General features: G+C 70.9%; 93 protein-coding genes and 4 pseudogenes (1 of these 97 cut by a window edge). 33 read left to right on the top strand and 64 right to left on the bottom strand.

The window, feature by feature from the left end; all coding sequences use genetic code 11:
- On the top strand, positions 1 to 200 hold the end of the coding sequence (locus tag OHT57_RS07055) for a cation:dicarboxylate symporter family transporter (protein ID WP_328745178.1). Its footprint begins 1,195 nt before the window's first position; the window shows 200 of its 1,395 coding nt (coding positions 1,196–1,395); the start codon falls outside the window, past its left edge; it ends in the stop codon at positions 198 to 200.
- 233 nt (positions 201 to 433) lie between these two features.
- On the top strand, positions 434 to 676 hold the full coding sequence (locus OHT57_RS07050; RefSeq protein WP_328745177.1) for a hypothetical protein: 243 nt from the start codon (positions 434 to 436) through the stop codon (positions 674 to 676).
- Between the two features lie 251 nt (positions 677 to 927).
- Here OHT57_RS07050 and OHT57_RS07045 read toward each other — a convergent pair whose 3' ends face one another.
- The gene (locus tag OHT57_RS07045) at positions 928 to 1,365 is read right to left on the bottom strand and encodes a MarR family winged helix-turn-helix transcriptional regulator (protein WP_328745176.1); all 438 of its coding nucleotides are present in this window, start codon (positions 1,363 to 1,365) and stop codon (positions 928 to 930) included.
- A gap of 94 nt (positions 1,366 to 1,459) precedes the next feature.
- Between OHT57_RS07045 and OHT57_RS07040 the strand changes: the two genes are divergently transcribed.
- A complete protein-coding gene (locus OHT57_RS07040; RefSeq protein WP_328745175.1) occupies positions 1,460 to 3,409 on the top strand; it encodes an ABC transporter ATP-binding protein in 1,950 nt (649 codons plus the stop codon).
- Between the two features lie 62 nt (positions 3,410 to 3,471).
- Entirely contained in the window at positions 3,472 to 4,320 is an 849-nt protein-coding gene (mltG, locus tag OHT57_RS07035) for an endolytic transglycosylase MltG (protein WP_328745174.1), read from the top strand.
- Between the two features lie 12 nt (positions 4,321 to 4,332).
- On the opposite strand, the gene OHT57_RS07030 is transcribed toward mltG, so the two are convergent.
- From OHT57_RS07030 to OHT57_RS47400, 6 genes and pseudogenes are all read right to left on the bottom strand, one after another.
- Positions 4,333 to 5,418: an NAD(P)-binding domain-containing protein gene (locus tag OHT57_RS07030; protein ID WP_328745173.1), complete on the bottom strand. Its 1,086-nt coding sequence runs from the start codon at positions 5,416 to 5,418 to the stop codon at positions 4,333 to 4,335.
- Between the two features lie 52 nt (positions 5,419 to 5,470).
- Positions 5,471 to 5,554, bottom strand: a pseudogene (locus OHT57_RS47405) (LLM class flavin-dependent oxidoreductase); the annotation flags it as partial.
- Positions 5,555 to 5,558: 4 nt separating this feature from the next.
- Positions 5,559 to 6,581 carry an ABC transporter substrate-binding protein gene (locus OHT57_RS07025; protein ID WP_328745172.1) on the bottom strand — a complete coding sequence of 341 codons (1,023 nt, stop codon included), beginning with the start codon at positions 6,579 to 6,581 and terminating at the stop codon, positions 5,559 to 5,561.
- A gap of 69 nt (positions 6,582 to 6,650) precedes the next feature.
- Positions 6,651 to 7,490, bottom strand: coding sequence for an ABC transporter ATP-binding protein (locus OHT57_RS07020; RefSeq protein ID WP_328745171.1), 840 nt, complete (start codon positions 7,488 to 7,490; stop codon positions 6,651 to 6,653).
- Positions 7,463 to 8,341: an ABC transporter permease gene (locus tag OHT57_RS07015; protein WP_328745170.1), complete on the bottom strand. Its 879-nt coding sequence runs from the start codon at positions 8,339 to 8,341 to the stop codon at positions 7,463 to 7,465. Before OHT57_RS07015 ends, OHT57_RS07020 begins: the two co-directional genes overlap by 28 nt.
- 145 nt (positions 8,342 to 8,486) lie before the next feature.
- Complete coding sequence (locus OHT57_RS47400) at positions 8,487 to 8,570, bottom strand: putative leader peptide (protein ID WP_350495123.1); 84 nt, start codon at positions 8,568 to 8,570, stop codon at positions 8,487 to 8,489.
- Between the two features lie 122 nt (positions 8,571 to 8,692).
- On the opposite strand from OHT57_RS47400, the gene OHT57_RS07010 reads away from it, so the two are divergent.
- Positions 8,693 to 9,121 carry a YjbQ family protein gene (locus OHT57_RS07010; protein ID WP_328745169.1) on the top strand — a complete coding sequence of 143 codons (429 nt, stop codon included), beginning with the start codon at positions 8,693 to 8,695 and terminating at the stop codon, positions 9,119 to 9,121.
- A gap of 64 nt (positions 9,122 to 9,185) precedes the next feature.
- Here the strand turns inward: OHT57_RS07010 and OHT57_RS07005 are convergent.
- Positions 9,186 to 9,850 (bottom strand): annotated as a pseudogene (locus OHT57_RS07005) (family 1 glycosylhydrolase); the annotation flags it as partial.
- A gap of 11 nt (positions 9,851 to 9,861) precedes the next feature.
- On the bottom strand, positions 9,862 to 11,202 hold the full coding sequence (locus tag OHT57_RS07000; RefSeq protein ID WP_328745168.1) for a mucin-1: 1,341 nt from the start codon (positions 11,200 to 11,202) through the stop codon (positions 9,862 to 9,864).
- A 180-nt stretch (positions 11,203 to 11,382) separates the two neighbouring features.
- On the opposite strand from OHT57_RS07000, the gene OHT57_RS06995 reads away from it, so the two are divergent.
- From OHT57_RS06995 to OHT57_RS06980, 4 genes are all read left to right on the top strand, one after another.
- Complete coding sequence (locus OHT57_RS06995; RefSeq protein ID WP_328745167.1) at positions 11,383 to 12,402, top strand: LacI family DNA-binding transcriptional regulator; 1,020 nt, start codon at positions 11,383 to 11,385, stop codon at positions 12,400 to 12,402.
- A gap of 104 nt (positions 12,403 to 12,506) precedes the next feature.
- Positions 12,507 to 13,847: an ABC transporter substrate-binding protein gene (locus tag OHT57_RS06990; protein WP_328745166.1), complete on the top strand. Its 1,341-nt coding sequence runs from the start codon at positions 12,507 to 12,509 to the stop codon at positions 13,845 to 13,847.
- Between the two features lie 64 nt (positions 13,848 to 13,911).
- Positions 13,912 to 14,931 (top strand): carbohydrate ABC transporter permease, encoded by a 1,020-nt coding sequence (locus OHT57_RS06985; RefSeq protein ID WP_443053428.1) that lies wholly within the window; start codon positions 13,912 to 13,914, stop codon positions 14,929 to 14,931.
- A gap of 7 nt (positions 14,932 to 14,938) precedes the next feature.
- Complete coding sequence (locus OHT57_RS06980) at positions 14,939 to 15,802, top strand: carbohydrate ABC transporter permease (protein ID WP_328745164.1); 864 nt, start codon at positions 14,939 to 14,941, stop codon at positions 15,800 to 15,802.
- A 404-nt stretch (positions 15,803 to 16,206) separates the two neighbouring features.
- Here the strand turns inward: OHT57_RS06980 and OHT57_RS06975 are convergent, their stop codons facing one another.
- From OHT57_RS06975 to OHT57_RS06965, 3 genes are all read right to left on the bottom strand, one after another.
- A complete protein-coding gene (locus tag OHT57_RS06975) occupies positions 16,207 to 16,626 on the bottom strand; it encodes an ester cyclase (protein WP_328745163.1) in 420 nt (139 codons plus the stop codon).
- A gap of 44 nt (positions 16,627 to 16,670) precedes the next feature.
- Entirely contained in the window at positions 16,671 to 17,621 is a 951-nt protein-coding gene (locus tag OHT57_RS06970) for an alpha/beta fold hydrolase (protein ID WP_328745162.1), read from the bottom strand.
- Positions 17,622 to 17,720: 99 nt separating this feature from the next.
- On the bottom strand, positions 17,721 to 18,485 hold the full coding sequence (locus tag OHT57_RS06965; protein ID WP_328745161.1) for a 3-oxoacyl-ACP reductase family protein: 765 nt from the start codon (positions 18,483 to 18,485) through the stop codon (positions 17,721 to 17,723).
- 130 nt (positions 18,486 to 18,615) lie between these two features.
- On the opposite strand from OHT57_RS06965, the gene OHT57_RS06960 reads away from it, so the two are divergent.
- Positions 18,616 to 19,209, top strand: a complete 594-nt coding sequence (locus OHT57_RS06960) for a TetR/AcrR family transcriptional regulator (protein ID WP_328745160.1) — start codon at positions 18,616 to 18,618, stop codon at positions 19,207 to 19,209.
- 34 nt (positions 19,210 to 19,243) lie between these two features.
- Here OHT57_RS06960 and OHT57_RS06955 read toward each other — a convergent pair whose 3' ends face one another.
- Both OHT57_RS06955 and OHT57_RS06950 read right to left on the bottom strand, forming a co-directional pair.
- The gene (locus tag OHT57_RS06955) at positions 19,244 to 19,540 is read right to left on the bottom strand and encodes an IS110 family transposase (RefSeq protein WP_443053600.1); all 297 of its coding nucleotides are present in this window, start codon (positions 19,538 to 19,540) and stop codon (positions 19,244 to 19,246) included.
- A 13-nt stretch (positions 19,541 to 19,553) separates the two neighbouring features.
- A complete protein-coding gene (locus OHT57_RS06950; protein ID WP_328745159.1) occupies positions 19,554 to 20,255 on the bottom strand; it encodes an SDR family NAD(P)-dependent oxidoreductase in 702 nt (233 codons plus the stop codon).
- 145 nt (positions 20,256 to 20,400) lie between these two features.
- Here OHT57_RS06950 and OHT57_RS06945 point away from each other — a divergent pair, with 145 nt between their 5' ends.
- Positions 20,401 to 21,102, top strand: a complete 702-nt coding sequence (locus OHT57_RS06945; protein WP_328745158.1) for a TetR/AcrR family transcriptional regulator — start codon at positions 20,401 to 20,403, stop codon at positions 21,100 to 21,102.
- A 454-nt stretch (positions 21,103 to 21,556) separates the two neighbouring features.
- Here the strand turns inward: OHT57_RS06945 and OHT57_RS06940 are convergent, their stop codons facing one another.
- From OHT57_RS06940 to OHT57_RS06900, 9 genes and pseudogenes are all read right to left on the bottom strand, one after another.
- Complete coding sequence (locus tag OHT57_RS06940) at positions 21,557 to 21,949, bottom strand: CAP domain-containing protein (RefSeq protein WP_328753135.1); 393 nt, start codon at positions 21,947 to 21,949, stop codon at positions 21,557 to 21,559.
- A gap of 54 nt (positions 21,950 to 22,003) precedes the next feature.
- Positions 22,004 to 22,258, bottom strand: a pseudogene (locus tag OHT57_RS06935) (hypothetical protein); the annotation flags it as partial.
- Between the two features lie 129 nt (positions 22,259 to 22,387).
- Positions 22,388 to 22,637: pseudogene (locus tag OHT57_RS06930) on the bottom strand (hypothetical protein); the annotation flags it as partial.
- 200 nt (positions 22,638 to 22,837) lie between these two features.
- Positions 22,838 to 23,317 carry a MarR family winged helix-turn-helix transcriptional regulator gene (locus tag OHT57_RS06925; protein WP_328745157.1) on the bottom strand — a complete coding sequence of 160 codons (480 nt, stop codon included), beginning with the start codon at positions 23,315 to 23,317 and terminating at the stop codon, positions 22,838 to 22,840.
- A 12-nt stretch (positions 23,318 to 23,329) separates the two neighbouring features.
- Positions 23,330 to 24,391: an alkene reductase gene (locus OHT57_RS06920; protein WP_328745156.1), complete on the bottom strand. Its 1,062-nt coding sequence runs from the start codon at positions 24,389 to 24,391 to the stop codon at positions 23,330 to 23,332.
- Between the two features lie 63 nt (positions 24,392 to 24,454).
- Positions 24,455 to 25,360: an NADP-dependent oxidoreductase gene (locus tag OHT57_RS06915; RefSeq protein WP_328745155.1), complete on the bottom strand. Its 906-nt coding sequence runs from the start codon at positions 25,358 to 25,360 to the stop codon at positions 24,455 to 24,457.
- A gap of 188 nt (positions 25,361 to 25,548) precedes the next feature.
- Positions 25,549 to 25,698, bottom strand: coding sequence for a hypothetical protein (locus OHT57_RS06910; RefSeq protein ID WP_328745154.1), 150 nt, complete (start codon positions 25,696 to 25,698; stop codon positions 25,549 to 25,551).
- Positions 25,699 to 25,845: 147 nt separating this feature from the next.
- A complete protein-coding gene (locus tag OHT57_RS06905; RefSeq protein WP_328745153.1) occupies positions 25,846 to 29,238 on the bottom strand; it encodes a S8 family peptidase in 3,393 nt (1,130 codons plus the stop codon).
- 58 nt (positions 29,239 to 29,296) lie between these two features.
- Positions 29,297 to 30,130 (bottom strand): DUF3152 domain-containing protein, encoded by an 834-nt coding sequence (locus OHT57_RS06900; protein WP_328745152.1) that lies wholly within the window; start codon positions 30,128 to 30,130, stop codon positions 29,297 to 29,299.
- Between the two features lie 98 nt (positions 30,131 to 30,228).
- Between OHT57_RS06900 and OHT57_RS06895 the strand changes: the two genes are divergently transcribed.
- The 3 genes from OHT57_RS06895 to OHT57_RS06885 are packed head-to-tail and all read left to right on the top strand — an operon-like array spanning position 30,229 to position 32,950.
- The gene (locus OHT57_RS06895; RefSeq protein WP_328745151.1) at positions 30,229 to 30,924 is read left to right on the top strand and encodes a response regulator transcription factor; all 696 of its coding nucleotides are present in this window, start codon (positions 30,229 to 30,231) and stop codon (positions 30,922 to 30,924) included.
- Between the two features lie 38 nt (positions 30,925 to 30,962).
- Positions 30,963 to 32,408 (top strand): HAMP domain-containing sensor histidine kinase, encoded by a 1,446-nt coding sequence (locus tag OHT57_RS06890; protein WP_328753134.1) that lies wholly within the window; start codon positions 30,963 to 30,965, stop codon positions 32,406 to 32,408.
- Positions 32,405 to 32,950 carry a hypothetical protein gene (locus OHT57_RS06885; protein ID WP_328745150.1) on the top strand — a complete coding sequence of 182 codons (546 nt, stop codon included), beginning with the start codon at positions 32,405 to 32,407 and terminating at the stop codon, positions 32,948 to 32,950. The genes OHT57_RS06890 and OHT57_RS06885 overlap by 4 nt, the downstream gene beginning before the upstream one ends.
- Here OHT57_RS06885 and OHT57_RS06880 read toward each other — a convergent pair.
- The 5 genes from OHT57_RS06880 to OHT57_RS06860 all read right to left on the bottom strand — a co-directional run bounded on the left by OHT57_RS06880 (position 32,916) and on the right by OHT57_RS06860 (position 37,349).
- On the bottom strand, positions 32,916 to 33,332 hold the full coding sequence (locus tag OHT57_RS06880) for an ArsR/SmtB family transcription factor (protein WP_328745149.1): 417 nt from the start codon (positions 33,330 to 33,332) through the stop codon (positions 32,916 to 32,918). The genes OHT57_RS06885 and OHT57_RS06880 overlap by 35 nt on opposite strands.
- Positions 33,333 to 33,483: 151 nt before the next feature.
- On the bottom strand, positions 33,484 to 33,858 hold the full coding sequence (locus OHT57_RS06875; protein ID WP_328745148.1) for a hypothetical protein: 375 nt from the start codon (positions 33,856 to 33,858) through the stop codon (positions 33,484 to 33,486).
- A gap of 519 nt (positions 33,859 to 34,377) precedes the next feature.
- On the bottom strand, positions 34,378 to 36,135 hold the full coding sequence (locus OHT57_RS06870) for a SpoIIE family protein phosphatase (protein ID WP_328745147.1): 1,758 nt from the start codon (positions 36,133 to 36,135) through the stop codon (positions 34,378 to 34,380).
- 90 nt (positions 36,136 to 36,225) lie between these two features.
- On the bottom strand, positions 36,226 to 36,528 hold the full coding sequence (locus OHT57_RS06865) for a hypothetical protein (RefSeq protein ID WP_328745146.1): 303 nt from the start codon (positions 36,526 to 36,528) through the stop codon (positions 36,226 to 36,228).
- Entirely contained in the window at positions 36,525 to 37,349 is an 825-nt protein-coding gene (locus OHT57_RS06860) for a phytanoyl-CoA dioxygenase family protein (RefSeq protein ID WP_328745145.1), read from the bottom strand. The genes OHT57_RS06865 and OHT57_RS06860 overlap by 4 nt, the downstream gene beginning before the upstream one ends.
- 70 nt (positions 37,350 to 37,419) lie before the next feature.
- Between OHT57_RS06860 and OHT57_RS06855 the strand changes: the two genes are divergently transcribed.
- On the top strand, positions 37,420 to 38,202 hold the full coding sequence (locus OHT57_RS06855; protein ID WP_328745144.1) for an AraC family transcriptional regulator: 783 nt from the start codon (positions 37,420 to 37,422) through the stop codon (positions 38,200 to 38,202).
- Between the two features lie 7 nt (positions 38,203 to 38,209).
- Here OHT57_RS06855 and OHT57_RS06850 read toward each other — a convergent pair whose 3' ends face one another.
- From OHT57_RS06850 to OHT57_RS06820, 7 genes are all read right to left on the bottom strand, one after another.
- Positions 38,210 to 39,082, bottom strand: a complete 873-nt coding sequence (locus tag OHT57_RS06850) for a metal ABC transporter permease (RefSeq protein WP_328745143.1) — start codon at positions 39,080 to 39,082, stop codon at positions 38,210 to 38,212.
- Positions 39,079 to 39,891, bottom strand: a complete 813-nt coding sequence (locus tag OHT57_RS06845; RefSeq protein WP_328745142.1) for a metal ABC transporter ATP-binding protein — start codon at positions 39,889 to 39,891, stop codon at positions 39,079 to 39,081. Before OHT57_RS06845 ends, OHT57_RS06850 begins: the two co-directional genes overlap by 4 nt.
- Positions 39,888 to 40,826, bottom strand: coding sequence for a metal ABC transporter solute-binding protein, Zn/Mn family (locus OHT57_RS06840; RefSeq protein ID WP_328745141.1), 939 nt, complete (start codon positions 40,824 to 40,826; stop codon positions 39,888 to 39,890). The genes OHT57_RS06845 and OHT57_RS06840 overlap by 4 nt, the downstream gene beginning before the upstream one ends.
- 95 nt (positions 40,827 to 40,921) lie before the next feature.
- Positions 40,922 to 41,842, bottom strand: a complete 921-nt coding sequence (locus OHT57_RS06835) for an amidohydrolase family protein (RefSeq protein WP_328745140.1) — start codon at positions 41,840 to 41,842, stop codon at positions 40,922 to 40,924.
- A gap of 101 nt (positions 41,843 to 41,943) precedes the next feature.
- Entirely contained in the window at positions 41,944 to 43,218 is a 1,275-nt protein-coding gene (locus OHT57_RS06830; RefSeq protein WP_328745139.1) for a vWA domain-containing protein, read from the bottom strand.
- Positions 43,215 to 44,435 (bottom strand): MoxR family ATPase, encoded by a 1,221-nt coding sequence (locus OHT57_RS06825; protein ID WP_328745138.1) that lies wholly within the window; start codon positions 44,433 to 44,435, stop codon positions 43,215 to 43,217. Before OHT57_RS06825 ends, OHT57_RS06830 begins: the two co-directional genes overlap by 4 nt.
- Positions 44,436 to 44,483: 48 nt before the next feature.
- Positions 44,484 to 45,845 (bottom strand): hypothetical protein, encoded by a 1,362-nt coding sequence (locus OHT57_RS06820; protein WP_328745137.1) that lies wholly within the window; start codon positions 45,843 to 45,845, stop codon positions 44,484 to 44,486.
- 123 nt (positions 45,846 to 45,968) lie between these two features.
- Between OHT57_RS06820 and OHT57_RS06815 the strand changes: the two genes are divergently transcribed.
- Entirely contained in the window at positions 45,969 to 47,126 is a 1,158-nt protein-coding gene (locus OHT57_RS06815) for a cytochrome P450 (RefSeq protein ID WP_328745136.1), read from the top strand.
- Positions 47,127 to 47,157: 31 nt separating this feature from the next.
- On the opposite strand, the gene OHT57_RS06810 is transcribed toward OHT57_RS06815, so the two are convergent.
- Together OHT57_RS06810 and OHT57_RS06805 are read right to left on the bottom strand one after the other, a co-directional pair.
- Positions 47,158 to 47,928 (bottom strand): hypothetical protein, encoded by a 771-nt coding sequence (locus OHT57_RS06810; RefSeq protein ID WP_328745135.1) that lies wholly within the window; start codon positions 47,926 to 47,928, stop codon positions 47,158 to 47,160.
- Entirely contained in the window at positions 47,925 to 49,184 is a 1,260-nt protein-coding gene (locus OHT57_RS06805; RefSeq protein WP_328745134.1) for a glycosyltransferase family 4 protein, read from the bottom strand. The genes OHT57_RS06810 and OHT57_RS06805 overlap by 4 nt, the downstream gene beginning before the upstream one ends.
- 222 nt (positions 49,185 to 49,406) lie before the next feature.
- Between OHT57_RS06805 and OHT57_RS06800 the strand changes: the two genes are divergently transcribed.
- From OHT57_RS06800 to OHT57_RS06775, 6 genes are all read left to right on the top strand, one after another.
- On the top strand, positions 49,407 to 50,615 hold the full coding sequence (locus tag OHT57_RS06800) for a cysteine desulfurase-like protein (RefSeq protein ID WP_328745133.1): 1,209 nt from the start codon (positions 49,407 to 49,409) through the stop codon (positions 50,613 to 50,615).
- A 45-nt stretch (positions 50,616 to 50,660) separates the two neighbouring features.
- Positions 50,661 to 51,449, top strand: a complete 789-nt coding sequence (locus OHT57_RS06795; RefSeq protein ID WP_328745132.1) for a DUF427 domain-containing protein — start codon at positions 50,661 to 50,663, stop codon at positions 51,447 to 51,449.
- 134 nt (positions 51,450 to 51,583) lie between these two features.
- Complete coding sequence (locus OHT57_RS06790; RefSeq protein WP_328745131.1) at positions 51,584 to 54,958, top strand: pyruvate carboxylase; 3,375 nt, start codon at positions 51,584 to 51,586, stop codon at positions 54,956 to 54,958.
- Positions 54,959 to 55,074: 116 nt separating this feature from the next.
- Positions 55,075 to 57,798: an MGH1-like glycoside hydrolase domain-containing protein gene (locus OHT57_RS06785; RefSeq protein ID WP_328745130.1), complete on the top strand. Its 2,724-nt coding sequence runs from the start codon at positions 55,075 to 55,077 to the stop codon at positions 57,796 to 57,798.
- Complete coding sequence (locus OHT57_RS06780; RefSeq protein WP_328745129.1) at positions 57,795 to 59,240, top strand: alpha-amylase; 1,446 nt, start codon at positions 57,795 to 57,797, stop codon at positions 59,238 to 59,240. The genes OHT57_RS06785 and OHT57_RS06780 overlap by 4 nt, the downstream gene beginning before the upstream one ends.
- A 107-nt stretch (positions 59,241 to 59,347) precedes the next feature.
- Positions 59,348 to 60,823, top strand: coding sequence for an MFS transporter (locus tag OHT57_RS06775; protein WP_443053599.1), 1,476 nt, complete (start codon positions 59,348 to 59,350; stop codon positions 60,821 to 60,823).
- Positions 60,824 to 60,871: 48 nt separating this feature from the next.
- Here the strand turns inward: OHT57_RS06775 and OHT57_RS06770 are convergent, their stop codons facing one another.
- From OHT57_RS06770 to OHT57_RS06750, 5 genes are all read right to left on the bottom strand, one after another.
- Positions 60,872 to 63,775, bottom strand: coding sequence for a glycosyl hydrolase 115 family protein (locus OHT57_RS06770; RefSeq protein WP_328753133.1), 2,904 nt, complete (start codon positions 63,773 to 63,775; stop codon positions 60,872 to 60,874).
- A gap of 389 nt (positions 63,776 to 64,164) precedes the next feature.
- Entirely contained in the window at positions 64,165 to 65,799 is a 1,635-nt protein-coding gene (locus OHT57_RS47395; protein WP_443053427.1) for an NlpC/P60 family protein, read from the bottom strand.
- A 138-nt stretch (positions 65,800 to 65,937) separates the two neighbouring features.
- Positions 65,938 to 66,993 (bottom strand): NAD-dependent epimerase/dehydratase family protein, encoded by a 1,056-nt coding sequence (locus tag OHT57_RS06760; protein WP_328745127.1) that lies wholly within the window; start codon positions 66,991 to 66,993, stop codon positions 65,938 to 65,940.
- Between the two features lie 167 nt (positions 66,994 to 67,160).
- Positions 67,161 to 68,180 carry a hypothetical protein gene (locus tag OHT57_RS06755; RefSeq protein ID WP_328745126.1) on the bottom strand — a complete coding sequence of 340 codons (1,020 nt, stop codon included), beginning with the start codon at positions 68,178 to 68,180 and terminating at the stop codon, positions 67,161 to 67,163.
- A gap of 106 nt (positions 68,181 to 68,286) precedes the next feature.
- Positions 68,287 to 68,751 (bottom strand): hypothetical protein, encoded by a 465-nt coding sequence (locus tag OHT57_RS06750; RefSeq protein WP_328745125.1) that lies wholly within the window; start codon positions 68,749 to 68,751, stop codon positions 68,287 to 68,289.
- 249 nt (positions 68,752 to 69,000) lie between these two features.
- Between OHT57_RS06750 and OHT57_RS06745 the strand changes: the two genes are divergently transcribed.
- Positions 69,001 to 72,921, top strand: coding sequence for an nSTAND1 domain-containing NTPase (locus OHT57_RS06745; protein ID WP_328753132.1), 3,921 nt, complete (start codon positions 69,001 to 69,003; stop codon positions 72,919 to 72,921).
- A gap of 100 nt (positions 72,922 to 73,021) precedes the next feature.
- Here OHT57_RS06745 and OHT57_RS06740 read toward each other — a convergent pair whose 3' ends face one another.
- Genes OHT57_RS06740 through OHT57_RS06720 form a run of 5 tightly spaced genes read right to left on the bottom strand, consistent with a single transcriptional unit; the run spans position 73,022 to position 78,388 of the window.
- Positions 73,022 to 74,275, bottom strand: coding sequence for a glucarate dehydratase family protein (locus tag OHT57_RS06740; RefSeq protein WP_328745124.1), 1,254 nt, complete (start codon positions 74,273 to 74,275; stop codon positions 73,022 to 73,024).
- Positions 74,272 to 75,180 carry a 5-dehydro-4-deoxyglucarate dehydratase gene (locus OHT57_RS06735; protein ID WP_328745123.1) on the bottom strand — a complete coding sequence of 303 codons (909 nt, stop codon included), beginning with the start codon at positions 75,178 to 75,180 and terminating at the stop codon, positions 74,272 to 74,274. The genes OHT57_RS06740 and OHT57_RS06735 overlap by 4 nt, the downstream gene beginning before the upstream one ends.
- Positions 75,181 to 75,204: 24 nt before the next feature.
- Positions 75,205 to 76,149, bottom strand: a complete 945-nt coding sequence (locus OHT57_RS06730; RefSeq protein ID WP_328745122.1) for a carbohydrate ABC transporter permease — start codon at positions 76,147 to 76,149, stop codon at positions 75,205 to 75,207.
- The gene (locus OHT57_RS06725; protein ID WP_328745121.1) at positions 76,146 to 77,060 is read right to left on the bottom strand and encodes a carbohydrate ABC transporter permease; all 915 of its coding nucleotides are present in this window, start codon (positions 77,058 to 77,060) and stop codon (positions 76,146 to 76,148) included. The genes OHT57_RS06730 and OHT57_RS06725 overlap by 4 nt, the downstream gene beginning before the upstream one ends.
- Positions 77,057 to 78,388: an ABC transporter substrate-binding protein gene (locus OHT57_RS06720; protein ID WP_328745120.1), complete on the bottom strand. Its 1,332-nt coding sequence runs from the start codon at positions 78,386 to 78,388 to the stop codon at positions 77,057 to 77,059. The genes OHT57_RS06725 and OHT57_RS06720 overlap by 4 nt, the downstream gene beginning before the upstream one ends.
- Positions 78,389 to 78,560: 172 nt before the next feature.
- Here OHT57_RS06720 and OHT57_RS06715 point away from each other — a divergent pair, with 172 nt between their 5' ends.
- Complete coding sequence (locus tag OHT57_RS06715) at positions 78,561 to 79,436, top strand: fructosamine kinase family protein (protein WP_328745119.1); 876 nt, start codon at positions 78,561 to 78,563, stop codon at positions 79,434 to 79,436.
- A gap of 135 nt (positions 79,437 to 79,571) precedes the next feature.
- Here OHT57_RS06715 and OHT57_RS06710 read toward each other — a convergent pair whose 3' ends face one another.
- Both OHT57_RS06710 and OHT57_RS06705 read right to left on the bottom strand, forming a co-directional pair.
- Positions 79,572 to 81,743, bottom strand: coding sequence for a hypothetical protein (locus tag OHT57_RS06710; RefSeq protein WP_328745118.1), 2,172 nt, complete (start codon positions 81,741 to 81,743; stop codon positions 79,572 to 79,574).
- Between the two features lie 75 nt (positions 81,744 to 81,818).
- Complete coding sequence (locus OHT57_RS06705) at positions 81,819 to 82,202, bottom strand: DUF5997 family protein (RefSeq protein ID WP_328745117.1); 384 nt, start codon at positions 82,200 to 82,202, stop codon at positions 81,819 to 81,821.
- A gap of 58 nt (positions 82,203 to 82,260) precedes the next feature.
- Here OHT57_RS06705 and OHT57_RS06700 point away from each other — a divergent pair, with 58 nt between their 5' ends.
- Positions 82,261 to 83,049 (top strand): LysR substrate-binding domain-containing protein, encoded by a 789-nt coding sequence (locus OHT57_RS06700; RefSeq protein WP_328745116.1) that lies wholly within the window; start codon positions 82,261 to 82,263, stop codon positions 83,047 to 83,049.
- Positions 83,050 to 83,145: 96 nt separating this feature from the next.
- On the opposite strand, the gene OHT57_RS06695 is transcribed toward OHT57_RS06700, so the two are convergent.
- Positions 83,146 to 84,315 carry a GDSL-type esterase/lipase family protein gene (locus tag OHT57_RS06695; RefSeq protein WP_328745115.1) on the bottom strand — a complete coding sequence of 390 codons (1,170 nt, stop codon included), beginning with the start codon at positions 84,313 to 84,315 and terminating at the stop codon, positions 83,146 to 83,148.
- 15 nt (positions 84,316 to 84,330) lie between these two features.
- A complete protein-coding gene (locus OHT57_RS06690) occupies positions 84,331 to 84,900 on the bottom strand; it encodes a TetR/AcrR family transcriptional regulator (protein ID WP_328745114.1) in 570 nt (189 codons plus the stop codon).
- Positions 84,901 to 84,971: 71 nt separating this feature from the next.
- On the opposite strand from OHT57_RS06690, the gene OHT57_RS06685 reads away from it, so the two are divergent.
- From OHT57_RS06685 to OHT57_RS06675, 3 genes are all read left to right on the top strand, one after another.
- A complete protein-coding gene (locus OHT57_RS06685; RefSeq protein WP_328745113.1) occupies positions 84,972 to 85,469 on the top strand; it encodes an FBP domain-containing protein in 498 nt (165 codons plus the stop codon).
- 197 nt (positions 85,470 to 85,666) lie between these two features.
- Complete coding sequence (locus OHT57_RS06680) at positions 85,667 to 88,327, top strand: ATP-binding protein (protein WP_328745112.1); 2,661 nt, start codon at positions 85,667 to 85,669, stop codon at positions 88,325 to 88,327.
- A 101-nt stretch (positions 88,328 to 88,428) separates the two neighbouring features.
- On the top strand, positions 88,429 to 89,844 hold the full coding sequence (locus tag OHT57_RS06675; protein ID WP_328745111.1) for an FAD-binding oxidoreductase: 1,416 nt from the start codon (positions 88,429 to 88,431) through the stop codon (positions 89,842 to 89,844).
- A gap of 39 nt (positions 89,845 to 89,883) precedes the next feature.
- Here the strand turns inward: OHT57_RS06675 and OHT57_RS06670 are convergent, their stop codons facing one another.
- The gene (locus tag OHT57_RS06670; RefSeq protein ID WP_328745110.1) at positions 89,884 to 90,360 is read right to left on the bottom strand and encodes an Lrp/AsnC family transcriptional regulator; all 477 of its coding nucleotides are present in this window, start codon (positions 90,358 to 90,360) and stop codon (positions 89,884 to 89,886) included.
- A gap of 209 nt (positions 90,361 to 90,569) precedes the next feature.
- On the opposite strand from OHT57_RS06670, the gene OHT57_RS06665 reads away from it, so the two are divergent.
- Complete coding sequence (locus OHT57_RS06665; RefSeq protein ID WP_328745109.1) at positions 90,570 to 92,057, top strand: FUSC family protein; 1,488 nt, start codon at positions 90,570 to 90,572, stop codon at positions 92,055 to 92,057.
- 120 nt (positions 92,058 to 92,177) lie between these two features.
- The gene (locus OHT57_RS06660; RefSeq protein ID WP_328745108.1) at positions 92,178 to 93,209 is read left to right on the top strand and encodes a lactonase family protein; all 1,032 of its coding nucleotides are present in this window, start codon (positions 92,178 to 92,180) and stop codon (positions 93,207 to 93,209) included.
- 78 nt (positions 93,210 to 93,287) lie between these two features.
- On the opposite strand, the gene OHT57_RS06655 is transcribed toward OHT57_RS06660, so the two are convergent.
- Together OHT57_RS06655 and OHT57_RS06650 are read right to left on the bottom strand one after the other, a co-directional pair.
- Positions 93,288 to 94,211 (bottom strand): sirohydrochlorin chelatase, encoded by a 924-nt coding sequence (locus OHT57_RS06655; protein WP_328745107.1) that lies wholly within the window; start codon positions 94,209 to 94,211, stop codon positions 93,288 to 93,290.
- Between the two features lie 95 nt (positions 94,212 to 94,306).
- Positions 94,307 to 95,302: an N-acetylglucosamine kinase gene (locus OHT57_RS06650; RefSeq protein WP_328745106.1), complete on the bottom strand. Its 996-nt coding sequence runs from the start codon at positions 95,300 to 95,302 to the stop codon at positions 94,307 to 94,309.
- 142 nt (positions 95,303 to 95,444) lie between these two features.
- Here OHT57_RS06650 and OHT57_RS06645 point away from each other — a divergent pair, with 142 nt between their 5' ends.
- Complete coding sequence (locus OHT57_RS06645) at positions 95,445 to 96,122, top strand: uracil-DNA glycosylase (protein WP_328745105.1); 678 nt, start codon at positions 95,445 to 95,447, stop codon at positions 96,120 to 96,122.
- Positions 96,123 to 96,141: 19 nt separating this feature from the next.
- Here the strand turns inward: OHT57_RS06645 and OHT57_RS06640 are convergent, their stop codons facing one another.
- The 7 genes from OHT57_RS06640 to OHT57_RS06610 all read right to left on the bottom strand — a co-directional run bounded on the left by OHT57_RS06640 (position 96,142) and on the right by OHT57_RS06610 (position 107,717).
- Complete coding sequence (locus OHT57_RS06640; protein ID WP_328745104.1) at positions 96,142 to 97,386, bottom strand: ROK family transcriptional regulator; 1,245 nt, start codon at positions 97,384 to 97,386, stop codon at positions 96,142 to 96,144.
- 9 nt (positions 97,387 to 97,395) lie between these two features.
- Positions 97,396 to 99,960, bottom strand: coding sequence for a beta-galactosidase (locus tag OHT57_RS06635; RefSeq protein WP_328745103.1), 2,565 nt, complete (start codon positions 99,958 to 99,960; stop codon positions 97,396 to 97,398).
- Positions 99,957 to 100,889 carry a carbohydrate ABC transporter permease gene (locus OHT57_RS06630; protein WP_328745102.1) on the bottom strand — a complete coding sequence of 311 codons (933 nt, stop codon included), beginning with the start codon at positions 100,887 to 100,889 and terminating at the stop codon, positions 99,957 to 99,959. The genes OHT57_RS06635 and OHT57_RS06630 overlap by 4 nt, the downstream gene beginning before the upstream one ends.
- On the bottom strand, positions 100,889 to 101,794 hold the full coding sequence (locus tag OHT57_RS06625) for a carbohydrate ABC transporter permease (RefSeq protein ID WP_328745101.1): 906 nt from the start codon (positions 101,792 to 101,794) through the stop codon (positions 100,889 to 100,891). The genes OHT57_RS06630 and OHT57_RS06625 overlap by 1 nt, the downstream gene beginning before the upstream one ends.
- Positions 101,795 to 101,800: 6 nt before the next feature.
- The gene (locus tag OHT57_RS06620) at positions 101,801 to 103,087 is read right to left on the bottom strand and encodes an ABC transporter substrate-binding protein (RefSeq protein ID WP_328745100.1); all 1,287 of its coding nucleotides are present in this window, start codon (positions 103,085 to 103,087) and stop codon (positions 101,801 to 101,803) included.
- Between the two features lie 309 nt (positions 103,088 to 103,396).
- Positions 103,397 to 106,015, bottom strand: coding sequence for a LamG-like jellyroll fold domain-containing protein (locus tag OHT57_RS06615; RefSeq protein ID WP_328745099.1), 2,619 nt, complete (start codon positions 106,013 to 106,015; stop codon positions 103,397 to 103,399).
- Between the two features lie 205 nt (positions 106,016 to 106,220).
- Entirely contained in the window at positions 106,221 to 107,717 is a 1,497-nt protein-coding gene (locus OHT57_RS06610; protein WP_328745098.1) for an arabinofuranosidase catalytic domain-containing protein, read from the bottom strand.
- A gap of 555 nt (positions 107,718 to 108,272) precedes the next feature.
- Here OHT57_RS06610 and OHT57_RS06605 point away from each other — a divergent pair.
- Positions 108,273 to 109,304, top strand: coding sequence for a substrate-binding domain-containing protein (locus OHT57_RS06605; RefSeq protein ID WP_328745097.1), 1,032 nt, complete (start codon positions 108,273 to 108,275; stop codon positions 109,302 to 109,304).
- A 106-nt stretch (positions 109,305 to 109,410) separates the two neighbouring features.
- On the opposite strand, the gene OHT57_RS06600 is transcribed toward OHT57_RS06605, so the two are convergent.
- Positions 109,411 to 110,496 (bottom strand): WD40/YVTN/BNR-like repeat-containing protein, encoded by a 1,086-nt coding sequence (locus OHT57_RS06600; protein WP_328745096.1) that lies wholly within the window; start codon positions 110,494 to 110,496, stop codon positions 109,411 to 109,413.
- A 285-nt stretch (positions 110,497 to 110,781) separates the two neighbouring features.
- On the opposite strand from OHT57_RS06600, the gene OHT57_RS06595 reads away from it, so the two are divergent.
- Positions 110,782 to 111,369 (top strand): Rv1733c family protein, encoded by a 588-nt coding sequence (locus OHT57_RS06595; RefSeq protein ID WP_328745095.1) that lies wholly within the window; start codon positions 110,782 to 110,784, stop codon positions 111,367 to 111,369.
- A gap of 89 nt (positions 111,370 to 111,458) precedes the next feature.
- Here the strand turns inward: OHT57_RS06595 and OHT57_RS06590 are convergent, their stop codons facing one another.
- Both OHT57_RS06590 and OHT57_RS06585 read right to left on the bottom strand, forming a co-directional pair.
- Positions 111,459 to 113,486 (bottom strand): HEAT repeat domain-containing protein, encoded by a 2,028-nt coding sequence (locus OHT57_RS06590; protein ID WP_328745094.1) that lies wholly within the window; start codon positions 113,484 to 113,486, stop codon positions 111,459 to 111,461.
- Between the two features lie 136 nt (positions 113,487 to 113,622).
- The gene (locus OHT57_RS06585) at positions 113,623 to 115,287 is read right to left on the bottom strand and encodes an acyl-CoA dehydrogenase family protein (protein ID WP_443053426.1); all 1,665 of its coding nucleotides are present in this window, start codon (positions 115,285 to 115,287) and stop codon (positions 113,623 to 113,625) included.
- Positions 115,288 to 115,343: the final 56 nt, after the last annotated feature.

The raw sequence follows: 115,343 nt of genomic DNA, 5'->3' as shown, positions 1-115,343 counted from the left end.
ACCTGCTCGGCAACTGTGTCGCAGTCTTCGCGGTCTCCCGCTGGGAGGGGGCGCTGGACATCGACAAGGTGAAGAGGGTGCTCGACGGCGAGAGCGTGCCCGCGGCGGAGGGGGAGCCCGTCGACGCGCCGGTTCCGCCGACCAAGGAAGTCGACGCGCCGGTTCAGTCCGCCAAGGACCCGGTCTCCGAGGTCGGCTGACACTCCTGCCGGAACAGGCAGCGGCCACCGCTCCGGTCGTACGGTGCGGTGGCCGATGCCTGTTTCAACTCGGTGTCACCCGCGAACGACCCACTCCGCGAACGACCCACTCCGCGAACGACCCACTCGGCCAACGACCCACACCACGAACCGCGTCCTGACGGCTCCGGCAGAGCAAGTGTCGGGCGTTGCTCCGTACCGCTTGACGGCGGTCGAAAGCGGGCAACGATCTGGTGCGCGTACTGATCCGCCGGGCCGAAGTTCTGGACCGCTCGATGGGCCTCCTGGGCCCGATCTGTCTCGCACAGAAGCCGAACAAGGACGTACAGAGCGTCACGGTCACCGTTTCCGGCACGGCTGAGCAGCGCCGCCTCCATCCCCCGGTCACGAAGCGCTCTGTTGAGTCTGCGACGTGCATGGACATCCGTGAGGGCGAGTTCCGCGAGTTCGGAGAACCGCTCCGCGCGGGCGAGTAGATCCATGTGCCACAGATGGTTGTCGTGCATGTGGTGATCGGGCGAGCAGCACTCGGCGTGAGCGCTTACCAAGGCGACGGCCGCATCCCGATCCCGAAGCTGTTCCGCTGCCCGGGCCTGCTCGAACCACTCCACGGGACGAGTATCGCGCAGCGCTGTCGTACAGCGTGGTCGGAGTCGTCGCCGATGAAGGTCCACGAGGTCCACGCGCCTGCCGTCCCCCTCCTGCCGACCGCTCTCGCGACGACTCCTCAGCACTGCCCGTCCATCAGCGCGTCCAGCAACCCGCCGAGCACCGCTCGCTGTTCGTTCGACAGCGGGGTGAGGATCTCCTCCGCGGCGGCCCGGCGCACGTCCCGCAGTCCCTGCAGGGTTTTCAGGCCGTCCTCGGTCAGCTCGATGCGGATCACTCGGCGGTTGGCCGGATCGGGTACCCGGCGTACCTTGCCGCCGGCCTCAAGTCCGTCGACGAGGGTGGTCACCGCACGCGGGACCACCTCCAGGCGCTCGGCGAGATCGGTCATGCGGGGCGGGGTCTCCCAGTGCGCGAGGGTGCGCAGCAGCCTGGACTGGGCCGGTGTCACACCGAGTCCGCGCTCGTGCAGCTGGCGCTTCTGGATGCGGTGCACCCGGCGCGTGAGCCTGAGCAACTGCTCGGCGAGCAGACTGTCGGAATCGGGCGTGGTCATGCGGGAACAATAACAGGACTTAATTCATTGTGAGCATAGGTAACAATGAGCTAGGCTCCGTCAGTCCTCACCACCTCACCTTCCGCAGGAGACCATGCCCCGCGATCACATCGACTGGACCCCCACGCCCGGCACCTCGACCGACCAACCCCGTCAGGTGCGCCGTATCCTCCAGCTCTTCAAGCCCTATCGCGCCAAGCTCGCCGTCGTCGGCCTGCTGGTCGGCGCCTCGTCCCTGGTCACCGTCGCCACCCCGTTCCTGCTGAAGGAAACGCTGGACGTGGCGATCCCCGAGGGCCGCACCGGACTGCTCAGCCTGCTCGCGCTGGGCATGGTCCTCAGTGCCGTCCTCACCGGAATCTTCGGCGTCCTGCAGACCCTGATCTCCACGACGGTCGGTCAGCGCGTCATGCACGACCTGCGCACCGCGGTGTACGGCCGCCTCCAGCGCATGTCGCTCGCCTTCTTCACCCGCACCCGCACCGGCGAGGTGCAGTCCCGCATCGCCAACGACATCGGCGGGATGCAGGCCACCGTCACCTCGACTGCCACCTCCCTGGTCTCCAACCTGACCAGCGTGATCGCCACGATCATCGCGATGGTCGCACTCGACTGGCGCCTGACCGTCGTCTCACTGCTTCTGCTCCCGGTGTTCGTGTGGATCAGCCGCCGGGTCGGCAATGAACGCAAGAAGATCGTCACCCAGCGCCAGAAGCAGATGGCCGCGATGGCCGCGACCGTGACCGAGTCGCTCTCCGTCAGCGGCATCCTGCTGGGCCGCACGATGGGCCGTTCCGACTCGCTCACGAGGTCCTTCGCCGACGAGTCCGAGGGTCTGGTCGATCTCGAAGTGCGGTCGAACATGGCCGGCCGCTGGCGCATGGCCGTCATCGGGATCGTCATGTCCGCGATGCCCGCCGTCATCTACTGGACCGCGGGCATCGCCCTCCAGACCGGCGGCCCCGACATCTCCATCGGCACCATCGTCGCCTTCGTCTCGCTCCAGCAGGGCCTGTTCCGCCCGGCCGTGAGCCTGCTGTCGACCGGCGTCCAGATCCAGACCTCACTCGCGCTCTTCCAGCGCATCTTCGAGTACCTCGACCTGCCCGTCGACATCACCGAGCGGGAGAACCCGGTCCACCTCGACCGCGTCAAGGGCGAGGTCCGCCTGGAGAGCGTGGAGTTCCGCTACGACGGCGACGAGCACGACGAGGCTGCCGAAGACAAGGCCAAGGGCATGGCCAAGGGCATGGCCAAGGACAAGGCCAAGCGGGGCCCCATCCTCGACGGCGTCGACATCGACGTCCCCGCGGGCAGCAGTCTCGCGATCGTCGGACCGACCGGCGCGGGAAAGTCCACGCTCGGCTATCTCGTCCCGCGGCTCTACGACGTGACGGGCGGCCGGGTCACCCTCGACGGGGTCGACGTCCGCGACCTCGACTTCGACACCCTCGCGCGCGGCATCGGGGTCGTCTCCCAGGAGACGTACCTCTTCCACGCCTCGGTCGCCGACAACCTCCGCTTCGCCAAGCCGGACGCGACCGACGAGGAGATCGAGCAGGCGGCGCGGGCGGCCCAGATCCACGACCACATCGCCTCGTTGCCCGACGGCTACGACACCGTCGTGGGCGAGCGCGGCCACCGGTTCTCCGGCGGTGAGAAGCAGCGTCTGGCCATCGCCCGGACCATCCTGCGGGACCCGCCCGTCCTCATCCTGGACGAGGCGACCAGCGCCCTGGACACCCGTACCGAGCACGCGGTCCAGGAGGCCATCGACGCACTCTCGGCCAACCGCACCACCCTCACCATCGCGCACCGCCTGTCCACGATCCGCAGCGCCGACCAGATCGTGGTCCTCGACTCGGGCCGGGTGGCCGAGCGCGGTACGCACGAGGAACTGCTGGAGAAGGACGGACGGTACGCGGCGCTCGTGCGCCGGGACGCCCGACGGGACCCCGCTCACGGGGACGCGCAGCCGGAAGCGTACGACGGTGTACGGCCGGAAGCCTCGCGTGGCGGCGCACAGCTGGAACCGACCAGCTGAACCGAAACCGACAAGCCGAAGATATGCCTGGTTTGTGACGATATGCGGGTTACCGTGCCCGCATGCACATGAACCCTCCGCCACGGAGCACGATTCGACTGACGCGCCGGGGCCGACTCGCCCTCATCGCGACCGGGGCCGTCGTGGCCGGCACCGCCGTGGCGGTGCCGTTGCTGAGCCTGGAGAGCGAGGGGGAGAAGAAGCCCACCACGCTGGTCATCCCGGAGGGGTGGCGGGCCGGGCAGGTCTACGACGCCGTGGACAAGGCCCTCGCCCAGCCCCCGGGCACCGCCAAGAAGTCCATGGCCAAGGTGCACCTGAAGCTGCCGAACGACGCCGAGGGCAACCCGGAGGGCTACCTCTTCCCGGCGACGTACCCACTGGAGCAGAACGGGAAGAGGACGACGCCCGAGGCGCTGCTCAGGTACATGGTCGACACCGCGAACAAGAAGTTCAACGGTGCCCCCATCGCGGCAGGCGCCCAGCGCAACGCGATGAACGTCTACCAGGCCGTCACCATCGCGAGCATCATCCAGGCCGAGGCGGCGAACAAGGCCGACATGGGCAAGGTGGCCCGGGTCATCTTCAACCGCCTGGAACGCGGGATGCCGTTGCAGATGGACTCCACCGTCAACTACGCGCTGAACCGTTCCACGCTGCGGACGACCACCGCGGACATCCGGATCGACAGCCCCTACAACTCGTACCAGCGCATGGGTCTGCCGCCGACCCCGATCGACAACCCGGGCGAGGATGCCATGCGGGCCGCGATCTCCCCGACGCCGGGCGACTGGCTGTACTTCGTGACGGTCAAGCCGGGGGACACCCGGTTCACGAACAGTTTCGGGGAACACCAGCGCAACGTGGCCGAGTTCAACAAGAGTCGGCACAAGTCGCCGACACCGGGGTGATGTGACGGGGCGTCAGACAGCGACGGGCTCCGCCGTCAGCAGTCGCCTGATGTCCCGTACGGCCGCACGGCCCGCGCGGTTGGCGCCGATGGTGCTCGCCGACGGGCCGTAGCCGACGAGGTGGATCCGCGGATCGGCGGCCGCGCGGGTGCCCTCGACCCGGATCCCGCCACCCGGCTCGCGCAGCTTCAGCGGGGCCAGATGGTCGATGGCCGGCCGGAACCCGGTCGCCCACAGGATGACGTCGGCATCGACTCGGCGCCCGTCGTTCCACTCCACACCCCCGGGGGTGATGCGGTCGAACATGGGCTGCCGGTCCAGCACCCCGTCCGCGATCGCCTGCCGGACCGCGTCGCTCAGCGGCAACCCGGTCACCGACACCACGCTCTTCGGCGGCAGCCCCTGCCGCACCCGCTCCTCGACCAGCGCCACGGCCTCCCGGCCGACGTCCTCGGTGAAGGGGCCGTCCCGGAACACGGGCTCACGCCTGGTCACCCAGGTGGTCGCGGCCGCGTACGGGGCGAGTTCCATGAGGTGCTGGGTGCCCGAGGCGCCTCCGCCCACCACGACCACCCGCAGTCCGGTGAACGCCTCGGGCCCGGGGTACTGCGCGGTGTGCAACTGCCGTCCCCGGAAGGTCTCCTGGCCCGCGTAACGCGGCCAGAACGGGCGGTCCCAGGTGCCGGTCGCGTTGATCAGCGCCCGCGCCGACCAGGTGCCGTCCGAGGTCTCGACCAGCAGCCGCCCGTCGGTGCCCTCACTCGTGGAGCGCACCGAACGAACGTCGACGGGCCGCCGTACCCGAAGGTCGAAGTCCCGCTCGTACGCAGTGAAGTACTCGGCGATCACCTCCGAGGACGGGCGCTCCGGATCGGCGCCCGTGAGCTCCATCCCCGGCAGCGCGTGCATACCGTGGACCTTGCCGTACGTCAGCGACGGCCACCGGAACTGCCAGGCGCCGCCGGGGGCGGGGGAGTGGTCCAGCACCACGAAGTCGCGCTCCGGCTCGTACCCGGCGCGGCGCAGGTGATAGGCGCTGGACAGGCCCGCCTGACCAGCGCCTATGACGACGACCTCGACCTCGCGTGTGTTGTTCACGTTTCTACCAACCGTGCGGAGGTCCCGGATCTTCCCGGACTCTCAGCGTCCGCCCGCCACCAGGATCGGCGCGCCGGTCCACGAGGGTGCGGCCGTCGCCCCCCGTGGGCAGGAACCAGTGGAGTCGTACGGTCATGCCGTCAGCCCTCCGAAGTGCGGGCCGGCGTGGTGGAGGGCGGGAGACCGCCGTTGTAGCGAGTGTCCACGAAGGCCCCGAAGTCGACCTTCTTCGGGATGAGCTTCAACGCGGTGAAGGTGTCCGCGATCTCCTGCTCGGAGGCGATCAGCGGTTTGTCGACCGCGACGGAGACCCGGCTGGCGTTGGTGCGCTTCACCGACGCGAGTGCCACCTCGTACGGCAGCCCGGTCTCCTTCGCCCAGACCTTGGCCCACTCCTCCTGATGGCCGTAGACCCAGGCGGTGGCCCTGCGCAGGCGCTCCAGGTAGTCCTGGATGGCGGCGGCCTTCTTCGTGTCCTTCAGTGCGCCGGGCGCCGCGACCTGGAAGGTCAGACCGTTGGTCACGCCCTCGCCGGTGGTGAGCACGCGGCCCTGCTCGGCCTTGAGGATCTGTGAAGTGTAGGGGTCCCACACCGCCCAGGCGTCGACCTTGCCGGAGGTGAACGCGGCGAGTGCGTCCGCCGGTTGGAGGTATTTCACCTTGACGTCGCTCAGGGTGAGTCCGGCGGCCTTGAGAGAGGCGACCAGTTGGTAGTTGGCCGACGATCCCTGCGCCACGGCGATCGACCTGCCCTTGAGCTGCTGGGGCTCGGTCAGCTTCGAACCGTTCGGTACGAGGATGGCGTCCCCCTTGGACGTGCCGTGGAAGGCGGCCACCACTGTGATCTTCGAGCCGGCGCCGGCCGCGAACACCGGTGGGGTGTTGCCGACGCCGCCGATGTCGACGGCCTTGGCGTTGACGGCCTCCAGAAGGGGTGGACCGGAGGTGAAGGTCGACCACTTGATCTTGTAGTCGAGGTTCTTGAGTTCCCCGGCGGCGCGCAGGACGGCCTCCGAACCACCTTTCTGGTCACCGACGTCGAGGGTGAGGGAGCCCTTGCCGTCGGTGTCGCTGCCGGTGCCGGCGGAGGCGTTCCCGCCGCAGGCGGTGAGCAGGAGGGCGAAGGGGAGGAGCAGTGCGGCGGGGGCGAGGCGGCGTCGCATGGGAGATCCGTTCTGTGGCACGTGGCTTGTGGGTGGGTGAGCCCCGACCCGGCTCTTGAGGAGGGGAGTTCAGACGGCTTCGGCGGCGGTGTCGACGCCGAGCCGCTCCAGGAGCCGGCCCCGGATCTCCGCGAACCGTGGGTCGGTGATGTCGCGCGGCCGGTCGAGGTCGATCTCCTGTTCGTGCGCGATGACGCCTTCGTCCATCACGAGGACACGGTCGGCGAGCAGGACGGCCTCCTCGACGTCGTGCGTCACGAGCAGCACCGCGCAGCCGCGTCGCTGCCACAACTCGCCCACCAGGCGCTGGGCCTTGATGCGGGTGAGGGCGTCGAGCGCGCCGAACGGCTCGTCCAGCAGCAGGAGATCGGGCTCGCGCACCAACGCCCTTGCCAGGGAGGCGCGTTGCGCCTCGCCGCCGGAGAGGGTCTTGGGCCAGGCGTCACTGCGGTGACTCAGGCCGACCTCTTCCAGGGCTTGGTCGGCGACGGCGCGCGCGGGTTTGCCGGGCAGGCCGAGCAGGACGTTGCGCCACACCTTCTTCCATGGCATCAGCCGGGGCGACTGGAAGGCGACCGCCTTGCGGCGTGGGACCAGGACGGTGCCCTCGATCTCCCGGTCGAGCCCGGCGAGGATGCGCAACAGCGTGGACTTGCCGCAGCCGCTGCGGCCCAGCAACGCCACGAACTCGCCCGGGCGGACGTCCAGTTGGAGATCGTCGATGACGGCACGGCCGTCGAAGGCGCGGGTCAGCCCCTGGACCCGTACGGCCTGCGTGGGCCGGGGGGCCTTGGCCCGGGCCGTTTCGGCCGCTGTGGGTGCCTGGGGTGCCTTGGGTGACGCGGCCCCGGGTGCCGTGGGGGACTCGGACACCTGGAGGCTCACCGGCCCGTGAACGTCGGTCGCCATTGCAGCAGCAGCCTTTCGAGGGTGCGGACGATGAGGTCGGCGAGCAGGCCGAGGAAGGCGTAGACGATCAGGCAGACCACGATGACGTCGGTGCGCAGGAAGTCCCGCGCCTGCACCATCAGGAAGCCGATGCCGGAGTCCGCGTTGACCTGCTCGGCGAAGACCAGCGCGAGCCAGGCGATGCCGAGGGAGTAGCGCAGACCCGTCATGGCACTGGGGAGCGCGCCCGGCAGGATGACGTGCCGTACGAGTCCCCAGCGGGAGAGCCCGAGGGATTCACCGGCCTCGATCAGCTGCGCGTCGACGCCTCGGATGCCCGCGTACACGTTGAGGTAGAGGGGAAAGGTCACGCCCAGCGTGATGATGGCGATCTTCGGAGGCTCGCCGATGCCGAACCAGATGATGAACAGCGGAATCAGACCCACGAACGGCACGGTCCGCAGCATCTGTACCGGGGCGTCCACGATGTCCTCGCCGATCCGGAACAGCCCGGAGACGAGGGCGAGTCCGGTGCCGATGAGTGCGCCGAGGAGCAGTCCGCCCGCGACCCGCTGGAGCGAGGTCGTCATGGCCGAGGCGAGCGAACCGTCGGCGATCAGATCGCCCGCGACCTGGGCGATGCGGCCGGGGGAGGCGAGGACGTTCGCGGTCAACGTGCCTGTGCTGCTGAGGAGTTGCCAGAGCGCGAGCAGGAGCAGAGGGCCGGTCGTGCGGCGCAGCCAGCGGGGGACGAAGGTGCGGCGGGATGAGGTGGGGACGATGGGTTCGAGGTCGAGGGGAGCGACTTTCGCACCCGATATCGGCGAAATATCGGGTGCGAGAGGGCCGGGAGGGGCATGGCTGATACTCATGGATGCTCCACGGAGGGGACAGCGGCCGATGAGAGGGGGGCTGCCGGGCGCCGCCGCGTCAGCCGCGTGTCACTGATCGGAGATCAGCGCGGACCGGACGTACGGGAAGGGCGGAACGCAGGCGCGAAGAGTGCGAGAGAAGGCGTCAGCAGCCGCGGCGACACGCGGCGGAGGCCACCCGCAGCAGGTCGATGTGACCGCGCGTGGTGAGCAGAACTGAACGCAACATGTGGCAGAAAGTAGCCAGCCGGCGTGACCACGGTCAATGGTGTCTCGCGGAGTGGACCAGCGGTATCGCAGGACGAGCTGTCGAAGGCAAGTGATTGCGGGCGGAGGGGTGAGGATGGAGGCATGTCAGACGCCTTCACCACCCGAGTCCTGAACGTCACGTCCGGCTCGGCGGAGCGGATCGTCGACCTCACCGGCGACTGCGAAGCCTTCCTGGGGGAGGTCGCCGCCGGCCGTGACGGTCTCCTCAACATCTTCGTCCCGCACGCGACGGCCGGCGTCGCGATCATCGAGACGGGCGCCGGCAGCGACGACGACCTCCTTGCCGCCCTGCACACCCTCCTTCCCGCGGACGATCGCTGGCAGCACCGCCACGGGAGCCCCGGCCACGGCCGCGACCACGTCCTCCCGGCGATCGTCCCGCCGCACGCGACACTGCCGGTACTGAACGGGCGTCTGGAGCTGGGGACTTGGCAGTCGGTGTGCGTGGTGGATACGAACAAGGACAATCCTCAGCGAAAGGTACGCATCACATTTCTTGCGGGATCCTGACCCTGTTCCTGATGCGCCTGGACGGACCGGATCCGCTGCTCGTGCGTCCACTTGGCCGATCATGAAGGGCCGGGTAGACCGGGTTGGCCACGGACCAGCCCACCTGGATGGCGGGAGAGATCGTCTTCACGGCGGCACGCGCCCTGTGGTGGGCCTGGATCAGTGCGTCGGTGGTTGGCTTGTCGAGGAGCGGGAGGCCGGCGACGGGCGCGACCTCGGTGCCCAGTTCACGGAAGGCGACGGCCAGAGCGATCATGTTGGGCTCGTTGATGGTGCACACGTGGCGGACCCCGGTGGCGATGATCGGTGCGGTCGCCTGTACATAGCGTTCTAAGAGGTCGATCGCGCTCTCCGCCGTCCAGCTGCCCCGTTCCGCGAACCACTGCGGCACGGTGAAGGGGTGCAGGGTGACCATGGGGCGCAGGCCGCGTTCCAGGGCGCCGTCGACCATGCGGCGGTAATAAGCGATCTCCGCCTTGGAGAAGCGACCGGGGGCCGGTTCGATGCGGGCCCATTCGATGCTGAACCGGTAGTCGGTGAAGCCCAGTTCGGCGAGCAGGTCCATGGCCTCGGGCCAGCGGTGGAAGCTGTCGCAGGCGTCGCCGCCGGCTGGTGCTCCCGGTGCCACCAGTCGCTGTTGACGTTGTTGCCCTCGATCTGGTGGGCGGCGGTGGCGGCGCCCCACAGGAAGCCGTCGGGGAAGGGCAGGCCGCCGGAAGTCGGCGTCATGGTGGGGTCTCTCAGTGCGGAGCCGGGCCGGGCCAGACGGCGGAGGCGTCGTCGCGGTCGGGTGCGGGAAGGCGGACGGGGCGGACGGGGACGGTGCGGATCGACCCTTCCGTCTCTGCTGTCCAGGAAGTGGGACGGCCCGCGTAGCACAGGGTGGTCAGGACGAAGACGCCGTCGGCGTAGACCTCCACGTACTCGCCGACGGTGAGGATGCGCAGTGTGGTCGCGGGCTCGTTCAGGACGGCTTCGCCCAGCGCGACGCCGGCGGGGCCGGTGACCCAGAGGTTCTTGCCGTCGCACCCGACGGTGAGGGCGGGGCCGTCGGCGCCGGTGCGCAGGGTGACCTCGACGCGCCCCGGGACCTCGACATCGCCGACCGCGTGGAGCGTCGGCTGTGTCGTCTCGGCCAGCAGCCAGGTCTCCAGACCGGGCCACCATTCCAGGCGAGGTGCCGAACCCTCCTCCACGACAAGGGACTTGGGCTGGGCCAGCATGCCCCGGCAGCGGTCACCGGAGTCCGTCAGGCCGACCTTGCGGGGCGTCGTGTGCAGGACGGCACGGGAGCCGTCGGGGGCGGTGATCACACGCGGGGCGTACGAGCCGGTCGGGCCCAGCGGACCACGCCGGGTCCACGGCCCGCGCAGCCGGGGCGCGGTCCACGCCTCGAAACCGCGGGTCGCGCCGATCGAGCCGAGCAGCAGCCAGCTGCCGTCGTCGAGTCGTTCTAGGACGGGGCATTCCAACTCGTCCACGTCGCCGGGTGAGATGAGCGGTGGCTGGACCGTCCAGTTCTCCAGGTCGTCCGAAGTCGCCCACGCCACACAGCCGCCGGCCTCGACGGGCAGGGCGGCGTCGGCGGCACAGACGACCATCACCCAGCCGTCCGACTCGTCGTCGCGTACGACGAACGGGTCGCGCCAGCCCATGCGTTCACCGGTGCGGTACCACCGGGCGTCCGCCTCCACGACGGGCCCGGTGCCGTGGCGCCGCCAGCCTGTGCCATCGGTGCGGTCCGAGTACGCGAGGCCGACGGACTGCAGCGGCCAGCCGTCCGGCGTCAGCCCGCTCACGCCCGTGTAGAACATCGCCGTTCCGTCGCCGTGCCGGATCGGGTGCATGGTCCATACGGCCTGCTGGTCGAAGCGGCCGGGCAGGCCGTTGCCGAACGCGGTGCCCTCGGGGTGCCAGGCGACCAGGTCGGTGGAGGTGGCCCGGCCGTAGGAGGTCTCCATGCGCAAATGGTCGAACTCGGCCGTCCAGGGGCCCTGCAGATGCAGCACCGCGTAACCGCCGTCGTCGTCGCGGAGCAGCGCGAAGTCGTTCACGCAGAGGCCGGGCGGAGCGTATCGCATGCACAGTTCCTGTCGGCTCGTAGCGCCCAAACGCATGCGCTGAACATGGACCCAGAAGGTATCGCTTAAGAATCGGCCCAAGTAAAACCGAACGCAAACGCTTGCGCAACAACGAGGCCGGGTTTACGGTCACGTCACCCACAGATCACACCGATGTGAAACCGACGGGAGAAATGCGCTGTGACGGTCAGCATCACCGATGTCGCCCGCGCCGCCGGAGTCTCGGCGTCCACCGTGTCCCGCGCCCTGCGTGACCGGCCGGGCGTGTCCGACGAGGTACGCGCCCAGATCACGGCTGTCGCCGCGCAACTCGGCTATACGGCATCCCGCTCGGCGTCCAGCCTCGCCAGCGGGCGCACCTTCACCATCGGGGTCGTGGTCCCGTACGTGGGGCGCTGGTTCTTCGGCACGGTGCTGGACGCCGCCGAGCAGGTGTTCAGCGCCGCGGGGTACGACGTCCTGCTGTACAACCTGGGCTCGCCGGAGACCCGCAAGCGTTTCTTCACCAAGATGCCGGTCCGCAAGCGGGTGGACGCGGTGCTGTCGCTGCTCATTCCCGACGAGGACGAGTCGGCCGCGCTGCGCTCACTCGGGGTGCCGCTGGCCGGCACGGTCGGAGGCGCCCGTCCCGGCTTCACCGTGGTTGGGATCGACGACCGGGCCGGCACGGAGAGCGCCGTACGGCATCTGGTGAACCTCGGCCACCGCCGGATCGGCATGATCAGCGGGTCGAGCGGGCCGCAGCACTGGACCACGCCCGTCGCGCGCCGCCAGGCGTACCTCGACGTGCTGGCCGAGGCAGGGATCGCGCACGATCCGGCACTGGAGGCCGACGGCGACTACACCGTCGACGGCGGCGAGCGCGCCATGACCGAACTGCTGGCCGCCTCCCGACCGCCTACGGCCGTGTTCGCGCAGTCCGACGAGATGGCGATGGGCGCGCTGCGCGCCCTGCGGCGACACCGGCTGAAGGTGCCGGACGACGTGTCCGTCGTCGGCTTCGACGATCACGAACTCGCCGACGTGATCGGCCTGACCACCGTCGCCCAACCGGTCGCCGGGCAGGGCGCCGAGGCCGCCCGGCTGCTGCTGCGGCAACTCGACGAGCCGGGCACCGAGATCCCCGGACATGTGCAGATGCCCATCCGTCTCGTCCTGCGCGAGACCACCGCACCGCCGCGCCCGCGCGGACCCCAGTAATCCCACTGCGGCGCTACGGCCGTCAGGCCACGAGGCCCCAACACCCCCACGCCGAAAAGCAGTCAGCGAACTTCGAAACCCTCGCACCGCACGGAGGCACAACCATGAGCTCGACCAGCAGAAGGCATCTCCGCACGGCCTGTACGGGCGTCGCTCTCGTCCTGCCCCTCGCCGCCCTGGCCGCCTGTGGCGGCGGCAGTGGTGGCACATCCGCCGACGCGGGCAGCGGCAAGGGCACGATCAGTGTCTGGGCCCACCAGGGTCAGAAGAGCGAGGACACCGCCCTGCAGAACGCGGTGAAGTCCTTCAACTCCTCACAGGGCAGGATCAAGGTCGAGCTGAAGCTGATCCCCGGCAACGACTACACCAAGACCGTCACCGCCACCGACGCCTCCCAACTGCCGGACGTCATGGAGTTCGACGGACCGACCATGGCGAACTTCGTCTACAACAAGAAGCTCTCCCCGATCGACACCTACGTCGCCGCCAAGACCCTGGCCAACGCCACCGACGCGAGCAAGGCGCAGGGCGAGATCGACGGCAAGCACTACGGCCTGGGCATGTACGACTCGGGGCTCGGCGTCTACGGCAACAAGAAGCTCCTCGACGCGGCCGGGGTGAAATACCCGACCGGCCTCTCCGACGACTGGACCGCGGCTCAGTTCACCGCCGCGCTCAAGGCCCTCAAGGCCAAGGACTCCGACGGCAAGCCCCTCGACCTGCAGGAGAACAACGGCCTGTCCAACGAGTGGGGCACCTACGGCTTCGCCCCGATCGTCTGGTCCGCCGGCGGCTCCCTGCTCAAGGACGGCAAGGCCGAGGGCGCGCTCGACACCCCGGCAGTGGTCTCCGCGATGAAGACCTTCCAGTCCTGGAAGACCTACACCGACCCCAACACGGACGGCAACGCCTTCGCGAAGAGCCGCGTCGCGCTGAGCTGGGTCGGCCACTGGATGTACCCCGCCTACAGCAAGGCACTCGGCAGCGACCTCGTCGCCCTTCCCCTGCCCGACTTCGGCAACGGCCCCAAGACGGGCCAGGGATCGTGGGCCTGGGGCATCGGCGCCAACACCAAGAACGCCAAGGCGGCCGGCGCCTTCCTCGACTACCTCATGAACGACGCCAACGTCACCGCCATGACGACGGCCAACGGTGCCCCGCCCGCGACGAAGACGGCGCTCGCCGCCAGTCCCCTCTACAAGCAGGGCGGTCCGCTCCAGCTCTTCGCCGACCAGCTCGCCAAGCCCTGCGGTGACAGCGACATCACCAAGTCCTGCTTCGCCGTCACCCGCCCGGTCACCGCCGGATACCCCACGGTCACCGCCAAGTTCAGCGACGCCCTGAACTCGATCTACGGCGGCGCCGACCCGAAGAGCGCCCTGGAGAAGGCCGCCCGCGCCATCGACCAGGACTTCTCCGACAACGCCGGATACAAGATCCCGTAGGACCGTGTCGGCCGCGGCGGGCACGCGCAGACGCTGCCCGCCGCGCCGGGAACAGGACCCACCCATGACGACAGTGGAACCAGTGGACCCCGCGCCCGCCGCGGCCTCCGACCGGGAGCAGAGCCCGCCCATGACCGCCGTGAAAACCGCCCGACCGACACGTTCCGGGCCTCGGAACAGGCCCAGGAACCGCGACTGGTTGCACGGACTGCTGATGTCCGCCCCCGCCGTCGCCGGACTCGTCGCCTTCGTCGGGATCCCGTTCGGCTACGCCGTCGTCCTCTCCTTCTACAACGTGCGCCTCGGCTCGCCCCTCGCCCCCTCGTTCTTCGGCCTGGAACAGTACCGGCGGCTGTTCACCGACCCGGACCTGTCGGGCCCGTTCCTGCGGGCGCTGCTCAACAACCTGACGTTCGCCGTGATCGTCGTACCCCTCCAGACGGGCCTCGCGCTCGCCCTGGCGATCCTGCTCAACCGCAAACTCAAGGCCATCGGACTGTTCCGGTCCCTGTTCTTCATGCCGGTCGTCTTCCCCATGACCCTGGTCGCCGTGATCTGGCGGCTCATCCTCGCCCGCAGCGACCAGGGCCTGCTCAACTCGGCGTTGCACGCGGTGAGTTTCGGCAACTGGGGTGCCTTCGACTGGCTCGGCGACTCCGCCACCGCCATGGCCTCGGTGATCGTGCTCTCGGTGTGGCAGGGCGTCGGCTTCCAGATGGTCATCCTGCTGGCCGGCCTCCAGCAGATCCCCGGCGAACTCTACGAGGCCGCCGAACTCGACCGCGCCACGCCCTGGCAGCAGTTCCGGCACGTCACGCTGCCCGGCATCCGCGGCACGCTCGTCTTCGTCGCCACGCTCACCTCGGTGCTGTCCTTCCGGGTCTTCGACCAGGTCTACGTCCTCATCCACGGCGGTGGACTCGACGAGGACGCCACCCGCACGGTCATGTACCAGGCCGTCACCACTGCCTTCGACCAGAACAACATCGGTCAGGCATCCGCGATCACCGTCGTCTTCTTCCTGATCGTCGTCGCACTGACCCTCATCCAGCGCCGCGTCGTCCGGCCCGACAACGAGGACTGACCCCACCATGGCCACGACCACGACCCGCGCGCCACACCGTCGGCCGCGCCTGCGCCGCATCGGCGACTACACCGTCCTCAGCGTGCTCGCCTTCGTCTTCGTCCTACCGGTCCTGTATCTGCTCCTCGGCAGTCTCAAGCCCTCCGACGAAGTGCTGAACGGCCTGAGCGGCTTCCTCCCCACTCACCTGTCCTTCGACAACTACACGCACGTCCTCGACGCCCTGAACTCCGACAGCACCGGCTACTTCTGGCGCTTCATGGGCATCTCGCTGCTCGTCGCGTTCGTGGTGGTGACCGGTGGCCTGTTCGTCAACTCGATGGCCGCGTACGGAATGTCACGGCTGAAGTGGCGGGGCAGGGAAGCGGTCTTCACACTCGTGCTGCTGCTGATGCTGGTTCCGTTCGAGTCGGTCGCGGTGCCCCTGTTCTACATGTTCAACGAGCAGCGCAACACGATCTACATCCAGGCGGTTCCGTTCGTCGCCAACGCCTTCTCGATCTACCAGTTCCACACGTTCTTCCGCTCGATCCCGCCGAGCATCGAGGAGGCCGCCAGGCTGGACGGCGCGGGCCCGTGGCGCACCTTCTTCGCGATCATCGTCCCGATGAGCAAACCGGTCTTCGCCTCCGTCGCGATCCTGGTCTTCCTCACCCAGTGGGGTTCGTTCCTGTGGCCGGTCCTCATGGTCTCCGATCCCTCGGTCCGCCCCCTTCCTCTGGAGATGAGTGTCTTCCAGGGGCAACAGCCCCCGGACTGGGGCCAGATCCTCGCCTTCGGCGTCCTTCTGGTGCTGCCCGTCCTGATCGTCTTCGCGTTCTTCCAACGCTGGTTCGTCCAAGGGGTCGCCAGCTCCGCAGTCAAGGGCTGAGACCGTCGGGCCGTGCTTGTGGTCGGCGGTGACAAGGCGGGCAACCGGTCCGGCCGGCACCGCCTCGCGGTACCTCGGTGAAGCAGGCGTACACGGAGCGGCGCAGCTGCGCGCGTACGTCTGGTTCGCAGGGCGGGAGCGAAACTGCCCGGACAGGAAACGGCTGTGCGGGGACGTCAGCGGCCGGCTTTTCGAAGCCGCCCACCCGGTGAGCCGACCGAGGCCGCACAGGAAGTCTGCGGTAGCCGGCGCTTCGAACTGGCAGACCCTCCCTGAGCACATGGCCCTCGGCGGTCCACGGGCCGACCCCCGGCGAAGGGTCTGTGCGGCGACCAACTTCCACTCTTCGCCGGGGGTCCCTGTCCGGTCGGCTCGCACCGCGCTGATGCGTTTTTGCTCCTGCCTCAGTCGGTGAGCTGCATCTGCATCTGGAGCTGCAGCAGTTCCTCGACGTGCCGGATCTCGACGATCCGGCCGTCGACCACCCGCGCGAGATCGATGCCGGAGCAGGTCACGTCACGGCCGGTCGCGGGCAGTCCGAACCAGGGGCCGGTGTGGGTCGCTGTGATCACCCACTGGGAGACGACCCAGCCGTCGTCGGTCTCGGCCTGGTAGACGATCTCGTGGTGAGGGTCGGTGAAGCCGTCGCGCATGGCAGCGACCATCCCCTTCATCCCCTCGATCGGCGACTGAGCCCCCGGGGGCAGGTTGTGGTCGATGACGTCGGGAGAGACCAGAGTGTCCAGCGCGTCGATGTCGCCCGCGTCGAAGGCGGCGAACAGGCGTGTCGGAACATCGCGGGCGGAAGTGGGTCGGCTGTTCATCGGGGGTTTTCCTCTCACCTCGGTGTGTCGGGTTTCGCAGTTGGTCAGGCGGTGGGGGCGGGGTAGAAGGCGTTGATCTCGGCCAGGACGCGGTCGGGTGCTTCGTGGAGGAGGAAGTGTCCGGCGCCGGGGACGTCGGCGGCGGTGGCGTGGGGTGCGGCGTCCTGGAGGGGCGCCAGGACCATGTCGGCGAGGCCGGCCTGGGTGATCATGCGGACCGGGATGGTCAGCGGGGTCTCCTGGAATGTGGTGTTGTCGGCCTCGTCCTGGATCTCGGTCCGGTAGAGCTCGAAGCCGGCGTGCAGGACCTGGGGGCGGGAGTACAGCCGGACGAACTCGGCCAGTTCGTCGTCGGAGATGTTCTCGCCGGCGGTCCTCATCCCCTGGAAGAAGTGGGTGAGGAAGGTCTCCACCCGCCCGGTGACCAGCTCCTCCGCGAGCGGACCCTGCTTGTTGAAGGAGAAGTGCCAGAACATCGACTCGATGGCGGCGAACTTCAGGTTCTTGCCGGTCAGGCCGTAGTCCATGAGGAACAGGCCTGCTATCTGCTCGCGGTACTGGGCGGCCAGCGGGTAGGCGACGCTGACGCCGAAGTCGTGGGCGACGACCTGTACGTTCTCGTGGTGGCCGAGGTGGTTGAGCAGCTTGTGGACGTAGGTGGCCAGGACCGACTTGGTCATGGAGGGCGGGTTTCCGGTCGAGTCGCCCATGCCCGGCAGGTCGATGGCGATGACGGTGCGGCCGGGCAGCAGTGAGGGCATGATCTGGCGGTACTCGTACCAGCTCTGCGGCCAGCCGTGCAGCAGCACCATGACCTGCGGGCCGTCGCCGCCGATGACGTAGTGCATCTGCAGGTCGTCGATGGTGGTGAAGCCGTGCCGGAAGAGCCTGTTGAACTCGGCGTCGTCCTTGGTCGCCGCGTCGTAGCCGGGACTGAGAGGCTCCTCTGACCCGACGGATAGGGCGGTCGTGGAGGCTGTGGTGAAGGCGTTCATGGAGGTGGTACGTCCTTTGTGACAGGGGGTGTTGTCGTGTACGGCGTCGCGGCTGGAGGCCGGTGGACCGTGCGTGCTTGCGGTCACCCGGGTGGGCGGTCAGACAGCGATGCCGCCGTCGACGTTCCAGTTGGTGCCGGTGATGAAGTGGGCCTCGGGACCGGCGAGATAGGCGACGGCGCCGGCGATGTCGGCGGGCTCGGCGAAGTGGTCGAGCGGCATGAGCTGCTTCAGGGATTCCGCGTACGGGCCGGAGGCAGGGGTCATGTCCGTGGTGGTGGGGCCGGGTTGCACGTTGTTGACGGTGATGCCGCGCGGACCGAGTTCGCGGGCCAGTCCCCGTGTGAGACCGGCGACAGCGGCCTTGGTCAGCGCGTAGACGGTTGCGCCGGGGAAGGGGACGCGGTCGACGATGACGCTGCCGATGGTGATGATGCGACCGCCCTGGCCGAGGTGGGGAGTGGCGGCCTGCACCGCACTGAACACACCCCGGACGTTGACCGCGATCAGCCGGTCGAACTCCTCCAGCGGGAAGTCCTCGATCGGCGCGGCATGGGAGATGCCGGCGTTGTTGACGAGGATGTCCAGCCCGCCGAAATGCTTGGTGGTGCGGCTGACCGCGGCCCGGACGGCTTCGTGGTCCGCGTTGTCCGACTGAATGGCGAGGGCGCCGGTCGCCTCGGCCACGGCGTCGGCCTGGTCCTTGGCGCTGGCGTAGGTGAAGGCGACCTGGGCGCCGTTGGCAGTCAGACGGCGCACGATCGCGGCACCGATGCCCCGGGACCCGCCGGTGACCAGGGCGGTCTTGCCGTCGAGGGGCCGTACGCCGGACCGCGTGGTGCCTGGGGCGGGCTGGGGGCTCATAGGGGGTCTCCGATGTCTTCAGTACTTCACTTACGAACCGAACCGCTCGGTTACTATATGCACGATGACACTAACCTGGGCAACCACGGGATTCCTTCCGTGGCGGCGAACTCTTCTCAAGGAGGCTTGGATGCCCAGCACGGGACGGCCCCGCTCGTTCGACACCGACGAGGCGCTGGAGGTGGCGATGCGGGTGTTCTGGGCCGAGGGCTACGAGGGTGCCTCGCTCGCCACGCTGACCGAGGCCATGGGGATCAACCGGCGCAGCATCTACGCGGCCTTCGGCAACAAGGAGGAGCTGTTCCGCAAGGCCGTCGACCGCTATGTGCAGGGACCGGGAGCCTTCGTGGGTCCGGCTCTTGAGCTGCCCACCGCCCGGCAGGTGGCCGAGGCGATGCTGCACGGAGCCGTGGACGCCCACACCGCGCCCGGCTGCCCGCGCGGCTGCCTGCTGGTGCAGTCCGCGCTGGCCGCCGGCCCGGAGAGCGAACCGGTCCGCCGCGATCTGGCCGAACGCCGGGAGGCCGGAGTGGCCGCCCTGCGGAAACGGTTCGAGCAAGCCCAGGCCGAGGGCGACCTGCCACTCACCGCCGCCCCGGAAACCCTCGCCCGCTATGTGAACGCCGTCGGGCAGGGCCTCGCCGTGCAGGCCGCCGGCGGTGCCGGCCGAGAAGACATGCACCGCGTCGCCGACCATGCACTCAGCACCTGGCCGAGCACCTGAGGCCTCGCGGCGCCGGCCGGCCGGTCTGCGGGTGTCAACGGAACTGAGTGGTCTGACGGGTCCGGTCGTTGACCAGGTCGAGGCGGTGGGCGGTCAGGGTGCGCAGGTCGGCGACCGTCTCATCGCCGGGCCGCAGGTGACCGAGGTCTTGGCGCATGCGGGCCTGGTCGGCGACGGCGAATGCATCCTGCCCGGCTGTCTTGCCCTGGCCGCGATGGGCGGCCGACGCTTGGTGGTAGGGGCCTTCCCTCGTGGAGCCGGGTACAGACTCGCGTCGCGGCGCTGGGGCGCCGCGACGCGATCGGGGTTCGACGAGGCGCCGGGCCGGCAGAGCCGGCGCGCTGTCAGGCGCGGGGGAAGCCCTCGGCGTCGAGGCGGAAGACGAGCTCGGCCTCGTCGCGCTTGGAGGTGTGCAGGTCCCAGTAGAGGGGAGCGATCTGCTCCGGCTTGGCCGCCTCGACCCCGGGGATGACGGAGACGCCGATCGACGAGTCGATGCCGACGTGGGCGGCCTGGATGCCGGTGCCCTCCAGCTCCTTGTGCAGGTTCATCGCCCAGTTGCGCAGCGCCGCGGCGGCGGCGTTGACGTTGGCGACCCGCGGGTCGGGCCAGATCGAGCCGGCGCCGGTGGTGTAGAGCAGGGTGCCCGCGCCGGTCTCCCGCATCGCCGGCAGTACCGCCTGGGTGGCGGTGATGGCTCCGTAGAGCTGGAAGTTCATCTCGAACTCCACATGAGACGGCTCGGTCTCGGCCGGAGCGGTCAGCTTTATGACACCGAACGACCCCACCGGGGAGTACTCCAGGACGTCGATCCCGCCGAACCGCGCGGAGGCGTCCTTGAGCGCCTGGGTGAGCGCGTCGCGGTCGAGCACGTCCGCGGGGAACGCTGCGGCGGTGATGCCGTCGCCGGCGAGCTTGCCGACAAGGCCGTCGAGCTTCTCGCGGTTACGGGAGATCAGGGCGACGTCGAAGCCCTGGGCGCCGAAGGTGCGGGCGATGGCCAGGCCCATCTGGGGGCCGGCTCCGATGATGGCGATGCTGGTCACAGCGATCCTTTCCACAAGCTGATCGAAGGAAGAAAGTCATCCGGATAGACCTATCCATATCAAGATCCGGATAGGCCGCTCCGTTTCACCGTTGCCACCGTACCACCGAAAATGGATAGAGCGTTCCGATTGCTAGACTCCCGGTATGACCCCTGCCGCCCAGCACCCCGACGGCCCTGCCGCCCAGCCTCTGCGCAGCGATGCCGAGCGCAACCGGGAGCGGATCACAGTCGCCGCGCGCAAGGTGTTCGCACGTGACGGTCTGGGTGCCTCGATGGCCTCCGTGGCCCGTGAGGCGGGGGTGGGGATCGCCACCATGTTCCGCCGCTTCCCCACGAAGGAGGAGTTGGTCGACGCCGTCTTCATCGACCGCATGGACGCCTACGCCGATGCCGTCGCCGTCGCAGTGGAGGACCCCGACCCCTGGAACGGGTTCGTGCACTACATCGAGACCGCCTGCGCGATGCAGGCCGCCGACAGCGGCTTCGCCGACGTCCTCATCACGACCTTCCCGACCGCCAAGGCGCTGGAGCGGCGCCGCGACGAGGCATACGAGGGCATGGTGGAACTCATCGGCCGGGCCAAGGCGACGGGCCGACTGCGCGAGGACTTCGACTCCTCGGACCTGGTGCTGCTGCACATGGCCAACGCCGGTGTCGTCAGCGCCACCGGCGACGCCGCCCCCGACGCCTGGCGCCGCGTCGTCGCCCTGTTCGTCCAGTCCTTCGAGGCCCCCGCCCGCGGCCCCCTGCCCGCCTCACCCGAGCATGACGCCCTCTACCGGGCCATGCTCCGCACGGGTCCAGTCGCTGACGCGGCGCCGGAGCCGGATGCGGGCAACAACTGACCTGGAACTGTGGCTGTTTCGCGGTGCTCGACTCCTTGCTCGGGGCCGTACCGGACGGTGCGGGCCGTGAGCGACACCGTTCTGGTCGGCGGGGGCAATGGGTCGGCGGCAATGGGCAGAAGCCGTTGCTCAGTCGTTGCGGGAGGCGAGGGCACGTAGGGGCGGCGGGCCGGCCGTGGGCTGGCCCACGGCCGACACTCGCGGTCGGCGGTGAGGTGACATCCTCGCCCCGTTCCACAGCTGCACCGCAGGGTCACGCCTTGGGCATCACGCCTTCGCGGTCGCTCGCATCGCGACAACGGCGCCCGCGGCCGAAGACGGGCGGGTCGCCCTTCCGGTGGACGGGATGTACGACGCCCACCGGCCAGGTGACGGAGACGGTCCGACCCGCCGAGGTGTGAGGATTCCGCGCGGCCGGACGGTTCTACGGCGTCTTCCAGAACCGGGTTCCGGACTAGTTGGAGAAGTCCTGCGTCATCCAGACGGTGCCGTTCGTGTCCCGGTACACCGAGATGCCGACGTGGGAGAACGAGGAGCTGAGGATGTTGCGCCGGTGGCCGTCGTTCGGTGGCTGCTCGGCGAGCATCTGCTGGGTGAGGTCCACGGCCGCCCCGGCGATGGCCGCGGAGTCGGTGCCGACGCCCTCGGACTCGCCGATGTTCTCGCCCGCCGCGGTCCACTTGACGCCCGCAGCGGTCTCCCGGGCCCCCAACGCGGCTTCGCCCGGGCATTGGTGGGACAGCCCGCAGCCACCGGCCATCACGGTGGTGTGCGCTGCGGCGCTGCGGTTCAACCCGTCGCTGATGGTGTAGTCCGGCAGGCCGGCCGCCTTCCGGGCCTGGTTCATCGTGGCGAGCACTTGTTGTGCCGGGTCGACGTCGGCGGTCGGGGTCGGGGTCGGCGTGCCGTCCGCCGTGGAGGCCCCGTTCACGTCCAGCACCTTGCCGCTGTGCACGGATGTCAGGTGATAAAAGGTGGCGGAGTCAATGGTCGCCGCTTCGGAATTCTGCTGCGCGAACAGAAGAAAAGGCCCCAGAACGGCGGGTACGCCGATCAGCAGGCCGGTAGCGGTCCACCTCCGGCGGTGCCGGCCACGGGAACGCCCGGCCTGGGCGTTAACCTGCTGAGGCAGGTCTTTTTCACTTATGTCACTCATGCGGCAGATCTCCTTGGTCATGACTCTTTTACCGCAGCGGCTGGCGACTGACGTTCGGTCATCCGTTTTACACCGCTTTATTCTATTCCGCTCGAACCGGAGTTCGGGGAAAGGAAACTGAATACGCCTTCAGTGGTAGCCGAGCGAAAAAGGGTTGCCGCACTGAGCAAGTGAGTTGTCCGCCGATCGGATATCGCCGTGGGTTCTGGGTTCTGTCTGCCGATCCACCCTCGGTGGCCCGGTCGTCTTGCCGGTGGTGGTCTGGCGTGCTCCCCAACCCTGGGTGAGCCGGGCGACGAGCAGCAGCCCGCGTCCGCCTTCGTCGAACACGCGGGCACGCCGCAGGTGGGGGAGCCGTGTTGCCGACGTCGGAGACCTCTCGGTCACCGCTTTCTGGGCCCGGGCCACCACGACGGGATCCACCGGTTCGGCTCGCCGGGCTTCTTCCGCCGGCCGGGGAGCCTGGCTCCGAAAAGCACGGGCCTTCATGGGCCGAGTGCGGCTCGGCACGGTCGCCTTCGCGGAAGCGCCGTAAGCGATGCGCTCTCCGGGCCCGAACCGAGGTGCAGGCCAAGGGAGTTACCCGGACTCTCCCGCTGCGACGTCACGGCTGTTGATCGCGTCTGTGATGGCGTAGGCGATACGGATGAAGGACTCGGCCTGCTGCGCCGACAGGTTCCGCGCGGAGGTCTCCTCCAGGGCCCGCCACATGGCTGCCAGGGGCTCGCGCATGGCACGGGCCTTGTCGGTGAGGTGGACGACCATGACGCGCCGGTCGTGTGCGGCCGGCTCGCGGACGAGCAGGCCGGCGTCCTGCATGCGGCGCAGGGACTTGGAGACGGTGGAGTGGTCCAGGCCGACGCTTTCGAGCAGCTCGGACTGGGTCTGGCCGTCCCGGTCCAGGAGGTGCATGAGCAACAGCTCCTGTCCGGGATGCAGGTCCATCTCGCGGAGCATGGCGGCGGCGCGGGCGCGGTGAGCGCGGGCGAGCTGGAAGATCGCGTAGCTCATCGGCCCCTCGCCGGCTGTAGTGGGGGTGTAGGGGGTGAGGTCGGGCATGGTTCGGTTTCCTCAGACGGTGTGGGTGGGGTAGTCGGTGTAGCCGGCCACTCCGCCGCCGTAGAAGGTCGCCGGGTCGGGGGTGTTCAGCGGCGCGTCAGAGCGTAGCCGCTCGACCAGGTCCGGGTTGGCGAGCGCGAGGGCGCCGACGGAGACGAGGTCGGCCGTGCCGTTGTCGATGTCCTTGGCGCGGGTGGGCAGGTCGGTGCCGCCTCGGTTGAGGATCAGCGTGGTCGGCCACAGCGCGCGCAGGGTGCCCAGCAGCTCCTCGTCGCCCGCGTGCAGCACGTGGAGGTAGGCCAGACCGAGCGGGTTGAGGGCGCGCAGGAGCGCCGGATACAGCTCGGCGGTGTCGGACTCGGCGATGTCGTTGTAGGGGTTGCCGGGGGAGATGCGCAGGCCGGTGCGGTCGGCGCCGATCTCGTCGGCCACGGCCGCTGCCACCTCGACGGCGAAGCGAATGCGGTTCTCGACGGACCCGCCGTAGCTGTCGGTTCGCTGGTTTGTGTTGTCGGACAGGAACTGGTGCACCAGGTAGCCGTTGGCGCCGTGGATCTCCACGCCGTCGGCGCCTGCCGCGACGGCGGCCGCAGCGGCGCGGCGGAAGTCCTCGACGGTCGCCGCGACCTCCTGCGTCGACAGGGCGCGGGGTGTCGGCATCTCCTGTGGCCCGGAGGCCGTGAACATCACGCCCTGCGGCTGGATCGCCGACGGAGCGACCGGCCGGCGCCCGTGGGGTGTGTTGTCGGGGTGGGCGATACGTCCGGTGTGCATCAGCTGGATGACGATACGGCCGTCCGCCGCGTGCACGGCGTCGGTGACCTTGCGCCACCCGGCGATCTGATCGTCATTGTGGATGCCGGGGGTGAGGAGGTAGCCCTGGCCGTCGGCGTTGGGCTGGGTTCCCTCGGTGATGATGAGCGCGTGCGAGGCCCGCTGGGCGTAGTACTCGGCGTTCAGCTCGGTCGGAACGCCTTCAGGCGTGGAGCGGTCACGGGTCATCGGGGCCATGACCAGGCGGTGCGGCAGGGAGATGTCACCGACGGTGGTCGGTGTCCACAGGGCGTTCAGCATGAAGGGTCCTTAGGTGCGGTGATGAAGAGGTGATGATCGAAACAGGGGGAAAGGTGGGCGTGATCAGTCGAGGGTGAGGACGAGCTTGCCCCGGACATGCCCGGCGTCGCTGACCTGCTGGGCCGTGGCGGCCTGGGCGAGCGGGTAGACGGTGACGGTGGTGACGACCTTGCCGGTCGCGGCGTCCTGGGCCAGGGCGGCCAGGCGGGCGGCCGAGCGTTCCCCGCCACCGCTGGCGAAGGTGATGCCGAGCTGCTGCGCGCGGAAGTCGGCGATGGTGACGATGCGCTCGGTGCCGCCGCGCAGGGTGATGGAGTCCTCCAGGGCTCCCTTCCCGGCCAGGTCGAACACCGCGTCCACACCGTCGGGGGCGAGCGCCCGGACCCGCTCGACCAGGCCCTCGCCGTAAAGGGTCGCGGTGGCGCCGAGCGAGGTGAGGTAGTCCTGGTTGGCGGGGCCGGCGGTGCCGATGACACGCGCTCCGCGGGCCGTGGCGAGCTGGACCGCCAGGGTGCCGACCGCTCCGGCCGCGCCGTGCATCAGTAGGGTCTCCCCTGCGGTGACGCCCAGCAGGTCCAGGACCCGCTCGGCGGTCTCGCCCGCCACGGGCAGGGCGGCCGCGTGCTGCCAGTCGAGGCCGGCGGGCTTGGGAGCCACAGTGGTGGCCAGCGCGTACTGGGCGTACGAGCCGGTGTCCGACCAGCCCAGTACCTCGTCACCCACCTGTACGTCCTGCACGCCCTCACCCAGTGCGTCCACCACGCCGGCGAGCTCGCCACCGGGGACGGCGGGCAGCGGTGTGGGGAACATGGCCTCCAGGGCCCCGGAGCGGATCTTGCCGTCCAGCGCGTTCAGTCCGGCCGCCTTGACATGGACGCGGATCTGCCCGGGGCCGGGCTGCGGGACTTCGATGTCCGCCTCGTGCAGCACTTCCGTGCCTCCGAAACGGTCGAACAGGATGGCTTTCATGACGACTCCTCTCGCCCCTCACCCGTTTAGGTGGCTGGGCACATAATTACTGTAGCAGCGAACATGTGGCTAGCCAAGTAATTGCTTCGCTGGGGCTGCGCAAGGGCGTTCGTGGTCGCGCCGACCTCGCCGGGGCGGCGGTCGAAGCGGGAGGCACCCCGCCGGAGCGCACCTTCTGCGGCCACGGGCTATATCGCTACCTCGGCCTGCGCGACACCCGACAACGCGGCGACGAGCGAGACCAGTTGGACCGCCCGCAGCAGCGCGACGACGACGAAGGCGTTGCGTGTGATGGAGCGGGTCGCCTCGGGAGGCGGCACGGGCGCGGTCTGGATCACGAGCAGTTCGGCGCCGCTATGGACGTGTTTATGCCTTTTAGAGTGAAGAATGATTGCGCGATGAAGGTATTGAGTGTGCTGATCGACCGACGCGCCGCTGCCCGGGACAGCGGCGAGGCCGTCCCGGGCAGCGGCGCGTGCGAGGGGTCACGAGGTGGTGAGATACGCCCTTTCGATCGTCTGGGTCAGGGTGTTGCCGTCCCGGTCGGTCAGTTCGGCGCGCAGGGAGACGGAGCCCGCCTTCGCCGGGTGCTTGACGGACAGGTGCGTGCCGCCGACGGACGTGGCCCGCTGCCAGGTGGCGCCGTCGTCGTACGACACCTGGAACGCGAGCTTCGCCGGGCGGTGTCCCGCCGCTGCGCCCTCGACGGTGAACGGGACCTCGAAGCGCCTGCCCGCCTTCGCCGTGCCGGCGAGAGTCAGGTCGGGGCTGAAGCGGATCGTCGACAGCGGCAGTGCGGCGAAGTCACCCTCGGGGGTCGTGGCCGAGCGGAAGGTCCACTCCACGTGGACGCGGGTGCTGACCCCGTACACGGCCGGGTCGCGGGAGCTGTCGACCGTCAGCTTGTACGCGGTGTCCTGCGCCGGGAGCGTGTACTCGGTGAGACCGTCGGTCACCGGGGTGTCGTAGTCGTCCGTGATCTCCTTGCCGTTCGCCTCCAGCCTTGACGTCCCCGAGGCCGCGTTGCTGATGCCCCAGTGCCCGGAGCCGTCGCCGAACAGTGGCAGGTAGGCCCTGAGGGTGTTCCCGGAGCGGCCTGCGCCGGGGTAGCCCCTGGCCACTCCGAGGTCCTCGGGCCGGTTCATGACCGGGCCGAAGACGCCCACGGCGAACCGCTCCTGGTAGGTGCGGCCGGCCTGCCAGGTCCTCGGCATGCGCATCTGGAAGCCTTCGAAGACCGAGTCCCTGACTTCACCCGAGACCTGCCAGGTGCGCAGCGACCACTTCACTCCGTTGTCGAGGATGTACTCGGTGCTCCGGAACGGCAGGTCCCCGCGCATGTCCCCCCAGCCGGTCACCAGCCGGCCGTCGGGCATGTGTGCGGTGACCTCGGCCTGGACGCGACGGCCCTCGACCGGCTCGCCCACCTGGAGGTTCACCTTGGCCAGTTGCTTGCGCGCGACCTTCGCGGTGAAACCGTCCAGGTTGCCCTCGCGGTACCAGCCCAGGTGGTAGTTGACCGGGTTGCCTTCCTTGTCCGGGGCGGCCCAGTCGCCGGAGTACAGCGACTTCAGCCCGTCCACGGGCTCGTCCGGGCCGAGCCGCCCGAACCGGGAGCCCTCGAAGGTGGGCAGCAGGAACTGGAGGGAGGCGTCGTCCTGTCCCTCGCCCCGCCCGTAGCCGATCGCGACCCCGGCATCGTTGTTCACGGCGGCCGGGTCGGGCACGGTGATGTCCACCGGCTTCGCCTGCCGCGCGTCCACGTCGACCGTCGTGTCCTTGTCCAGCCGCAGCCTGGGCTGGATCAGCACCGCGTGTTCGGCGGACGACAACGACGGGTGGATCAGCCCGGTGAGGAGGTAGTCGGCCTTGGGCAGCCGTACCGTCAGCTCGCCGTCCTGCTCGTCGGCGTACTCGGCGTAGAAGTCGCCGTTGAGGTCCGAGACGGCGGTGAGGGCGTCGCCGGTCGGCTTGCCGTCCTCGTCGGTGTGCCTGAGTGTCAGCGAGTACGACTCGACCTCGCGCTCCACGCCGACGGCGGACCGCACCTGTACTTTGCCGTCGGCCGAGGTGGCCGACACCGAGCCGCCGAAGCTGCCGTCCACGGTGCCGGTGCCGGTGCGGGTGTCCGCGGTGACCTCGGCGCTCGCCTCGCCGCCCGCCGGAACGGTGACGTGCTGCGGGGAGACGGCGAACATGCCCTCGGGGGCGGGCTTTCCGTCCACCGCGTAGGCGTCGACGGACAGGTCGAGGGTGACCGGCTCGGTGCCGAGGTTGCGGTAGGTCAGCTGCTTGGTCACCGCCTTGTCGTCGTCGTGGGGCCACTGCTGGACGCCGAAGTCGACGGGCCCCTGCTCGGTGACGACGCCCTGGTCCAGCGCCCGGACCACGTCGACCCGTCCGGTGCCCTGCTGGAAGGAGCTGTACGCTCCCGGCTTCGCCGAGCCGGTGAGCACCGCCTTCAGGCGCTCGCCGCTCCAGTCGGGGTGCTGCTGCGCGAGGAGCGCGGCGGCGCCCGCGACATGCGGGGTGGCCATGGAGGTGCCGTCGATCGTGAGGTACCCGGGGACGTCGGAGGGGTACCACTCCTCCAGGGAACTGCCCGCGGCGGCCGCGGCCGTGATGGCGACACCGGGCGCGGTCAGGTCCGGCTTGACGCCGCTGTCGCCGACACGCGGACCGCGGCTGGAGAAGTCGGCCAGCGCGTCGGACTTGTCGACCGCGCCGACGGTGAGCGCGGACGCGGCGCTGCCGGGTGAGCCGACGGTCCGTTCGCCGTCGCCCTCGTTGCCGGCCGCGATGACGAAGAGGCTGTCCGACTCGGCGGAGAGCCGGTTGACGGCCTCTTCCATCGGGTCGATGCCGGGGGAGTCGGTGCCGCCCAGGCTCAGGTTGACGACGTCCGCGCCCTGGGCCACCGCCCACTCCATGCCGGCGATGATCCCGGAGTCGCTGCCGCCGCCGTTGTCGTCCAGGACCTTGCCGTTGAGGAGCTGGGCGCCCGGTGCGACCCCCTTGTACTTCCCGCCCGACTTCGCGCCGCTGCCGGCCACGGTGGACGCCACGTGGGTGCCGTGGCCGAACTTGTCGGCGGTGGTGCCGGTGCCGCTGAAGTCCTGCTCCGCGATCACCTTGCCCGCCAGGTCGGGATGGCCGGTGTCGATGCCGGTGTCCAGTACGGCGACCTTGGTGCCGGTGCCGTCGAATCCAGCGGCCCAGGCGGTCGGTGCGCCGATCTGCGGGACGCTTTTGTCGAGGGAGGCCTTGCGCCTGCCGTCGAGCCACAGCTTCTCCACGCCCGTCGCGGCGGTGAACTCCGCGCTGCCCGCTGCGGAGTTGTGGGTCAGGGCTTTCCAGAACCCGGTGCCACGCTTCTTCGCGGATCGCATCGCCCTGCCGTTGACGACGGGCAGTTGACGGCCCATCCGCGCACCGGCCTCGGTGAACGGACTCGTCGAGGGGGCCTTCTTGCCTCGGAACGTGACGATCACCGGCAGGTCGGAACGGCCCGCGTCGTCGTAGCCGTCCTTGATCAGCTGCGTGACGTCGAACAGCCGCGGGTCCAACGTGCCCTTGGCCAGCAGCAGTTCGGCGTCACCGGGGACGACCCGGGTGTGGCCGGCCACGACCCGGATCGAGAACGGCACGCGCTGGCGGCCCTGCGCCCGCTCCACTCCCGAGACCTGTCCGGTGCCGTCCACCCGGACCCGGTCCCCGGTGACCAGGGTGACCGTCCGCACCGCGGAGGCGGTACGGGCGCTCTTCTCGGCACGGCCGTCGACGGCTCCCGCACCGGCCGGCAGCCCGGCCAGTACCAGGGTCACGGAAGCCACTCCCGCGGCCAGGGACGCGTGTCTGCGGCGTACGCGTAACTCCATCTGAACTCCAGTTCGTCGGGGGGACCCGGTTGGGAGGACCAACAGGGAAGTCAGGGCGTCACGGGACGGAGGGCCCCGTGACGAGACGGCCGTCGCTGTCGTACGGCCAGACGTTGGGGACGCAGCCGAGCAGGCCCTTGATCTGCTGCATCATCGCCGGGGCCGGCTGCCCCTTGCCCGGGCACGTGACATGGCCGTGGCCGAGGAAGTGGCCCACCTCGTGGTTGATGATCAGGGCGCGGTACCCGACGACGTCCTTCGGGTAGAACTCGGTCGCCAGCACCCAGCGTCTGAGGTTGACCATCACGTTGTGGTTCACGCTGCAGTTGACCTCGCCGCCGGTGTCCAGGCCGCCCTCGGCGCAGATCTTGTCGACGGTCGCCGGGGTGGCGAGGCGGACCACGAAGTCGGTGGGGCCGCTCGACACCCGCTGGAACGCCGAGTGGCCGTCCGCCGTCCAGCCGCGAGGGTCGGCCAGGGTCCGCTCCACCTGCGCGGCGACGTCGTCGGGCGTGATCGTGATGCCGTTCTCCACCTCGACCCGGTAGCGCAGGGGTGTGCCCTTGCCGACTCGTCCGCTCCCGCCGGACGCGGTGACGAAGGTCCCCGGTCCGCTCTCGGGGAGGGGCGTCGTGGAAGGGCGGGCAGGAGCGCCGGACGGGGGCCGGGACGGTCTGGGTGACTCGGTCGTCCTCTGCGGCTCCGGGCTCCCGACGGCCGAGGGCGCCTCGGAGGGGCGTTCGGTATCGGACGGCAGCCACGCCACCACCGCGCCACCGACGGCTGCGAAGGCCGCCAACGCGGCCAGGCCGCCCGTCAGTTGCCGATGGGCGCTCCGCTGGGAGTGCTTGCGGCGACGGTGGCCGGCGGGGTTCCGTTTGTGCGCTGTCACGGTCGTTCACGATGTGATCGCCATGTGATCGGACCTGGCCCGGAAGATAACGAAGCGATAACGCTCCGTGTGGTCATGTCCCTGTGGATACTGTGCGCATGTCACGTGTACTGCTGATCGAAGACGACCCCGCTGTCCGCGAGGGTGTCGCCCTGGCGCTGCGCCGTCAGGGCCACGACGTCGCTGCCACCGCGACCGGTGAGGAGGGGATGGACCGGCTGCGGTCCTTCCGGCCGGACATCGTGATCCTCGATCTGATGCTCCCCGGAATGACCGGCCTCGACGTGTGCCGGGGCATCCGGGCCGTCGACCAGACCCTGCCGATCATCATGGCGACGGCGCGGGGTGACGAAGTGGACATCGTTGTCGGTTTGGAGGCCGGCGCCGACGACTATGTCGTCAAACCCGTACTGGCCCGCGTGCTCGACGCGCGCATACGCGCCGTCCTGCGCCGGTCGGCGGGGAGCACGTCCGGCACCGAGGGACTGCCGAAGATCGACACCTACGGCGACCTGGCCGTGGACCGGGCCGGCCTGACCGTCGCGCTCGACGGCGATCCGATCGCCCTCGCCCCCTCCGAGTTACGGCTGCTGCTCACCCTCTCCGCCTCACCGGGCCAGGTGTTCAGCCGCCAGCAACTCCTGGAAGCGGTCTGGGAACACGACTACCACGGCGACGCCCGCCTGGTGGACGCCTGCGTCAAACGACTGCGCACCAAGATGTCCGAGCCGCCCCGCGCGCCTCGCTACATCCACACCGTGCGCGGTTTCGGCTACCGCTTCGCGGCGCCGTGAGGACGCGAAGGCCGGGAGGACCCGTGCGGACGCGAAGGATGCGCGGGCTGCGCGCCCGTCTGGTGGTGGCCTTCGGGCTCGTCGCCGCCGTCGCGGCCATCACGACCGGTGCCCTGACCTTCCGGGAGGCGCGTACCGGAGTGCTCCAGCAGAGTCAGGACGCTGTCATACGACAGCTGCGGGCCCAGCTCAACCAGCACGCGGCCGAACTCGGCCATCCGCCGGACGAGCCGGCGTTGCAGCGGTTCGCGGAGAAGGTGGCGGACACCGAGGCGCAGGGCAGCTGGCGCGTGCTGGTGACGTACGGGGACCTCAGCGGCTCCTCCGTCCCCGGCGACGCCTTCACCGAGGTGACGCCCGCTGTGCGCGCGGCCGTCGGTTCCAGCAAGGCGACCGTCTTCCAGCGGGTGCGCGAGGAGGGCCGCACCTCCCTCGTCGTCGGCATGTCGATCACGTTCGGCGCCCCGGACCCGGCCAGGACGGCCACCGGCGTCCGGGTCTTCCTGGTCGTCCCGCAGACGACCGAACAGGCCTACGTGGACGCTCTGGTCACCGCCGTCGAACGGGCCATGGTGGCGGCCCTGGCGCTCGCCGTCGTGCTCGCCCTCCTCGCCGCCCGCGGGGTACTGGTGCCGGTGCGGAAGCTGCGGCACGCCACCCGCCGGATCGCCGAAGGACGCCTGGACACCCGGCTCGCGGTCAACGGCTCCGACGAACTCGCCGACCTGTCCCACACGTTCAACGAGACCGCCGCCGCCCTGGAGACGTCGGTCGCGGAGCTGCGCGAGATGGAGGCCCGGGCCCGCCGCTTCGCCGCGGACGTCTCGCACGAACTGCGCACCCCGCTCGCCGCCATGTCCGCGGTCACCGACGTCCTCGACGAGGACGCCGCCGGGCTGGACCCGGACACGGCCACCGCGGTCCGCCTGATCAGCGAGGAGACCGTGAAACTCGCCCGTCTCGTCGACGACTTGATGGAGATCTCCCGCTTCGACGCGGGCGCGGCGGTGCTGCACCTCGACGAGATCGACCTCGCCGAGTCGATCCGGCGCACCCTCGCCTCCCGCGGCTGGACGGACACGGTGGGCACCGAACTGCCGCCCCCGCATGCGGTACGCGGACGGGTCGATCCGCGCCGCCTCGACGTGATCGTCGCCAACCTGGTCGGCAACGCGCTGAAGCACGGCACCCTTCCGGTCCGGGTGCGCCTGAGCGCGGCGGACGCGGTGGCCGTCATCGAGGTACGGGACAGCGGCCCCGGCATCCCGCACGACGTACTGCCGCACGTCTTCGAACGGTTCTACAAGTCGGACACCGCCAGGATCCGCTCCGAGGGCAGCGGCCTCGGCCTGTCGATCACCGCCGAGAACGTCCGGATCCACGGCGGCACCGTCCGCGCGGCCAACCACCCGGAGGGCGGCGCCGTCTTCACCGTAGAACTGCCGCTGAGGCGGGACGAGTCGCCTGAGGAGAACTGGTCATGAAGGCCCTGCACCGCGTCCTGCCGTTGACGCTCCTCGTGCTCACCTCCTGCGGGATCCCCGCGACCGGTGTGGTGGAGGCCGGCGGTCCCGCCAGCGGAACCCTGCCGATCACGCCCGTCTACTTCGTCAGGGACGGCGGACTCGTCGCCATGCCGCGCACGACCGAACTGCCCGGCGACCCCGCGGCGGCGCTGCGGCTGCTGCTGGCCGGTCCGATGTCGGGGGAGGGGCGTTCGGGCGAGGACGTCTCCACCGAGATCCCGGCGCTGCCGACCTCCATGGCGCCCCCGCCCGCCAGCGCCGACGCCACCGGGCAGCCGTCGCCGGACGGCCCGACGGTGACGGTGAACGGTGATGCGATGTCGATCCGACTGCCCGCGGACACAGGCCCGTTGAGCGGCGTCGCCGTGCGGCAGGTGGTCTGCACGGCCGCCGCCGCGTACCGCTTCACCCGTCCGTCCGCCGATCCGGTCACCGCCGAAGTGGTCTACGGCGGTGGTCGCGGGGTCAGGGGGTCGGACGAGGGCTGCCCCGGTCTGTGAGGAGGTTTCCCGCCGGGGGTCCGGGCGGCGGCGGGGGAGCCGACGGTACGGCGGTGTCGGCCTGTTGGAGCTGGGTGAGGAGTTGGTTCTGGCCGGCCAGGAGCTCGGTGAGGATACGGCGGGCGGCGCGCAGGAGTTCGGCGACGTCGCCGCCGGCGAGCGCGTAACTCACCGTGGAGCCCTCCCGGATGGACACGACGATGCCGGAACGCCGTAGGACGGCCAGTTGCTGGGAGAGGCTGGAGGGCTCGATGTCGATGTCGGCGAGCAGGTCGCGGACGGGCACGGGCCCGTGCTGGAGCAGCTCCAGGACGCGGATGCGCACGGGGTGGCCGAGCATGCGGAAGAAGTCCGCCTTGGCCTGGTAGAGGGGGACGTGCATGGGTGCTCGCTCCCTGCCGGACGGTACGGGTCGTCGGTGCCGATCCTGCTGGCCAGGGACGCCGGGCGGCCACGGAATGGACTCATGTGGATGTGGCGACTTGAAGAAGTCTTCACATGAAGGCCGCACGGCATCCTTGACCGGGAGCGGGCTAGACCTCCAACTGCTCTTCCACACGCTTGAGTTGGTGGCGCGCCATCGCCAGATTCGAGCGGGCTTTGTCGAGGACCAGGTACAGGAACAGTCCGTTGCCGTTGCGGCCGGTCACCAGGCGGATGAGGTGGTACTGACTCCCGAGCGTGATCAGGATGTCCTCGATGCTGCTCTTGAGCCCCAGCTGTTCCATGGTGCGCACCTTGGCCCGGATGACATCGGTGTTGCCGGCCGCCGCGACCGTCATGTCCAGGTCCTTGCTGCCGCCCAGCGTGCCCAGCGCCATCCCGCTGGTGTAGTCGACGACCGCTGCGGCCATCGCCCCTTCCGTCCCGGCCAGCATCTCCTTCAACGACACTTCCACACTCGCCACGGGGCCTCCCTTGTGCCTGTGGTTCGCGGCGGGCCCTGCTGGGTCCGTCCGCCGGATGGCCGGACCGTATGCGCGCTGCCGTGGCCGGCGGCGGGAGTCTTCGGGACTGTCCCCCGTTGACTGAACGCCACCCCGACGAGACCGTCTTCTGGGCCACAACTGGCCTTCGGAGGGCCGAAGATGACGCCCCGCCGGTGTGTGGGATCCCGCTGGTTCCGAAGTCCCCGGGCCTGCTCCGCCGCCTCGGCCGAAAGGCCCGTGCAGGCTCGCGGACATCGACCCGCGCAAGGGGGCGCCGTCGTGAACACCTACGGCTGCGGCCTCTTCGGCGATCACCGGAAGAACCTGGGCAGGGCCACCGACCGGGTGACCGCTGTCCGGCACGACGACACCATCGGGCACGCCATGCCGCGCTCTACCGGGGCAGGCCGGCCGGTGTTGTGTTCGGCCCGGACGAGCACAGCGGCGTGGCCTCCCGCCGGACCCGGACCAGTCAGGTCACCGGGGTCCGAGCCGCGCTCACAGGGTGCGGGCGGCGAGCAGCGTGACGTCGTCCTCCGAACCGGCGGGCGCCAGTCGGTCGAGGACGGCGTTCAGGACGTCCGGGAGGGCGTGCGCGGCGGTGATGGGCATCGCGGCGAGCGCGGCGAGGCCGATGTCGATGTCCTCGCCGCGCCGCTCCACGAGCCCGTCGGTGTAGGCCAGCAGCAGAGTGCCCGGCGGCAGCGGACAGAGCCGGCTGTCGTACCCGCCGAAGCCCGTGCCCAGCGGAGGACCGACGGGAAGGTCCGCGAGTTCGGGGGCGGTGCCCGGCCGGACCAGCAGGGGCGGGACATGGCCGGCGGTGGCCAGCACCACGTGCCCGGCGGCGGGGTCCAGGAGGGCCAGGACACACGTGGCGACACGGTCCAGGTCGAGTGCGTGGGCGGTGCGGTCCGCCTCGGCGAGCAGCCGGTCGGGGGCGAGCCCCTGCAGAGCCAGCGCGCGGAGCAGGGAGCGGTACTCGCTCATGGCCGCCGCGGCACGCACTCCGTGTCCCATGACGTCCCCGACCACGAGCAGGGTGCGCCCGCACGGCAGGGCGACGGCGTCGTACCAGTCCCCGCCGACCTCGGCGCCGCGTCCGGCGGGGAGATAGCGGCTGGCGATCTCCACACCCGGGCCCGGTATGTGCGGGGTGGCCAGGAAGGCGCGCTGCATCTCCAGCGCGGTCTCGTGCTCGTGGGTGTAGCGCAGGGCGTGGCCGATGCCCGTCGCGGCCCGCGAGGTCAGCTGCTCCAGCAGCTCGACGTCGTCCTGGGTGAACTCGGGGGAGTCCGCCCTGCGCCCCACGATGACGGCCCCGACGGGCTCACCGCCGGCCATGAGGGGCAGATAGGCCACGGAGTGCAGCTCCAGGGCCCGGTAGCGCTCCAGGCGCCGGCGTGTGGGGGCGAGGAGGCGCACGGTGTCGTCGTCGGGCCGGTTGAGCACGACGGGCTTGTGCCCGGTCAGCACCCGAGCCATCGACGAGGTGGCCTGGTGGAAGATCACCTCTCCGCTTCTGGTCACGGGGGCGAGCGGCTCCGGCATACCGGGAGCGGCGGCCACCGCCATGCGGCGCAGCCGTACCGGCACGGGGGTGGCCGGTGCCCTGCGCGTGCCCTCGGGGTCGAGCACGTCCACGACGGCGTAGTCGGCGAACCGCGGCACCAGCAGATCGGTCAGCGCCCGGCAGGCGTCGGCCGCGTCGAGCGTGCCGCCGACCCGGGCGGCGGTCTCCTCCAGCAGTTCCAGGCGCGCCTGGGCCCGCCGCAGCGACTCGCGCTGCCGGATGCCCTCGGTGACCTCCATGACGACGGCGGCGACGCCGAGGATCTCGCCATTGTCGCCGGCGAGCCGGTGGAAGGCGCCGAGCCACCAGCGCTGCACGTCCGCCGGGTCGACGGGCACCCGGCCGTCGAAGACCACGGTCTGCGGCCGGCCGGTGCGGAGCACCTCGCGCGCCACCTCCGCCGATGCCCCGGAGCCCGGGATCACCTCCGGCATGGGCCGGCCGAGGTGCTCCTGGACCGGCAGCCCGTTGACGTCCGCCAGAGCTTCGTTGAGGTAGAGATAGCGCAGTTCCGTGTCCAGGACCGCGATGGCCGCCTGTGTCCCCTCCAGGAACCGGCGAGCCGCCCACAGCTCGGCCGGTGCCTGCCCCGTCGCCGCGAGCCGGGCCGCCTCCGACAGCTCCCGAAGGGTCTCCGAAGGGAGGCCGGGAGTGGAGCGGCCGGACACGCGAGGGTGGGTCATCAGGTGTGATTCCTCGAAGAATGGAGTCCGTTTCGTCATACTTATGGCGTATTGGACCATATTCGAGCTGTCGAAGCTATGAGCTGTATCTCATCCGCTGTCGGCAGGCCCCCGCTCGACGAGCTTCTCGAAGAAGAACTCGTGCTTGAGGAACGAGGTCTCCTGCTCCACCCCCGGGTACGGCGGGACGAGCTGCGCGGCCTGGAACAGCCGCCAGCCGTCCTCCAGGGCGGCGACGCCCGTCCCGTACGGCGGCTCGTCGCTGTCCCCGGTCGTGGGGCGGGTGGCGCCGGTACCGTCGTAGCGGGCCCAGCCGACGACCCGGGAGTCGAGCGCGGAGGTGTGCAGATAGAGGACGAGAACCTGCTGGCGCACGGTGCTGGAAAGGTTCACGCCTTGCTCCTCTGTGCCGCGGCGGGCCGGTTGGCGATGCGGGTGGCCCAGTGGTCGATGTCGAAGCCGGGGTCGCCGGACAGGGAACGCCACAGCTTGATCCGGTTGAGGATCTCCAGGCGCCCGGTGGCCTGCTCGTACCAGGGGAAACCGTGTGCCAGCTCCTCGCGGACGGCCGGAGTGTCCAGGTCCGCCGTGTCCCACAGCCGTACCTGAGGCACGCTCGGGTTGAAGCGGATCTTGTACATGTGGCGCACGGTGTCGCTGTCGTTGCGTCGTCCGCCGTGCCAGATGCCGTGGTGCAGCAGGACGACCGTGCCGGCGGGGCAGGTCAGCCGGGTCTGGCCGAGCAGGTTCTGGTAGCGGCCGGTGTCGGACTCGTTGACGCGGCGCAGATGGCTGCCGGGGACGATGAGGGTGCCGCCCATCTCGGCGGTGACCTCCTGCGGGTAGTACATGAGCTGGACGTCGAACGCGTCCTGCCGCAGATCGATGAGGGCGTCGGCGTGCAGCGGCTGCGCGCTGCCCTCACGCGGTTCACGGGTGTGCACGAAATGGTGGTCGACGGCCGGATCCGGACCCACCAGACTCTCCAGCGCGCCTGCCACGGCGGGCAGTTCGAGGAGTCGGCGGGCGAAGGAACCCTCGGCGAAGGCCTTCGGCACGGGAGTGCCGTACGGCACGGCGTGCAGTCCGGCGGCGAAGACTTCGAGCGCCTCCTCGTTCATCTCCGGGGGCACGATGCCGTCCAGGTGCAGGAATCCGTGGGCCACGAACCGCGCCACCTGTGCGGAGCTCAACAGCTGTCGTGTGGTTGACATGCGACAACCGTAGGAACTGCCGACCCGGAAGTCGTGGGCCGTAATCGGCGACCACTGGTAATTTTCCACCATGACCCGCCATGTCGACCTGGCCCTCGACCAGCCGCCCCACGTGGAGAACGCGGGCGTCGGCGTGCACGGCTCCGCAGGCCCGCACGATGTGTTCCGGCTGCCACGGCTGTGGCAGCTCCATCTCTACGGCTACTCCGGCACCCTCGAACTCGGCGGCTCCCGGCACCCGATCCGCCCCGGGTACCTGAGCCTGGTCCCGCCCGACACCGAGGTGCACTTCCACTACGACGCCACGCGCTGCGAGCACCTGTACGCCCACTTCCGGCTGCCGGGCGACGGCGAGCGGCGCCGGGTCCCGGTGATGCAGGACGCCGGCGCGGACGCGGTCGTCCTGCGCGGGCTGCTGCGCCAGACGCTCGCGGCGAGCGCCCAGTCCCCGGTCCGGGCCGCCGCCGAGCTGTGGACGGTGCTGTGGCGCACGACCGGCCTCACCGGCGCCACCGAGAGCCGCCCCGGTTCCCGGCACCCCGCGCTGCGCACGGCCGTCGCGTACATCGAGGAGCATCTGGCCGGCCCCCTGACCGTGCCCGGCATCGCCCGGGTCGCCGGGGTCTCGCACACGCACCTCACCCGGCTGTTCCGCGAGGACACCGGGCACACGGTCGTCGCCCACATCCGGCGCCGCCGCATGGAACGCGCCCGGCATCTGCTCATCGCCTCGACGCTGGCGATCCCGGCGATCGCGGCGACCGTCGGGATCCCCGACCTCCAGGCGTTCAACAAGACCTGCCGCAAGGAGCTGGGCGCGTCACCGCGCGCGGTCCGGGAGCGCGACGGTTGAGCCCGGTTCAGGCGGGCACCGGAACCGCCGTTCGCAGGGCACCCCGGCGACGGGCCCGGTATCTGCCGACCGCGCCGCAGCCGACGTAGAGGGCGAACGAGATCGTCGTGACGTAGGGGCTGATGGGGATGCTGCTGCCCAGGGCGAGCAGGATGCCGCCCTCGATCGACACCAGGGCGAAGCCCACGCTGAGCAGGGGGAGCAGGACCGGCGACGAGGTGACGCGGGCGGCGGCCGCGGCGGGGGTGATCAGCAGGGACAGGACCAGCAGGGCGCCCACGACCTGGACCGACAGGGCCACCGCGAGGCCCAGCACGATCATGAACGCGAAGGAGAGTCCGCGCACCGGGACCCCGCGGGCCTCGGCGACGTCGGGGTCGGCGCTGGCGAAGGTGAGCGGGCGCCACATCACCGCGAGGGCGATCAGGACCACCGCGGAGGTGATGAGCAACCAGGTCGTCTGAGGGGTGTCCACGGCGACGATCTGGCCGGTGAGCAGACCGAACTTGTTCGCCGCGCGGCCCTTGTAGAGGGCGAGGAAGAGCACCCCGAGACCCAGTCCGAACGGCATGAGAATGCCGATCACCGAGTTGCGGTCGCGCGCGCGGCTGCCGAGCACACCGATCGCCCCGGCTGCCAGGAGCGATCCGGTGATCGAGCCCGCCACGATGTTCAGGCCCAGTAGCAGTGCTCCGGAGGCGCCCGCGAACGACAGCTCGCTGATGCTGTGGACCGCGAACGGCAGGTCGCGCATCGCGACGAAGACCCCGGCGAGGCCGCCGACCAGCCCGAGGGCCGCGCCGACGATGAGGGAGTTGCGGACCAGGGCGAGGAGTTCGCCGTAGTCCTCGAAGTTGAACAGCTCGTGCCAGACGGTCATGGGTGGACCTCCTCGGGCACGTGGTGCGCGTGCTCGTCCAGGGCGCCGACCACCACGACCCGGCCGTGCACGTGGACGACGTCGACCCGGGTGCCGTACAGCCGGGACAGGGACTCGGAGGTGAGGACCTCGTCGGGGGTGCCCACGCGGTGGGCGCCGGGTGCCAGATAGAGGACCCGGTCCACCAGGTCGAGCACCGGGTTGATCTCGTGGGTCACGAACACGACCGCCGTGCCGTGGGTGCGTCGGCGGGCGTCCACCAACTCGGTGACGGCGCGCTGGTGATGGAGGTCCAGGGAGAGCAATGGCTCGTCGCACAACAGGATCCGGGGGTCGGTCGCGAGGGCCTGTCCGATCCGGACGCGCTGACGCTCGCCGCCGGAGAGCAGGCCGACGGGCACGTCGGCGTAGGCCGAGGCGCCCACGGACGTGAGGATCTCGTCGACGCGCCTGCGTACGGCGGCCGTTCGCATCCGTGGCCCGAAGCGGTGCCCGTCGATGCCGAACCGCACAAGGTCGCGGGCGCGGAGCATCGCCTGCGCCGACAGTGCCGCCTGCTGCGGGACGTACCCGATGTGCCGGGCCGCTTCGCGGGGAGCGCGGCCGAGGACCGTCAACTCCCCGGCGGACAGCGGCTGTCGGCCCAGCAGGGCCCGTACGAAGCTGGTCTTGCCGGCTCCGTTCGGACCCAGCACCGCGAGGAACTCCCCTGGCCGGACGTCGAGTTCGAGACCGTGCCAGACCGTGCGGGCGCCGTACGACAGTGCGGCGCCGCGCAGGCTGATCACCGGTGGGGATATCGGGCTCACTTGGCCAGGGCGTTCGCGAGCGCGTCGACGTTGCCGGTCATCCAGGCGAGGTAGTTCTTGCCGCTCGGCAGGGTCTCCGTCAGCGGAACCACCGGGATGCCCGCCGCCCTGGCCGCCTGCTCGGACTTCTCGGTCTGCGGTCCCGAGGTCTGCGCGTTGTACACCAGCGCCTTGACCTGCTTGTCGGTGAAGAGGGCGAGCGCTTCCTGAAGGACCTTCGGGGAGACGTCCGTGCCCTCCTCGATGGCCTCGCTGAACTCCGCGGGCGTCCTGTCGACCAGGCCGCTCGCCCCGGTCATGTACAGCGGCACGGGCTCGGTGATGGCGATCGCCGATCCGCCGTGCTCCTTCTTGATCTGCGCCTCCTTCGCCTCCAGCGGCTTCAGTTCCGCCTTGAAGGCGGCGGCGTTCTTGGTGTAGACGGCGGCGTTCGCGGGGTCGGCCTTGCCGAGGGCGGCGGCGATGCGGTCGGTGATCTTCGCGACGGTGGGGAAGTCGTACCAGACGTGCTCGTTGAGCTCGCCCCCCTTGGGCGCGGTGTGACCGGAGACCTGCACCGCGTTGATCACCTCGGCGGAGGAGTTGCCGCCGCTCTTCAGCATCCGGTCCACGAAGTCGTCGTAGCCGCCGCCGTTCTCGACGACGACCTTCGCCTTCGACAGGGCCAACTGGTTCTGGGTGCTGGCCTCGTAGGAGTGCGGGTCCTGGTCGGGGTCGCTGATGACCGAGGTGACGGAGACCCTGTCGCCGCCTATGCGCGAGACGATGTCGCCGTACACGTTCGTGGAGGCGACGACGGCGACCTTGGACGCCGCGGCCGGGGCCGCGGACGCGCTCCCGTCGCTCCCGGAGTCCGTGGAACTGCCGCACCCTGCCAGCAGGGCGACGGAGGCGCCGGCGAGCAGCGCCAGACGGCGGGACGGGGACGTGAGCATGGTTCCTCCAAGCGCGGTTCTGATTGCCCCCTCACGCTAGATGGAAATGATTGTCGTAAACAGGTCTGGTGGCTGTTATATGAAAATCGTTGCCATTAATTGACTTGTCCCTGGTCCGGGGCCTCGGTGAGCAGCCGCCGTGGGTTGGCGATGCGGAACGCGTACGCCGCCGCTCCGCCCAGACCGTGCCCGGGATGCTGCGGCGGCTCCGCGTACGGCCGGTCCGAACCCTGGACCACGGAGTCCACACCGAGAGCCCGGACAACGGACTCGACCGCCCGGGGCCCGTACGAGGACGTCTCCACGAAGACCAACGGGTCCGCCTGTGTGCTCACGCCGCCCCCGCGGGCGGCGAACCGCTCCCCGTGCAGCGGGGCGAGTCCGGCGAGCAGGGCGAAGCACACCCGAAGGCGGGGGTGGCGGGGCCGGCCGTGGGCACGGAACGCGAACCAGGCGGCGTGCATCTGCTGGACGTAGGGGACCATCGCGGGCCACCAGCCGGGCCCCTCAAAACCGCCCGCCGCCGGTCCCGGGTGGACGAACAGCGGCAGGCCGCGCTCCTCCAGCAGATCCAGCAGCGGGGCGCACCGGGCGTAACCGGCCGCGTCCGCAAGGGCGTTCGCGGGCAGCTGCAGACCGACGAACCCCTGGTCGAGGGCCTGTGCCGTCGCCTTGGCATCGATGTCCCGCACACCGGCGGCGGCCCACGCCCCGAACGGCCGGGGAAGCGCGGCCGCCCCCTCGTGATAGGCGTCCAGCAGGGGCCGTGCCTCGGCCGCGGGCAGCCACTCCACACCGATCGGCGCGGACAGCGAGACGAGCGCCAGGCCGAGGCCGTCGGCGGCGGCGAGTTCCGCGCGCAGGCTCACGTCGTGGTCGGCGGGAGGAAGGTCGTAGGGCGGCTCACCGTCCAGATACAGGGTCCAGCCGTCGAGATACGGCGGTTCGCGGCGCGACCTCAAGGCCGTCACCAGCGAGGGGCTCCACAGATGCTGGTGCACGTCGACATTGGTCATGACGCTCCTCCCGCCCAGGCGCGCAAAGTGCTCCGGACATCGCAGGCCCCCATGATCTCGTGGCCGACCACCTCCACGTCCACCCCGTGGCCGACCTGGGATCAGCCGCCCTGTCCGCGGCCTGGTGCGCCGATCTCCACCACCCGGGCCCATGCGGGCGGTGACTTCGGCACGTACTCGGGATTGTTCTCGCGCCGCGCCTCGCTCACTCCCTCGCGGGGGAACAGCCCGATCACCGTACGGCAGGATGGCCGCGCAGCGGGCCAGGGCGTCTGGCCGTCGGTGAGGGCCACGACGACGTCCGGCCGGGGCCGCGAGCGCAGCGCCCTGTCGAAGCCGGTGCGCAGATCCGTCCCCCCGCCGCCGACCAGCGGGATGCCCTCGGCGCGGCACAGCGAACGCGCGACCCCCGCCGCCGCGTCGCACGACAGCACCTGGACCAGGTCACGACGGCCGCCCACGGCACGGGCGATCGCGGCGACCTCCAGGAGCGCGCTGCCCAGTTCGTCGTCGCTGACCGAGCCGGAGGTGTCGATGATCACGCAGACCCGGGGTGGCCGGCGCCGCAGGCTCGGCAGCACCGCGCCGGGCACGCCCGCCGAGCGCCGCGACGGACGGCCGTAGCTGTAGTCGTCGCCCGCGCCGGCCCCGGAGACCGCCGAGCGCATCGCCGCGCCCAGCAGGTCCCGCCACGGCTGCGGCGGATGGAACGCCTCCTCCGCCCAGCGCCGCCAGCCCTTCGGGGCGCGGCCGGGGTGCGCGTTGATGCCCTGCGCCACCCGGAAGCGGACCGCGTCCCGCTCCTGCTCGCTCAGCCCGTCCGCGCCGTCGGGGCCCAGGTCCCACTCGCGCTCCAGACCGTCGGCGCCGCTGCCGCAGTCCAGCCAGGACAGGTCCAGCGTGAGCGGCCCGAGGCTGATGTCCTTCAGGTACTCCTCCATCAGTCGACCCGCGTCCAGCCGCAGGCGATACGGGAGAACGGCATCCCGGGGTTGGACCAGCCCGTCGCCGTACACGTCGTCGTTGATCTCGCAGTCGGCGGCGATGTTCATCCGCAGCCGGTCTCCCACCCCGGTCAGCCCGCGCTCCCGGGCGACCCGGTCACCGCGCCCGTGATGGTCGCGCAGCAGATGCGACACCTCGTGCACCCACACGCCCGCCAGCTCCTCCACCGGCATCCGGTCCACGAACGCCGGCGAGACATAGCAGCGCCAGTGCCGGTCGACGGCCATCGTCGGCACCCGCTTCGACTCGACGGTGTGCAGGGCGAAGAGCGCGGTGGCCAGGTAGGGGCGGACCCGGGCGGCATGAAGGCGGGCAGCGAAGAGTTTGTCCCGGTCCAAGGAGCCCGCCCTCTCGCGGGTGTCCGTACTCAACGGCGGGCCTCGGCGGCGAGCGCCGCCCGGTCCGCCCGCCGGGACAGCGCCACCGTCCCGGCGAACCTGTCGATCGCCGCCGGCAGGTCCCAGTCCTCCTGGCGCAGCGAGGCGAGTGTGGTCGCGGGCACGACCACCAGGTCCGGGGCCCCGGTCTCAAGCGCCCTGACCAGCACCGCCCAGGCCGCGTCCCAGCGGGTCCGGTCCGGACGGGCGCGTACGGCCGCCACCACACCGTCGAGCACGGCCTGCCGCAGGTCTCCCCGCTCGGGCAGGACCGCCCCCGCCGGATCGGCGAGCACCTCCTCGGGGTCGGGGAGGTCGAGCCGGTCCAGGCTCGCCAGCAGTTCCAGCCCGGGGCCGTCGCCGACAGTGCCCCGGACCAGCGAGGAGAGCACGTCCCGCGAGGAGCCGGCCGCGGTCGCGAAGGCGATCAGGGACAGCGTCATGTCCCAGCTCCGGGGCGACGGCCAGGGCCCGCCCCGCCGGGTCTCCCCGGTGGGCAGCCGGTGCACGAGGGTGGGCCGCGCGGCGAGCAGCCCGCACACCGCGCGACGGGCGAAGTCCACGGCCTCCGGGAGTTTGTGCGGGTCCAGCGGTGGCAGGGTCGCCCGGGGCCAGGTCCCGCCGAGTCCGCGTACGACGACCTCGTGGTCGTGGGTCCACTGGAGATGGACGAACCGGTTGGCCAGCGGCGGGCTCAGCTCCCAGCCGTCGGCCGCCGAGGAACGGGGGTTGGCGGCCGCCACGATCCGCACGCCCGGCGGCAGCCGGAGCGCGCCGATCCGCCGCTCCAGCACCAGACGCAGCAGCGCGGCCTGCACGGCGGGCGGCGCGGTGGACAGCTCGTCCAGGAACAGCAATCCCCGTCCGGCCCGCACCAGCCGGACCGCCCAGTCCGGCGGGGCCATCGGCACGCCCTGGGTCGCGGGATCGTCCCCGACCACGGGCAGCCCCGAGAAGTCGGACGGTTCGTGCACGCTGGCGATCACCGTGGTCAGCGGCAGGTCCAGGGCGGCGGCGAGCTGTGTCAGCGCCGCCGTCTTGCCGATGCCCGGCTCGCCCCACAGCAGAACGGGCAGATCGGCGGCCACGGCCAGGGTGAGGGCCTCCAACTGGTCGTCGGGGCGGGGTTCGGTGGTGGAGTCGCGCAGGAGGGCCAACAGGTTGGCGGCGACGTCGAGTTGGGAGGCAGGGGCAGGGGTGTGAGAGGGCATGGGTGATCACCTTTGGGTCAGGAGTGGGCACAACGGAGGGAGGGGAACTCAGCGTGCGGTGGCGTGGCGCGGGTGGGTGCGGTGGTCATGGGAGTGGCGGCCGTTCAGGCGCGGGCGGAACCATGCGGGGCCCGGCCCCGTCAGACCCGCTCTGAACAGGCCGTAGGTGACCCGTCGAAGCGCGGCCGCCTCCAGCTCGTCGCGGAGTGGGCCGGTGCGCAGCAGCGCCTCGGGCCCCAGCAGTTCCTCCACGACGGCCAGCGCACCCGCGGTGTCGCCGTGCACCAGACGCTCGCGGACGCCCTCCAGACAGTGCGGTCGACGGTGAGCCTCGTCGATGGCCCGCAGACAGGGGAGCGGGGTGCCGGTCAGTGCGACCAGCAGCTCCTCCCGCCTGATCTCGGCCGCGTCATGGTCCAGCGGGACAAGGACCCCGTCGACCAGACCGATCCGGTGCCGGGCGCCCCGGCACTCCACGAGCCGCGGCTGCCCTGTCCGTTCAGAGGTCCGGGGCGGTCCACCGGCCACGTGGCCCGGTGCCAACGCGGCGGCGACCAGGGGGTGCAGCCGATCGGGCCCGATCGTGCCGGTGCGGAGCAGTTCGAGGTCGGGGAGGACCCAGGTCGCCGCGTCGGGCAGGACGGGGAGCGTGGCGGTGGTGCCGGCGGGCGTCGTCGTCCGCACTGAGTCGTCGTCCGCGGCGAGCTCCAGCAGCAGCCGACGCCGTCCGCCGCATCGCACCAGCACGCGACCGGCGGCCCGACCCTCGTCACCGAGCAGCAGCCGCGCCTCGGCCGTCCACCGGTCGAGAGCGCAGCCGTACGGCAGCGAGGTGAGCAACCCGGCTCCCTCCCAAGGAGGTTGAGCGCCGGGCGGACCTGCCCCCGCCCGCTCCCGCAGCTCACCGGACCGGCCCGCGTCCCACAGATGCCGGTGCAGATCCAGTCGGAACCGTCGGTTCGGGCGCGGATGCGGATGCCGTTCGGCGTCCGACGCGGAGCGGGACCACAGCGCCAGGCTGATCCGCTGCCCGGCGTCCGCCCAGGCGGGCGGGGTCCGGGCCACGAGATGCATGGTGTCGCCGTCGGCCTCGTAACGGGCCAGCGTCAGGGTCAGCCCCGGCCGCAGCAACCCGTCCGGAGCGACTCTCGGCATGTGCCAGCGCAGCAGGTCGGGAGCGAGGGCGCGCAGGTCGGCCCGGATCGCGGACGCGAGTTCCGGACCGTGACCGCGCGCCTCGGCACGGAGGTCGAGATCGACGTCGAAGCCCGCTGCGGCACAGGCCCCCGCCCAGTCCCCGGCGAGGCGACGGGCGGTCGCGGTCTCGATCATGGAGGCCGGCACGGCGAACTCACGCACGCGCGGCCAGAAGGAAGTACGGAAATCCTCGTGCGCGGTCGAAGGGAGCATCAGCACTCACCTTGCGCGGACGGGACCCCCCATCGTTCAGGAGTGTGAGTCGTCATCGTGGTGGAGCGTAGGGCCTCCCCATGCCCGGCTGCCACGTGTTTTTCCACCGGGTTAGCCTGTGGCGTGATCGGATTCCCGCTCGGCGCGGCCACCACGCTGGCCGAACTCGCCCAGGACCCGCACCGGCGCCTGGCCGAGCTCCGTGCCCACGAGCCGGTGTCCTGGCTGCCCGAACTGAACGGCTGGCTGGTGACCCGCCGTGATCTCGCGCTCGACGTGATGCGGGACGCCGAAACCTTCACCGTCGACGACCCCCGCTTCTCGACCGCGCAGGTCGTGGGGCCGAGCATGCTGTCCCTGGACGGCGACGAGCACACCCGTCACCGCGAGCCGTTCACGGCACCCTTCCGCCCGCGTGAAGTCCGGGACGGCTTCGCCGAGTTCATCGAGCAGGAGACCGACCGTCTGGTCACCGCACTGGAACCGGCGGGCGCCGGAGAGCTCCGACGCGCCGTCGCCGGCCCGCTGGCCGTCGCGGTCGTGACCAGGGCGCTCGGCCTGGTGGGCGCAGGCACGGACACGGTGCTGTCCTGGTACGACGCCATCGTGCGGACGGTCTCGGACATCACGGCGGGCCGGACGGCGGGACCGGCGGGACCGGACGCGTACGCCCGGCTCCGGGAGGCCGTCGAGGCCACCGTGACGGAGGGGGCCGCCATCTCGCTCCTCACCTCGGCGGCCGGCCGGCTGGCGCTGCCGGAAGTGGCCTCCAACGCCGCGGTGCTGATGTTCGGCGGCATCGAGACCACCGAGGCGATGATCACCAACGCGCTGCTGCATCTCCTCCGACATCCCGACCAACTCGCCCTCGTCCAGGCCGACTTCGCCCTGCTGGACGGCGCGATCGAGGAGTCGCTGCGCCTCGAACCCGGCGCGGCCGTCGTGGACCGTTACGCCACCCGCGACCACACCCTCGGCCCGGCCGGCATCCGTAAGGGCGACCTCGTCAGCGTCTCCCTGACCGGCGCCAACCGGGACCCGGCCGTCTTCCCCGACCCCGACCGCTTCGACGTCCGCCGCGCGAACGCCCGCCTCCAGCTGGCCTTCGCCCACGGCCCCCACTACTGCCTCGCCGCCCACCTGGCCCGCCTGGAGGCCCGCATCGCCCTGCGGCAGCTCCTCGACCGCCTCCCCGCCCTGCGCCTCGACCCGGACCACCCCACCGCCGCACAGGGCCTGGTCTTCCGCAAGCCGCTCACGCTGCACGTGCGTTGGGGATGATCCCCGACCCGGCCTCGCGTCCGCGGACGTCTCAGCCGGCCCGTTTCACCTCCAGGGACAGGTCGTTGTCGACCGTGTAGTACGGACGCACGACGGCACCGCCCAGCGGGACGCTCGGATAGACGAAGACGTTCTTGCGGTCCGCCACGTCGTCCAGGAGGCGGGCGAGCCGGATCGGCGCGGAGCCGGAATCGGGCCGCACGAACATGTCCCAGATCCCGGCGTCCAGATCCTCGTCGTCGACCGTGAACGAGAAACCCCGCCCGTCCTTCGACGCAGTCGGCTGCAGCGTACGGGCGACCCCGCCCCGCCGCAGACGCAGCTGTACATCGGCGCCGGCCGACAGTGGGGCACCGTGCAGCCGGGCCGCGACCGTCAGCGCCCGGCCTGTGACGTCGACGCGGTCGACCTCCGCGTGCGCCGGCCGCAGCCAGGTCCGCACCGCGAGATAGCCGTCCTTGGTGACATACGGAACCCGCACCGCCAGGGGCGAGCGGCCCTCCCGCAGGTGCCCGCCGACAAGGGCCCGCAGGTCACGCGGACCGGGGCGCAGCCGTGTGCGCTCGGAGTCCTGCAGCAGATACACGTCCCACCGGCCCTCCGCGAGCACGGGATCCGCGCCCAGTACGGCATGCGCGTGCCCTTCCCCGCCGGTGGCCAGGTCGAGGAGGTGAAGCGTCTGCTCGGGCTGCCCCTTCTTCGGGCGGAGCCGCAGCAGCAGCCGGCGCCCGTGGGCCTGCGGCACCTCGAAGGTGATCCGGCCCTGCGCGTCCACTGCGCATCCTGCACGTGGCGTGGTCACGACCGCCCCTTTCGTACGACGCGCAGCGCACCGCCGGCCGCGGCCAGCGCCGAGTCGCGCGCGGCGAAGCCCCGGGCGGCGAGAGCCGCGCCCGCGCTCTCCCGCACCACCGGTCGCCCCGCTCTCCTCGCCGAGACGGCCTCCGTGAGGAGCCGCTCGGCCTGCTCGACCACGGGGGCGGGAGCGAACCGCCGTGCGTTCTCCAGGGCCGCGCGGCCCATCCGGCGGCGCAGCTCGTCGTCCCGGACGAGATCCAGCAGGGCGGCGGCCAGCGCGTCCCGGTCCCCGACCGGCACCAGCCGGCCGTCGACGCCGTCCGCGATGATCTCGGCGGGGCCGTGGGGGCAGTCGGTGCTCACCACGGGCAGCCCGCAGCGCATCGCCTCGACGATGGTCATGCCGAACGGTTCGAAGTCGGAGGTGGCCGCGCCGATCGAGCCCTTGACCCACTCCGCCTCCATCGGCGCCGCGGGGCCCATGAGGAAGACGTTGTTCCACAGTCCGAGCTCGGTGATCAGGCCGCGCAACCGGTCGTGCTCGTCGCCCTTGCCGTAGATGCGCAGCTGCCAGTCGGGATGCTCGGCGGCGACCGCGGCGAAGGCCTCGACGAGAAGGTCGTACCGCTTCACCGGGACCAGCCGTCCGGCGGCGACGACGACCTTCGCGGAGCCGTCAGCCGCCGGCAGCACGGGATCCGGCACGCTGTTGGGGAGCGCCTCGACCAGTACGCCGGGCAGCCGCATCCGGTGCCGGTAGGCGGTCGCGTCCGCCTCGGTCACCGTGGTCAGCACGTCGAGTCCGCGATAGGCCCGGCGCAGCGCGGTGCGCAGCCGGGGCGAGTGGTTGTCCAGGGTGAGGTGCTCCTGTCCGACCCGGGCGACATGGCGGGGCGCCTCGCGCGCGAGATGCACGTTGAGCCCGGGCCGGGTGCCGATCACCACTTCCGCGTCGGTCGTGGCGAGGGCCTCGGATATTCGCTGGTCGGTCAACTCGCTGTACTGCCCGTACCGGTACTCGGAGCGCGGGAAGACGCGCGCCGGTCTCAGATGCGAGGGGTGCTCCTTGTCCTGTCTCAGATCGACCAGAGGCCGCAGCGAGACCCGGGGATCCAGCACGAAGGTGGGGAGCTCCCGGTGCCGCAGCACCGAGACGATCTCCACCTCGTGCCGTTCGGCGAGGGCCTGGGCCAGATTGAAGGTGGTGGTGATGGTGCCCCCGATCGCGTAGGCGTTGTGAAGCAGGAAAGAGATCTTCATGTCGGACTAGACCATCGGACATTGCCTACGGTTGACCTTCGTTACCTTTTTGTCGTGCCCTCGCCGCCTTGGCGACATGCCGTGTACGGGTATGCGGTTATGTGGGACGGCCGTAGCGGGGGCGACAGGGAGGCCGGTGGCCATGAACCGGACCCATCGGTCAGGGCTGCGGACGGCGTGACAGGCTGACATCCCCGATACCGGTCGGCCCGAGGAGTGCACGTGACGTACGACATCGCCGCCATCCGCTCCCACTTCCCGGCCCTGGCCGCGGGCACCGCCCACTTCGACGGCCCCGGCGGCACCCAGACCCCGCAGCCCGTCGTCCGGGCCATCGCCGACGCCCTGTCGCAGCCCCTGTCGAACCGGGGGCGGATCACGCTGGGGGAGCGCAACGCGGAGGCCCTCGTCACCGGGGCCCGCCGGGCCATGGCCGACCTGCTCGGGGCGGACCCGTCGGGGATCGTCTTCGGCCGCAGCGCCACGCAACTCGCCTACGACTTCTCCCGCACCCTCGCCAGGACCTGGTCGCCCGGCGACGAGGTGGTCGTCACCCGCCTCGACCACGACGCCAACATCCGCCCCTGGGTCCAGGCCGCCGAACAGGCCGGTGCCACCGTGCGCTGGGCCGAATTCGACCCGGCGACAGGCGAGTTGACGGCCGACGACTTCCGGTCCGTACTGTCCGGGCGCACCCGGCTCGTCGCCGTCACCGCCGCCTCCAACCTCATCGGCACACGGCCCGGCATTCCGGAGATCGCCCGCCTGGCACACGAGGCGGGGGCGCTCGTGTACGCCGACGGTGTCCACCACACCGCCCACACGCTCGTGGACCTGGACGAACTCGGCGCGGACTTCTTCGTCTGTTCCCCGTACAAGTTCCTCGGCCCGCACCACGGAGTCCTCGCCGCCCGCCCGGAGCTGCTGGAGACCCTGCGGCCGGACAAACTCCTGCCCTCCACCGACGCGGTCCCCGAGCGCTTCGAACTGGGCACACTGCCCTACGAGTTCCTCGCGGGAACGACAGCGGCCGTCGACTTCCTCGCCGACCGGCTGGACGCCACGGCCACCGGCACCCGGCGCGAGCGGCTGACCGCCGGATTCGCCGCACTCGAAACCCACGAGCACGTCCTGCGCACACAGATCGACAAGGGACTGGCCGCCCTGGAAGGCGTCACCGTCCACTCCAGGGCCGCCGACCGCACCCCGACCGTGCTGCTCACCTTCGACAACCACAGCACGGCCGACGCGTACGCCTTCCTCGCCGACCGCGGCGTCCAGGCCCCCTCCGGCTCCTTCTACGCCATCGAGGCCTCCCGCCACCTCGGCCTCGGCGACACCGGCGGCCTGCGTATCGGCCTCGCGCCCTACAACGACTCGCAGGACGTCGAGCGGCTCCTGACCGGGCTGTCCGATTTCCTGGCGGGGTGATCCGGGGCAGAGTAGGAAGGAGTTCACCGGCGAAGGAGAGCCGCCATGACCACGTTCCCCACCGCACGAGACGTACGGACCACCCCGGAAGGCCTGCTGTGGGAGCCCAGCGAACGCCGGGTACGCGGCATCAAGGGCGACATCACGGTCGTCGACAGCCGGCACCCCGTGCTCGTGTGGGAGCCGGACATGCCGGTCCCGCTCTACGCCTTCCCGCGCGCCGATGTCCGCGAGGACCTGCTCCGCCCCGCGAAGAACCCGCAGACCGGCACCCACACCGGATCACAGGTCTTCTACGACCTGGAAGCCGACGGCGAGCTCGTGGAGAACGCGGCCTGGACCTTCCCGGCCGCCGACCTGGCCGGCCACATCGCCTTCGCGTGGTTCCTGCGCTGGGACAGCGGGCTCGACCACTGGTACGAGGAGGACGAAGAGATCTTCATCCACCCCCGTGACCCGCACAAACGCGTCGATGCCATGCCCAGCAGCCGTCATGTCCAGGTCGAGATCGACGGGATGCTCGTCGCCGACACCCACCGTCCCGTCCTGCTCTTCGAGACCGGCCTGCCCACGCGGTACTACATCCCCTGCGAGGACGTCCGCCTCGATCTGCTCGACGCCACCGACTTCCGCACCGGCTGCCCGTACAAGGGCAGGGCCGAGTACTGGTCGTCACGGACCGGGACGAACATCGTCTGGAGCTACCCGGACCCGCTGCCCGCCGTGAGCGCGATCAAAGGGCTCCTCGCCTTCTACAACGAGGCCGTCGACATCACCGTGGACGAACATCGTCTGGAGCGCCCGGTCACACCCTTCACCGAACGGCTCAAGTGAGGCGGGCGCAGCACCGCCCTCGTACCCGAGCGGACCGTCGCGAACCGGTCCTCGACACGTGACCTGACTCTCATGGCCACCAGCGGTCTTTGCCGGGACCATGGGGGTCCACCGGCAGGCCGAAGGGAACGGGAATGCTCCGCAAGGTACTGGTCGCCAACCGTGGTGAGATCGCGATCCGCGCATTCCGCGCAGGATTCGAGGTGGGCGCGAGGACGGTCGCCGTCTTCCCGCACGAGGACCGCAACTCACTGCACCGACTCAAGGCCGACGAGGCCTACGAGATCGGCGAACCGGGCCACCCCGTACGGGCCTACCTCTCCGTCGACGAGATCATCCGCGCCGCCCGCCTGGCCGGCGCCGACGCCGTCTACCCCGGCTACGGCTTTCTCTCCGAGAACCCCGAGCTGGCGCGGGCCTGCGAGGAAGCGGGCATCACCTTCGTCGGCCCGAGCGCCGACATCCTCGAACTGACCGGCAACAAGGCCCGCGCGATCGCCGCCGCCCGTGCCGCCGGCGTGCCCGTCCTGGGCTCCTCGGAGCCCTCCACCGACGTGGACGAGCTGGTCAGGGCGGCCGAGGACGTCGGCTTCCCGGTGTTCGTGAAGGCGGTCGCCGGCGGCGGCGGACGCGGTATGCGCCGCGTCGAGGACCCCGCCCAGCTGCGCGAGTCCATCGAGGCGGCCGCGCGCGAGGCGGCCTCGGCCTTCGGCGACCCGACCGTCTTCCTGGAGAAGGCCGTCATCGAGCCCCGCCACATCGAGGTACAGATCCTCGCCGACGGACACGGCAACGTCATCCACCTCTACGAACGCGACTGCTCGGTCCAGCGCCGCCACCAGAAGGTCATCGAGCTCGCCCCCGCGCCCAACCTCGACCCGGACCTGCGCGACCGGATGTGCGCCGACGCCGTCCGCTTCGCCCGCGAGATCGGCTACCGCAACGCGGGCACCGTGGAATTCCTCCTCGACCGCGAGGGCAACCACGTCTTCATCGAGATGAACCCGCGCATCCAGGTCGAGCACACGGTCACCGAGGAGGTCACCGACGTCGACCTCGTCCAGGCCCAGCTGCGCATCGCCGCCGGCGCCACCCTCGCCGACCTCGGCCTCTCCCAGGAGACGGTGCAACTGCACGGAGCCGCCCTCCAGTGCCGTATCACCACCGAGGACCCCGCCAACGGCTTCCGCCCGGACACCGGCCGCATCAGCGCCTACCGCTCACCCGGCGGCTCCGGCATCCGGCTCGACGGCGGAACCACCCACGCCGGTACGGAGATCAGCGCCCACTTCGACTCGATGCTGGTCAAGCTCAGCTGCCGGGGGCGGGACTTCACCACCGCGGTCAACCGGGCCCGGCGTGCCGTGGCCGAGTTCCGCATCCGCGGCGTCTCCACCAACATCCCGTTCCTCCAGGCAGTCCTCGACGACCCGGACTTCCAGGCGGGCCGGGTCACCACGTCGTTCATCGAGCAGCGCCCGCACCTGCTGACCGCCCGCCAGTCGGCCGACCGCGGCACCAAGCTGCTGACCTACCTGGCCGACGTCACGGTGAACAAGCCGCACGGCGAGCGGCCCGAGCTGATCGAGCCCGTCTCCAAGCTGCCCCGGACACCTGCCGTCGAGCCGCCCGCGGGCTCCAAGCAGAAGCTCACCGAGCTGGGCCCCGAAGGCTTCGCCCGGTGGATGCGCGAGTCGCCGACCATCGGTGTCACCGACACCACCTTCCGCGACGCCCACCAGTCGCTGCTCGCCACCCGGGTCCGCACCAAGGACATGCTCGCCGTCGCCCCCACGGTCGCCCGCACGCTGCCCGAGTTGCTGTCCCTGGAGTGCTGGGGCGGCGCCACCTACGACGTCGCCCTGCGCTTCCTCGCCGAGGACCCCTGGGAGCGGCTGGCCGCCCTGCGCGAGACCGTCCCCAACATCTGCCTCCAGATGCTGCTGCGCGGCCGCAACACCGTCGGCTACACCCCGTACCCGACCGAGGTCACCGACGCCTTCGTGGAGGAGGCCGCCGCGACCGGCATCGACATCTTCCGCATCTTCGACGCGCTGAACGACGTCAGCCAGATGCGCCCCGCCATCGAAGCCGTCCGGGCCACCGGCACATCGATCGCCGAGGTCGCCCTCTGCTACACCTCGGACCTCTCCGACCCGAACGAATGCCTCTACACGCTCGACTACTACCTGCGTCTCGCCGAGCAGATCGTGGACGCGGGCGCCCACGTCCTGGCCGTCAAGGACATGGCGGGCCTGCTTCGCGCCCCCGCCGCCGCGAGGCTCGTCACGGCGCTGCGCCGCGAGTTCGACCTGCCCGTGCACATCCACACCCACGACACCTCGGGCGGCCAGCTCGCCACCTACCTGGCCGCGATCCAGGCGGGCGCCGACGCCGTGGACGGGGCCGTGGCCTCCATGGCCGGCACGACCTCACAGCCCTCCCTGTCGGCGATCGTCGCCGCGACCGACCACTCCGACCGGCCCACCGGCCTCGACCTCAGGGCCGTCGGCGACCTGGAGCCGTACTGGGAGAGCGTCCGCAAGATCTACGCCCCCTTCGAGGCGGGCCTCGCCTCCCCGACCGGGCGGGTCTACGACCACGAGATCCCTGGCGGGCAGCTCTCCAACCTGCGCACCCAGGCCGTCGCGCTCGGCCTCGGCGACCGCTTCGAGGACATCGAGGCGATGTACGCCGCCGCCGACCGGATCCTCGGCCACCTCGTGAAGGTCACCCCGTCGTCCAAGGTGGTCGGCGACCTCGCGCTGCACCTGGTCGGTGCCGGCGTGACACCGAAGGAGTTCGAGGAGACCCCGGACCGCTTCGACATCCCCGACTCGGTGATCGGCTTCCTGCGCGGCGAGCTCGGCACCCCGCCCGGCGGCTGGCCCGAGCCCTTCCGCACCAAGGCGCTGCAGGGCCGCGCCGACGCCAAGCCCGTCCAGGAACTGAACGCCGAGGACCGCACCGGCCTGGAGAAGGACCGGCGCGCAACCCTCAACCGGCTCCTGTTCCCCGCCCCGACACGCGAGTACGAGACACACCGTCAGTCCTACGGCGACACCAGCCTCCTGGACAGCAAGGACTTCTTCTACGGCCTCAGGCCGGGCAAGGAGTACGCCGTCGACCTCGAACCGGGCGTGCGGCTCCTCATCGCGCTGGAGGCGATCGGCGAGGCCGACGAGCGGGGCATGCGCACGGTGATGTCCACGCTCAACGGCCAGCTGCGGCCCATCCAGATCCGTGACCTCGCCGTCTCCTCCGACATCCCGGCCACCGAGAAGGCCGACCGCTCCGACCCCGGCCATGTCGCCGCGCCGTTCGCCGGCGTGGTCACGCTCGCGGTCTCCGAGGGCGACGAGGTCGCGGCCGGAGCCACCGTCGCCACCATCGAGGCCATGAAGATGGAGGCCTCGATCACCGCCGCGAAGTCCGGCCGGGTCTCCCGCCTCGCCATCAACAAGATCCAGCAGGTGGAGGGCGGCGACCTGCTGATCGAGATCGGCTGAGCCCGCCCCGGAATTCGGAACGGTGACACCCCCTTCCATATAGCTCATCACCATTGCGGCATTCTTCTCCTGGTCTGAGTCTGGACGCATGTCCAGGGCGGCGAGGAGGACGGGCGATGACGGGTGACGGCGTACTCGATGCCGAACGGCGGCGGCTGGCCGAGGCCGACGCGGGTGCGGTGCCCTGGCGGCGCTGGGGCCCGTACCTGAGCGAACGCCAGTGGGGCACCGTCCGGGAGGACTACAGCGACAACGGCGACGCCTGGTCGTACTTCACCCACGACCAGGCCCGCTCCCGCGCCTACCGCTGGGGCGAGGACGGCATCGCCGGAGTCAGCGACGACAAACAGCGGCTGTGCTTCGCCCTGGCTCTGTGGAACGGGCGCGACCCCATCCTCAAGGAGCGGATGTTCGGCCTCACCAACGCGGAGGGCAACCACGGCGAGGACGTCAAGGAGTACTGGTTCCACCTCGACAACACGCCCACCCACTCGTACATGAAGTACCTGTACAAGTATCCGCAGGGCGAGTTCCCCTACGGCGACCTCGTCGACACCAACCGGGCCCGTGGCCGCGAGGACTTCGAGTACGAACTCCTCGACACCGGAGTCTTCGACGAGGACCGCTACTTCGACGTGTTCGTCGAGTACGCCAAGGCCGGCCCGGAAGACCTCCTCGTCGAGATCACCGCCCACAACCGGGGCCCCGACGAGGCCGTACTCCACCTCCTGCCGACCCTGTGGTTCCGGCACACCTGGTCCTGGGCGGGCGGTACGGCGGTACCGGCTCTTGCGCAGCAGGCGCCGGGCGTGATCCGTGCCGAACACGAGGAACTGGGCGCCCGTTGGCTGTACTCCGAAGGTGAGACACCCGGCCTGTTCACCGACAACGAGACCGACAACGAGCGCGTCTTCGGCAGCCCCAACAGCACTCCGTACGTCAAGGACGGCATCGGCCGGTACGTTGTCCACGGCGAGGGGGAAGCCGTCAACCCCGCGCGCACCGGCACCAAGTCCGCCGTCCACCACGTCCTGACGATCCCCGCCGGTGACAGCGCCCGCATCCGCCTGCGGCTCACCGACACCGAACTCCAGGACCCCTGGGGCGAGTTCGACGCACTCCTCGCTGTCCGCCGCAGCGAGGCCGACACCTTCTACGCGGGCGTCACACCGCCCGGAACGGGAGAGGAAGAGCGACGGCTCGTCCGTCAGGCCCTCGCCGGGATGCTCTGGAGCAAGCAGTACTACTACCTGGACGTCGAGCGCTGGCTCGCCGAACACGGCGTCGACCCCCTCGCCGCCGACCCGCGCGTCCGCAACAGCGCCTGGTACCACATGGTCAACGACGAGATCATGTCGATGCCGGACACCTGGGAGTACCCCTGGTTCGCCGCCTGGGACCTCGCCTTCCACACCCTCGCCCTGTCCATGGTCGACATCTGCTTCGCCAAGTCCCAGCTGGACCTGCTGCTGCACCGCCTCTATCTGCACCCCAACGGCCAGATCCCCGCGTACGAATGGAACTTCGGCGACGTCAACCCGCCCGTGCACGCCTGGGCCGTCCTGTTCGTCTACGAACTGGAGAAGCACCGCACCGGCCACGGCGACCGCGCCTTCCTGGAGAACGCCTTCCAGAAGCTGACGAAGAACTTCACCTGGTGGCTCAACCGCAAGGACGCCGACGGCAACAACGTCTTCCAGGGCGGCTTCCTCGGCCTCGACAACATCGGCGTCTTCGACCGCAGCGCACCCCTGCCCACCGGCGGACAGCTCGACCAGGCCGACGGCACCGCCTGGATGGCGCTGTACTGCCAGAACCTGCTCGACATCGCCATCGAACTCGCCGTCGAGAACCCGGTCTACATCGAGCAGGCGCAGATGCTCTTCGAGCACTTCGCGTGGATCGCCGTCGCCATGAACCGCATCGGCACGGACAACGCCAGCCTGTGGGACGAGGAGGACGGCTTCTTCTACGACGTCCTCAGGCTGCCCGACGGCACCGCCACCCGGCTCAAGGTGCGGTCCCTGGTCGGCTTGATACCGCTTGCGGCGACCAGCGTCATCGGCGGCCGGACGAACCGGGCGTTCCCCGAACTGGTCGAGGGGGCAAGGGACTTCATCCGACGGCACCCGGCCGTGGAGGCCTTCGTCTCGCAGCACCCGAAGGTGGGCCCCACCACCGACGGCCGGTACCTCTTCGCGCTGTTCGGCGAGGACCGGCTGCGCCGCGTCCTGGCCCGCATGCTCGACGAGGACGAGTTCCTGGGCCCGCACGGCATCCGGTCCCTGTCGAAGCACCACGCGAAGCACCCGTACACCTTCGACGTGCACGGCCGGGCCTACGGTGTCGGGTACCTGCCCGCCGAGTCCGATTCCGGCATGTTCGGCGGGAACTCCAACTGGCGCGGCCCGGTGTGGTTCCCGATGAACATCCTGCTCATCCGCGCCCTGCTCAACCTGCACGGCTACCACGGCCCCGACTTCACCGTGGAGTGCCCGACCGGCTCCGGACGACAGATGAACCTGTACGAGGTCGCCCGTGAGATCTCCGACCGGCTCACCGCCACCTTCCTGCCCGACCCCGACCCCGACGGCCACCGGCCGGTGCACGGCGCACAGACCGTGTTCGCCAAGGACCCGCACTGGAAGGACCTGGTCCTCTTCTACGAGTACTTCCACGGGGACAACGGAGCCGGACTCGGCGCCTCTCACCAGACCGGCTGGACGGGGCTGGTGGCGGCCACCGCGACCCTGTTCCACTCGATCAGCGAGGAGGACTGGCACCGGGGCGGCCGGGAGTCCCTGCGGCCGACGGGCGAGAGGGAGGAACCGCTGTCATGACCGTGATCCACGAGATCAACACCCTTCTCTGGCTGGGCGAGTTGAGCAGCCGTCTCGGCCGTCCCGTCACCCTCGGTGACGTGCCCGGGGAGGTCTGGGAGTCCGTGGCCCGGCCCGGCGTCGACACCGTCTGGCTGATGGGCGTCTGGGAACGCAGCCCGGCCGGACGGGAGATCGCCCTGCGCGACGAACGGCTCATGGCCTCCTTCCGCGACGTCCTGCCCGACGTCACCGGGGCGGACATCGCAGGATCGCCGTACTGCGTACGGAACTACGTCGTCGACGCCGCCCTCGGCGGACCGGAGGGGCTGGCCGCGGCCCGGGCCCAACTCGCCACGCGCGGACTGCGGTTGATCCTCGACTACGTCCCCAACCACGTGGCCCCCGACCATCCCTGGCCGGCGTCGGACCCCGACCGGCTCGTCCGGGGCACCGCCGACGACCTGACCCGGGCGCCGGCAGACTTCATAGAGGCGGGGGGACAGGTCTACGCCCGGGGCCGCGATCCCTACTTCCCGGCCTGGCCCGACGTGGTCCAGCTGAACGCCTTCAGCGAGGCGCTCCGCGAGGCGACCGTCGAGACACTCGTGTCCATCGGCGACCAGGCCGACGGCGTGCGCTGCGACATGGCCATGCTGGTCATGAACGACATCTTCGGAAAAACCTGGGGAGAGCGCGCGGGAACAGCTCCCGCCGAGGACTTCTGGCCCCACGTCATCCCGCGCGTACAGGACCGCCACCCAGGCCTCCTCTTCGTCGCCGAGGCCTACTGGGACCTGGAACCGGCCCTTCGGCAGCAGGGCTTCGACCACTGCTACGACAAGCGGCTCTACGACCGTCTGCTGCACGAGAACGCCGACTCCGTCCGGGCCCACCTGGGCGCCGACCTCGACTACCAGCGCGGCCTCGTCCGATTCCTGGAGAACCACGACGAGCCACGGGCCGCCACCACCCTGCCCGGCGCCCGGGGACGGGCAGCGGCCGTGTCCGTGGCGACCCTGCCGGGAGCGACTCTTTGGCACGAGGGACAGTTCGAGGGGCGCCGGGTACGGCCACCGGTGTTCCTGAGGCGCGGGCCCGAGGAACCGGTCGACGAGGCGTCACGCGAGTTCTACGGCCGCCTGCTGCCCGCGGCCGCCGCCGTACGCCGGGGCGACTGGCGGCAGCTGACCCCGACGGGCTGGCCCGACAACGACACACACCGCGATCTGCTCGCCTGGACCTGGACCCACGCCGACGCCCGTCACCTGGTCGTCGTCAACGACTGCGACCGCCCGGCCCAGGCGAGGCTGCCCCTGCCGTGGGACGACCTGCGGGGCCACCGCCACCGCCTCACCGACCTGCTCGGCGGAGGGACCTACGACCGTGACGGAGACGAACTGGCCGACTCCGGACTGTTCGTGTCCCTGGAGCCCTGGGGGTACCACGTCCTCGAGTGGTGACGTGCACAGCGCGGGCGTACGGTCGAACGGAGACCATGAGCACCGACCCGCAGGCGAGTTCTGCTCCACGGACCACCACACCGGACTCCGGTGGCGGTGGGAACTCCATGGCCCTGCTCGTCATCGCGTCCTGCCAGTTGATGGTCGTCCTCGACATCACCATCGTGAACATCGCGCTCCCGGACATCCAGCGCGCACTCGACTTCTCGACCACCAGCCTGGCCTGGGTGGTCAACGCGTACACCCTCACCTTCGGCGGACTGCTGCTGCTCGGTGGGCGGGCCGGGGACATCCTGGGCAGACGCCGGGTGTTCGTCTGCGGAGTGCTGCTGTTCGTGCTCGCCTCCCTGCTCGGCGGGCTCGCCCAGAACGAGACGCAACTTCTCGCCGCCCGCGCCCTCCAGGGCGTCGGCGGTGCCATCGCCTCCCCGACCTCCCTCGCCCTGATCAGCACGACCTTCCGCGAAGGACCGGAACGCAACCGGGCGTTCGGTGTCTTCGCCGCGGTCTCGGCGGGCGGCGGCGCGATCGGGCTGCTCGCCGGCGGGGTCCTCGTCGAGTGGCTGAACTGGCGCTGGGTGCTCTTCGTCAACGTCCCCATCGGGCTGCTCATCGCGCTCGCCACGCCCCGCTGGATCAGGGAGTCCGAACGCCATCCCGGCAGCCTCGACATCACCGGCGCGCTGACCTCCACCGGCGGCATGGTGCTGCTGGTGTACGGCTTCATCCGGGCCGCCCAGGAGGGCTGGCGGGACGCGCTCACGCTGGTGTCGTTCGCCGCGGCCGTGGTGCTCCTCGTGGTGTTCGTGCTGGTCGAGAGGCGGTCCCGGCAGCCGATCACCCCGCTGCACATGTTCGCCGACCGCAACCGTGCGGGCACCTACGGCATCATGCTGTGCCTGGCAGCCGCGATCTTCGGCATGTTCTTCTTCCTGACGCTCTTCACACAGAACGTCCTGGACTTCAGCCCGTTGGCGACGGGGTTCGCGTTCCTGCCGGTCAGCGTGGTCATCGCGGTCGGCGCCGGACTGGCCTCGCGGTTCCTGCCCACGTACGGGCCCAAGCCGTTCATGGTGGGCGGCGCGGTCCTGGCCGCGGCCGGTCTCGGCTGGCTCACCCTGACCGACGTCCATTCCACCTACGCGGGCAGTGTCCTCGGGCCGATGCTCGTGTTCAGCCTCGGCATGGGCATGGAGTTCGTCTCGCTGACCCTGATGGCGCTGTCCGACGTCCCCACCGAGGAGACCGGCGCGGCCTCCGGACTCCTCAACGCCACACAGCAGGTGGGCGGTTCGCTGGGGCTGTCCATCCTGGTCACCATGTTCGGCACGGCCAGCACCAACGAGGCGCACAAGCAGGTCCCCCGCTTCCTCGCCCAGGCCACCCCGGGCGAGCGTGGCCTCTTCGAACGTACCGGTGTGCTCCCGCGCCCCTGGTCCGACGACGTTCTCACCGCCGGTGCATCGGCGGCGTTCGTCATGGCCGCGATCTTCACCGTGCTCGCCGCGATCATCGCGGTCGTCGTGATCCAGGTCCGCCCGTCCGACCTCGAACGCCTCAAGGGCGGTCCGCCGCTGCCGTAGGGACGAGCCCGGGCCGCTGGGCGCGCAGCTCCGTGCGGACCGTCGGACCTACTGGTCCGGTGCCTCCAGGGCCGTACCCGGAGCGGGTTCGGGGTTGAACACCGGATGGAAGCTCTCCGGCGGCGCGAGATAGGCGGCGGGCAGTCCGCCCGTGTCGATCACTATCTGGTCCACCGCGATCGCGGGATCGACCATGAAGATCCGCAGCACATGCTCCCCGGCCTCGGCCACCGTCACGGTGGTGGTCAGCTTCTCGACGCCGTCCTCGACCTGGCGGGCCCAGGCGTCCCCCCGGTTCCCGGTGGCGAAGGACTGCCCCGACAGCACGGTGACCGGCTGGTCGTCGAGCGTGACGGCCACCCGGCGCTGCCCGCGCTCGTCGAGAGAGGGCAGGCGGAAGAGGGTGACGGGGAAGGTACCGGTGCTGTCGAAGCGCACCCGGTACCTCAACTCGGGCGCACGGGAGGCGAAGTCACCGGTGACCGGAGCCGCGGTCGAGGGAACGGCCTCGACGGTTCCCGTACGACGTCCGAGGCCCCGCACGGTCCGCCAGCGGCAGCCGCCTCGGGCCACCCGCCGGTCGGCGTGCGCGGCGTCGATCGACACGTAGCCGTGGGCCTCGGCGAAGCCACGGGCCTGTCGGGGGCCGTCGACCACGCGCAGAGGCACGTCGAAGCGCTGCCCGGCGCCCGTGAACACGACGACGGCCTCCCGCACCCCCTCGGGAACGCGCTCCCAGTCGATCTCCACCCACACCCGCCGCTGTTCGGTGATCGAGCCGCCCGCCGTGCTCAGCACCACCCAGGGATGACTGGTCTCCGCCGTCCAGTCCAGGGGCAGGAATCCGGTGTTGAAGACGTCGACGAAGCGCCGGTCGCGCGTGTACGAGGAGAACGACAGCGGCCGGGACGACCCGGTCTCGTTCCCCTCGGCGGCCACCCCGAGGCCGGAGGTCTCCCGGCGGGTCACCCTGGTGACGGCCGGGCGTCCCGGTGCCTTGGGTATCTGCGACGGATACGGATTGATGTACCCGTCCCATTTCCCGCCCGCCACCTGGGTGTTGTACCGGCTGGTGAGTGCGGCCTCCGCGGTGTGCGCGGCCAGCGCCAGATCCGCGAAGCGGTTCGTCCCCGCACCCCGGCCCTGGCGCGCGGCGAGCGCGTTGCGGTCCGCCCAGTAGTACTTCAGGTTCATCAAGTACGCGCCGTGCACCGGGTATTCGACCAGCTCGTAGAAGGCGTCCCGGTAGGCCTCGGGCAGGTCGGCGCCCACCGCCCGTACACGGGCGAGCAGTTGGTCGTACGCCGCCATCCTGCGCCCGGCCTCGTCGCCGTGCTGGACGATGGAGAGGATGCCCGGAGCGATGAACTCGGGGCGCAACTCCCCGGCGAGACGGTAGTACTCCGTGCGGATCCCGGCGATCTCCGTGGCGTGGCGCCGCCCGAACTGCTTCCCGGCCCACTCGGCCAGGAAGTCCTGGACCCCACCGGCCTCCAGGCGGTCCACGTCCCAGGCCATGTCCATCGCGAACGACAGGCCGGTCTCGATCGACTTGAGGTCACCGACGTTGAAGATCCACATGCGGTCCGTGCCGTGCTCGTACACCCGCCGCAACTCCTGCCACACCTTGGCCGGCTGGGTGGTGTCCAGCCACAGGTAGCTCTTCGGGCGGCCCCAGTAGGAGAGGTGGTAGTAGATGCCGTTGCCGCCCGAGCGTGCCCGCTCCGTCTCGTCGGGCAACTGGCGCATGTTGCCGAAGTTGTCGTCCGGCCAGATCAGCGTGACGTCGTCGGGGACCTGGACGCCCGCGTTGTACAGCTCCAGGACCTCCTTGTACGGGATGAAGATCTGCGGCTCGGTCGCCGGGCCGACCTCTTCGGCGAGGATCCGGCGCTGGTCGGCGATGATGTCGTTCATCACCACGACCTTCTCCGGGATCGTGGTGGCGTTCTTCGTCTCCAGCGCGCTGTCGTGCAGACCGCGCATACCGAGGGTCCAACTGCTCTCGTACGCGGCGTTCTGTCGCGCCCGGGCCCTCCAGTAGTCGGAGATCACACCGGGATTGACCGTGTAGTCGTAGACCGGAGCGGTGCCGTCGGCGTTCGGGTGCTCCGCGATCCACGGCTCCCACTCGTGGACGCCGTTGCGCAGCAGGGCCTCGGGGTGGCTGGAGCCGACGACGATGCCGTAGCGGTCGGCGAGTTCGGGGTTCTCCCGGTACTTGTTGAAGAAGTCGGAGTACGGGTGCATCGCCGGCCACAGGTAGTTGGCCTTCAGGCGGAGCAGTAGCTCGAAGACGCGCTTGTACGTCTCGGGGCCGATGTTCTTGTCGGGCTCCTGGGTGCGGTGGGACCAAGTGGTCAGGTTCTGCTCGTCGTTGATGAAGACGCCGCGATAGCGGACCGACGGTTCCCGGCGTTCGAAGCGGGCCGCGGGCACCGTCACGGTGTCCCGGCGCTCGACGGGCACGTCGGCCCACCAGTACCAGGGGGAGACGCCGATGCGTTCCGAGGTGTCGTAGATCCCGTAGACCGTGCCACGCCGGTCGCTGCCCGCGATCACCAGCGCGCGGTCCACGCCGGGCAGTGGATGCTCGATCACCTGGGTCACCGACGCCTCCCAGCGGCCCTTCACCCGGGACACGTCCAGACGGCCCTGTGCGACGAGGCGGTCGATGGCGGGGCTCGCGCCGAGGGTGCCCACCAGGATGAGCAGCGGCGTGCTGCGCGGCAGCGTGTGCAGCAGGTCGGGTCTCGCCCCCGAGACCCGTTCGACGTCCGCCTGGAGGTCGCCGGCGGCGCGGACCACGGCGGGGTCGTCCGCCGCGTCCACGAAGATGCCGACGGCCGTGCCTTCCGCCGCCAGCGGGAAGTCGGGGCGGCCCGAGGGGGACGCGTGGGCGTCCGCCGGGATCAGGGCGGGGAGGAAGGGGGCCGCGCCGACGGCGGCCATTCCCCGGAGGAAGGACTTGCGGGTCCATGGCTGGTGCGGCACGAGACGCTCCCTCGGGTTGGCATGGTCAGGCCAGAAAGCGCTTTCTCCGGAACCCTAGGGGAGGGGATGTCGGGCGTCCAGAGGCGTGCGTGAGGGGAGTGGCGGCGCGTGTCGCGTGTTCGCGGATGGGCTGCGCCAGGCCGCGCGGCCCGTCGCGCCGGACGACCGGATGACCTGTCGTGTCGGACCGGCCGAATGGCTCCTCGGGTCACACGGCCGGCGTGACTGTTCGGGTCACGCGGGCCGTACGGCGCCGCGAAGGTGGTGTGCCAGGTCGGCCGTGCGGGCCTTCGCGCCGGACCGGCCGTATGGCCTCTCAGGTCACATGGCCCGGGGGGTTGTTCTCGTCACGCGGGCCGGACCGCGCCGCGGATGATCGACTCGCCGGTCGGGTAGATCGACTCCTCGCGGATGGACGACCCCGGGCCCGGCGCGTGGATCATCATGCCGTTTCCGGTGCACAGGCCGACATGGCTCAAGTCGTCCTGGAAGAAGACCAGGTCACCGGGTTGCATGGCGTAGAGCTCGACCGCCGTGCCGTAGTTCGCCTGGCCGACGGCCGTGCGGGGCAGCGAGACGCCGGCCACCTTCCAGGCGGCCTGGGTGAGACCCGAGTTGTCGTACGAACCCGGGCCCGCCGCACCCCACACGCAGGGCTTCCCGATCTGGGAGCGGGCGAAGGCGAGCACCTGGATGACCTTCGAGTCGTACCCGGGGTCGGCGGAGGGCAGCGCGGAGGCGGGGTCCACGGGGGCCGGGATCGGCTGCGGTGCCTGCCACTCCGGCTCGGGAGCGCGGGGGGCCGGGATGAACGGGATGGGCTGCGCGACGATCGGGACGGCCTGGCTTGAATCGACCGACGGGGACGCGAGTGCGGCGAGCGGGGTGCCGAAACCCGCGGTGTAGTCGGGGAAGCCTGTGGTGGCTTGGCCGGTGTAGTCGGACGGAACGGCGCTGAACTGGCCGGTGTTCTGAGGGAGCCCCCCGCCGAACTGGCCGGTGTATTCGGGAAGACCGGTGCTGTAGGCGCCGGTTGCTTCGGGAAGTCCGGTGCCGAACTGGCCGGTGGTCTCGGCGAAGCCGGTGTTGAACTGGCCTGAGTACTCGGGGAGTCCGGTGCTCTGCGCGGTGTACTCGGCGGGCACCGCCGTGCCGAGCTGTCCGCTGTACCCGGGCATCGCCGTACCGACCTGCGCGGTGTACTCCGGCAGGCCCGTGCCGAGTTGACCGCCGTACTCCGGGAAGCCGCTGCCGACCTGGGTGGTGTACTCCGGGAAACCGCTGCCGGGTTGCGCGCCGTACTCCGGGAGGCCGGTGCCGGTCTGCGCGGGGTACTCCGGGAATCCCGCGTCGGCCTGCCGGGTGCCCACGGTGGGCATTTCGCCGGTGCCGGAGAGGTTCTGCGGGATGGGCTCCGGCGCCCACATGGGCGAAGGGTCCGGTGCGGCGGTGAGCGCGGCCGGTGCCGTCCGCGGTGCGCTCGGCAGCGCGAGGACGGGCCTGGCGGTGAGCTCCGGAACGGGCCGTTCGGCAGCCTTCGGTTCACGGGCGGCGGGGGCCTCCGCCGCCCGTGGGCGCCGTGGCTCGGCAGGCCGGGGGGCCCGGTCGGCAGGCAGTGTCGCTTCGACGAACGGGCCCAGCTTCGCGCGGGCCACGCCGTACCACTGCCGGGCGATGGCATCCAGGCTGGGCTCGCTGCCGGATCCGCGGCCGTCGCCGGTCCCCGACGCCGTACGGCCGCGCGGGCTCGACGCCGTCGCGGCAGCGCGCGTGGCGTTGTAGGTGCCGGAGTCGTTCTCGGCGCGGTCGTAGAGGTTGGTGATCCGCCGGTTCACCTCGTCGGGGCTCGGCGCCTCGTCCGCGGAGGCGTTCCCGGTCTGGGAGAGAAGCGCCGCCGAGGCCATCGCGGCCGTGGCCAGCGCGGAGTTGCGCTTGGCCGGGAGGCCGAACCCTCCATTGCGCGAAGTGCGATCCGGCGCCATGAAAGATGTGCCCCTTCCGTCGTGCTGTTCGCTCGTCAACTTAGCCAACTTGTGTGGCTCGCGTGAAGATTGAAGTGTGAAAAGTGTGAGATGTACCTGTGACCTTCGTCGCGTAAGGGTCGGCGCTTCCGATACGGATCATCGTGTGCCCCGCTGCCCGAGCCAGGTCCGGTAGTGGTCGAGGACCGTTTCCTCGACCGGGCGGTAGGTGATGCCGAGTTCGTGCACACTGCGGCTGTTGTCCACCCGGAAGCGGATGCCGAGGTGCTTGCGAATGTAGTCCTGGGTGAGGCCGAAGGCGGGGCCCAGGACGCGCACCGGCCAGTGCGGGAGCGCGGTGCGAGGGATGCGCAGGCCGCGGGGGTGGCGAGTGCGGATGATGCGGGCCATGTCGTGGAACGACGTCATCGTCTCCGCGGCCAGGATGTACCGGCCCTTCGCGTCGGGCTTCTCGGCGGCCGCGATGTGCGCGTCGGCCACGTCACGGACGTCCACCGTGGTGAAGCTGAAGTCCGGGGCGCCGTAGAAGAAGTAGCCCTTGAAGAGCTCCTCCAGGAGGAAGAGGCTGCCGGACTCGGAGGCGGGCGCGAGCGACGGGCCCAGGATCAGGCCGGGGTTGACGGACACCATGCGCCAGCGGTCCTGCGCGGCCTCCGCGTCCCAGGCCGCGCGCTCGGCGACCGTCTTGGCGTAGTGGTACGGGTTGTTCTCCACCGTGCTGGAGGTGTTGAAGTACCTCTCCGACAGGATCTGCCCGTCCATGTCGCGCACGTCGGCGTAGTCGCCGAAGATCGCGCCGACGGTGGAGGTGAACACCAGCCGCTCCGCCGTCGGGGTCCGCTCGATGGCGGCCAGGACGTTGCGGGTGCCGGTCAGGGCCGGGTCGACCATGTCCTTCTGGCCGTCCTTGATCTTCTCCGGCATGAAGAACGGCGAGGCCACGTGGAAGACGACACGGCAGCCCGCCATGGCCTCGTCGAAGGAGCCCTCGGTCAGCAGGTCCGCCTCGAACAGCGTCAGCCGGCCGGGAAACTCCGCCGCCAACTCCCGCAACGGCGCCACCTTGGCCGCGTTCGTGAGGCTGCGCACGGTGGTGTGCACCTCGTAGCCGCGTTCCAGCAGCCGCCGTACCAGATGACTCCCGACGAATCCGCTGCCGCCGGTGACCAGGACTCCGCCCGACTCCGCACCCATGCCGCCGCTCCTCCACCCGGGGCTGACATTGAAGCACCGGTGGATCTTCTGCGGCAGTCGATCGCGTGACGTTCCGGCTGCGGCGGTGAAACACCCCAGCCGGGTGCCGAGGTGCCGTGCATCGAGCCGTTTCGTGAGCCGGGCGTCCCCCGTGACCGTCGGCGCCTTCAGGGACCGTCGTTCAGGAGGCGTTCCGCGGTCGCCGTCTGGGTGCGGATGACGTTCCTCGCGCGAGCGAGTTCCTGGGCCTTCGAGGCCATCATCTGCCGCTGGTAGGCGGCGTCCACGGTGAACCAGACGCCGATCACGTTGGTGTCCCGCTTGCACGCGACATCCGCGCGCGCCAGCGCGATCTCCGCCCGAGTGGGTTCCGGTCCCGTGAACCGCGGGTCCTTGCCGGGGGCCTCGGTGGGCGCGGCGTAGGAGTAGCCGCGCTCGCGCATACAAGCCGACCAGGCGCGGAAGACCGACGTGACACGGGGGTCGGTCGTCGACCGCTGGTAGCTGACGACGTTGATCTCACTGGCCAGTTGGTCGTTGCCCAGCCGCTGCGGACCGCCGGAAATACGCGCGGTCGCCTGCCCCTGGCAGCCGCCCTCCGGTATGGCCCGGCCGTGGTGGCGGGCCGGGCCCGGAGCGCCCTCGGCGGTACGTCCGGTCAGCACGGCCAGGGTGTCGGCGTCCGGTGGACGGGCCGACGGGTCTTTGGTGGTCCGCTGCCGGGCGTCGGGTACGAGGTGGTATCCGTGGCGTGCCGCGTCGGCCGGATCCGTGATGCCGTAGCGGCGTGACATGTTGGCCGCGTTCTTCATGCCAGGAGCCGCTGCGGTGCCGGCATCCGGCTTGGGGCCGGAGGCGGGCCAGTCGATGCCGAACCGGCGCATGCACGGGGTCACCAGTGCCTGCCGGGCACGGAGGATGCCGGTCATCTGGCGGTTGGTGAACAGATACGGCTCGATCGGCAGGACCAGCGACCGCACGCCGAGGAGGACCGGCGTCCCGGGTACCGGAGGCGGTGTCTGTCCGGCCGCGCTGCCCTGATGTGTCGTGGCGGACTCCCGCGGTCGGTCGGCGGCTGCTCCGGTTCCGTCCGAACAACCGGTGACGGCGACCAGGCCGGCCAGGATGCCGAGAGCCGTGGCGGCGCGAACACCCCTTCCGCCATGGGCTGTTGAGGGCATGCGCATGGACGTCTCCTCCTGAGGACGGTCGGATGACGGGGGTGAGCCGGGACAGCGGAGGGCCGGGAGGGAGTCGTACCGTCTCCGCGGCCCGCCGCCACGCGCACCTGGGTCAGCCCACGTAGGTCCAGTTCAGCGAGGCGTTGTCGTTGCGCACCCCGACCTTCAACTGGCGTGACTCGCCCGGGTACAGGGTGTCCACCGCGCCCGTGTAGTTCTCGTTGTACCAAATGTTCGCGGCCCAGGACGCGTCGTTGTTCCACGCCCGGTTGACGTTGTTCTTCACGCGCTGGCCGTACCCGTCGACGCCGTGGTCGAAGGTGTATCCGGCGAAGTCCGGGACGGGGCCGTAGAAGGAGGCCCAGGCACTGTTGGAGGCGGTGCTGTAGTAGAGGTAGACGTAGCCGTCCCAGGCCGCCCTGGCCGGAGTGGCGGCAGCCTTGGTCGTGGCGGGTGCGGAGGCCTTGCTGTGGTGGTCCGACTTCACCGGTGCGGCCGTGGCCGTGCCGACACCGGTCAGCAGGAGCGTGCCGGTGGCCGCTCCGGCCACAACGGCCGAAAGAGTACGGGTCCTCATGGTTCCCTCCCTGGAAGATCCTCTGCGGGAGCCGGCTCGGTGGCCGACTCGCGTTCCGAGCCTTCGGCCCAGGCCATGGGCATGTCGAGGTGTTTCCCGTCGACCTCCGGCAATGGGAAACAGGGAAACACCCGCCTCTGATCGCCGCCGGTGCCCCAACTGACCCGGCGGTAGCGTGGACATGGGGCGGCGGTGCGAGGCGTGACCGACGGGGGACGCGGACCGCCGTGGAGAGGTGGCGTGGTTGAGATGCCGCACGCGACGGGGGACCAGGGTGACGAAGGGGCCGACGGGGGCAGAACCGGCGACAGTGCGCCGGACTTCCCCTCCGAGCTGAGACGTCTCAGAAACCGGAGCGGACTGTCACTCACCGCACTGGCCCAGCGGGTGCACTACAGCAAGGGCTACCTGAGCAAGATCGAGAACGGGAGCAAGCCGGTCACACCGGATGTCGCTCGCCGTTGCGACGAGGCGCTGCGCGCGGGCGGCACCCTCTTACGCCTGTTGCGGGAGGTCCCGGCCGCCGAGGGGTCCGAGCGGCCGCGGGAGCAGGGGCAGGAGTGCCCCTACCGGGGGCTGGCCGCCTTCACCGCGCAGGACGCCCACCGCTTCTTCGGACGTGAGCGTGCGACCGTCGCGCTGGTGGACCGACTCTTCGAACGGGTGGGCAACGGACCGCTGTTGCTGGTGGCGCCGTCGGGGGCGGGCAAGTCGTCACTGCTCAACGCCGGCCTCGTCCCCGCGTTGCGCAACGGCGCGCTGCCGATGGCCGGGTCGCGCGAGTGGCCGGTCGTGGCCCTCACTCCCACGGCCCGCCCCCTCGACGAACTCCTGTCACGGACGTCCAAGGCGCTGGGCGCGGATCTGGGCATCACGGCCGAGGAGCTGCGTGAGGACCCGGCCAGGCTGTCCGCCGCGGTCGCCCGGGTGAGGGACCGGGCCCCGGTGGGGGACCGTGCACAGCACGGACGGGACGACCGCGAACCGCCCCCGGCCCGGCTGGCGCTGCTGGTGGACCAGTTCGAGGAGGTCTTCACCCTCTGCCCGGACGAGGCCGAACGGCGCGCCTTCATCCGGGCTCTGTGCGCCCTGTCGATGCGGGATCCGGCGGACGGCGCCGAGTCCGGCGACGTGACGGCGGTGGTGGTCCTCGGGATGCGGGCCGACTTCACCGGCCGTTGCCTGGACCATCCCGAGCTGGCCGCGGTGTTCGCCGCGGGACTGTTCGTGTTGCGGCCGATGACCGTCCGGGAACTGCGGGAGTCGATCACCCGCCCGGCCCGGCAGGCCGGCCTCTCGCTCGCCCCCGGCCTGGTCCAGCTGCTGTTGCGGGACGTGGGACTGCGCTCGGATCCGACGGCCGCATCGCAGGGAGCGGACGGCGCGCCGGGACCGGCCGACCGGGACGAGTCGGCGCCCGCACCGCCGGGCGCGCTCCCCCTGCTCTCCCACGCGCTGATGGCCACCTGGCAGCGCCGGGACGGCCGTACCCTGACCATCGCGGGCTACGAACGCAGCGGCGGCATCCAGGGCGCCGTCGCGAGGACGGCGGAGACCGGCTTCGCCCGTCTGTATCCCGCCGAACAGACCATGATCCGGCAGGCGTTGGTCCGGCTGGTCCAGCTCGGCGACGGAAGCGAGGAGACCCGGCGCCGGCTGAACCGCACGGTGCTGCTGGAGCAGCTTCCCGACCCCGCGGCGGCCACCGCGGCCCTCGACGCCTTCGTACGGGCCCGGTTGATCACGGTCGACCGGGACACCGTCGAGATCACCCACGAGGCGCTGCTGCACGTCTGGCCCAGGCTGCGCGGCTGGATCCACGCCGACCGGGCCGGACTGCTGATCCGGCAGCAGCTCGCCGACGCGGCCGCGGAATGGGAGCGCGAGAGGCGCGACCCGTCGCTCCTCTACCGGGGGTCCCGGCTGTCCGCCGTCGGCGAATGGTCGCGGGAGGTGGCGGACCGGGCCGAACTCGGCCCGCGGGAAACGGAGTTCTTCGAGGCGAGCCGGGCCGAGGAGCTCCGGCGCCAGGAGTCCGCCCGGCGCCAGGCGCGCAAACAACGCCACCTGCTCGCCGTCCTCGCGGTGCTGCTGGTCCTGACCGTCACCGCGGGCGGACTCGCCTACCAGCAGCGGACCGAAGCGCTGCGGCAGAGCCGCGTCACGCTGTCTCAGTCACTGGCCGCACGGTCGACCGCGATGGCGAGCGCGCAGCCGGAGGCCGCCATGCTGCTCGCCTCCGAGGCGTTTCGAACCGAGCCGACCACGGAGGCCCGCGGCGCCCTGCTCAGCACCCAGGCGCAGTACTTCTCCGGCCGGCTGACCGGGCACTCGGGACCGGTCAACACCGTCGCCTTCGCGCCGAAGGACAAGGTGCTGGCCACCGGGAGCAGCGACGGTACGGTCAGGCTCTGGCAGACCGACGAGCACCGCCGGGCCGCGGTCTTCGCCGCCGGCGGCAAGGTGCGCTCGGTGGCCTTCAGCCCCGACGGCCGCACGCTGGCCGCGGGTGCTTCGGGCGCGGCGGGTGGCGCCGTCCGGGTGTGGGACGTGACCGGGCGCCGGGCCGTCGCCACGCTCATCACCGACGCCCCGGTGCGGGCCGTCGCCTACGCGCCCGACGGGCGGACCCTGGCGTCGGCCGGTCTGGACGGCACGATCACCCTGTGGCGGGCCGGCGGACGGTACCGGCCGATCGTCACGTTCCCGGGCCACGGGGAGGGCATCAACGCCCTGGCCTTCAGCCCCGACGGACGGACCCTGGCCTCGGCCGGTTCCGACCACACCGTACGGCTGTGGGACCCGGCCGGGCACCGGCGCGCGGTCGTCCTCGCCGGTCACACCGCCGAGGTCCTGGGCGTGGCGTTCGCCCCCGACGGGCGAACGGTCGCCTCGGGCGGCGCCGACCGCGTCGTACGGCTGTGGGACAGGGCGAAGCTTCGGGTCACCGCCACCCTCGCGGGCACCAGCGACGATGTGAACGCCGTTTCCTTCACCCCCGACTCCGCCACGGTGATCGGCGCCGGCGGCGACGGCGCGGTGCGCCTGTGGGACGTCCGCAGCCACCAGATCACGACCACCCTGTCGGGGCACACCGACTACGTGCTGGGAGTGGCGCTGGACCCTCGGGGCACGCTGCTGGCCACGGCGGGGTTCGACGAGTCCGTCGTGCTGTGGGACCTGAGCCGCTCGGCGCTGACGGCACGCCCGTTCACGGAGGTCTGGCATGCCGCGTTCAGCCCGGACGGGCGAGTGCTGGCCGCCGCCGACGCGGATCACACCGTGCGCCTGTGGGACGTACCCGGGCGCCGGCCGCTCGGAGTGCTGCGGGGACATAAGGGTGCGGTGTTCTCGGTGGCGTTCGCGCCCGACGGCCGGACGCTGGCCTCGGCGGGCTCCGGCGGCGCGGTGCGGTTGTGGGACGTCGCCGGGCGCCGGTCGCTCGGAGTGCTGCGGGGACATAAGGGTGCGGTGTTCTCGGTGGCCTTCGCCCCCGACGGCCGGACCCTGGCCTCAGCCGGTCCGGACGGCACGGTCCGGTTGTGGGACGTGGCCCGCAGGCAGCTGCTGACCACCCTCACCGGACACACCGACTTCGTGAACGCCGTGGCGTTCAGCCGCGACGGCCGCACCCTCGCGAGCGCGAGCGACGACCTGACCGTGCGGTTGTGGGACGTTTCCCGGCGGCTGCCGCTCGCCACGCTCACCGGGCACACCGGTGCCGTGCGCGCCGTGGTGTTCGCCCCGGACGGGCGGACCCTGGCCAGCAGTGGCAACGACGGCACCATACGGCTGTGGGACTACGCCCGGCACCGGGCGGCAGCCACGTTCACCGGGCACACCGGAGCGGTGCGCGGGCTCGCTTTCAGCCCGGACGGGCGGACCCTGGCCAGCAGTGGCAACGACCGCACCGTGCGGCTGTGGGACCTGCCGGAGCAGGGGCCGCTGGCCACCCTCACCGGTCACACCAGTGCCGTGTGGGGCGTGACGTTCGCCCCGGACGGGCGGACCCTGGCCAGCAGCGGCATCGACGGCAGCGTGAGGCTGTGGAATCCCGACGTGGGCGCCCGCGCCGCCGACGTGTGCCGGCTGACCCGGGCACCGGACGGACCCCGGTGGCAACAGCTCATGGCGGACCTGCCCACGAGCCGCTGCCCGAAAGGAAGTTGAGCGAAACAGAGCCGACCGGCGGACGGCGAAACGGGGGAGCGCGGCCGGTAAAAGGCAAGGCGCCCGGGATCGCCGGACGCCTTGCCTCATGGGGGTCGTGTCACCAGCGGGGGAGCCTGAGCTCGTAGTCGGGCTGGAACCGCCGCATGTATCCGGTGTCGTCGCGGCTGCGCACCCCGGAGTCGACATAGAGGTGGTGCAGCCGGTCCAGGGCGTCGTGGTCGAGTTCCACACCCAGGCCGGGCCCGGTCGGCACCTTGACCTCGCCGTCGCGGAACTCCAGAACGCCGGGGAGGATGACGTCGTCCGCCGAGTTCCACGGGTAGTGCGTGTCGCAGGAGTGGTCGAGGTTGGGGATCGCGGCCGCCACATGGGTCATGGCGGCCAGGCTGATGCCCAGGTGCGAGTTGGAGTGCATGGACAGCGCCAGCCCGAACGCCTCGCAGACCGCGGCCAGTTCACGGGTGCGGCGCAGGCCGCCCCAGTAGTGGTGGTCGGTCAGCAGCACCTGGATCGCGTTCTGCTCGATCGCCGGTTTCAGGTGCTCCCAGGCGATCACGCACATGTTGGTGGCCAACGGCATCGGCGCGTCCTTCGCCACCGCCGCCATGCCCTCGATGCCCTTGGCCGGGTCCTCCAAGTACTCCAGGACACCGTCGAGTTCACGGGCCACATATGCCGATGTCTCCACCGTCCAGGCCGTGTTGGGGTCCAGGCGCAGCGGCTGACCGGGGAAGGCCTCCGCGAGCGCCTTGATCGCGGCGATCTCCTCGTCGGGCGGGAAGACACCGCCCTTCAGCTTGAACGACCTGAACCCGTACCGCTCCTGCATCAGCCGGGCCTGCTCCACGATGCCGGCCGGATCCAGGGCCGCGCCCCAGTCGTCGCCGACGGCGGCATGGCCGTCGAGGGCGGGATGCTCGGCCCACTTGTAGAAGAGGTACGCGGCGAACGGCACCGAGTCCCGGACCGTCCCGCCGAGCAGATCACTGACCGGGCGGCCGAGCAGCTTGCCCTGTGCGTCGAGGCAGGCCACCTCGACGGCCGAAGAGGTCCAGCCACGCTCGTGGGAGCTGGGCACGGTCGGCAGCAGGGCGGCGTCGATCGCGGCCGAGACGGCCGTGGTGTCGAAGACGTCCATGCCGACGACCACCTTGGCCGCCGCATCGAGTCGCTCCAGTCTGGCGACGCCGCCGGGGGACTCGCCGAGGCCCACCGTGCCGTCTTCCAGGACGAGTTGGAGGACGATCCGCAGGGCGAGGGGTTCGTGCACGCCGTTGGAGTTGAGCAGTGGCGGGTCACGGAAGGCGATCGGGGTGACGATCAGCTCTTTGATGCGGGTGGGGTCGCTCATGCGGCGACCACCTCCAGACCATGGTCGATGAGCTTGGAGAGCCGTGCGATGTGCTCGGGCGCGGGATCGATCAGGGGTGCCCGTACGCCGCCGACGTCCAGACCGCGCAGGGTCACGCCTGCCTTGACGAGGGCGACCGCGTATCCGGGTACCTCGTCGCGGAGCTGGACGAGGGGGCCGTAGAACTCGTCGAGGAGGGTGTCGAGCAGCGGCCGGTCGTTCTCGGCGAGCGCCCGGTGGAAGGCGAGGGCGATCTCGGGGGCGAAGGCGAACACCGCGGAGGAGTACAGCTCGACACCGATGCCCTTGTAGGCGGGTGCGGTCATCTCCGCGGTGGGCAGGCCGTTGAAGAACTGGAAGTCCTCGCAGCCCGGTACGGCCCGCACCGCGCGCACGATGCGGTGCATCCGCTCGATGTCGCCGAGGCCGTCCTTGAGGCCGACGACCTTGGGCAGCGCGGCGATCTCGGCGGCCGTGTCCGCGGTGAGGCGGGCGGTGCCGCGCTGGTAGAAGATGACGGGCAGGCCGCTCGCGGCGGTGACCTCCTCGACGTACCGCACCAGGCCCCGCTGCGGGGCCGTCACGAGGTACGGCGGGAGCAGCAGGATGCCGTCGGCGCCCGCGCGGGCGACCCGGGCGGCCTGGTCGCGGGCGACCGGGGTGGGTCCGCCGGCCGCTGCCAGGACCGGTACCCGGCCCGCGGTCGCCTCGACCGCGACCCGGGTGGCCCGCTCGATCTCGTCGGGCGTCAGCGCGTGGAACTCACCGGTGCCGCAGGCGACGAACACGCCGCCCGCACCGGCCGCGACGCCGTTCTCGATGTGCTGGGCGAGCCGCTGCTCGTCCAGCGAGCCGTCCGCGCCGAACGGCGTCACCGGAAAGAACAGCACTCCTTGGAACTTCATGTCTCCCTCAAACGTGGGGGTAGGTCAGCCCTTGGTGGCACCGGCGGCGATGCCGGTGACCAGCGAGCGCTGGAGGAGCAGATAGACGACGAGGCTGGGTATCAGGGCGATGACCGCACCGGCGAGGACCACGCCGGAGCCGACCTCGGGGTCGGTGCGCAGGATGGACAGGGCGACGGTGACGGTGTAGTCGGTCGGGTCCTTGGCGGCGATCAGGGGCAGCAGGTACTGGTCCCAGATCATGATGAAGCCGAGCACCCCGGCCACGCCGAGGGCCGGCTTGCACAGCGGCAGGACGATCTGCCACAGCATGCGCAGCTCGCCGACCCCGTCCAGGCGGGCCGCCTCCTCGATCTCGGTGGGGATGTCCCGCATGAACTCGGTCAGCATCATCACCGAGAAGCCCCAGGCGCCGAGCGGCAGGATGACGCCCCAGACCGTGCCCTTGAGGTCCAGGTGGACCACGGGGACGTCGCCGAGGACCAGCGACAGGGGGATCGCGATGACCTCCTCGGGGAGCATCAGCGTCATCATGAACAGCATCATGATCAGGGCCTGGCCGCGGAACCGGTGCCTGGCCAGCGCGTACGCGGCCAGCGTGCACACCACGAGCTGGAGCAGCAGACCGCCGCCCGCGATGACCAGGGAGTTGCCGAGGTAGTCCCAGATGCCGCGCTCGCCCGCCACCGTGAAGTTCGACAGCGTGCTGTCGTGCGGCAGGAACGACAGCGAGGAGCCGCTGGGGTTGGTCGTGAAGGCGCCCGAGAAGATCGTCAGGAACGGCACCGCGAACACGGCGAGGGCGATCAGACAGAGCAGGATGCGCAGGGCCCAGGCGGGGCCGGGCCTGTCGTTCCAGCCGAGGGCGGTGTCGAAGCGGGCCGGGGTGGTCCGCTGCGCCTTGGTGCTCCGTCCGGCCGGGGTGTCAGGGGCCGCCGGCCGGACGGGGTCGATGACGGGGGCGCTCATCGCGCTTCTCCCCTCTTGCGGAGGTTGTTGACCAGGACGGTGAGCAGCAGCGTCACGCACAGCAGGACGACCGAGGCCGCCGAGGCGCCGCCGATGTCGTTGCGGGTGAAGCCCAGGGTGTAGGCGCGGGTCATCCACACGTCGGTGGACCCGGCGGGGCCGCCGCCGGTGAGGACATAGACCTCGGTGAACACGCGCAGTCCGCGGATCGTGGCGAGCGTGAGCACGATCATGAGCGCCGGACGGATCGCGGGCAGCGTGACGTAGCGCAGCCGCTGCCACAGCGAGACGCCGTCCATCGCCGCCGCCTCGTACAGCGAACGGTCCACGCCCGCGAGGCCGGCGAGGAAGATCACCATGTTGTACGGGGCCCAGATCCAGATGCCCATCACCATCGTCGAGTACAGAGCGATGTCCGGGTTGTCGAGGTACTGGACCGGCCCGAGCCCCAGGAGGTGCAGGCCGCTGTTGAGCAGGCCGTCGGAGGTCGGGTAGTACATCAGGCGCCACAGCTCGCCGACGACCGCGGTGGCCGTGACCGCGGGCAGGAAGACCGCGGTCCGCAGGAACTTCAGCGAGCGGGCCTGTCCTTCGAGGAGCAGGGCGAGCGCGAACCCGAGCAGGATCGCGCCGACCGACTGGCCGATCCCCAGGATCAGGGTGTGCCCGATGGCGTCCTGGAAGCGGTGGTCGGTCAGGACCCGGGTGTAGTTGTCGAAGCCGATCCACTTGTCGCCGAGGAAGGGCCGCACGTCGAAGAAGCTGAGCCAGATGCCCTTGGCCATCGGCCAGAACTTGAAGACGAGGGCGAGCAGCAGTCCAGGGGCCAGGAACAGCCAGGGGATGACGGCTCTCTTGTCGAAAGCCTTTTTGGCGGGGCCGCTCCGCGCGGCCGGGACGGTAGCGGTCATTTCAGCAGGTCCTGGTCCTTGAGGTCACCGGCGAGCGTGTCGTTGAGCTCCCCCAGCTGCGAGCGGACGTCACCGCCGCAGTACGTGAAGATCGAGTTGAGGGCGTCGGCGGTGTCCTGCTTGATGGGGGCGAAGTCCGGCGCGTTCGGGAACTGCTGGGAGGCGTCCTCGTAGGCCTTCTGCACGACGCTCCAGCGGGCGTCGTTCCTGACCTTGGCCGCGTCCAGTGTGGAGTTCACGGGGATACGGACGACGGGCTGGTGGCCGTCGACGCTGGTCATGGCGATCTTCTGGCCCTCGGGCGAGACGAGGAAGGAGGCCAGGGCCAGTTCCTGCTTGTCCTTGCCGGTCTTGGCACCGAGGTAGACGTTCTCGCCGTCGGCCAGCACATCGCCGCCGGCCGGGCCCGCGGGGGCGGGGACGACCTCGTACTTGTCCTTGCCGGGCGTGGCGTCGAAGGTGGTGATGTTGTACGGGCCGGTCATGTACATCCCGGCGTTGCCGTCCTGGAAGTTGGTGGCCGTCGACGTGACGGCGGTGATCGCGCCGGGCTGGAGGACGCCCTTGGCCCCGCAGAAGAGGTTGTTCTTCATCCAGCTCACGGTGTTCACCGCGGCGGCCGAGTGCATGGCCGGGGTGTACCTGCCCTTGCCGTCCGGCTTGATGATCTGTGCGCCGCCCTGCCACAGGAAGCTCGCGCCCCACCAGGCCGCGTAGCCGTTCTGGCCGCTGCCCGGCGCGACGATGCCGTAGGTGTCGGCCTTGCCGTCGCCGTCCGGGTCCTCGGTGGCGAAGGCCTTGGCGACGGAGAGCATCTCCTGCCAGGTCGTCGGCGCCTTGAGCCCGAGCTTCTTCAACCAGTCCGTGCGGATCATCAGGGTCTGGGCCTGACGGGAGTACGGGATGCCGTAGTGCTTGCCGTCGATGCCGACGGTGGATGCCCAGGACTTGTCGGTGATCTGCTCGCCGCCCGTGATCGAGGCGGGGTCGATCGGCTTGAGCAGGCCCTGGCTCTGGTAACTGCCCATCAGCGCCGTGTCGTTGATCATGACGTCCGGCAGGTCCTTGGTGGACGCGCGGCTCTGGAGCTGCTGGTCGAAGTTGATGACCGGCTGGTAGTCGATCTTGATGCCGGTCTTCTTGGTGAAGGCGGCGAAGACCCGGTCGTAGGTGGCGGCCGAGTCCGGATTGCTCCGGGTCCAGACCTCCAGCGTGTTCGGGTCACTGCTGCCGGCGCTGTCGGAGCCGGAGCCACAGGCGGCCGTTCCGAACATCAGTCCCACGACCGTGGCCGCCGCGACCAGGCGGCGTCGTCGGCGATCGCCCATGGACACTCTCCGTTCATATCCGTGAACCCGCTTCACGAATCTAAATGATTGCCCAAGCTACGAATCGTTTCGGCCACATGTCAAGACATGGCTGGGGGATTTCACGGAGCCTGCGCAAGGCGGCTGACAACGTTGTTGCGCACAAGTGGCGGGTGAGCCACCGTGGCTGACCATGAACACGAAGGTGTACGACGACGAAGGGCCCGGCCCCGTGGCGGCACGGCTCACCGGCCGCCCCGTGTCCGCCGTACGCGCCCTGCCCGGGGCATTCGCCGAGGTCACGCTCGATGACGGGCACGCGCTCATGGTCAAGCGCGCCGACACGATCGAGGAGGCGCGGGCGGAGGCGGCGGGGCTGCGCTGGCTCGCCGACGCTCGGACCGTGCGGTTGCCGACGGTGTACGGGCAGCACGACCGTCTGCTGGTGACCGACATGGTTCCGCGGGGCAGGCCCGGCCGGGACGCGGCGCTCGACCTGGGCCGGTCCCTGGCCGGGCTGCACTCCACCGGCGCCCCCGCCTTCGGCTCGGCACCGCCCGGCGGCCCGCGGGAGGCGTACATCGGGCGGGCGCCCATGCGCAACGCCGAGGGCGCCGCCTGGCCGCAGTGGTACGCCGAGCACCGGGTGCTGCCGTATCTGCGCAGCGCGGTGGACGCCGGCATGATGGCCCTCCCCGAAGCCGGCGTGATCGATCGGCTCTGTGACCGGCTGCCGGAACTCGCGGGCCCCGCCGAGCCGCCCGCCCGGCTCCACGGCGACCTGTGGAACGGCAACGTGCTGTGGGGCGCCGACGGCCACGCCTGGCTGATCGACCCGGCCGCGCACGGCGGCCATCGCGAGACCGACCTGGCGATGCTCCATCTCTTCGGCTGCCCGCACCTGGACGAGGTGCTGCGCGGCTACGAACGGGCGGCGCCGCTCGCCGACGGCTGGACCGAACGCATCGGGCTGCACCAGCTCTTCCCGCTGCTGGTGCACGCCGTCCTGTTCGGGCGCGGGTACGCAGAACAGGCGCTCAGCACGGCGAAGGCGGCCCTGGAACGGTGAGAGACCGTTCCGGGACCGCCTGGGCGCGTGACATCGCGGGCGAGGAAAGCGAAAGGGCTGGAGCTTTGGAGGCCCGGTTGTGAAACCGGTGAGAAGGAAGCCCTTTCATGGCCTCGCCAGGACACACGCTAACAGTCACTCGGGGATCAAGTCGCGCAGGTTTTCCGGGGTGATGACCACCGAGTCCGGATGCAGCCCCTCGGGGCGCTCCAGGCCGATGTACGTGACCGGCACGTCCGGGACCGACCCGGCGTCCCAAGACGCCACTTGCGTACCGCCGTTCGCCATCAGCCCGGTCAGATACCCGACCGTGAGCTGCTCGCGCTCGACGATGCCCCGCAGCAGTGTCGCCACCGAAGCCTGGCTGCCCTCGACCCGGTTGTACGACGGACTGCCCTTCAGGTACAGGTGGAGCCACCTGGCGTGCCAACTCCCGTCCTCCGCGCGCCGGAACGCCAGCGGCAGCGCCACCCGGCCCGGCCCGCGCAGCTCCGACTTCATCCGCACGGTACGCGCCTCGAAGGGCCGCCCCCGCTGCTCGCCCTCGCGCAGCATGAACCCGAAGAACGACTCCTCGGTCTCCTCGAACCCCTCCCCGGAGAAGATGTTGACCTGCGGGACGATGTACGTGGCCCGTACCGCCCCGAGCCGCAGGTTGATGAACTCCGATGCGCCATCGGGGGCGTTGGTGATGTCTCCGGAGTGCTCGCCCTCCACCTCGGTGAGGTTGGTGTACGACAGCCACGACACCGTGTCGTACCGCGCGTCCAGCAGCAGCGCCGACAGGTCGTAGTCGGTGATGCGCTGCTTCTGCTTCCAGTACACGAAGAACCGCAGCAGTTCCCCGTCGACCGGTGAGACGGACCCGCGAGGCAGCACCCCGAGCCCGGCGGCGGTCGCCCGCCCGCTGAGCGGAAGCGCCACGCCGAGGACGTCCGGATCCACCAACAGCCGCTCCGGGGACGGGAGTCGACGGCCGATCTCCGCGTCGAGCGCGGCGATCAGCCGCTCACGGTCCGCCTGCGGTACGGCCGCACGCGTGTCGTCGACGACATGCGCGCGGCCGGCACGGTTGATGAACACCCGCCGACGGCCCGTCTCCTGGTCCCGGTTGTGCAGGTACTCGCGCACCGACAGCACGACCCGCCCGGAGACCTGCCCGACGACCTGCTCGGCCGCCGCCACCACGGCGTCCCGCTCCTCCTGCGTGGAGGCGGAGCGCAGCAGCCGGTCCAGCGCACGGAAAAGCCTGCCGGGTGCGGACCCGAGCAGTTCTGCGGCCCCGGCGACATCGTCCGCGCCGAGCAGCGCCTCGACCCTGCCGTCGAAGGTGTACGCCTTCTTCTCACCCCGGGCGACGGCGAACACCTCGGCGGCACCCGGCCACTGCGGGTACTCGTGCGGGTGCAGACGCTCGCCGAGCCGCTTGAAGGCCTCGCGGTGCGTGAGGACATCGGCCACCTTGGCCGGGGCCGCCGTCACGACCGAGTCGAGACCCGCGAGCAGGGCCCGGCGGGCCGACCGCGACAGCGCCCGGAACCGGGTCGGTTCCTGGAGGGACACGTCCCCGCCGGACAGCGCGCAGGCCAGCCGCAGCACATCGGTGACGGTGTCGAGCAGCAGGGTCGAACCCGCCTTCAGCCGGGCCGCGTTGACGACGGCACGGTTCTCCCGCACCGGGATCGCCTCCGGCTGGGGGCCGTCCGCGCAGTGCCCGGCGAGGACCCCGAGGTCGGCCAGGTGCTCGTCACCCAGTGGCGTGGTGCTGCCGGCCAGCGCCAGGTACAGGGCACCGACCTCGTCGTCCAGGGGGCCGCCCAGGTGCAGCACGGTCAGCCGGTCGCCCACCGCGGCCGTCAGCTCGTCATGCGCGGTGAGCATCTCGTCGTAGGTGTGCCGGTAGGTGCCGTACGACGGCAGGGTGAGCAGGTCGATGACGCCGCTGCGGAGCTGGGCGAGGACACCCGGGCGGGCCTTGTCATCCTCCAGCGCCTCGGTCACGCAACGCATCCAGAACTCGAAGGTGTCCGGGACGTTCGCCGGAAAGTCCTTGAAGTAGACGTTGTGCCGCACATGGTCGCCGACCATCTCGCACACCGTGTCCAGCGTGCGCACGGCGGTGTCGAGGACCGTGCCCCCCGACAGTCCCGACAACCGCTTCAGCGCGTCCGCCGACAGCTTGAAGCCGACGGACATCAGCGCGGCGTCGAACTGCCGCGCCATGACGTCGCCCTGCCCGGCGGGGCCCGTGGGGCAGGGGAGGCGAAGGGTGTGCCGGATGACCAGGCGTTCCAGACGGTGGACCATTCCGGCATGGTCGCAGAGGTGTTCGACCCGGCGCGCGGGAGTTTTTCACGGACGCCGGCCGGGGAGATCCTCCGGTCAGTCCTGCGCGGCCTGGTTCTTCTCCTTGATGCGCGCGGTCTCCTTGCGGACCTCCGCCTGCGTGGCGCGCTCCTTCTCCAGCCACTCGGGCAGGTCCTGGCGCAGCGCCTCGATCTGCTCGGTGGTGAGCGGCTCGGTGACGCCGCCACGGGCGAGACCCGCGATGGACACACCCAGCCTCGCCGCGACGACCGGGCGGGGGTGCGGACCGTTGTTCCGCAGGTCCTGCAGCCACTGGGGCGGATTCGCCTGGAACGCGTCCAGTTCGGTACGCGAGACGACACCCTCCTGGAACTCGGCGGGGGTGGCGGGGAGGTACACACCCAGCTTCTTCGCCGCGGTCGCGGGCTTCATCGTCTGGGCGCTCTGGTGCGACTTCATGGAATCAAGACTATCGGCCGCGCGCGGGGGCGCCGACCACAGTGGGTAGCCTGGCCGCGTGACAGACCTACCAGCATCCCCCTCCTTCCGGCTCGCGTACGTCCCCGGGGTGACGCCCGCCAAGTGGGTGCGGATCTGGAAGGAGCGCCTGCCGGGCATCCCCCTGGAACTCCTCCAGGTCAGCGTCGCCGAGGCCCCCGAGGTGCTGCGGGACGGGACCGCGGACGCCGCTCTCGTACGGCTGCCGGTCGACCGTACGGTGTTCAGCGCGATCCCCCTCTACACCGAGACGAGCGTGGTAGTGGTCCCCAAGGACCACGTGGTGACCGCGGCGGAAGAGGTGACCCTGGAGGACCTGGCCGACGAGGTCGTCATCCACCCGCTGGACGACGTGATGGGCTGGGACCGGCCTCCCGGCGAGCCGGCCTTCGAACGCCCCGCCACCACCGCGGACGCCGTCGAGCTGGTGGCGGCGAACATCGGTGTCCTCGTCGTCCCGCAGTCCCTGGCCCGCCTCCACCACCGCCGCGACCTCACCTACCGCCCGGTCACCGACGCGCCGGAGTCCGGCGTGGCACTTTCCTGGCGCGAGGACGCGACGACGGACCTGGTCGAGGACTTCATCGGGATCGTGCGGGGGCGGACCGTCAACAGCTCGCGGGGGCGCACACAGCCGGAGCCGGAGGGCAAGCAACGGCCCGGGAAGAGCGAAGGACGCAAGCCGGCCGCGGGTGCCCGGAAGGGTGCGGCACGGGGGTCTTCCGGCGCCGCCAAGGGCGGCCGCGGCGGACCCGGCGGCGCAAAGGGCGCGGGCGCCCGAAGGGGCAAGCCCAAGCGCAAGGGCTAGCCTCAGCCCTCAGCCCGGAGCCGCACGTTGTGTTCCCGGCCGCGCGGGTCGGTCCGCCCGGTGGTCCCGCCGGTCCGGGATGCGCGGGGCGCCGCTTCAGTCGCCGGCGAACGCCCCGTCGGTCCCGAAGGCCACGCCGTTGAAGCGTTCCCCGATCAGGCGATGCGTCGCCGCGTCCGGGTGGAGGCCGTCCGGCAGGGGCAGCTCCGCCGAGTCGGCCTCGCCGTACAGTTCGAGGCCGTCCACGTAGTGCAGGTTCGGGTCCTCGGCGGCCCTCTGCTTCACGATCCGGGCCAGTTCCTCGCGGATCACCCGCAGGGTCAGCTTCCCGCTCGCCTTCTCCGCGGGATCGCCCATCGTCAGGAACCGCAGCCGGCCCTCGCCGATCTCGCCGAAGTCCGGGAAACACGGGCCCGGAGTGTCCTCGTGGAGGGGGCACAGGATGGGCGAGACGACCAGCAGCGGCGTCTGTGGGTGGCCCTCGCGGACCGTGTCGAGGAAGCCGTGGACCGCGGGTCCGAAGGCACGCAGCCGCATCACGTCGTGGTTGACGATGTTGATCCCGATCTTGAGGCTGATCAGGTCGGCGGGGGTGTCCCGTACGGCCCGTGCGGTGAACGGGTCGAGCAGCGCGCTCCCCGCCAGGCCCAGGTTGATCAGCTCCACGCCGCCGAGTCGCGCGGCGACCGCGGGCCAGATGCGCGTGGGGCTGGCCGCGTCGGAGCCGTGGCTGATGGAGCTGCCGTGGTGCAGCCACACCCGGCGGTCACGGGCCGGCGCGGGCTCCACGGGGGCGTCGGTGCGCAGGGCGATCAGCTCGGTGGTCTCGTTGTGCGGGAGCCATATCTCGACGTCCTTGACCGCGCCGGACAGTCCGCCGAACCGGACGGTGCCGGGCGGGCCGGGCCGGACCTCGGACGTCCCCGTGGTCATGTCGACGGTGATGACATGGCCGGCGCGCACGCTGCCCTGTCCGGCCTGGCGGCCGTCGACGAGCAGGTCGTACACACCGTCCGGGCGGGCCGGGGCACCCACGTAGGCCCGCTTGGTGGGGAGCGTGTCCAGCTCCACCGCGGTGGCCCGGGTGCGGAAGGCCAGCCGTACGCCGGAGGGCTGGGACTCCGCCATGGCGAGCTGTCCGTCGGTGTTCTGGGCGCGGGCCCGGGCGGGCAGCCGGTGCGGCAGGACCCCGTGCTCGGTGCGCTCCACGTCGAGGGCGCCGCGCAGCAGGTCGGCGGTGACGGGTGTGGTGATCCAGTCGTGCATGTCCTCAGCCTGTCGTCAGCGGGTGGGCCAGTTGCGCAGCAGCGCGTCGAGGGCGTCCAGGATCCGGGTCCAGGACTCCTCGGAGTCGGGGGAGCTGTGGCTGAACCCTCCTGCCCCCTCCAGACTCGCGTAGCCGTGGAAGGTGCTGCCCAGCAGCCGTACGGCATGGGTCCGGTCGGGTTCGGGCAGGTCGTAGCCGCGCAGGATCGCCCGCATCATCTGCGCGTGCCGTACGCCCGCGCCGGCGGCCGCCGTCTCGGGATCGAGCCTCATCCGGGCCGCCGTGGCACGGCCGGGGTGCGCGTGGGCGTAGTCGCGGTAGACGTTCGCGAAAGCGGTCAGGGCGTCCTTGCCGGCCCGCCCGGCCACCGCGTCGGCGGACAGGTCGGCGAGTTCCTCCAGGGCGAACAGGGCGATCCGGGTCTTGAGGTCCTGGGAGTTCTTGACGTGCGAATACAGGCTCGCGACCTTGACGTCGAACCGCCGGGCGAGTTCCGAGGCGGTCACCTGTTCGAAGCCCAGCTCGTCGGCCAGCTCCGCGCCCGCCCGCACCAGTCGCTGTGTGGTCAGCCCAACCCGTGCCATAACCGTCCTCTCGTATGCCAGAACCGATTATGCATTTGCCTAAAGCTTTTAGGCAAACTAGCGTGCTTCTCATGGAACCGCTGACCGAGCAAGAGATCCGTGCCGCCTTCGTGAATTGCTCCAAGGGCGAGGCGAAGCGGCTGTCCGTTCCCCGCGATCTGGCCGACCGGCCCTGGGAGGACCTGGACCACCTCGGCTGGCGTGATCCGCAGGCCCCCGACCGCGCCTACCTGGTGGCGGTACTGGACGGCCGCCCGACGGCCCTCGTCCTGCGCAACTCCGCCGCCGGGTCCTGGCAGACGCGGCGGAGCATGTGCTCGATGTGCCTGACCGTCCACACCGGCGGGGTCTCCCTGCTGGTCGCGCCGCGGGCGGGCAGGGCGGGGCAGCAGGGCAACTCGGTCGGCGCCTACATGTGCGACGACCTCGCCTGCTCGCTGTATGTGCGGGGCAAGAAGGACGTGGGCACCGGGGCGCGGTTGCACGAGACGCTCACCGTGGACGAGAAGATCCGGCGCACGGTGACGAACGTCGCCGCCTTCGTCGCCAAGGTGACGGCCGCCGTGTAGGACGCCTGCGCCCTCGAGGAGTTCCGGGCGATGTACGTCGCCCGGTGCGCGGGGACGGACGCTGAATCGACTCGCGCCCCTTCGGACTCAGGCGAACCGCAGCCGGCGTCGACGGCCGGCCCGTTCACGCACCCGAGGCCGTCGGACCGTCCGTAGTGCAGGGCCGTTCCGGCGCCTCGGGTGGCACAATCGGGCCCGTGGATTGGGGGATCCTCGAGCGCGAGCCCGAGCTGGCGCGACTGGCCTCGGCCGCGCGGGAGGCGGCGGACGGGGCCGGATCCGTGGTGCTCGTCCTCGGAGAGGCCGGCATCGGCAAGTCGAGCCTGGTGAAGGCACTCCCGGACCACCTGCCGCACGATATGCGGGTCCTCGTCGGCGAGTGCGACGACCTCGCCACCCGCAGGCCGCTGGGTCCCTTCCGCGACCTCATCGGCAGCGTGGGCCGCGAACTCGCCGACGCCGTCACGGAGGGCGGCGACCGCCACCGCGTCCACGAGGCACTGCTCGAAGAACTACGCGGAGCGGTACTCGTCGTCGAGGACGTCCACTGGGCCGACGAGGCCTCCCTGGACGCCCTGCGCTTCCTGGTCCGGCGGATGGAACGGCTGCCGGCCCTGCTCGTCCTGACCTACCGCGACGACGAGTTGAGCCGTGAGCATCCCCTGCGACAGCTGCTGGGCCAGGTGTCCCGGGCGCCCCGGGTGCACCGCCTGCCGCTGGCCCGCCTCTCCCTGAACGCCGTACGCACCCTCAGCGCCGGCCGGGTCGACCCCGCCCAGGTGTACGCGGTCACGAACGGCAATCCCTTCTTCGTCGCCGAGATCCTCGCCGCCGGCGGCACGGGGGAGGTGCCCCCGACCGTCGTCGACGCCGTGCTCGCCCGGCTGCGGGGGCTGCCCGGGGCCACCGTGGACGCACTGGAGCAACTGGCCGTCGTCCCGTCGGCCGTCGAACGCCCCCTGGTCGAGGCGCTGCTCATGGAGCGGGCGGCCGTCCCGACGGAGCCGGACGGGCACGGCTCCCCGGCGGCCGGCGAGCCCGGCCCTCTCACGGACGGGGTGTCCGTCCTGGCCGCCGCCGAACAGCGCGGCCTGCTCACCGTCACCCCGGAACGGGTGGCGTTCCGCCATGAGTTGATCCGAAGGGCCGTCGCCGATTCCCTGCCCGCAGCCCGGCGCATCGGCCTCAACCGGGCCGTTCTCGCGGCCCTCGTCGCCCGTCCGGGATCCGACGCCGCCCGTGTCGTTCACCACGCGGCGCACTCCGGTGACCAGGACGCCATCGCCCGCTACGGACCCGACGCGGCGAAGGACGCCTCCGTGGCGGGCGCCCACCGAGAGGCCGCCGCCCACCTCCGGCTCGTGCTGCGCGGACGGCACCGCTACGCCCCCGCCGAACTCGCCGACCTGCTCGAACGCTACGCGGTGGAGAGCTACACCATCGCCGACTCGGCCGCCGCCGTCGCCGCCCAACGTGAGGCCGTCGCCCTGCGCCGGTCGCTCGGCGACACCCTCGCCCTCGGCGCCGACCTGCGCTGGCTGTCCCGCATCCACTGGTGGGCCGGCAACGCCGACGAGGCACAGGAGGCCGCCCGGGAGGCCGTGGCCGTTCTCGAACACGCGGGAGACGACAGGCTGTTGGCCCTCGCCGTCAGCAACACCGCCCAGCTGCGCATGCTGTCCGAGCGCTACGCCGAGGCCGTCGAGCACGGTGAACGCGCCATCGCCCTGGCCCGCAAGGCCGGCGACCCCGCGATCCTCGCGCACGCCCTCAACAACGTCGGCACCGCCCGCTGGCGCTCCGGAGACCCCGGCGGCAGGGACCAGCTGGAGGAGAGCCTCGACGTCGCGCTCGCCGCCGGTGAGGTCGAACACGCCTGCCGCTCCTACGCCAACATCATCTGGACGCTGCTCGACAACCTCCAGTACGACGAGGCCGACACCTTCCTGCCCCCGGCGATGGAACTCGCCGACCGCGCCGAGCACTTGGGCTTCCTCAACTACCTCCACGTCGAACTCGCCATGCGCAGGCTCGCCGCCGCCGACTGGGGCGAGGCAGAGAAGCACGCGGAGTACGGCATGCACGACTTCGTCCCGGCCCGCTGTCCCGCCCTGACCGTCCTGGCACGGGTTCGCATCCGCTGCGGTCGTCCCGGCGCCGGTGAACTCCTCGCCGAGGCCTGGGAGATCGCCGTGGAGACGAAGGAACTCCAGCGCACCGGGCCGGTGGCGGTGGCGCGGGCCGAGGCGGCCTGGCTGCGCGGGGACGCGAAAGCAGTGATCGAGGCGGCCGGGCCGGTCCACGCCCAGGCGAGCCGGCTGCCCGGCGCTCCCTACCGGTCCGATCTGGGCTACTGGCTCACCAAGGCGGGCCACCCCGTCCCGCCCGACGACTCGGACCATCCGTACGCGTTGCAGGCGCGTGGGCAGTGGCGGCGGGCCGCCGAACTCTGGAACGCCGCGGGCTGCCCCTACGAACACGCCGCCGCGCTCGCCGAGAGCCCCGACCCCGCCGACAAGCTGGCAGCCCTCGCCGCCTTCGACGCGCTGGGAGCGGAACCGGCGGCCAAGCTCCTCCGCGCCGAACTGCGACGGCTCGGTGTGCGCCGCATCCCCCGCGGGCCCCTCGCCGCGACCCGGGAGAACCCGGCAGGTCTCACCGAACGCCAGCTCCAGGTCATGCGGCTGCTCGCCGAAGGGCTGACCAACGCGGAGATCGCCGCCCGGCTCGTCGTGTCGGTCAGGACGATCGACAACCATGTGCGGGCGGTGCTCGACAAACTTGGCGCCCCGAGCCGACGGCAGGCCTCCGCGCGGGCGGCGGAGCTCGGACTTCTGCCCGGCGGCGCCCCGACGTAGGTACCCCGGAGCGCCGAGCTGGGTGACGGTCACGGATGTCCTCCTGCGCGTGACGCGAGTAGAACGGACGAATCAACCCGATTCGGAAAACGGGGGACCACATGTCCAGCACACCCGCCCAGGCCGCACGCCGGGAACTGACCGGATTCACCGGGGAGTTGATCGGACCCGACGACACCGGCTACCAGGAGGCCCGCACCGTCTACAACGCCATGATCGACCGGCGCCCCGCCCTCGTCGCCCGCTGCGGCGACGCGGACGCGGTGGCCCGCACCATCGGCTTCGCCCGCGCCCACGGCCTCCTGCTCGCCGTGCGCGGTGGCGGCCACCACGGCGCGGGACTCGGCACCGTCGACGGGGGAGTGGTCGCCGACCTGTCACCCCTGAAGGACATCCAGGTCGACCCCGAGGCCCGCACCGTGCGGGTCGGGGGCGGCTGCGTGTGGGGCGAGGTGGACCGCGCCACCAACGCGCACGGCCTGGCCACGCCCAGCGGCATCGTCTCCACGACCGGCGTCGGCGGCATCGCCACCGGCGGCGGGCTCGGCCACCTGACCCGCAAGTGCGGGCTGACCATCGACAACCTCCTGGAGGCCGACGTCGTCCTCGCCGACGGCCGTCGGGTACGGGCGAGCGCCGACGAGAACAGCGACCTGTTCTGGGCGATCCGGGGCGGTGGCGGCAACTTCGGGGTCGTCACCTCGTTCCTCTTCCGGCTGCACGAGATCAGCACGGTCGTCGCCGGGCCGACCTTCTGGCCCGTCGAGGCCAGTGCCGAAGTCCTCGCCGCCTACCGGGACTTCATCCTGGACGCACCCCGCGAGCTGGGCGGCTTCTTCCTGCACGGCACGGTCCCGCCCGCCCCGCCGTTCCCTGAGGAGATCCAGCTGCGCAAGACGGCCGGCGTGGTGTGGTGCTACGCGGGCGATGATCCCGAGGCCGCCGCCCGTGAGATGGCCCCGTTGCTCGACGCCCTGCCCGCACCGCTGCTGCACGCGCCCATGGTCATGCCCCACCCCGACCTGCAGTCCATGTTCGACGGGCTGTACCCGCCCGGCCACCAGTGGTACTGGCGCGCCGACTTCGTCGAGACCATCCCGGACGACGCGGTCGAACTGCACGCCAAGTTCGGCGCCGAGGTGCCGACCATGCAGTCGAGCATGCACCTGTACCCGGTCGACGGCGCCGCCCACGACGTGGGCCGGCAGGACACTCCCTGGGAGTACCGCAACGCCAACTGGGCGTCGGTCTTCGTGGGCGTGGACCCCGACCCGGCCAACGCCGAGCTGATCAAACGGTGGACCGTCGACTACTTCGACGCCCTGCACCCGTACGCGGCCGGTGGCGCCTACGTCAACATGATGATGGACGAGGGCCAGGAACGCGTACGCGCCAGCTACGGCGGCAACTACGACCGTCTGGCCCGCATCAAGGCCGACCGGGACCCGGACAACGTGTTCCGCCTCAACCAGAACATCCAGCCCGCACCGAGGCCGACGCACGGGGCGCGGCCGTAGGACAAGGCGTGAGTGGGGTGCGCCGACGGATGTCGGCGATCAGTTCCGGGTGGCGCGCCCCACCGCCTCCACCAGCGGCAGCAGCCGGTGCGCGACCCGCTCCCGCAGTGCCACCTCGGTGCGGGTCCGCACCACTCCCGGCAGGCTGATCACCTTCTGGATGACGTCCTCCAGATGCCCGTTGTCCCGCGCCACGACCCGCGTCAGCAGATCTCCGCCGCCCGCGATCGAGAACGCCTCGATGATCTCCGGTACGGCGGCCAGTGCGTTCCCCACGTCGTCGATCCGCCCCTGGGTGACCTCGATGTGCACGAAGGCGAGTACCGGATGACCGAGTGCGGCAGGCGACAGCGAGGGCCCCGTGCCGGTGATCACACGGTCCCGCTCCAGACGGTCGAGCCGCGCCTGCAGCGTCCCGCGCGCGACCCCGAGGAGTCGGGCGTACTCGCGCACGCTCGTACGCGGCCGCTCCAGCAGCAACCGCAGGATCCGGGTGTCGAGCTCGTCCACGGCCATGGCGTACGGCCTCCTCGTGCATGGTCCGTTGGCCCGTCGCCGGACACCCCGGAACCGCTTCCACTGTGCCAATGGCCCAGCATATTCGGCCTGGCTTGAGCCGACAGTGGTGAGGGTGCTGCAATGAGCCCGTCAATGGCGCTGCGGACCCCCGCGGCGCCTTTTCCGTGCCGGTGTCCGGGGCGGCCGAGGGTTTCAAGGGGCGGTACGTGCTGAAGAGGGTGTTCATGTCGCCGGACCCCGGCCGGGTCCGGCTGCGCTTCGCCACGCGCGCGGTGCTCGGCATCGGCCTCGCGGTCATGCTGTGCGGTCTCGCGGGCCACTCGCTCACCGGTGCCGTCACCGGCGGCCTCGCCGCGATGCTCGCCCTGTTCACCGTCACGGACGCCACCGTGCGAGGGCAGGCGGTCACCACCGCGCTGCTGCCCGCCGTCGGCCTGCCCGTCCTGACCGCGGCGGCCGCACTCCACGACCACCCCGTCGCCCGCGACCTGACCTTCCTCGCCGTGGTCGGTGCGGGCGGATACGCACGGCGCTGGGGCCCACGCGGGCACAGCCTCGGCATCTTCGCGTTCATGACGTTCTTCGTGGCGCAGTTCCTGCACGCGACCGCCGGCGATCTGCCCGAGCTGTACGCCGCCGTCCTGCTGTCCCTGCTCACCGTCGCCGCGGTCCGCTTCGGCCTGTGGTGCTACGAACGCCGGCTGCCCCCGGCCCCCGTCCCCGCACCGCCTGGCGGCGTCGGCCTCGCCCGCGTGACGACCCGCCAGGCGATCCAGGCCACGGCCGGCGCGGGCTTCGCCCTCGTCGTCGGCCAGCTGATCTCCGGCCAGCGCTGGTACTGGGCCGTCGGCGCCACCTGGTGGATCTTCGTGAACACCGCCTCCCGCGGCGAGACCCTGGTGCGTGGCTTCCGCCGCATACTCGGCACGGTGATCGGCATCGGACTGGGCCTGCTCGTCGCCGTACCGCTGCGGGGAACGCCGACGCCCACGGCCGTCCTGGTCGCCGTCTGCGTCTTCGGCATCTTCTACACGGCCGCCGTCTCCTACACCTGGATGATGCTCTGGGTCACCCTGCTCGCCGAGCTTCTCTACGGCCTCCTCGGCGTCCTGGACCCCGGGCTGCTGGCGCTGCGGCTCGCGGAGACGGGGATCGGCGCGGTCGGGGCCCTGCTGGCGGTGCTGTTCATGCTTCCGGTCACCACCCACGCCGTCACCGACGCCTGGATCCGGCACGCCCTGCGCTGCGTCCGCGCCTGCACCGCGGAGGCCGCGGCCCTGCTCGCCGGTGGGACGGGGGCCGACCCTGCCGACCGCGTGCGCGAACTGGAGCAACTGCTCGGCAGGGTCCGGCTGTCGGTCGCCCCGCTGGTCCACCCGCTGAACCCGATGCCGGCCCGCAAGCGACGCGCCCGGCGGGTGCTCGCCCTGCTCGACGACTGCGCCCGCGAGATCCGCGGTCTGGTCGCGGTCACCGCCGACCCCGAGGCCTCGCACGACGCCCGCCTGACCGCCGCGTGCCGGAGGGTGGAGGTCGCGGTGGAGGCCCTCATGGCCGGCAGGGACCTCCCGTTCGCCGAGCGCCCTGCGGCCGAGGAACCCGCGCTGGCCCATCTGCACGGACTGGAGCGGGCGCTCGCGGAACTGGCGGCACCGCTGCGGACGCCGTCCGGCTCGCCGCTGGTGGGAGCCTGACCCCGCCCGGCCCCCCTGCCGTGTCCGTGAAGGACCGGCATTTTTTGGCCAGGGTTGGTCTAGACCGGTGGTGATCGCTGCTACCGTGCCCCGAATCGCACAGACCGAGAGGGGACGACTGTGGCAGACGGCGACGGGCGGCGACGCGCCTACATCGGATCGTTCACGGCGGCCGGGGGCCCCGGCATCGTGATGGCCGCGGTGGCCCCGCAGACGGGCGCGCTGAAGGCATTGGGCGCCCTGAACGGCGTGCCCGACCCGTCGTACCTGGCCCTGTCGGCCGACGGGGACATGCTGTACGCGGTCAGCGAGAAGGCCGAGGGCGCGGTGGCCGCGTACCGGGTGACCGGTGACAAGCCCGAGCCGGCCGGGCCGCCGGTTCCGGTGGACGGAAACGGGCCCACCCACCTCGCCGTGCACGCCGGGCACGTGCTGACCGCGAACTACGGCTCCGGCAGCGTCACAGCCGTCCCCGTACGCGCCGACGGCACCCTCGCGGGCGCCCCCTCCGGGGTGCTCCGGCACATCGGCTCGGGCCCGTACACGCCCCGCCAGCAGGGTCCGCACGCCCACCAGGTGCAGCCCGACCCGAGCGGACGGTGGATCGTCAGCGTCGACCTCGGCACGGACTCGGTGCGGGTGTGCGCGCTGACGGACGGCACCCTCGACGTGCACCGCGAGATCGCCCTGCGTCCCGGCTCCGGCCCGCGCCACCTCGCCTTCCACCCCGACGGAACCCGCGCCTACGTCCTCAACGAACTCACCCCCACCGTCACCGTCTGCCACTGGGACGCCGAAGAAGGCGCCCTGAAGCCGCTGAGCGAGGCCCACGTGCTGGCCGGCGCCCCCTCGGGCGACGCGTACCCGTCAGGCGTCGTCACGTCCCCCGACGGACGTTTCGTGTGGACCGCCACGCGAGGCGAGGACGTCCTGTCCACGTTCGCCGTCGAGGGCGACGCCCTGCGGCTGGTCGGCACGGTCCACTGCGGCGGCGACTGGCCGCGCGCCCTCGCCGAGTCCGGCGGCTTCCTGTACGTCGCCAACGAACGCTCCGGTGAGGTGGCCTGGTTCGCGGTCGATCCCGACACGGGTCTTCCCTACTACGGGGGCTCGATCGAGGTACCGGCCGCGTCCTGCGTGATCTTCGACTGAACCAGGGCGTCACAGCATGCCGAAGGGCCCGCTCCGATGTGGAGCGGGCCCTTTCGGCGTCGCGGGTGCGGTGCGCGGTCAGCGCACCGGGGCACCCTGCACCTGCTGCGGGGCGATGCCCAGCGCGGTCGTGTACTTGGCGAGGGCGAGCTTGCCGATCGCCGGGTAGGGGCCGAGCGGCTCGGCGGCGGAGCAGCCGGCCTCCTTGGCCGCCTCCTCGATCACCGCGGGGTTCATCTCCGGCCCTATCAGGTACGGCGCCAGCGCGAGCTGCTGCGAACCGGAGGACCGCAGTTGCTCGGCGATGGAGGCGATCGAACCGTCCTGGTCGAGCGCCGCGGCCATCACCGGCACGGCCAGGCGCGCGGCGAGCAGCATGCCGGTGATCCCCGCAGCCTGCACTGCCTCCTCGCCGCCCACGGCGGCCAGCACGATGCCGTCCGCGGCCGTCGCCACCGTGAACAGCCGGGCACGGTCCGCGCGGGCGAGACCGGCCTCCGACAGCCGCACGTGCAGCGCCTCGGCGAGCAGCGGGTGCGGGCCCAGCACATCGGTGAGGTCGGCCGCGATCCGGCTGTCCATCACGGCCTGACGGATCCGGCGCAGCAGCGCGTTGTCCGGACCGGCGAGCAGCGGGACGACGACGGCGACGGGACCCTCGGGCTCCTTGACGTCGGCCCCGGCGGCCCTGGCCTGCTCGTAACGGGCGGTGCGCTCCTCCGCGGCATGCGTGAGGATGGCCTGGAGCGTGGGGAACTCCCCGTCGTCCCCGTCGAGATACCCGATCCGGGCGTCGAGGCCGGGGAGCTCGGAGCGGGCGATGCTCACGACCTCCTCGGCGAGACTGCGCGTGGCGGCCGCGGGCGTGCCCGGCACCGCGAGGACGAGCGCGGGCGCGCCCTCGGGAGCAGCCAGAGGCTCGGGTCGGCGGTGCCGCCCGGGCTGGCGAGGTCGCGGCATTCGTACTGGCAGGCCGGACGCGGGCCCAGTGGGGGAGCTCATGGCGAGGCATGTTACTGGTTTCCGGGGCTCCCCTGTTCGGGGAGGGTGCAGGTGAGCGGTATCCGTCCGGTTTTGTCTGATGAGTTACGTCCGCTTCAGCCCCTCTTTGGGGTCACCACGTACAGCATCGACGGGTCACTCGGGAGGATGAACGAACCCCGCGCCAGTTCTGTGGCGATCTGTACCGATCCGTCCAGTGGCCCGCCTGCCGCGGCGACCAGCCGGGCATGCGGCAGCAGTCTCTTCAGCTCCTCCTCCAGCGGTACGACGAGGGCGGCACCCATCGAGAACAGGCCACCGGTGCGGCTGAGGCACGGCTCACCCTCCGCCGGACAGACGGCGGCCACCGACTCGGCCATGTGCTGGGCAGCCCGGCGCAGGATGCCGCCCGCGACCGGGTCGCCCTCGGCGCAGGCCGCCACATGAGGCGCGAAGGAGGCGAGCACGGCGGGCCGGTCCGTACGCGGGTAGAGCTTGCCGGGCAGCTCCCGCACCGGTCCGAACAACTCCTCGGCCACGGCCAGCAGTGCCGTCGAACCCCCGGGCCGCCCGTCGTGGGCGCGCAGCGCGGCCTCGAGCCCCGCCCGCCCGATCCACGCGCCGCTCCCGCAGTCGCCCAGGAGATGTCCCCAGCCGTCCGCGCGACGCCAGCACTTCAGATCGGTGCCGATCGCGATCAGACCGGTACCGGCGGCGACGACGGCCCCTGCACGTGGTCCGAGAGCACCGGCGTAGGCGGTCACGGCATCCGCGGCGAGCGCGACGGTCCGGACGCCGAACTCCCGTTCCAGCGCGCCGGGGAGCTCGGCCCGCAGCGCATCGCCCAGGCTCGCCAGACCGGCCGCCCCGACCACGGCGGTGCCCAGCCCGGTCACTCCCGCCTCGGGCGACAACGACCGGACCATGGGCACCAGTTGTTCCATCAGATGTCCCGGATCGATGCCGCGCGGTCCCGTACGCACGGGAATCCGTGACTCCCGCGTGGCCGTGGGCCGCCGACCGGGGGCGCCCAGGACGACCCTCAGCCCCGAGCCGCCGGAGTCGACGGCCAGGAACCCTTCACCGGCACCGGGGCCGGCCGGACCGGGCACGGCAGAAAGCGCAGGCCGGGACAAGTTCCACTCCTTCTCGAATACCGGGTGGGAGGGAGGACCGGCGCCCGTGGGGCGCTCCTTGTCCGAACGCTTCCCCGTGTATGCGGCGTGCCGATGTCTGCCAGTAGAGTGACACGCCGTGGCACCACGACCCTTGCATGAACTTGTTGAAGCGGGCTGGGCGAAGGCTCTTGAACCGGTGGCCGAACGCATCGCCGTCATGGGGGACTTCCTCCGGGCCGAGATAGCGGCAGGCCGGACCTATCTGCCCGCCGGGGCGAACGTCCTGAGAGCCTTCCAGCAGCCCTTCGACGACGTCCGCGTCCTGATCGTCGGTCAGGATCCCTATCCCACGCCGGGTATGGCGATCGGTCTGAGTTTCGCGGTGGCGCCCGAGGTGCGTTCCCTGCCTGGGAGCCTGGAGAACATCTTCCGGGAGATGCACTCCGACCTCGGGCTGCCCAGGCCGTCGAACGGCGATCTGACCCCGTGGGCCGAGCAGGGCGTGCTGTTGCTCAACAGGGCGCTGACGACGGCCCCGCGCAAGCCCGGAGCGCACCGCGGGCAGGGCTGGGAGGACGTCACCGAGCAGGCCATCCGGGCGTTGGCGGCGCGCGGCAAGCCGCTGGTGTCGATCCTGTGGGGGCGTGACGCCCGCAACTGCCGTCCCCTCCTCGGGGACCTCCCGGCGATCGAGTCGGCACACCCGTCACCGATGTCGGCGGACCGCGGCTTCTTCGGCTCGCGCCCGTTCAGCCGGGCCAACGACCTGCTCGTCGGGCAGGGCGCACAGCCGGTGAACTGGCAACTGCCCTAGCACGCCGGGCCCGCAGAGGTCAGTGGACGTGTACCGGGTCCTGCCGGGGCCGGGTTCCGACCGGCCCGGCCAGGCCGAGCCGGTCGAGGAACTGCTGCAGCGTGAAGGCCGCCATGCCGAGGGCGACGGCGTTGCCCGGGACCTGGGAGGGCTCCACGGTGAGTCCCCGCAGGGAGCCGGGCATGACATGCCGGGGAAGTTCCTCGCGCACGGCGGGCACGAGCCATTCGGCCAGGGCCTCCGAGGCCCAGCCGGTGAGGGTCACACAGGGGATGTTGAGCAGGTTGACCAGGTCGCCGAGCGCCGCGGCGAGGTAACGCGAGGTCCGCAGGACCAACGCGGCCAGCGCCGGATCGCCCGTGGCGAGGCCGTCGGCGACCGCCACCACGAAGTCGCGCTGCCCGGACCGCCGGAGCGTGGGGTGCTCCGGGTGGATCTCGACGAGCGTGGTGCGCAGGCCGGGGGCGCCGACGTACGCCTCGACGCAGCCGCGCCGACCGCAGCGGCACTGTCTGCCGTCCAACCGCAGCAGCGTGTGACCCCACTCACCGGCGTTGTTGGTGGCGCCGCGGATCAGCGCCCCGTCGATGGCGATACCGGCGCCGACGCCCGTGCCGAGGTTGATGACGGCCATGCTGTCCACGACGCGCCCGACGCCGAACCACATCTCGGACAGGGCGACCGCCTTGAGCGGGTTGTCGACGTACACCGGGACCGGGAGGACCTTCTCCAGCATCTTCTCGACGGGGACGTCGTGCCAGTCCCAGTTGGGTGCGAAGACCGAGACGCCGGCGTCCGGATGTACGTGCCCCGGCATGCTGACCCCGACGCCGATGACGCGCTCCCGGTCGAGGCCGCCGACTCCGACCGCGGCCCCGACGGCGCGAACGATCCCGCCGATCACGTAGGCGGGATCGTTCTCCTCCTCGTCCAGCGCGACCTCGCCGTGACCGACCACGCCCAGCGCGAGGTCGTACAGCGTGGCGTCGACGTAGGTCTCGGCCACGTCGACGCCGACGACGCGGCCGCGCTCCGGGTCGATGGCGAGCCGCTCCTGCGGCCGGCCCCCAGTGTTGCGTTCCACGTCCGAGATCCGCAGGACCCCCTCGGACAGGAACTCGGTGACCAGCGTCGCCACGGTCGCCGGACTGAGTCCCGTGTGCCGGGCGAGTTCCTGGCGGGTGGACGGCCCCAGTTCGAACATGGCCTGCAGAACCGTGAAGCGGTTCTCGCTGCGAAGATCCCGAGCCGTGTGCCGCGCCACTGTGCTCCCTCAGTCGTCAGATGCCTCCAGCCACAGCGTACGGAGCTCCGGATCACCCGCTCCGGCGGAGCCCCTCACCAGCAGGGTCAGACCGGACCACCCAGCCGGGATCCACAGCATGTTCGATTCTCCGCCGGAGAACGCCGGCCGGTCGCCGAGCCAGACCCGGCCCACACACTCCCCGGCGGCCCATCCGGTCACCCGGATCTGCGAACCCTCCAGCCGCACCAGACGGCCGACCCCGGACGCCGGCAGATCGAGGTCGAGCCACACCTCCTGCCCGGGTTCCAGGGCCAGCGGGAGCCGGACGTCCCGGCCCTGCGTGGTGTCGGCCGTGGTGGCGAACCCGGTCAGCAGATCGTCGTCCTGTGCGGCGCACGACCAGTCCGTCACCGGCTCCAGGTCGAGCAGTTCGGCACCCAGGCCGCCGCCGCTCGGGTGGTGCGGCAGCGTGACCGAGACCCGATGGGTCCCGGCGGGCAGCAGCACATAGGGGTCCTCGGCGTGGACGGTCCACGGCTCGCCGTCGTCCACACTCACCCGCAGCGGCTCGACCACACCCCGCAGGTGCAGCGCCGACGCGCCGGCCGACCCGATCTCGCGCGTGTAGGTGACGGGCAGGCCGACACGGGTGCTGCTCCACCCGCCGAGGACCCGCAGCGGTGCGGGCCGCCCTGTCCAGTGGCCGGTCACCGACCACAGGGCGGACACGTCCGTCAGCCCCCGGACCGCCCACAGCGCGCCGAGTCCCCGCAGCGCGCCCAGGCGCAGGGCCGGCAGTCGCACGTCGTCGAAGTTGGCGTGCCCCCAGATCTCCACGACGGCCTCGACGTCGACCCGGCCGGTCGTCTCGCGGACGTCGACGCGCTCGGCCGCGCCGAACCCGGCGATCGTGGGATGCGTCCGCCCACCGACCGACAGGTCGACGATGTCCGCCGCACCGACGAGCAGCAGCTCGTCGACGCCGGTCAGATCGGCCGTGGTCCGGTAGACCCCACGACCCCGGTACACACCCGACGCCTCAAGCGACGGCGGCAGTTCGTGATTCCCCGCCGGCTTCTCGGGAGCCGCTGTCGTCCGCCGTCGCACCTCCCGTACGGCGACAGGCGGCGCGTCGGTCGGATGCGCGGTGCCGTCGCGGTCGGTCGCCCGCAGGCGTACGGCGTCCTCGGGCGCCAGCGCGACGAGGATCAGCCCCTGGACCGACGCCCGCTCGGGCGCACCGGCCCTCGGCGCCGGGATCTCGACCCGTGTGTCCCTCACGACGACGGTGACAGGCACCTCGGAGGAGAACGTCAGCACGCCGTCCGACGCGGCGACCAGATCCGCCGACGCGAGGGTGAGCGTCCCGTCGTGACCCCACGGCCGCAGCGGTACGTCCGCCAGCATCAGCGGACACGAGTCCGGGGCCACGGCGACGGGCACGCCGTTCACGACGGCCGTGCCGGAGGTCTTGCCCAGATGGGGTACGGCGATCAACTGGCCGCCCCCGTCGAGGTCCAGGGCGGACGGCGACGAACTGGTCGGGAAGTCCGCGGTCACGGGAACCCGGGGCAACGCCGAGGTGGCCAGGGCCAGTTGGGGGCCCAGGGTGTCGATCACCTGTGCCAGCAGCTGCGCCTCGGCGTACTCGGGGCGCTCAGCACCGGTGGAGGAGACATAGCCGCCGAAGTCGTAGCCGTGACTCATGAAGTTGCCGGGACTGCCCCAGTTCCCCGTGGACGGCGTGTACCCGAAGTTCCAGCCGGACGACTGGAGATAGGGCGCGATCAGCGAGGCGCCGCTCGCCAGGAGCCGCCGCAGGGTGCGGTGACGCCGATTGGTCTCGGTGATCAGCAGGGGCAGGTCGCGAGCCGCCAACACCTCGGCGTAGGCCCGGACTTCGGGCTCGATGTCCGGTGAGTCGTCGTCCGGGTAGAAGTTGCACGCCGCTACGACACCGGGGACGTCACCGGTGGCTCCCTCGATGTCACCCTGCCCGGAGCAGGCGATCAGCGGCACGGTGATGCCGTGGCGGATCGCCTGGTCGCGCAGGGCGGTGAGATATCCGGTGCGGTCCTCGCAGTCGAAGAAGTCCAGCTCGTTCTCCAACTGCACCATCAGGACCGGGCCGCCGGCCGGGTACTGGCGTTCGGCCAACAGCGGCAGCACCCGGTCGAACCAGGCCGTGACCTGCGCGAGGAAGCGCGGCTCGTACTGCCGTACACGCAGGTCGGGGTCGAGACCCAGCCACGCCGGCAGCGCGCCGCCGTCCCACTCGGAGCAGATGTAGGGGCCCGGCCGAGCGATGACGTACAGCCCGACCTCCTGCGCGAGGTCCAGGAACGCGGCGACGTCGCGCCGGCCCTCGAAGTCCCAACGTCCGGGCGCCGTTTCGTGGAAGTTCCACGGCAGATAGACGTCCACGCAGGTGTAGCCGGAGTCCCGGACCTGTTCGAGCCGGGCACGCCACTGCTCCCGCGGCAGACGGAAGTAGAACAGGGACGCGCACAGCACGACCCGCGGGCCGTCCTCGGTGCGGATGCCCCGGGCGTCGAGGGTGACGCCGGTGCCGACTGTGATGGGGTGGCTCACTTGACTCCCGCGCTTCCGCCGCTGATGTCCATCTCGTACAGGTAACGCTGGCCCAGGTAGTAGACGGCGATCATCGGCAGGGTGAGGAGGATCGAGCCGACCATCACCAGGTTCCACGGCGGCGGCTGGCCCGCAACGGCGGTGGTGGTGATGTACTGCACGCCCAGGGCGAGAGGCATCTTCGTGTCGTCGTTGAGGTAGATCAACGGCCCCATGAAGTCACCCCAGTTGTAGGTCAGGGTGAAGATGCCGATGGCGATCAGCACGGGCCACAGCATCGGCAGCATGATGCGCCGGTAGATGCCGAAGAACCCGAGTCCGTCGACCATGGCCGCCTCGTCGAGCTCGCTGGGCAGACGGGAGACGAACTGCCGGACCAGGAAGACGTTGAAGGCGTTGGAGAAGAAGTTCGGCACGATCAACGGCAGATAGGTGTTCACCCAGCCCAGATCCTTGAACAGGATGAACTGCGGGATCATCGTGATCTGCGTCGGGATCATCATCGTGGCGATGACGACGAGGAACATCACGTTCTTGCCGGGGGCCCTCAGCCGGGCGAAGGCGTAACCGACCAGGCCGCTCGACACCATCTGGCCGATGACCGAACCGAGCGAGATGAGCAGTGAGTTGATGAGGAACCGGCCCATCGGCAGATCGCTGCCGAAGACCCGGGTGAAGTTCCGCCACTCGAACTCGTGCGGAAGGATCGAGAAGGTGTTGGTGCTGACCGTGTGGTCGCTCGACAGCGAGATCGACACGGCGAACACCAGCGGGATCGAGAGGATCGCCGACACCACGATCAGGGTCGCGTAGGTGAACGGTGTCGCGCGGAAGATCCCCAGAACCCGGGGCGGGGCGCCCGCGTGCTTCTCGTCCTCGGCGGGCCGGCCACCCTGCTGCGGTGCGACGGGCGGTGCGAGGGTCGCCATCACTTCACCTCGGTCTCGTAGAACACCCAGCGGCGGGTGGTGCGGAAGGCCACCAGGGTGAACACCAGGATCACGGCGAACAGCAGCCATGAGATCGCCGAGGCGTAGCCCATGTGGTAGTAGGAGAAGGCCTGGTCGAAGAGGTACGGCACCATGGTCTGGCTGGCGTTGTAGGTGCCGGGCTGGGAGGACTTCGGGGTGAGGATGTACACCTGCGAGAACACCTGGAACGCCCCGATCAGGCCCATCACCAGGTTGAAGAAGATGACCGGGGTCAGCTGCGGGAACGTGATGCTCCAGAACTGCCGCACCGGTCCGGCGCCGTCGATCTCGGCCGCTTCGTACAGCTCCCGCGGGATGCCCCTCATGGCGGCGAGCAGCAGGACGGTCGCACTGCCGGCGCCCCACACCGACAGCAGGACCAGCGCGTACTTCACCCACGACGGGTCGAGGAGCCACTGCGGCCCCTTGATCCCGACCCAGCCGAGCACGTCGTTGAGCGGACCCGAGGGGGCGAGCACCACCCGGAAGGCCAGCGACGCGGCGACCAGGGGGACCAGGGTCGGCAGATAGATCAGGGTGCGGAACAGCTTGCGGGCCCGGACCTGCTTGTTGAGCAGGTTCGCCAGCCACAGACCGACCAGCAGTCCCAGCGGTACGGAGACCGCCGCGTAGAACAGGGTGTTGCCGAGGGCCTTCCAGAAGACCGGATCCTCGGTGAGCAGCCTGGTGTAGTTGTCCAGGCCGACCCACTTGGGCGGGGTGAAGGAGTCCCAGTCCGTCATCGAGAAGTAGATCGACGAGATCATCGGCCCGAGCAGGAACGCGAGGAAGCCGATCACCCAGGGCGAGACGAACAGGTAGAACGAGAGCGCCTCACGGCGCCGCAGCTTCGTCATGGCCATCGCAGGTCATCCCGCGGACTTGACGATGGATTCCAGGCTCTTCTGGAGCGCGGTGAGAGCCTTCTTCGCGCTCTTCTCCTTGCCGAGCCAGAAGTCGGCGGTCGTGGTGTCGATCGCCGCCTGCATCTCGTTCCACTCGGGAATGAACGGCGCCTTGAAGAGGAACTCGCTGGACTCCGCGAACACGCCCATGCTCAGCGGGGTCTTCATCCAGGCCGGCTTGAGGAACGCCTCGCTCTTCTGCACTTCGATGTTGGCCGGCACGTCCTCGGCGGCGGCGATGATCTGCTGCTGGGCCGCGGGCGCGGTGAGGAAGTCGATCGCCTTGAAGGCGTTGGTCGGGTTCTTCGCGGTGCGGGAGATGGCGAGTCCGCTGCCGAAGGAGGACACGGCCTGCTTCTTGCCGCGCCACATCGGGGCGATGTCCCACTCGAACGTGGACTTCGCCTGGCCGGCGATGGCCCAGAACCCGGTGGTGCTCACCGCGACCTTGCCGGCCGCGAAGGCCTGGTCGCCGCCGACGTCCGTGCCCATGTCGGCGTACTGCGCCTTCGACGGAGTCACACCGTGCTTGAAGAGCAGGTCGCCCGCCCACTGCAGCGCCTCGACGACCTCGTCGCTGTCCGCCGTGGGCTTGCCGTCGGCGTCGATGATCGCGCCGCCGTTCTGGTATGCCAGGCTCCACCACACCGGCCACCAGCCCGCGCCGCCGTACCCCCAGGTCTTGCCCTTCTCCGTCAGCTCCTTGAACGCGTCGAGGGTGTCGTCCCAGGTCGACTCCGCCGTGGGCGCCTTGATGCCCTTCTTCTCGAACAGGGTCTTGTTGTAGTACATGATCATCGCGCCGGAACGGTCCGGCACCGCGTAGACCTTGTCCTCGTACGAGTACAGCGAACCGATCGTCCCGAACCGCTGCGTCAGGTCCAGCCCCGCGCTCTTGGCCAGGTCGTCCAGCGGCCGGAGCTGGTTCTTGCTGGAGTAGACGTTGACGTTCTCCGCGACCTGCATGATGTCCGGGCCGCCGCCGCCCGCGATCATCGTCTGCACTTTCTGCGCGTACGAGTCCGACGGGATCAGCTGGAGCTTCACCTTCAGCTCGGGGTACTTCTTCACGAGCAGGTCGATGCGCTTCTGGTAGGTCGCCCGGTCGGTCTCCCCGCCCCACACCGTCATCAGCAGCGGGTCGTCACCCGAACCGCTGCCGGTGCCGCACGCCGTCAGGGTGATCACCCCGGCCGCGACTCCCAGACCCAGAAAACCCCGACGAGAGAACTGCGCTCGGTCAAGCGTCATGGCATTGCCCTTCCTTGAGACATGCACACGCCCTGGAGTCGCCCGGGTGATCAGGCCGGACTTCGAATGGCGGTTAAACTAACCGTCGTTTTAAGTCGCCTACAAGACCTTGTTTCGTGCGGATTTCACGGAGCGGGCCGGTCGGGCAGTTCGCAAATGCAGGCATCGCGGCTGTTGTTGCAGGTGGGGGACGGTGGCCGGCAAATGCCGACTGACCACTTCGTGTCCGTCCCTTGACATGGGCGTGACCTACGAGAGGGCCCTCCCCCGGAGATCGCGGAGAGGGCCCGGACGGTGATGCCCCGTCTGTCAGGTCAGGACGAGTTCCAGGACGGTGACGGACAGCGGCGGCAGCGTGCTCGTGAACGCCGCCGCGGCGCCCGTGACGGTGCTCGTTCTGGGCGTGAGTGCGGACGGCGCGCTCAGCGTGTTCGTGGCGGTGCGCGAGGGGCCCGTCAGGACGGTGACGGTGGCATGCTTCCTGACTCCCTTGACCAGGCCGCTCAGTTCGACCGGCACATCCACCTTCTCCGTCCCGGAGTTGACGACCGCGAGGTAGAGACGGTTGCCGGCTCGGGTGGCGACGGTGGCGACGGCGGGCAGCGCGCGTGCGGTGGCCGGCAGCACCTTGTCGCCCAGCCTGCTGGTGAGCATCTGCTGTGCCCAGTAGCTGGGTGAGACATAGCTGGTCAGGTTGTCGTAGGCGATCAGGTTGGTCGCCCAGACGTTGTTCTTGACATGGGAGAAGAGGGGCGCGTAGCACTCCATGAGGACCTGGTCGGAGTTGCGTATCAGCCCGGCCAGCCATGCGGCGTCGCCGAGCGCGGCGTTGAGGTCGGGTGTGGGACGGCCCTCCTGGGCGGCCCACTCACCGACGAAGACCTTGGTCGAACCGCGGTCCCGGTTGTCGTACTTGTGGGTGGAGGCCTGGGCGGCGGACGGCGCGAGGTAGTAGTGCTCGTCGATCAGGTCCGGCGTGCGGCTCGTCACCGACGTCGTGGCGATCAGCTTCAGGTGCGGGTACTTCGCCTTGATCGCGTCGTGGAAGGCCGCGAACCGCTCGTCGTAGGACCCCGAGGAGTCGAACCAGTCCTCGTTGCCGATCTCCACGAACTCCAGCGGGAACGGCTTCGGGTGTCCGTCGGCAGCCCGCTTCGCGCCCCAGGTGCTCGTGACGGGGCCGGTGACGTACTCGATCTCGTCGAGGGCGTCCTGGACGAACGGCTTGAGGGCGTCGCCGGTGACGTGTTCGCCCCTCAGCGCGTAGCCCGCGAAGACGGCGAGCACCGGCTGGGCGCGCATGTCCTCGACCCATTCCAGGTATTCGAGGATTCCGAGCCCGTCCGTGGACCAGTAGCCCCACGCGTCGTCCATGTGGCCGGGACGCTCCCAGACCGGACCTATGGTGTTCTTCCAGTTGAACCGCGTCGCGATGGTGTTGCCCTCGAGGAAGTTTCCGCCGGGGAAGCGCAGGAACTTCGGCTTCAGGGCGACCAGTTTCTCCATCAGGTCGACACGCAGGCCGTTGGGGCGCCTGTTGTAGGTGGGCGGGAAGAGGGACACGTGCTGGAGCCACAGGGTCCCGCCCGCGGCGGCGGGGTCGGCGGTGGTGACGGTGAGCCTCGCGTCGCCGGTCACGGGGGCGCCCGAGCCGGTGCGCAGGGTCAGTTCGAAGGGGCGGTCGCGGAAGGCGGTGCCGATGTGGGGCAGACGGGCGGAGGCGTACACCGTCGCGCCGTCCGCCGACTCCAGGGACACCGTGAGGGGTCCGATCCGGCGCGACGCCTTGGCGAACAGGCGGGCGGTGTAGGTGGTCCGGGGCCGCACGGGGATGCCCCAGAACCCGTCGTTGGCGACCCCGGCCCGGGTCCCGGCGCCGGTGCCGCTCGGCAGCACGACCTTGAGGGAACGCGTGAGGACGTCGTTGAGGGGCGTGGTCATGTCGAGCGCGAGGCTCGTCCCGCCGACGGCTGACCAGTGCACAGGTGTGCTGTCGTCGGCCATCATCGAGCGGTTCTGCACCAGTTCGGCGTAGATGCCGCCCTCGCCGGAGTGGTTGATGTCCTCGAACATCAGGCCGGGGAGGATGGGGGAGACGGCGTGCGCGGGGTGGGCGACGTCCACGCTCAGCAGCGGTGTCGTGGTCTCCACCGGCACTCCGGCGAGCGTCGCGACCTGGTCGGAGGTCAGGGCGGTCGGGAACATCCACACGTCGTCGATGAGGCCGTGCCACTGGTCGACCTGCCCGCCGCCGTAGAGCGCCCGGCCGATGGCGGTGTCGCCGGTGCCGGCCCAGCCCGCGGTGTAGTCGGCCTGGCCTTCCAGGACGCCGTTGACGTAGAGGCGGGTGACACCGGCCGAGGGGTCGCTGACACCGGTCAGGTGGGTCCAGGTGCCGGCCGTGGGCGCCGATGCGGCGGCCGCCACGGCGGCGTTCTGCGTGGCGTCCGAGTCGAGCCGGGCGAAGGCGAAGGTGCCGGTGTCGTCCCGCAGTCCCAGGTAGAAGGAGCTGACGACCTTGCCGTCGATGCTCACGGCGGTCTGGTAGCCGCCCAGTTGGCTGAGGTTGACCCAGGCGGCGACCGAGAACGCCTTGGAGGTGTCGAGGGCAGGCCCCGAAGCAGTGGCGTTGCCGCCCGCCGTGAGGGTCAGGCTGTGGGCGCCGACCTTGCCGGTGTCCCAGCCGGCCGCACTGCGGAGGGTCGCGGTGTGAGCGTTGCCGGAGGCGTCGGCGGCGGAGGTGCCGGAGCCCTCGTCGAAGCTCCAGTGCGCGGCCGGGGCGGGAAGGTCCGCGGCGGTGGCCGTCGCGGCGGTACCTGAGCGTTCGGCGGCCCGGGCAGGAGCGGAAGCGGCGAAGGTCCCGGCCACAGACGCGACACCGAGGGCGGTCAGGACGGTTCTGCGGGGGAGTCCGGCTTCTGAAGGCATGCGGCAGTTCCTTTTCGAGACGAGTCGATCGAAATGGCTGAGAGGCAGGGCATGACGGGAGCAAGGAGGGCGACCGGAGGAGAGCTGAGGTCCCTTGCGCGGCGGCCGGCTCCGCGGGGAGCGACGGCGTGAGAGCGCTCCGGGACGGGCCGATGGTCCGCCGCCGGGGAGGGGGCGGCGGGCCATCGGCGAGTCGGTCGCTCGGTCAGGGGGCGATGTTCCACTGCTGGCAGGTGTTGTCGAGCTCCTGCCACTGGCGGACCGCGGTGCCGTTGGCCGTTCCGCAGTTCGTCACGTCGAGCACCATGCCGGTGTTGACGTTGCTGATGGTGTAGTGGCTGCCGACGGCGGTGACGTCCCACTGCTGGCAGTTGTTGCCGAGCGAGGCCCACAGCTGGACGGCCGTGCCGTTGGACTGCCCGCAGTTCTTGTCGTCCAGGACCGTGCCGCTGTTGACGTTGGTGATCGTGTAGTGGCCGTTGCCCGCACTGGCGAACTTCCACTGCTGGCAGGTGTTGCCGAGCGAGGCCCACTGGTCGATCGCGGTGCCGTTGGCCGTCCCGCAGTTCACTGCGTCGAGGACCTTGGAGCTGTTCACGTTGGTCAGACGGTAGGCGGTGCCGGCGACCGGGAACGTCGCGGCCGGGGTGCTGTAGCCGACGGAGGTGACGTTGGCCTGTACGGCGTTGTCGGCGGCGTCCGTCGGATACCCGGAGGTCATGACGCCTTCGAAGAAGGACCCGTCGGATCCGTTGCTGTTGTCACCGCCGGTGCCGAGGACGATGGCGCCTTCCAGGTGCATCGGGGTGTATCCGCCGAGGTTGGGCAGGGCCCCGTTGTACCAGGTGGTCAGGCTGCCCGACTGGGCGTTGCCGCCCTTGATGGCGTAGGTGGTCGTGCCGTTGTTCTTCTCCAGGGCGGTGACGAACTCGCTGGAGTTGCCCTTGTTGTTCGAGTTGGCTCCGTTGCCTCCGAAGAACAGCCCGTTCTCCAGGTCCGCCTCGACCCAGGGTCCCGATCCGGCGCCGGAGCACGAGAACCAGCACTCCGTGCCGAAGTTGATCGCGTCCATGTGGCCGTTGCCGGTGTCGTTGCCGGACGTCTCGGCGTTGCCGTAGTCGAAGCAGCACCGGTTGTTCACGTGGTGGCCGCTGGTCACCATGTAGGCGCCCTCGGGGGAGCTGCCGGTGGCGATGCCCGTGGTGGTGTTGTCGCGGTAACCGACGCCGGCGTTCACGAAGATGCCGTACGCCTTGTGGCCGCCGACCGTGACCGGCAGGGCGTTGGCGATGGCGCCGACGTCCTGTCCGCCGTTGCCGCCCGGCCCCTCGACGGTGAGGTCGTTGTGGTGGGAGCTCTGGTCGTAGATCTTGGTGATGATGCAGGTCGTGCCGGAGCAGAAGGAGTCCTGTGTCGCGGCGTTGGCGTAGCCGCCGGCGCTGAGGACGCCGATGTCGGTGGTGGCGGAGTCCGAGGCGCGCTTGACCTGGTAGAGGTGGCCGCTGTACGAGGCGTAGAGCGCCCGCGTGGTGCTGTGCGCCGCCGCGCACGGTGTGCCCGCGGAGGCGTAGATGTCGCAGGGCAGGGACGAAGCGGCCTGGGCGGTGCCCGCGACGCCGACGATCCCGGCGAGGGCGCCCGCGAGGAGGGTGAGGACCGCTCCCACGGTCAGCAGGAGCCCTCTCAGGCGTCGGTCTGTCACTCGACCTTTCACTGTGAACCTCTTCCGTCGTTCATTGTGAGCGCTAACAACGTTGGCCCTCGGGTGCCGTCGCTAGTTCGAGCGCCGTACCTGAAAGGCGACCAGTGTGGGGCCGGACTGCGGCATCCTGCTCCGGTCGAGCAGTGCTGCCGTGGTTTCACCGCAGTTCAGAGCGGTGGACCGGTCCGGTCTGGGGACGTGAACGCGTGCCGTTCTCGCGAGGTGAGCGAGCGAAGGACCCGGCCTTGCAACCCCGCCTTTTTACGGCCGGATGAATGCCCGGTCAACACTGTGGAACAGTCAAAAGTGCGGAAACAAAAGCTGTGCGGTCTGTTTACTCACGGGTGCAGCCGTGGCGCCAGCGATCTTCAGATGGTCGAAGTCCCCAGCTCAGATAGGTCTTTGGTGCCTGAGGCGGGGTGCGCGATCGCGAAATGGAGGGATCTGTGCGACCTTGACCGCCGACATGTGTGCGTTAACAATTCGTTCACGGCGTGCTGCACCCACCGCAGTGGCGCCCGACCGGCAGAATGACGGCGTGTGAGGAGGTGGACCATGGACGGGGATCGCGCACCGGTGATGGCCGACGTGGCCCGGCTCGCAGGCGTCTCGCACCAGACCGTCTCGCGGGTCCTCAACGACCACCCGAACGTGCGGCCCACCACCCGGGACCGGGTGCGTGTCGCGGTCCGCGAACTCGGCTACCGCCCCAACGCCGCCGCCCGCACCCTGGCGACCCGCCGCACCCGCACCCTGGGTGTGATCAGCTTCAACACCACGCTGTACGGCCCCGCTTGCATGCTCTACGGCATCGAGCAGGCGGCCAGACAGCACGACTACTTCGTCACCGTGGCCGCTGTCGGCACGCTCGACCGGCGTTCGGTGCTGGACGCCGTGGACCGGCTCCGGGACCAGGGCGTCGAGGGAATCATCGTGATCGCGCCGCAGACCTCGGCGGTCGGCGCGCTGGCGAACGTACCGTCTGACGTGCCCCTGGTCGCGGTCGGCTGCGGCACCCACAGCACACTGGCTTCGGTCGCCGTGGACAACGCGGCCGGTGCCGAACTCGCCACCAACTACCTGCTCGACCTCGGCCATCGCACGGTGCACCACCTGGTCGGGCCGCGTTCCTGGCTCGACGCGCAGGAGCGTGAGACCGGATGGCGCGACACCCTGAACAAGCGGGGCGCTCCCGTGACCGAACCGCTCGTCGGCGCGGACTGGACGGCCCGCACCGGATACGAGCTCGGTCAGCGGTTCGCCGTCGCCCCCGATGTCACGGCGGTGCTCTGCGCCAACGACCATATGGCTCTCGGGCTGCTGCGGGCCCTGCAGTGGGCCGGGCTCCGGGTCCCCGAGGACATCAGCGTCGTCGGTTTCGACGACATGCCGGAGACCGAGTACTTCGGTCCTTCCCTGACCAGCGTCCGCCAGGATTTCGACGAACTCGGCAGGCGTGCCCTGCACATGCTGGTCGAGATCGTCGGCGACCCCGACGCGGGGCTCCCGGCGGTCGACCTCACACCTCACATCGTCATCCCGCCAACGCTCGTGGTGCGAACATCGACGACCCGCCCCCGCCCCTGAAAGAAGGAGCCTGGAATCGGCTGCCACCCGTTGTCCTGACCGCGGGCCGAGCCGACTGGTGCCGGAGTTCAACCGGCGGCCGGGGCCCGCCCGTAACCGGTCCGGGTCATGCGACCACCGCCGCCCGCACACACAGCACGTCCGGCAGATGCGAGGCCAACTGCCGCCAGCTGTCGCCGTCGTCGGCCGAGGCGTACACCTCGCCGTTGCGGTTGCCGAAGTACACGCCGGCCGGGTCCGCGTCGTCCGTGCACATCGCGTCGCGCAGCACCGTGCCGTAGTGGTCCTCCTGCGGCAGCCCGGCGGTGAGCGGCTCCCAGCTCCTGCCCGCATCCGATGTGCGGAAGACCCGACATCGGTGGTCTGCCGGGACCCGGTCCGCGTCGGCGTTGATCGGGAAGACGTACGCCGTGTCACCGCGGCGGGGATGCGTGGCCGCCGCGAAGCCGAAGGTGGACGGCAGGCCCTCGCCGATGTCCGTCCAGTGCGTCCCCGCGTCGTCGCTTCTGTACACACCCCAGTGGTTCTGGAGGTACAGCCGGTCCGGGTCGGCCGCGTCCCGGGCGACCTTGTGCACGCACTGGCCGAACTCCGGGTCCGGGTCGGGCAGGAACACCGCCGAGACACCGGAGTTGGCGGGCTCCCAGCTCGCACCGCCGTCCTTGGTGCGGAACACCCCGGCCGTGGAGACGGCCACCGTCACCGCGCGCGGATCCCGCTTGTCGGTCAGGACGGTGTGCAGGCCCTCACCGCCGCCGCCCGGCACCCACTTCGAACGGGTCGGATGCTCCCACAGGGGCCGGACGAGCTCGAAGCTCTCACCTCGGTCCTCGGAGCGGTACAGCGCGGCCGGCTCCGTACCCGCGTACACCACATTCGGTTCGGCGGCCGCCGGGTGCAGTTGCCAGACCCGCTCCAGGGAGGCCTCGGTGTCCTTCGGGAACTTCACCGCGGGCTGGGCGGGCTCCGTCCAGGTGCGTCCCAGGTCGTCGGAGTGGAACACCGACGGGCCCCAGTGCGCGCTGTCGCCGCCGGCCAGCAGCCGCGGGCGCTCGCCCCGGGTGTCGATCGCGACCGAGTACACGGCCTGCGCATTGAAGTACGGGCTCTCGTCGAACTCCCAGGTGCCGCCGCGCTCGCGCCCGATGAACAGGCCCTTGCGCGTCCCCACGGCAAGCAGCTTTTCGGTCATACCGATCTCCTCCGTGACGTCTTTGTCCCAGACACCGGCCAGTCTGCACCCCGGCACTGACAGTCACCTCTGGAAAGGGCTTCACCGCAGGTCAGGGCGGCGAGGGTAACGGGCCGCCGCGATTTCGGGGCGGCTTTCGGCAAGATGACCGCAGCGAGAGCCGACCGGTGGGACCGTCGTGACGGAGAACTCGCCGTGAGCCGTGAGCATCGAGGTCGGCTCTCCCGTATGGGAGGTCGGTCCGGCATGTTCATGCGCCCGTCGCTCATGAGGAGGATGCCCTCGATGGCGTTCCGTGGTCACAAGGTCTGGCTGTGGCGGTGGCGGCGCAATCCGCTCAGGCGCCGCGCCGACACCGTCGAGGCGTGGGTCGTGCTCGGTGCCTGGCTGCTCACCGTGCTGGCCGGGGTGGTGGCGGGACTGGTGGTCGACCGGTCCGTCGAGCACCAGCTGGCGCTGGAGCGCGTGGAATGGCGGCCCGTGGTCGCCCGGCTGTCCGAGCAGGCGCCCGGTACGGCCGACCCGGGCACGTCGAGCGGCGAGCGGGTGTGGGGTGAGGTGGCCTGGACCGGGGGCGACGGGTCGGCCCACACGGGCCAGGTGCGCGTCGACCCCGGCAGTGTCCAGGGCACGCCGGTCACCGTCTGGACGGACGCCCAGGGGCGTCTGATGACCCAGCCCGCCACCCAGGGCCAGGCCCGGATCCGCGCCGCGATGATCGGCATTCTGGTCGGCTTCAGCACCGCGGCCGTCCCGTTCGTGGGCGGCCGGGTCCTCCGTGGCCGCATGGAACGCCGCCGCCTGGACCAGTGGAACGCGGACTGGGCGTACTTCGGGCCGCTGTGGGGCGGAAGGCGGGCCGACGGGCGGTAGGAACGGCGCGCGGGGCCGGCGTGACGTGAGCCGGCGGTGACGCACCGTCGATGGGTCACCGCCGGCCCGCCGCTCTCCCCGCTCGCGGCCTATGCGCCGGCCGGTGCCAGTGCCTCCCCGCAGGCCTGCAGCAGCTGCTCGTCGCCCAGTACGTCATGGCTGACGTGCCCATCGGAGGGCGATGCCAGATGCCGTCGGCGAGCGGCCAGCTCCGCACGCAGAAGATCGTGAAGTGGAGCACCGGCAGGACCCAGGGCGGCAAGGCAGGCGGTGACGGTCCGGCGCGTGGACGGATTCTCCGTCCACGCGGCTCGCAGAACCGGTGCGGCCAGGTCCTCGTCCCCGCCGATCCGCCACACCGCACTCGCGGCGGACACCCGTGCCCACGGCTCCCCAGTCCGAAGCATCCGCCGCAGGCCCGGCAGTGCCGGGCCCGCCGCCGGCCCGAGCCGTGCCAGAAGCTCCGCAGCGGCCTGTTGCCGACGCGGTCCCTGCGTCAACTCGCCGATCAGCACGGGCAGTACGGCCGTCACGTCCCCCTCCACGGACCACAGCGCTCCGGCGGCAGCGGCCGCATGCTCCGTCTCCAGCAGCTCACGCAGTACCGGTATGACCTCGGACGCCTCCGCGGCCCCGAACGTGCCGAGCGCCTGGAGCGCCGGCTCCACCACGGTGTCCCGCAGCCGCAGCCCAGCCGGCATCTCCCGTAGGAGCCGCAGCACACCCGGTACGGCTCCCTCGTCGCCCAGCGCGGTGAGGGCCGACATCAGCGGTACAGCGCGTTCGTAGATCCTGGGGGAGTCCGGCGGAATCTGTTCCAGCCTGCGACGCAGCTCCGGCGCGAGCGGGGCCCCGGCCGAGCCGAGATGGCCGATCACCAACCCCAGGTCGGCGGGGACGATCCGTCCGGCCAGCACCTCGGACAGGACCGGCGTGGCGCGGGGATCCCCGCTCCTGGCGAGGGCTTTGAGCGGATCCCCCAGTGTCGGTGCCCCGTGCTCCCACCGTCGCACCCACAGGTCGGGCCGGGAGGTCACCAGGGCCGCCAGGTCGTCGGCGGCGGGAGCGGCCAGGCTGAAGAGATCCACCAGGACGGACACCGCGGCGTCGCGCAACCTGCCGTCCTCGGAGTCCAGTTGGGCGCCGATGAGGGCGATGGGCTGGGCCCAGTCGGCGCGCCACTCACCGAAGAGCCCCGCCGACATCCATACGGCGTTGCACCGGTCGACGGCGTCCGGACTGGTCAACTGCCCCTGGAGAAGGGCCTTGCGCGTGTCGATCCGGTGACCGAGCCCGCGGTGCAGGGTCCGCAGCAACTGCGAGCCCTCCTCGTCCGAGGGCCGCAGCCGCCGCAGCCGGCCCACGAGCGTGTCGGAGTGGGGGCAGTCGGCACCGTCGCGTCGGGTGGGCCGCCGCGCGGACCGCTCCCTCAGCAGCCCGACGGCGATCTCCACGAGGTCGGGCGGAAGCTTGTCGGGAGCGCAGACGGCGAGCTGACCGAGGGCGGTGAGCCGTACCCCGGGGCGGTTCGGCGCGGAACTGCGCGCCTTCAGCACCTCCAGTGCCTCGGCCGCGTGCCCGGGATGCCGCCGGACGAAAAGGCCCAGGCTCTCGGTGAGGGCGAGCAGGACCTCGTCGTCCGGCTCCAGCGCGAAGCGCTCACGCAACAGGCCGAGCACCCGGGCCGGTTCGTCGAGGAACCTGACGAGTGCTTCCGGGGCGGCCCGGCGGACGGAGGGGTCGGCGTCCCCCGTCAGCCGGACGAAGACCTCGGCGCCGGCGCGCACGCCGACCTGGGCCCGCGTGCAGAGAACGCTCTCGACACCGCTGTCGGGCCCCTCGCTCTCCGCCCCGATGCTGACGACGAGTTCGACGATGCCGGCCCGGTCCGCCACCTGCCCGCTCGCCACGAGCGCGAGCAGGAAGGGAACGCAGGCCAGTGTCGAGTCGTACACGTCTCCCTGGTGGTGCACTGCGCCGTACATCCCGTCGAGGGCCGTCTCCCGTTCGACCGGGTCCGTGGAGGCGAGCCCCCGCAGCAGCCCGGGCACATCCTCCGCACTGCCGTACGCATGGCGCAGTGAGGCCCAGTCGACCTCGTCCATCCCCGTGAACACGTGTCCTCCCCAGGCGAAGTGTCAGCTGATCGGAGTCTGCACCACGGGACTGACAACGAAGCGGAATCAGGCTGTGACTGTGAGCGATCCGGACAGGGAGGTGGTCCGCTTTTCGCCAAGTGGCCCCGGAGGGGCTTCAGTCGGCGCTGGGCAGCGCCCTCCCGAGGACCGCGTCCACGTCCACGGCATCGGGCAGCGTGCCGAAGGAGTGCCCCCAGTCACCGCCGAGCCGCGTCGCACAGAAGGCGTCGGCGACCGCGGACGGGGCGTGCCGGACGAGGAGGGAGGCCTGGAGCGTCAGGGCCATGTGCTCCACCAGTCGGCGCGCACCCGCTTCGGACGTCGTGGCCAGCAGGTCCTTGAGCCGGGCGACGGCCGCGTCCAGGTGCGTGTCCGCCCCCTGCGCTAGGGCGAGTTCGCCGAACAGGGCCTGCGAGGTGTCCGGATCGCGGCGCAACGCCCGCAGGACGTCCAGGGCGTTGACGTTCCCCGACCCCTCCCAGATCGACAGCAGCGGTGCCTCCCGGTAGTGCCGGGGCATGCCCGAGTCCTCGACGTAGCCGTTGCCGCCGAGGCATTCGAGGGCCTCCGCTGTGAAGGCCGGCCCTCGCTTGGTGACCCAGTACTTGCCGACCGCGGTGGCGATACGGCGGAACGCCTGCTCCCCGGCGTCCCCGCGCACGGCACGGTCGGCGGCGCCCGCCAGCCGTAGCGTCAGTGTGGTGGCGGCCTCGGACTCCAGGGCGAGATCGGCCAGGACGTTGCGCATCAGCGGCTGGTCCAGCAGCCGGGCGCCGAACGCGCTGCGGTGCCGGACGTGGTGCCCCGCCTCGACGAGGGTCCTGCGCATCAGGGTCGCCGACATCATCACGCAGTCCAGCCGGGTGCAGTTGACCATCTCGATGATCGTCTTGACGCCCTGGCCCTCGGGACCCACCAGCCAGGCCACGGTGCCGTCGAACTCGGGCTCGGAGGAGGCGTTCGACCGGTTGCCGAGCTTGTCCTTGAGGCGCTGGATGCGGAAGGTGTTGCGGCTGCCGTCCGGCAGGATCCGGGGCACGAGGAAACACGACAGCCCGCCGGGTGCCTGCGCCAGCACCAGGAACACGTCGCACATCGGCGCCGACGTGAACCACTTGTGCCCGCGCAGCGTGTACACGCCGGGCTCGGCGGTACGTGTGGCCGCCGTGGTGTTCGCCCGGACGTCGGACCCGCCCTGCTTCTCGGTCATCCCCATGCCCGCCAGCAGGCCGCGCTTGCCTGCCGGCACCCTGAGCGCGGGGTCGTACTCGCGGCCGGTCAGCAGGGGTTCGTAGACCTTCGCCAGCTCCGGTTCCTTGCGCAGCGCGGGTATCGCGGCGTACGTCATCGACGTCGGACAGCCGTGGCCCGCGTCGGTGTGTCCCCACACCAACCCGCCTGCCGTACGGGCGACATGAGCCCCTGGCCGGTCCTCCGCCCACGGGGTGCCGGCCAGCCCCTCGGCGACGGCGGTCCGCATCAGGTGATGCCAGCTCGGGTGGAAGTCGACCTCGTCGACACGGTTGCCGTACCGGTCGTGCGTGCGCAGCACGGGCTCGTGCCGGTTGGCCTGATCCGCCCACTCCTGGGCCTCGGCGCTCGCCGCCCGCAGACCGAGCCGCCGGACGCCCTCCTCGGCCCAGTCCGCGCCCTCACGGCGCAGCCCTTCCAGCAGGACGGGGTCGTCGGAGGCGTCGTACGGAGCGAGGGGAGGCGGCTGATTGATGACGGCGTGGGTGGCGGACTGTCCGGACGCGGGTGTGGAGGCCATGAAGGTCATGTTGCACTTCCACTGCAGTCGTGGCAATAGTGCAATACGAGGTGGGTCGTAAAGTA

Origin of the sequence: Streptomyces sp. NBC_00285, assembly GCF_036174265.1 — a bacterium.
Classification (GTDB): Bacteria; Actinomycetota; Actinomycetes; order Streptomycetales; family Streptomycetaceae; genus Streptomyces.
Note: the sequence above shows the minus strand (reverse complement) of the source record. Positions and strands in the feature narration are given on the sequence as shown.

Bases quoted from the DNA above. Each gene is read 5' to 3' on its own strand.
- OHT57_RS07045 (WP_328745176.1), bottom strand. From the start codon at position 1,365: ATGACCACGCCCGATTCCGACAGTCTGCTCGCCGAGCAGTTGCTCAGG.
- OHT57_RS07040 (WP_328745175.1), top strand. From the start codon at position 1,460: ATGCCCCGCGATCACATCGACTGGACCCCCACGCCCGGCACCTCGACC.
- mltG (WP_328745174.1), top strand. From the start codon at position 3,472: ATGCACATGAACCCTCCGCCACGGAGCACGATTCGACTGACGCGCCGG.
- OHT57_RS07025 (WP_328745172.1), bottom strand. From the start codon at position 6,581: ATGCGACGCCGCCTCGCCCCCGCCGCACTGCTCCTCCCCTTCGCCCTC.
- OHT57_RS07020 (WP_328745171.1), bottom strand. From the start codon at position 7,490: ATGGCGACCGACGTTCACGGGCCGGTGAGCCTCCAGGTGTCCGAGTCC.
- OHT57_RS07015 (WP_328745170.1), bottom strand. From the start codon at position 8,341: ATGAGTATCAGCCATGCCCCTCCCGGCCCTCTCGCACCCGATATTTCG.
- OHT57_RS47400 (WP_350495123.1), bottom strand. From the start codon at position 8,570: ATGTTGCGTTCAGTTCTGCTCACCACGCGCGGTCACATCGACCTGCTG.
- OHT57_RS07010 (WP_328745169.1), top strand. From the start codon at position 8,693: ATGTCAGACGCCTTCACCACCCGAGTCCTGAACGTCACGTCCGGCTCG.
- OHT57_RS07000 (WP_328745168.1), bottom strand. From the start codon at position 11,202: ATGCGATACGCTCCGCCCGGCCTCTGCGTGAACGACTTCGCGCTGCTC.
- OHT57_RS06990 (WP_328745166.1), top strand. From the start codon at position 12,507: ATGAGCTCGACCAGCAGAAGGCATCTCCGCACGGCCTGTACGGGCGTC.
- OHT57_RS06985 (WP_443053428.1), top strand. From the start codon at position 13,912: ATGACGACAGTGGAACCAGTGGACCCCGCGCCCGCCGCGGCCTCCGAC.
- OHT57_RS06980 (WP_328745164.1), top strand. From the start codon at position 14,939: ATGGCCACGACCACGACCCGCGCGCCACACCGTCGGCCGCGCCTGCGC.
- OHT57_RS06975 (WP_328745163.1), bottom strand. From the start codon at position 16,626: ATGAACAGCCGACCCACTTCCGCCCGCGATGTTCCGACACGCCTGTTC.
- OHT57_RS06970 (WP_328745162.1), bottom strand. From the start codon at position 17,621: ATGAACGCCTTCACCACAGCCTCCACGACCGCCCTATCCGTCGGGTCA.
- OHT57_RS06965 (WP_328745161.1), bottom strand. From the start codon at position 18,485: ATGAGCCCCCAGCCCGCCCCAGGCACCACGCGGTCCGGCGTACGGCCC.
- OHT57_RS06960 (WP_328745160.1), top strand. From the start codon at position 18,616: ATGCCCAGCACGGGACGGCCCCGCTCGTTCGACACCGACGAGGCGCTG.
- OHT57_RS06945 (WP_328745158.1), top strand. From the start codon at position 20,401: ATGACCCCTGCCGCCCAGCACCCCGACGGCCCTGCCGCCCAGCCTCTG.
- OHT57_RS06940 (WP_328753135.1), bottom strand. From the start codon at position 21,949: ATGAACCAGGCCCGGAAGGCGGCCGGCCTGCCGGACTACACCATCAGC.
- OHT57_RS06925 (WP_328745157.1), bottom strand. From the start codon at position 23,317: ATGCCCGACCTCACCCCCTACACCCCCACTACAGCCGGCGAGGGGCCG.
- OHT57_RS06920 (WP_328745156.1), bottom strand. From the start codon at position 24,391: ATGCTGAACGCCCTGTGGACACCGACCACCGTCGGTGACATCTCCCTG.
- OHT57_RS06915 (WP_328745155.1), bottom strand. From the start codon at position 25,360: ATGAAAGCCATCCTGTTCGACCGTTTCGGAGGCACGGAAGTGCTGCAC.
- OHT57_RS06905 (WP_328745153.1), bottom strand. From the start codon at position 29,238: ATGGAGTTACGCGTACGCCGCAGACACGCGTCCCTGGCCGCGGGAGTG.
- OHT57_RS06895 (WP_328745151.1), top strand. From the start codon at position 30,229: ATGTCACGTGTACTGCTGATCGAAGACGACCCCGCTGTCCGCGAGGGT.
- OHT57_RS06890 (WP_328753134.1), top strand. From the start codon at position 30,963: ATGCGCGGGCTGCGCGCCCGTCTGGTGGTGGCCTTCGGGCTCGTCGCC.
- OHT57_RS06885 (WP_328745150.1), top strand. From the start codon at position 32,405: ATGAAGGCCCTGCACCGCGTCCTGCCGTTGACGCTCCTCGTGCTCACC.
- OHT57_RS06880 (WP_328745149.1), bottom strand. From the start codon at position 33,332: ATGCACGTCCCCCTCTACCAGGCCAAGGCGGACTTCTTCCGCATGCTC.
- OHT57_RS06870 (WP_328745147.1), bottom strand. From the start codon at position 36,135: ATGACCCACCCTCGCGTGTCCGGCCGCTCCACTCCCGGCCTCCCTTCG.
- OHT57_RS06860 (WP_328745145.1), bottom strand. From the start codon at position 37,349: ATGTCAACCACACGACAGCTGTTGAGCTCCGCACAGGTGGCGCGGTTC.
- OHT57_RS06855 (WP_328745144.1), top strand. From the start codon at position 37,420: ATGACCCGCCATGTCGACCTGGCCCTCGACCAGCCGCCCCACGTGGAG.
- OHT57_RS06850 (WP_328745143.1), bottom strand. From the start codon at position 39,082: ATGACCGTCTGGCACGAGCTGTTCAACTTCGAGGACTACGGCGAACTC.
- OHT57_RS06840 (WP_328745141.1), bottom strand. From the start codon at position 40,826: ATGCTCACGTCCCCGTCCCGCCGTCTGGCGCTGCTCGCCGGCGCCTCC.
- OHT57_RS06835 (WP_328745140.1), bottom strand. From the start codon at position 41,842: ATGACCAATGTCGACGTGCACCAGCATCTGTGGAGCCCCTCGCTGGTG.
- OHT57_RS06825 (WP_328745138.1), bottom strand. From the start codon at position 44,435: ATGCCCTCTCACACCCCTGCCCCTGCCTCCCAACTCGACGTCGCCGCC.
- OHT57_RS06820 (WP_328745137.1), bottom strand. From the start codon at position 45,845: ATGCTCCCTTCGACCGCGCACGAGGATTTCCGTACTTCCTTCTGGCCG.
- OHT57_RS06805 (WP_328745134.1), bottom strand. From the start codon at position 49,184: ATGAAGATCTCTTTCCTGCTTCACAACGCCTACGCGATCGGGGGCACC.
- OHT57_RS06795 (WP_328745132.1), top strand. From the start codon at position 50,661: ATGACCACGTTCCCCACCGCACGAGACGTACGGACCACCCCGGAAGGC.
- OHT57_RS06790 (WP_328745131.1), top strand. From the start codon at position 51,584: ATGCTCCGCAAGGTACTGGTCGCCAACCGTGGTGAGATCGCGATCCGC.
- OHT57_RS06785 (WP_328745130.1), top strand. From the start codon at position 55,075: ATGACGGGTGACGGCGTACTCGATGCCGAACGGCGGCGGCTGGCCGAG.
- OHT57_RS06780 (WP_328745129.1), top strand. From the start codon at position 57,795: ATGACCGTGATCCACGAGATCAACACCCTTCTCTGGCTGGGCGAGTTG.
- OHT57_RS06775 (WP_443053599.1), top strand. From the start codon at position 59,348: ATGGCCCTGCTCGTCATCGCGTCCTGCCAGTTGATGGTCGTCCTCGAC.
- OHT57_RS06770 (WP_328753133.1), bottom strand. From the start codon at position 63,775: ATGGCCGCCGTCGGCGCGGCCCCCTTCCTCCCCGCCCTGATCCCGGCG.
- OHT57_RS47395 (WP_443053427.1), bottom strand. From the start codon at position 65,799: ATGGCGCCGGATCGCACTTCGCGCAATGGAGGGTTCGGCCTCCCGGCC.
- OHT57_RS06760 (WP_328745127.1), bottom strand. From the start codon at position 66,993: ATGGGTGCGGAGTCGGGCGGAGTCCTGGTCACCGGCGGCAGCGGATTC.
- OHT57_RS06755 (WP_328745126.1), bottom strand. From the start codon at position 68,180: ATGCGCATGCCCTCAACAGCCCATGGCGGAAGGGGTGTTCGCGCCGCC.
- OHT57_RS06750 (WP_328745125.1), bottom strand. From the start codon at position 68,751: ATGAGGACCCGTACTCTTTCGGCCGTTGTGGCCGGAGCGGCCACCGGC.
- OHT57_RS06745 (WP_328753132.1), top strand. From the start codon at position 69,001: ATGCCGCACGCGACGGGGGACCAGGGTGACGAAGGGGCCGACGGGGGC.
- OHT57_RS06740 (WP_328745124.1), bottom strand. From the start codon at position 74,275: ATGAGCGACCCCACCCGCATCAAAGAGCTGATCGTCACCCCGATCGCC.
- OHT57_RS06735 (WP_328745123.1), bottom strand. From the start codon at position 75,180: ATGAAGTTCCAAGGAGTGCTGTTCTTTCCGGTGACGCCGTTCGGCGCG.
- OHT57_RS06730 (WP_328745122.1), bottom strand. From the start codon at position 76,149: ATGAGCGCCCCCGTCATCGACCCCGTCCGGCCGGCGGCCCCTGACACC.
- OHT57_RS06725 (WP_328745121.1), bottom strand. From the start codon at position 77,060: ATGACCGCTACCGTCCCGGCCGCGCGGAGCGGCCCCGCCAAAAAGGCT.
- OHT57_RS06720 (WP_328745120.1), bottom strand. From the start codon at position 78,388: ATGGGCGATCGCCGACGACGCCGCCTGGTCGCGGCGGCCACGGTCGTG.
- OHT57_RS06715 (WP_328745119.1), top strand. From the start codon at position 78,561: ATGAACACGAAGGTGTACGACGACGAAGGGCCCGGCCCCGTGGCGGCA.
- OHT57_RS06710 (WP_328745118.1), bottom strand. From the start codon at position 81,743: ATGGTCCACCGTCTGGAACGCCTGGTCATCCGGCACACCCTTCGCCTC.
- OHT57_RS06705 (WP_328745117.1), bottom strand. From the start codon at position 82,202: ATGAAGTCGCACCAGAGCGCCCAGACGATGAAGCCCGCGACCGCGGCG.
- OHT57_RS06695 (WP_328745115.1), bottom strand. From the start codon at position 84,315: ATGCACGACTGGATCACCACACCCGTCACCGCCGACCTGCTGCGCGGC.
- OHT57_RS06690 (WP_328745114.1), bottom strand. From the start codon at position 84,900: ATGGCACGGGTTGGGCTGACCACACAGCGACTGGTGCGGGCGGGCGCG.
- OHT57_RS06685 (WP_328745113.1), top strand. From the start codon at position 84,972: ATGGAACCGCTGACCGAGCAAGAGATCCGTGCCGCCTTCGTGAATTGC.
- OHT57_RS06675 (WP_328745111.1), top strand. From the start codon at position 88,429: ATGTCCAGCACACCCGCCCAGGCCGCACGCCGGGAACTGACCGGATTC.
- OHT57_RS06670 (WP_328745110.1), bottom strand. From the start codon at position 90,360: ATGGCCGTGGACGAGCTCGACACCCGGATCCTGCGGTTGCTGCTGGAG.
- OHT57_RS06655 (WP_328745107.1), bottom strand. From the start codon at position 94,211: ATGAGCTCCCCCACTGGGCCCGCGTCCGGCCTGCCAGTACGAATGCCG.
- OHT57_RS06630 (WP_328745102.1), bottom strand. From the start codon at position 100,889: ATGGCGACCCTCGCACCGCCCGTCGCACCGCAGCAGGGTGGCCGGCCC.
- OHT57_RS06625 (WP_328745101.1), bottom strand. From the start codon at position 101,794: ATGGCCATGACGAAGCTGCGGCGCCGTGAGGCGCTCTCGTTCTACCTG.
- OHT57_RS06620 (WP_328745100.1), bottom strand. From the start codon at position 103,087: ATGACGCTTGACCGAGCGCAGTTCTCTCGTCGGGGTTTTCTGGGTCTG.
- OHT57_RS06615 (WP_328745099.1), bottom strand. From the start codon at position 106,015: ATGCCTTCAGAAGCCGGACTCCCCCGCAGAACCGTCCTGACCGCCCTC.
- OHT57_RS06605 (WP_328745097.1), top strand. From the start codon at position 108,273: ATGGACGGGGATCGCGCACCGGTGATGGCCGACGTGGCCCGGCTCGCA.
- OHT57_RS06600 (WP_328745096.1), bottom strand. From the start codon at position 110,496: ATGACCGAAAAGCTGCTTGCCGTGGGGACGCGCAAGGGCCTGTTCATC.
- OHT57_RS06595 (WP_328745095.1), top strand. From the start codon at position 110,782: ATGGCGTTCCGTGGTCACAAGGTCTGGCTGTGGCGGTGGCGGCGCAAT.
- OHT57_RS06585 (WP_443053426.1), bottom strand. From the start codon at position 115,287: ATGACCTTCATGGCCTCCACACCCGCGTCCGGACAGTCCGCCACCCAC.